This window comes from Methylobacterium sp. Leaf88 (assembly GCF_001422795.1).
Taxonomy (GTDB): Bacteria; Pseudomonadota; Alphaproteobacteria; order Rhizobiales; family Beijerinckiaceae; genus Methylobacterium.
Genome location: NZ_LMMK01000045.1, coordinates 384515 through 471023, shown reverse-complemented (window position 1 = coordinate 471023; position 86509 = coordinate 384515). Strand labels below are relative to the sequence as shown.

At 69.5% G+C, this 86509-nt stretch carries 76 protein-coding genes and 2 pseudogenes (1 of these 78 only partly in view); 32 read left to right on the top strand and 46 right to left on the bottom strand.

All coding sequences use genetic code 11. The annotated features are described in order from the left end of the window. From ASF20_RS18680 to ASF20_RS18670, 4 genes and pseudogenes are all read right to left on the bottom strand, one after another. Positions 1-5215 (bottom strand): VCBS domain-containing protein (locus tag ASF20_RS18680; protein WP_156648122.1); only part of this gene is annotated, 5215 nt, incomplete at its 3' end. 524 nt (positions 5216-5739) lie between these two features. Next, on the bottom strand, positions 5740-6510 hold the full coding sequence (locus ASF20_RS18675) for a hypothetical protein (RefSeq protein ID WP_056276599.1): 771 nt from the start codon (positions 6508-6510) through the stop codon (positions 5740-5742). A 1479-nt stretch (positions 6511-7989) separates the two neighbouring features. Beyond that, positions 7990-8200 (bottom strand): annotated as a pseudogene (locus ASF20_RS25085) (transposase); the annotation flags it as partial. Positions 8201-8663: 463 nt separating this feature from the next. Then, positions 8664-9836 (bottom strand): acyltransferase, encoded by a 1173-nt coding sequence (locus ASF20_RS18670; protein ID WP_210166848.1) that lies wholly within the window; start codon positions 9834-9836, stop codon positions 8664-8666. 1058 nt (positions 9837-10894) lie between these two features. Here ASF20_RS18670 and ASF20_RS18665 point away from each other — a divergent pair. Next, the gene (locus tag ASF20_RS18665; protein ID WP_082501434.1) at positions 10895-11365 is read left to right on the top strand and encodes an acyltransferase; all 471 of its coding nucleotides are present in this window, start codon (positions 10895-10897) and stop codon (positions 11363-11365) included. 641 nt (positions 11366-12006) lie between these two features. On the opposite strand, the pseudogene ASF20_RS18660 reads toward ASF20_RS18665, so the two are convergent. Beyond that, a pseudogene (locus tag ASF20_RS18660) lies at positions 12007-12941 on the bottom strand (SDR family oxidoreductase). A gap of 101 nt (positions 12942-13042) precedes the next feature. After that, complete coding sequence (locus tag ASF20_RS18655) at positions 13043-14389, bottom strand: sorbosone dehydrogenase family protein (RefSeq protein WP_056276594.1); 1347 nt, start codon at positions 14387-14389, stop codon at positions 13043-13045. 176 nt (positions 14390-14565) lie between these two features. Between ASF20_RS18655 and ASF20_RS18650 the strand changes: the two genes are divergently transcribed. Beyond that, a complete protein-coding gene (locus ASF20_RS18650) occupies positions 14566-15519 on the top strand; it encodes a TAXI family TRAP transporter solute-binding subunit (protein ID WP_056276591.1) in 954 nt (317 codons plus the stop codon). Positions 15520-15578: 59 nt separating this feature from the next. Further along, positions 15579-16091: an SRPBCC family protein gene (locus ASF20_RS18645; protein ID WP_056276587.1), complete on the top strand. Its 513-nt coding sequence runs from the start codon at positions 15579-15581 to the stop codon at positions 16089-16091. Positions 16092-16116: 25 nt separating this feature from the next. On the opposite strand, the gene ASF20_RS18640 is transcribed toward ASF20_RS18645, so the two are convergent. Continuing rightward, positions 16117-17592 carry a sensor domain-containing diguanylate cyclase gene (locus tag ASF20_RS18640; RefSeq protein WP_056276582.1) on the bottom strand — a complete coding sequence of 492 codons (1476 nt, stop codon included), beginning with the start codon at positions 17590-17592 and terminating at the stop codon, positions 16117-16119. 307 nt (positions 17593-17899) lie between these two features. On the opposite strand from ASF20_RS18640, the gene ASF20_RS18635 reads away from it, so the two are divergent. Then, positions 17900-18133, top strand: coding sequence for a hypothetical protein (locus ASF20_RS18635; RefSeq protein ID WP_056276577.1), 234 nt, complete (start codon positions 17900-17902; stop codon positions 18131-18133). 25 nt (positions 18134-18158) lie between these two features. Here ASF20_RS18635 and ASF20_RS18630 read toward each other — a convergent pair whose 3' ends face one another. Beyond that, a complete protein-coding gene (locus ASF20_RS18630) occupies positions 18159-18446 on the bottom strand; it encodes an MTH1187 family thiamine-binding protein (RefSeq protein WP_056218179.1) in 288 nt (95 codons plus the stop codon). Positions 18447-18746: 300 nt separating this feature from the next. Here ASF20_RS18630 and ASF20_RS18625 point away from each other — a divergent pair, with 300 nt between their 5' ends. Beyond that, positions 18747-19292, top strand: a complete 546-nt coding sequence (locus ASF20_RS18625; protein ID WP_082501444.1) for a hypothetical protein — start codon at positions 18747-18749, stop codon at positions 19290-19292. Positions 19293-19375: 83 nt separating this feature from the next. Here the strand turns inward: ASF20_RS18625 and lpdA are convergent, their stop codons facing one another. From lpdA to gloB, 8 genes are all read right to left on the bottom strand, one after another. Further along, a complete protein-coding gene (lpdA, locus tag ASF20_RS18620; RefSeq protein ID WP_056276574.1) occupies positions 19376-20776 on the bottom strand; it encodes a dihydrolipoyl dehydrogenase in 1401 nt (466 codons plus the stop codon). Between the two features lie 114 nt (positions 20777-20890). Beyond that, positions 20891-22195: a 2-oxoglutarate dehydrogenase complex dihydrolipoyllysine-residue succinyltransferase gene (odhB, locus tag ASF20_RS18615; RefSeq protein ID WP_056276569.1), complete on the bottom strand. Its 1305-nt coding sequence runs from the start codon at positions 22193-22195 to the stop codon at positions 20891-20893. Between the two features lie 95 nt (positions 22196-22290). Beyond that, on the bottom strand, positions 22291-25263 hold the full coding sequence (locus ASF20_RS18610; protein WP_056218187.1) for a 2-oxoglutarate dehydrogenase E1 component: 2973 nt from the start codon (positions 25261-25263) through the stop codon (positions 22291-22293). A gap of 192 nt (positions 25264-25455) precedes the next feature. After that, positions 25456-26340: a succinate--CoA ligase subunit alpha gene (gene sucD / locus ASF20_RS18605; RefSeq protein WP_056218190.1), complete on the bottom strand. Its 885-nt coding sequence runs from the start codon at positions 26338-26340 to the stop codon at positions 25456-25458. 8 nt (positions 26341-26348) lie between these two features. Continuing rightward, positions 26349-27545, bottom strand: coding sequence for an ADP-forming succinate--CoA ligase subunit beta (gene sucC / locus ASF20_RS18600; RefSeq protein WP_056276566.1), 1197 nt, complete (start codon positions 27543-27545; stop codon positions 26349-26351). 107 nt (positions 27546-27652) lie between these two features. After that, positions 27653-28615 carry a malate dehydrogenase gene (gene mdh, locus ASF20_RS18595; protein WP_056218199.1) on the bottom strand — a complete coding sequence of 321 codons (963 nt, stop codon included), beginning with the start codon at positions 28613-28615 and terminating at the stop codon, positions 27653-27655. 272 nt (positions 28616-28887) lie between these two features. Next, entirely contained in the window at positions 28888-29517 is a 630-nt protein-coding gene (locus tag ASF20_RS18590; RefSeq protein WP_338011819.1) for a TetR family transcriptional regulator, read from the bottom strand. Between the two features lie 260 nt (positions 29518-29777). After that, positions 29778-30557: a hydroxyacylglutathione hydrolase gene (gloB, locus tag ASF20_RS18585; RefSeq protein ID WP_056276563.1), complete on the bottom strand. Its 780-nt coding sequence runs from the start codon at positions 30555-30557 to the stop codon at positions 29778-29780. 248 nt (positions 30558-30805) lie between these two features. On the opposite strand from gloB, the gene ASF20_RS18580 reads away from it, so the two are divergent. The 6 genes from ASF20_RS18580 to ASF20_RS18555 all read left to right on the top strand — a co-directional run bounded on the left by ASF20_RS18580 (position 30806) and on the right by ASF20_RS18555 (position 35766). Beyond that, on the top strand, positions 30806-31540 hold the full coding sequence (locus ASF20_RS18580) for a class I SAM-dependent methyltransferase (protein ID WP_056218206.1): 735 nt from the start codon (positions 30806-30808) through the stop codon (positions 31538-31540). 4 nt (positions 31541-31544) lie between these two features. Then, positions 31545-32258: a MarC family protein gene (locus tag ASF20_RS18575; RefSeq protein WP_056276559.1), complete on the top strand. Its 714-nt coding sequence runs from the start codon at positions 31545-31547 to the stop codon at positions 32256-32258. 77 nt (positions 32259-32335) lie between these two features. After that, a complete protein-coding gene (gene dapB / locus ASF20_RS18570; protein ID WP_056276556.1) occupies positions 32336-33133 on the top strand; it encodes a 4-hydroxy-tetrahydrodipicolinate reductase in 798 nt (265 codons plus the stop codon). 229 nt (positions 33134-33362) lie between these two features. Next, a complete protein-coding gene (locus ASF20_RS18565; protein ID WP_056218219.1) occupies positions 33363-34001 on the top strand; it encodes a 2,3-bisphosphoglycerate-dependent phosphoglycerate mutase in 639 nt (212 codons plus the stop codon). 11 nt (positions 34002-34012) lie between these two features. Next, a complete protein-coding gene (locus ASF20_RS18560) occupies positions 34013-34690 on the top strand; it encodes an alpha-ketoglutarate-dependent dioxygenase AlkB (protein WP_056276553.1) in 678 nt (225 codons plus the stop codon). A 116-nt stretch (positions 34691-34806) separates the two neighbouring features. Then, positions 34807-35766, top strand: coding sequence for a hypothetical protein (locus ASF20_RS18555; RefSeq protein ID WP_056218226.1), 960 nt, complete (start codon positions 34807-34809; stop codon positions 35764-35766). 169 nt (positions 35767-35935) lie between these two features. Here ASF20_RS18555 and grpE read toward each other — a convergent pair whose 3' ends face one another. Together grpE and ASF20_RS18545 are read right to left on the bottom strand one after the other, a co-directional pair. Continuing rightward, positions 35936-36553 carry a nucleotide exchange factor GrpE gene (gene grpE, locus ASF20_RS18550; protein ID WP_056218229.1) on the bottom strand — a complete coding sequence of 206 codons (618 nt, stop codon included), beginning with the start codon at positions 36551-36553 and terminating at the stop codon, positions 35936-35938. 92 nt (positions 36554-36645) lie between these two features. Next, positions 36646-39435, bottom strand: a complete 2790-nt coding sequence (locus tag ASF20_RS18545) for a [protein-PII] uridylyltransferase (RefSeq protein ID WP_056219367.1) — start codon at positions 39433-39435, stop codon at positions 36646-36648. Between the two features lie 258 nt (positions 39436-39693). Here ASF20_RS18545 and ASF20_RS18540 point away from each other — a divergent pair, with 258 nt between their 5' ends. The 3 genes from ASF20_RS18540 to ASF20_RS18530 all read left to right on the top strand — a co-directional run bounded on the left by ASF20_RS18540 (position 39694) and on the right by ASF20_RS18530 (position 41727). Continuing rightward, the gene (locus tag ASF20_RS18540; protein WP_156394231.1) at positions 39694-40173 is read left to right on the top strand and encodes a hypothetical protein; all 480 of its coding nucleotides are present in this window, start codon (positions 39694-39696) and stop codon (positions 40171-40173) included. Positions 40174-40361: 188 nt separating this feature from the next. After that, positions 40362-41069, top strand: coding sequence for a ribose-5-phosphate isomerase RpiA (gene rpiA / locus ASF20_RS18535; protein WP_056276550.1), 708 nt, complete (start codon positions 40362-40364; stop codon positions 41067-41069). A 67-nt stretch (positions 41070-41136) separates the two neighbouring features. After that, positions 41137-41727 carry a DUF2059 domain-containing protein gene (locus ASF20_RS18530; RefSeq protein WP_056218234.1) on the top strand — a complete coding sequence of 197 codons (591 nt, stop codon included), beginning with the start codon at positions 41137-41139 and terminating at the stop codon, positions 41725-41727. Positions 41728-41763: 36 nt separating this feature from the next. Here the strand turns inward: ASF20_RS18530 and ASF20_RS18525 are convergent, their stop codons facing one another. Then, on the bottom strand, positions 41764-43137 hold the full coding sequence (locus tag ASF20_RS18525) for a PleD family two-component system response regulator (RefSeq protein WP_056218237.1): 1374 nt from the start codon (positions 43135-43137) through the stop codon (positions 41764-41766). Between the two features lie 60 nt (positions 43138-43197). Next, positions 43198-43578, bottom strand: coding sequence for a response regulator (locus tag ASF20_RS18520; protein WP_055946254.1), 381 nt, complete (start codon positions 43576-43578; stop codon positions 43198-43200). Between the two features lie 75 nt (positions 43579-43653). Between ASF20_RS18520 and ASF20_RS18515 the strand changes: the two genes are divergently transcribed. Then, positions 43654-43956 (top strand): DUF3572 domain-containing protein, encoded by a 303-nt coding sequence (locus ASF20_RS18515; protein WP_056218239.1) that lies wholly within the window; start codon positions 43654-43656, stop codon positions 43954-43956. Between the two features lie 135 nt (positions 43957-44091). Further along, positions 44092-44499, top strand: coding sequence for a DoxX family protein (locus tag ASF20_RS18510; protein ID WP_056218242.1), 408 nt, complete (start codon positions 44092-44094; stop codon positions 44497-44499). Positions 44500-44506: 7 nt separating this feature from the next. Here the strand turns inward: ASF20_RS18510 and ASF20_RS18505 are convergent, their stop codons facing one another. Together ASF20_RS18505 and ASF20_RS18500 are read right to left on the bottom strand one after the other, a co-directional pair. Continuing rightward, the gene (locus tag ASF20_RS18505) at positions 44507-45166 is read right to left on the bottom strand and encodes a methyltransferase (RefSeq protein WP_056276547.1); all 660 of its coding nucleotides are present in this window, start codon (positions 45164-45166) and stop codon (positions 44507-44509) included. A 23-nt stretch (positions 45167-45189) separates the two neighbouring features. Continuing rightward, complete coding sequence (locus tag ASF20_RS18500; RefSeq protein ID WP_056276544.1) at positions 45190-45792, bottom strand: hypothetical protein; 603 nt, start codon at positions 45790-45792, stop codon at positions 45190-45192. A gap of 120 nt (positions 45793-45912) precedes the next feature. On the opposite strand from ASF20_RS18500, the gene ASF20_RS18495 reads away from it, so the two are divergent. The 3 genes from ASF20_RS18495 (at position 45913) to ASF20_RS18485 (ending at position 49826) form a co-directional block, all read left to right on the top strand. Then, positions 45913-47091: a DNA topoisomerase IB gene (locus ASF20_RS18495; protein ID WP_056218251.1), complete on the top strand. Its 1179-nt coding sequence runs from the start codon at positions 45913-45915 to the stop codon at positions 47089-47091. A 186-nt stretch (positions 47092-47277) separates the two neighbouring features. Further along, positions 47278-48285, top strand: a complete 1008-nt coding sequence (locus tag ASF20_RS18490; protein WP_056276541.1) for an SDR family oxidoreductase — start codon at positions 47278-47280, stop codon at positions 48283-48285. Positions 48286-48416: 131 nt separating this feature from the next. Continuing rightward, positions 48417-49826: a cytochrome ubiquinol oxidase subunit I gene (locus ASF20_RS18485; RefSeq protein WP_056218257.1), complete on the top strand. Its 1410-nt coding sequence runs from the start codon at positions 48417-48419 to the stop codon at positions 49824-49826. A 78-nt stretch (positions 49827-49904) separates the two neighbouring features. On the opposite strand, the gene ASF20_RS18480 is transcribed toward ASF20_RS18485, so the two are convergent. The 9 genes from ASF20_RS18480 to crcB form a co-directional block, all read right to left on the bottom strand. Beyond that, positions 49905-50588, bottom strand: a complete 684-nt coding sequence (locus ASF20_RS18480) for a response regulator transcription factor (protein WP_056276539.1) — start codon at positions 50586-50588, stop codon at positions 49905-49907. 261 nt (positions 50589-50849) lie between these two features. Beyond that, a complete protein-coding gene (locus ASF20_RS18475) occupies positions 50850-51746 on the bottom strand; it encodes a diguanylate cyclase (RefSeq protein WP_056276536.1) in 897 nt (298 codons plus the stop codon). Between the two features lie 100 nt (positions 51747-51846). Beyond that, positions 51847-52377 (bottom strand): hypothetical protein, encoded by a 531-nt coding sequence (locus ASF20_RS18470; protein ID WP_056276532.1) that lies wholly within the window; start codon positions 52375-52377, stop codon positions 51847-51849. Between the two features lie 213 nt (positions 52378-52590). Further along, entirely contained in the window at positions 52591-52875 is a 285-nt protein-coding gene (locus ASF20_RS18465) for a hypothetical protein (RefSeq protein ID WP_244472726.1), read from the bottom strand. A 177-nt stretch (positions 52876-53052) separates the two neighbouring features. Further along, entirely contained in the window at positions 53053-53211 is a 159-nt protein-coding gene (locus tag ASF20_RS24670) for a hypothetical protein (protein ID WP_200917574.1), read from the bottom strand. Positions 53212-53427: 216 nt separating this feature from the next. After that, positions 53428-53754, bottom strand: coding sequence for a hypothetical protein (locus ASF20_RS18460; RefSeq protein ID WP_056276749.1), 327 nt, complete (start codon positions 53752-53754; stop codon positions 53428-53430). A gap of 17 nt (positions 53755-53771) precedes the next feature. After that, positions 53772-53966 carry a hypothetical protein gene (locus tag ASF20_RS18455; protein WP_056218269.1) on the bottom strand — a complete coding sequence of 65 codons (195 nt, stop codon included), beginning with the start codon at positions 53964-53966 and terminating at the stop codon, positions 53772-53774. A 210-nt stretch (positions 53967-54176) separates the two neighbouring features. Beyond that, complete coding sequence (locus ASF20_RS18450; protein ID WP_056276746.1) at positions 54177-54614, bottom strand: EamA family transporter; 438 nt, start codon at positions 54612-54614, stop codon at positions 54177-54179. Positions 54615-54636: 22 nt separating this feature from the next. After that, on the bottom strand, positions 54637-55005 hold the full coding sequence (gene crcB, locus ASF20_RS18445; RefSeq protein WP_056218272.1) for a fluoride efflux transporter CrcB: 369 nt from the start codon (positions 55003-55005) through the stop codon (positions 54637-54639). Between the two features lie 402 nt (positions 55006-55407). Here crcB and ASF20_RS18440 point away from each other — a divergent pair, with 402 nt between their 5' ends. Beyond that, complete coding sequence (locus ASF20_RS18440) at positions 55408-56505, top strand: DUF2778 domain-containing protein (RefSeq protein ID WP_056276744.1); 1098 nt, start codon at positions 55408-55410, stop codon at positions 56503-56505. A 60-nt stretch (positions 56506-56565) separates the two neighbouring features. On the opposite strand, the gene ASF20_RS18435 is transcribed toward ASF20_RS18440, so the two are convergent. The 3 genes from ASF20_RS18435 to ASF20_RS18425 are packed head-to-tail and all read right to left on the bottom strand — an operon-like array spanning position 56566 to position 60345. Beyond that, the gene (locus tag ASF20_RS18435; protein WP_056276529.1) at positions 56566-58818 is read right to left on the bottom strand and encodes a xanthine dehydrogenase family protein molybdopterin-binding subunit; all 2253 of its coding nucleotides are present in this window, start codon (positions 58816-58818) and stop codon (positions 56566-56568) included. A 10-nt stretch (positions 58819-58828) separates the two neighbouring features. Next, positions 58829-59842 carry a xanthine dehydrogenase family protein subunit M gene (locus ASF20_RS18430; RefSeq protein WP_056218278.1) on the bottom strand — a complete coding sequence of 338 codons (1014 nt, stop codon included), beginning with the start codon at positions 59840-59842 and terminating at the stop codon, positions 58829-58831. Beyond that, on the bottom strand, positions 59839-60345 hold the full coding sequence (locus tag ASF20_RS18425) for a (2Fe-2S)-binding protein (RefSeq protein WP_056218281.1): 507 nt from the start codon (positions 60343-60345) through the stop codon (positions 59839-59841). Before ASF20_RS18425 ends, ASF20_RS18430 begins: the two co-directional genes overlap by 4 nt. Positions 60346-60671: 326 nt before the next feature. Between ASF20_RS18425 and ASF20_RS18420 the strand changes: the two genes are divergently transcribed. From ASF20_RS18420 to ASF20_RS18400, 5 genes are all read left to right on the top strand, one after another. Further along, the gene (locus ASF20_RS18420) at positions 60672-62066 is read left to right on the top strand and encodes a M20/M25/M40 family metallo-hydrolase (protein WP_056276526.1); all 1395 of its coding nucleotides are present in this window, start codon (positions 60672-60674) and stop codon (positions 62064-62066) included. A gap of 325 nt (positions 62067-62391) precedes the next feature. Next, a complete protein-coding gene (locus ASF20_RS18415; protein ID WP_056276523.1) occupies positions 62392-63099 on the top strand; it encodes a hypothetical protein in 708 nt (235 codons plus the stop codon). Next, a complete protein-coding gene (locus ASF20_RS18410) occupies positions 63096-65000 on the top strand; it encodes a glycosyltransferase (protein ID WP_056276521.1) in 1905 nt (634 codons plus the stop codon). The genes ASF20_RS18415 and ASF20_RS18410 overlap by 4 nt, the downstream gene beginning before the upstream one ends. Then, positions 64997-67051, top strand: a complete 2055-nt coding sequence (locus ASF20_RS18405) for a glycosyltransferase (protein WP_056276517.1) — start codon at positions 64997-64999, stop codon at positions 67049-67051. The genes ASF20_RS18410 and ASF20_RS18405 overlap by 4 nt, the downstream gene beginning before the upstream one ends. Further along, positions 67048-67902, top strand: coding sequence for a hypothetical protein (locus ASF20_RS18400; protein WP_056276515.1), 855 nt, complete (start codon positions 67048-67050; stop codon positions 67900-67902). Before ASF20_RS18405 ends, ASF20_RS18400 begins: the two co-directional genes overlap by 4 nt. A 27-nt stretch (positions 67903-67929) precedes the next feature. Here the strand turns inward: ASF20_RS18400 and bioD are convergent, their stop codons facing one another. The 9 genes from bioD to ileS form a co-directional block, all read right to left on the bottom strand. Next, a complete protein-coding gene (gene bioD, locus ASF20_RS18395; RefSeq protein ID WP_056276512.1) occupies positions 67930-68628 on the bottom strand; it encodes a dethiobiotin synthase in 699 nt (232 codons plus the stop codon). After that, positions 68625-69398, bottom strand: a complete 774-nt coding sequence (locus ASF20_RS18390) for a ferredoxin--NADP reductase (RefSeq protein WP_056176712.1) — start codon at positions 69396-69398, stop codon at positions 68625-68627. Before ASF20_RS18390 ends, bioD begins: the two co-directional genes overlap by 4 nt. Before the next feature lie 146 nt (positions 69399-69544). Beyond that, positions 69545-70480, bottom strand: a complete 936-nt coding sequence (locus tag ASF20_RS18385; protein WP_056276509.1) for a ring-cleaving dioxygenase — start codon at positions 70478-70480, stop codon at positions 69545-69547. 103 nt (positions 70481-70583) lie between these two features. Continuing rightward, positions 70584-71189 carry a HupE/UreJ family protein gene (locus ASF20_RS18380; RefSeq protein WP_056276507.1) on the bottom strand — a complete coding sequence of 202 codons (606 nt, stop codon included), beginning with the start codon at positions 71187-71189 and terminating at the stop codon, positions 70584-70586. A 162-nt stretch (positions 71190-71351) separates the two neighbouring features. Continuing rightward, on the bottom strand, positions 71352-72650 hold the full coding sequence (locus ASF20_RS18375; RefSeq protein ID WP_056276504.1) for a pitrilysin family protein: 1299 nt from the start codon (positions 72648-72650) through the stop codon (positions 71352-71354). A gap of 86 nt (positions 72651-72736) precedes the next feature. Beyond that, positions 72737-74116 (bottom strand): pitrilysin family protein, encoded by a 1380-nt coding sequence (locus tag ASF20_RS18370; RefSeq protein ID WP_056276501.1) that lies wholly within the window; start codon positions 74114-74116, stop codon positions 72737-72739. A 154-nt stretch (positions 74117-74270) separates the two neighbouring features. Then, entirely contained in the window at positions 74271-74906 is a 636-nt protein-coding gene (locus ASF20_RS18365; RefSeq protein WP_056218309.1) for a hypothetical protein, read from the bottom strand. Between the two features lie 208 nt (positions 74907-75114). Further along, positions 75115-75603, bottom strand: a complete 489-nt coding sequence (lspA, locus tag ASF20_RS18360; protein WP_056218313.1) for a signal peptidase II — start codon at positions 75601-75603, stop codon at positions 75115-75117. 87 nt (positions 75604-75690) lie between these two features. Continuing rightward, a complete protein-coding gene (gene ileS, locus ASF20_RS18355) occupies positions 75691-78672 on the bottom strand; it encodes an isoleucine--tRNA ligase (RefSeq protein ID WP_056276497.1) in 2982 nt (993 codons plus the stop codon). 405 nt (positions 78673-79077) lie between these two features. On the opposite strand from ileS, the gene ASF20_RS18350 reads away from it, so the two are divergent. Continuing rightward, positions 79078-79344 (top strand): hypothetical protein, encoded by a 267-nt coding sequence (locus tag ASF20_RS18350; RefSeq protein WP_056218320.1) that lies wholly within the window; start codon positions 79078-79080, stop codon positions 79342-79344. On the opposite strand, the gene ASF20_RS18345 is transcribed toward ASF20_RS18350, so the two are convergent. Next, a complete protein-coding gene (locus ASF20_RS18345) occupies positions 79335-80231 on the bottom strand; it encodes a DMT family transporter (RefSeq protein WP_082501429.1) in 897 nt (298 codons plus the stop codon). The two genes, ASF20_RS18350 and ASF20_RS18345, sit on opposite strands and share 10 nt — an antisense overlap. A 327-nt stretch (positions 80232-80558) precedes the next feature. On the opposite strand from ASF20_RS18345, the gene ASF20_RS18340 reads away from it, so the two are divergent. Next, a complete protein-coding gene (locus ASF20_RS18340; RefSeq protein ID WP_056276488.1) occupies positions 80559-80828 on the top strand; it encodes a hypothetical protein in 270 nt (89 codons plus the stop codon). A gap of 26 nt (positions 80829-80854) precedes the next feature. Here the strand turns inward: ASF20_RS18340 and ASF20_RS18335 are convergent, their stop codons facing one another. Further along, positions 80855-81391 carry a MarR family winged helix-turn-helix transcriptional regulator gene (locus ASF20_RS18335; RefSeq protein ID WP_244476477.1) on the bottom strand — a complete coding sequence of 179 codons (537 nt, stop codon included), beginning with the start codon at positions 81389-81391 and terminating at the stop codon, positions 80855-80857. 408 nt (positions 81392-81799) lie between these two features. Between ASF20_RS18335 and rfbF the strand changes: the two genes are divergently transcribed. From rfbF to ASF20_RS18310, 5 genes are read left to right on the top strand one after another with little or no spacing between them, the layout of a single operon-like run. Next, positions 81800-82567, top strand: a complete 768-nt coding sequence (rfbF, locus tag ASF20_RS18330; RefSeq protein WP_056218330.1) for a glucose-1-phosphate cytidylyltransferase — start codon at positions 81800-81802, stop codon at positions 82565-82567. A 31-nt stretch (positions 82568-82598) separates the two neighbouring features. Further along, a complete protein-coding gene (gene rfbG / locus ASF20_RS18325) occupies positions 82599-83705 on the top strand; it encodes a CDP-glucose 4,6-dehydratase (RefSeq protein ID WP_244476476.1) in 1107 nt (368 codons plus the stop codon). Beyond that, positions 83702-84949 carry a class I SAM-dependent methyltransferase gene (locus tag ASF20_RS18320; RefSeq protein ID WP_056276484.1) on the top strand — a complete coding sequence of 416 codons (1248 nt, stop codon included), beginning with the start codon at positions 83702-83704 and terminating at the stop codon, positions 84947-84949. The genes rfbG and ASF20_RS18320 overlap by 4 nt, the downstream gene beginning before the upstream one ends. Positions 84950-84953: 4 nt before the next feature. After that, a complete protein-coding gene (locus tag ASF20_RS18315; RefSeq protein ID WP_056218335.1) occupies positions 84954-85484 on the top strand; it encodes a dTDP-4-dehydrorhamnose 3,5-epimerase family protein in 531 nt (176 codons plus the stop codon). Then, on the top strand, positions 85481-86386 hold the full coding sequence (locus ASF20_RS18310; RefSeq protein ID WP_056276481.1) for an NAD(P)-dependent oxidoreductase: 906 nt from the start codon (positions 85481-85483) through the stop codon (positions 86384-86386). Before ASF20_RS18315 ends, ASF20_RS18310 begins: the two co-directional genes overlap by 4 nt. A 12-nt stretch (positions 86387-86398) precedes the next feature. Here ASF20_RS18310 and ASF20_RS18305 read toward each other — a convergent pair whose 3' ends face one another. Beyond that, positions 86399-86509, bottom strand: the 3' end of a protein-coding gene (locus ASF20_RS18305; protein ID WP_244472675.1) for a response regulator. Its footprint extends 276 nt past the window's final position; the window shows 111 of its 387 coding nt (coding positions 277-387); the start codon falls outside the window, past its right edge; it ends in the stop codon at positions 86399-86401.

The following is an 86509-nucleotide window of genomic DNA, read 5'->3' as shown; positions in this document are numbered from 1 at the left end:
TCCGATCCCCCCCCGACGCGTCCGCGTACGAAACGCTCTGACCGACGATCGACGTCGTCAGCAAGTCCCCCAGATCCCCGTCCGAATAAACCAACGTGCCGGTCGTCTGCGCCGCATCGCCCGCATCCTCGATCACGGTGCCCGCGGTCGTACCGGAGATTGTCGGCGTGTACAGGTTCACGACCGGAGGTTCGCTCAGACTGATCGTGAGCCAGGCGGAGTTGAGTTGGCCGCTTCCATCCGCAACCGTGTAATGGAAACTGTCTTGTGCGTTCGCCGGCAGGGTGTCGGTGGTCCGCGTGTAGGCGTAGCTGCCGTCCGGAGCCATGACGAGGGTGCCGTATAAGCCTTGAATCGTTGAGCCGACCGGAACGCCGCCGACACCCACGACGGCGAGGGCCCCGTCCGGATCGCTATCATTGGCGAGGACGCCGGTCGCCGCGTCGACGGACGCCCCTTCGCCCGAATGGATCGTCAGGTTCCGAGCGTCGTCACCGGCAGTCCCGGCGCGATCGACACGAAGCGTCAACGTCGCACTGGAGTTCGCGCCGTGACCGTCTGTCAGTGCGTAGTTGAACGTATCGTAGAGCGGCGTTCCCAACGGACCATCAAGGGTCGTCGTGATGTACTGGTACGATCCGTCCTTCGCCATCGTCAGATCGCCGTAGCGACCGTGGACCACCTGCCCGACGTTGAACCCGTCGTGGTCGACGGCGATGATCGACAGCACATCGCCGTTGGCATCGACGTCATTGGCGAGCACGCCGGCCGTTGCGGAGACGGTCAGGCCCGATGAGAACACTGTGGCGACGTCGTTGGCGGCGCTCGGTGCGGCATCACCCGTCACCGAACCGACCGGGAAGGCCACTCGGCCCTCGTTCGCGCCGATCTGGAGAAAGTGCACCAGAGGATTGAGACCCGATGCGGCGACATCGGGATTCATCGCCAGGTAGATCGCTCCGTCGAAGTCCGCACTTGGATTGCGTCCAGCTTGCCAGCCGACGCCCAGGTAATCCTGCAGCGGGTCGGCTCCGGATGCTGCCACGTCCGGGTATTGGGCCAAGTAATACGACACATTGAAGAATGCGTTGGGATTGTACCCTTCGTGCCAACCGACGCTCAGGTAGTGGCTGTAGGGATCGAGACCGCTCGCGGCCACATCCGGGTGGGCCAGGAGGTAGTACTCCGGGTCGAACCCCGTGCCCGCAATGGAATCGCCGATCGCCCCGTACGCCACACGGCCTGCCGATTTGCCGACGGTGATGTAGTCTGTCAGCGGATCGACGCCGGGCGTGATGACGGTTGCGTAGCGCAGGAGGTAGCTTTTGACATCGAAGCTCGCGCTCGGGTCGTAGCCGAGTTGCCAGCCGAACGACGACCAGTGGTCGAGGGGATTGAGGCCAGCTGAGACGAGATCGGGGTGAAGCGCGAGGTACCCCTTGGTCGAAAAATACGGGTTCGGGTCGTACCCGGCCTGCCATCCGCCCTGGGTGTAGCCGACGTCGGGGACATGGTACGATGCGAGGTACCACAGATCATCGATCAGCGGCGACCCGTCATTCTCGACGACGGTCCGGTCGAGGAACACGTAGGTGCCCATGCCGGAAATGGGCAGGAGCGTTCCGTCGCTGTCCTGGAGCGCGACGACACCGTCACGCACGACGAGTGGCGCCTCGGCGGCGTTGAACGGAAGCGTCAGGATCGTGGTCGCAAGATTGAATCCGCTACCGGACCACAACGCGCCGAGGACACTCGCAGGCTTATCCGTGTGCTCGAGCACGAAATTGGATTGGGTGAGCGTCTGCCGACCGGAAATCTGGATCTGAAAATCCGTCTTGAGGTCGCCATTGATATCAATCGCGACGACCGTTCGATCGAGGGCGGCATTGTAGGTGTACGTGATCTGGTGCGCCCGTCCCGTGAAGGCGCCGCCATCGAGCCACAACCAATCGGTGGCATGGAGTTGCTGGCTCTCCAATTCCACGAGAGAAGAAAGATCGATCTTGTCCGTCGCGGCGTTGAAGACTTTGATCCAGTCGTTTCCGTCCGCGATCGACTTATAGAGAAAGATGTTCTGACCCGGACCACCCGCGATGAAGTCGCGACCGAGACCGCCTTGGATGACGTTCAGGGCACCGGATTGAGCATTCAGGATGTCGGACCCAAGGCCCCCAATGATGTAGGCCCCTCCGAAAGACGTCACGACCGACGGAGACGCGCCGCCGCTCATCACCGACATCTGTCCCAGGTTCGGCATCGCACCGGTCGCCTCGGATCCGAAGAAGACGCCAGAGCCGGTGGTCGCGGAATTATGGGCGATATAAAGATCGGTCGGACGATCCTCCGGATCAATCGAGCCTGTGACACCGTAATCGATGACGTTGTCGTAGATGCGGACGTTCGTGATCGTTCCGACCTGATCGGCCGTATGGGTCCAGGTCGCGCCGGCGGTCACCGTGATGGTGTAGTTGCCGCCCAGGAGGACATTGTTCCGGATCGTCACGTCGTTGACGTTTCCGGCCTCGCCGGAGATGCGAATCGCATTGTTGGGCGCCACACGCGCATCGGCCGGCGTACGCCAGTCGATCACGTTGTTCTCGATCACGACCGAGCCGGTGGTTTTGCCGATCCAGATCGCGTCTGAGTGGCCGGGTGGGAAATAGCCACCACCCGCGATGTAGTTTCCGACAACGCGTCCGTTCTCGATATAGACGCCATCGACCGGTGCATTGAGGATCAGATTGTTCGATAGGGTCGTATTGATGCCATTCGAGACGATCAAATCCGGAACAGAATAGTTCCGCTTCAGGCCATCGAACGTCGAGTGGTCGACGACGGTGTTGGCATATCCAGCCATGATCGTGAGCGGGCTCTGCCCAATCAAAGCGGATGTGTCGAAGTAGCAGTTCGTGAAGGTGACGTTGTCGGCTTTGACAATGACCTGCTTTCCACGGAAGTCGATGCTGTCGAAACTGGCGCCATTCTGATTGATCTCGACCGTGATCGGAGCGCGGAACGTTACGCCATCCTGACCGGTCAGCGCACTCCAGGCGCGCAGCGCCCCGGCGGCAGACTGGCTTCCCACCGAAAAATCAGAGCCAATCGTGGCGAGGTAACTCTTGTCGACGATCGAAGCGACGTGGTCCTTCACGGATGTCGCTGCGTCAGCGCCAACCAGCGTGACACTGATCGGCTGGATCACCGGCGGTCCCGATGCTTGACCTGATGCGGCCACGTCCTGGACCACGACGTCCGAACTCAGTTTCACGCTTTCGCCTGCACCCAGGAAGCTGAGCTTCGCCGGATCGATCGCGTAGCTCCAGGTGATCGTCCCCGAGCCCCCGGAGGTCGTGGGCGTGATCGTGAGATACTGCCCGAGTCCCTGAACCTGAGCGATCACGCTGCGCTGGGCATCGGTGAGCGACTCGCTGGGCTGCGCGGAAACATCGTTTCCGAAAACGTCGAAGTAGTGGATCTGGTAGGCGCCGACACTGACTGACAGGCGATCGGTCGCATCGGGGTCCGCAATGCTGATCGTACCGCCCCGACTGATCACGGATCCGGATGCCGCCACGAGCGGCTCGTAGATCGTCGTCCCACTGGCGACACCGGTCAACACCGGAGCGTCGTTCACGCCGGTCATGTTGACAGTCACGTTCTGGACGACAGTGCCGCCCTTACCGTCGGCGATCGTAATTGCGTAGACTTGCGTCAGATTCTGACCGGCCGCCAAATAGTCGAGCGCCTTGTCGGCAACCGTATAGGTCCAGTTGATGGCACCAGCCTGACCGCCGGTCGAGTCCGAGATCAGGGTCGGAGTGAATTTTCCGATGTAACCGGCACCCACCGGCTTGAAGCTCATCGTATGAAGGTCGTTGACATCGAGATCAGTGAACGCGAACGTTCCCTGGGTTCCCAGTACGGCTGCCGAGCTCAAGGCACCGGCGGCTTCCGTGATATTCGCTGTGACCTTGGGGTCGCCGGCGCTCAGCGCCTCGATCGTCGGGGAATCATTGATGCCGCTGATCGTGAGCGTTATGGGCTTGGCAACGATCCCACCATTGTGGTCGTCCGCCTGAACTGTCGTCGTCAGGGTCAGGACATCGAGTCGGCCCAGGAAGTCCAGGGCACTGTCCGCAACGGCGAAGGACCAAGTGGCCGATCCCTTGTTGCTGCCAAGGTCCCCGAGTTGCAGCGAGAACGCCTTCGTGATCGCGAAAATCTGATCGGTCGTCAGCTTTGCAGTGAGGTCGACGCCGGCCGACGTCTTCCATTGCAGCGACTGGCTTACGATCGATGTTGTCAATTGGTCGGTGGCGTCGATGTCCGAGAACAGGACGGTTCCGCTCTTGGCGTAGCTCGTCGCGCTGCCCTCGGAAAAAACCGCCGATGTTCCGCCGCTGATCGTCGGGACGTCGTTGGACCCGGTCAGGACGACGGCGATGTCCTGCTTGGCAAGACCGCCTTTTCCGTCCGAGACAGTGATCGTATAGAGTTGCGTGACCTGCTGACCCGCAGCCAAAACATCGAGAGCCTTGTCGGCCACGGTGTAGGTCCAGTCGACCCGACCTGATCGTCCGCCGGTGGAATCCGCAGATACGACTGCCGAGACGGCGCCCGCATAGCCACCCGCCTTCGGACTCACCGTGACGGTATGGGCATCGGTGAAATCCAGATCGGAGAAGCCGATGTTTCCCGTGCGCACCGAAACCGTGCCGCTCCCGGTCATCCCCGCAGATTCGGAGACCGCAGCCGTGATCGTGGGGTCGCCGTTGGCAACGGCCGCAATGGTCGGCGCGTCATTGGTACCGGTCAGTGTGACGACGACATTCTGCGCTGTGATCCCACCGTTGCCGTCAGAGGCCTGAACCACCGACGTGACCGTGATCGTTTCGCCCGCAGCAAGGAAGTCGAGGCTGCTGTCGCCGAGCGTGTAGGTCCAGCTCTGCGACCCACTGTTGCGCCCGAGATTCCCGCCGGGAATGGTGAACGCCTGGAGAAGACTGGCGCGCTGCGCGTCGCTCAAGCTTGCCGTCAGGTCAGCTCCGGCACTCGAACGGTAGGCCACGGACTGGCCTGCCAGCCCGACGGTGATTTGGTCGGTGGTATCCGCGTCCGAGAACCAAAGGTTGCCGCTGCGCGCGTAAGTCGAAGCGCTGCCCTCCCTCAGCGTTAAAGTGGTTGTGCCGGAGATCGTGGGCGCGGAGTTGGCCATTTGGTCCCTTCAACGAGGCGGAAACTGGCGGAGCGACCAGGCGGGCCCTTAAAATTTCGGTAACCGACAGACTTGAATTTGTGAAGAGGGCTATTTGTCCTAGCAGCATCGCCCATCTGAGAAGTTTGCAGATGAGTTCGGAGCAGATTTACAAGCGCCGAAATGCAACCAAGCTCGAAATTTCTACGTAAGCAGTCCGCGGATCATCGATATTTTTGGTGATCGTCTGAGGGCGAACGGACACTTTCCGACGATCAAGAAATTTTGATCGACGACTTCTGAGTTCCCAGGCTTGACCAGTGAACTGTCCTGGACATCGCGTTGAACCATTCATGCTCACCAAACTTCTCAGCCAGCAAAAAATGTCAGCGAGATGGCAAGCAATGCCCAAGGGCGTGAAGTCGATTTGCCCTAACGGGCCAAACGCACGGATCGAGGCACGTCGAGGAGGCTGCCTCTGCGATCGCGCCGACTGCCTCGATCATGGTCAGTGATCGGCCACACACCACTATCCGGGCGGCCGCTCAGGCCGCGCGCGAACGGACGCGATGGCGAAGAAAGGCCAAGGCCGAAAGAACCATGATCACGAGGGCCGGCATCCCCGCGCCGGCGACCGGACCAGGAACCGTAGCGACCGGGGCCGGGGACGATCCTCCGCTCGTCGAGCCTCCGCCAGAAGGCCCCCCAGTCGGAATGCTGCCGATCGGCGAGAAGAAGCTCGGCGCGCGGGCAGTAGGCGCAACCGACACGAGCCTGATGGCGAAGCCCGTACCTCCGCCGGCCGCCTGAACAACGCCCTGCGGCACGGAGTTTTGCCCGCCGCCGATCAGGCTCGCTTCACCACCGCCGAGCGGTGACGAAGCCGCCGCAGGAATGCTGACGGCCGTGGTCGGGATTTCACCCACCACCGCCTTGAAGGCTTCCGTCAACTCGGGGCTGCCTCGGGAGAGAAGGGCCAGTTGCAGCTGTTGAGCGAGCTCAGGCTGCGTGCGCGCACATGCGAGAGTCGCCTGGCCCAGGCCCGCGCCCATCGCGGCTCGCTGATCGCCATTGGCCGCAACGCCCAGCGAAAGGATGACATCAGCGAAGTCCGTATTCGCGAGGACGAGTTCGCGGGTCGAGCGAGCGAGGGCGCCACCCTTCGCATCACCCTTGAGGATCGAGAAGGGATCCGCCTTGAATGCGTCGCTGTCGGCCGATGATGCCATGCCGAAGGCGGAGCTGCACGAAGCTGCCGACGCATCCCCACCCATCATGATCGACAGCACCAACGCAGCGACCGGAACGACGCGCATCACCGAATTCCATTGTTCAGCTTCTAGCCTTCAGCGCTGTTAGCAAACCATTAACCCATCATCAATCGATCGATCCTCGAAAGATGTGAGATTTCGCCTCGACTCCACGACAAGGTCCGAACGTTGTAAAAATTCATCCTTTACGCACCAAGGGGCGCCGGGAAGATCGGGATTAGAATCGCGAGCCTCGAATATCACTACGAAAAGAAGCGCTGGCCGATGCCGGGCCTTTCGAGGCGCGATGTCGTGTCCGATTGGATAGGAACCCCGGGGCAAGATCGGGTTGAGATTTGGACGGGATCCAGCTCGATGTTTGGTCTGTGTAGTTGGTGGAGCGGGTTTGACCTGTAGCAATCAGGCTCGGCAGACCACGTCATGCAGACGGCATCTCAAAGCGTGAGACTGCGTAGGGTCTAAAGCTGGCGGCTGAAGTCAGGAGCGCTCCACCAACAGCGGCAGGTGCTATCGCGGCTCGTCGGAGCTGGCGTAACGACTGCGCTTGCCGGTAGCGTCCGCGAGGACGCTGAGGGCGGCGAGCCGCGTCGCGGTTCTGCAACGGGGATCGTCGTGGGTCTGGGCGGCGGCATGGTGGGGGACGAGCGGTCGGTCTGGGCGCCGGCCATGACCGATTCCGATTGGCGAAGATGGACCGACGGCACGGGTGCCGCTCCCGAAAGAGACGACATTGCCGATTCCACAACGTGATCGAATCTGATCGATCTGCATCTCATGGATGCAGTCTCTCAGACGACGACGAACGAACCTTTCTTCTGGCTACGGCCGTACGCATCTGTGCGGCACGCGGGAGAGCTGCGTTTTCCCATCCCTTGCCAGTGGTGACCGAACCCCTGATCGATGATCAGTGCCCAGGCTTGGACCTTTGATTCCGAGCTTGACGTTGAGCGACGTCATCGCGTATAGCTCAATCTATGCGTCTCATAAGTATTGCCTCAGTTGCGTTGATCGTCGGCAGCCTTCCAATGACTGGGGTAGCCGCTGATTTCACTGCGCCTGACGTTGCACGTCGCTCGACCTATTCGGCTCTTGGTATCGACTGCGATCGAATGCATTGGGACGATGTGGTGGTTCGTGTGGATCGCCGCCCATGGTATCGGGGATATCCCCTCTGTGTAGAACGCGATCGAACATATGATCGCCGGCCTTACTATGGATATCTAGGGATAGATCGTAAAACCCGGCGGTTAACCCAGTATCGCGAAGTTCCAGATCGTCGCTATGAAGCTCAATGATGTTGCAAGCCAACTGTTTTAGGCTTCGCCTCGTTTGCTCGCGACATGAAAAGTGCTCGATACCCGTTTTCCGATTTTTATATTTGGCTGCCGGATATCGGGCGCTTCGGGTTTAACCCTTTCCGTATCGTGCTGCGACGAAGACGTTGGCGCGCTCGTCCGATGTGACGGTCTCGACGAGGTGTCCGATGGGCGATCACACGCCCTCGATGGGGCGTTCGGAACCCTTGCGCGGCAGCGTCTTGCGCTTGGCAAACGCCTGTTCGATCAGGTTGAGATCGGGCGCGCAGGCCGGCACGTAGAGCAGTCGCTTCACCAGCCGCCTCGATGCGCTCGCGGATGCTGCCGGGCTTGTGAGCCGGCAGGGTGTCGCGCACGATCGCGTCACCCTGCTTCAAGGCCTGCACCGTGGTTTCCTCGCCAGGGCGCTGGAAGCGGGCCCGATCATGCGTCGAAGCGCACGGTCGCCGTTAAGCCCCTGGCAACAGCTGTACTGTCACGCCCTTCCAGTCCCGCTCGTCGGCGGCACCGCTGTTTTTACGCGTGACGCCGTGATGGTCGACCATGGCGCGCGCAGCAGCGGGCCAAGCGGCTCGCCCCGATTCGCAGGCCAGGGTCGGTCGGGCGCACAACGCATGCAGGACCTGTTCAGGCGTTGCCAGATCGAAACGGGTCGGCCCCGGTTGCGATGATGTGCGAGCACTGATGACCGTCCATGAGCTTGGCCCAGGTGCGTCCTCGCCGCATGATGGTCGCGTGCCAGCACACGACGCGTTCACGCAGATCGGCTGACAGAGAGCCTACGGCGCTGCTCCTGGACAATAAGGCATCGGATCACATCGGAGCCGCCCTCAGGATCCCGAACGATCCAAGCCGATGGCACACCTCTCCGACAGATACCGGTCAGGTTCGATGGCGAGGGCGTTCAGGCGCGGCAGCGGCGTCCGGGTCGCTGACATCATTAGGTCTGCCGAGACCCACCTTGGGGAGCCGCCAACGGGACGTTTTATGGCCGGATCCCGGACTGAACTCCGCTGCGATGACGTCCGATTCAAATCGGAGGTGGCGCTTCAATCTGAGCAGAGGCTTCTCGATCGTATGCCAGGAGAACGCGGCGAGAGCGGCCGTGGCTGCCAGCGATAACAGAAAGTGCGGCACCCATCCGTGAGACTGCGGCACCAGGGCATACACCGTTTGCTGGATCGGGAACGCATACAGATAGATTCCGTACGAATAATCGCCAGAGAAGATCAGCGGAAGCTTTTTCGGACGAAGCAGACCGACGTAGGCGGTCGCATAGGCAACGAACAACGGAGAAAGAAGAATTGCCGACTTCGACTTTATCATGACCAGAGACACGGCGAAGGCGACGACAAACAGGCGAACGTCGGACGGTATCCGGTATCGGTACTGGTAGAGGCACACGCCTGCAAGGAAATAGGCAACCAAGAGGCGTCCGTTCAGTGCATCTGGTCCGATCGGTTCATAGGCGCCCATGAGCAAGCGCGTTCCGAGAAGCCCGGACCAGAGCACCAATGCGACCAGAGCCGCTGGCCCACTCCCACGCAGTCGCAAAATCCAGAGCGCTGCCAGTGCGATGTAGCATTCCAACTCGAAGGGTACGGTCCACAGGGATCCATTCACGATGGAAGGGATCGGGTTCGACAAGAACACACCAGGAAGCTGGAAGTGAATCAAGCCAACGATATTTAGAAAGTAAGAAATAAACTCATAATCCGTAAAGTAGGATTGAATGTTGAACGAGGTCATGATCGGACCGAGCACCAACGCCGACAGGCAGATCTCAACAGCCAGGGCCGGAACCAATCTCAAGATCCTCAGTCCGAGAAATTCAATGAGCGTTCGGCTGCGCACCAAGCTGGATGCAACCAGGAACCCGCTGAGCGCAAAGAACATAGGCAAGATGAGGAATGTCAAATGCCCGAGCGGGGAGCCCGCAAGGAAAAAAGATTGATCTCGACCATAGACGATGCCAGCACTATGCCAAGCCAGAACACTGATGGACAAGAACAATCTCAGGTAGTCGAAGCCGGATGTGTTTCCGGATTCGGCCAACGATCCCAACGTATCTCTAGTTCTCATTTGCTTGAATCGAGAACGCTGGCTCTCGCTCCTGAATGTGGATGGGAGGGGCTATTCAAAATCAACACTTTGTCAATCGAAACCAACATACCTGGTACATTTATTTTGCATAACGATCCGAGTCCGTGTGGAGACGAAAGCTCTGAAATCTGTGCAGACACCTCATAGTCGGAAGTGCATACCACCGACAAAATTTTTAAAATTTATGAAAATAGTTGGATATGTTATTCGCTTACTCTAGAACTTAAATTTTCACGGGACATGTCATTGTGCTTTCCAGGCGATGTTCGATTAATTATTTGCAAAACTGTGCTTTTTTGCATTGCCAGATCGCCAATCTGCGAGGTTACGCAATGTAATGATTTCTGTACGCATCGTGGTGATCCTAAGTATTTCCAAGCGAAGTTATCCGCCACTCTCGACACTGTTCCAATTTCAATTCGAGCGATTCGCGGCGCGCGCGTGCAGTGCACCCAAACCCATTTCGCGACGGAATCCAAATCGTGAGTGCCGTCGCGGCTTTCGGCTGGTCTGGCCTGAGCCCCCCTGAGGGCACCGGGACATGAGCCCGAGAGCGTGGGCCAGAGCCTGTCTTAGCGGGTCGGCAGGGACTGCCCGCAGATCAGGTCCAGTCAGTGCCAGCCTTGCCTGGATGTGTCGCGCGGAGCCAATTGCTCGGATCGTGGGCGAGCAATTCGGTCGCATGACGCATTGGAGGGCAGCCGTTCTGTCATCGAGCAAGCGGCGCCTTTGGCGTCGGTCGAATTCACGATATGCTGGCGGAAGACAATTGGAATCGACGCGAATCGTGGATCCGCCTCCGACCCTGTGGCCGAGAGACTGGTCGGCCGATTTCGACGCCGCGCGCGTCATGCGGCCGGTTGAAATCCTACGCCCGCACGTCGATGGAATGCTGGTTGCTGCCGAAGCAACGCACAGATGCGGCTACGATGTTCTCCTGATGTCAGAACCACTCTCCATATGCTCGTGCCGATACACGAACTCAGATTTTCGATAAGCCGAGAATAAAAATGGCAAAACCGACGTCAAACGTAGTTACTCTTCCAATCATTCTCCGCAATAAGGCGCGCAGGCTGATTATTAAATTGAGATGGCTGTATCTCACAAAAATCTGGAAAATGAATATTCACCCTCTCACGTTGATATCGACCAAGGCCTACTTGGACCATTCAAATCCGAAAGGGGTCTATATCGGAGAGGGTACGGCGGTCTCTTTCGGAGCCACGATCCTATCGCACGATTACATCCGCAAGATGCACGTGGACACCCATATCGGAAGATTCTGTCAGATCGGCGCGCGGAGCATCATCATGCCCGGGATTACGATCGGCGACCATTGCATCGTCGCGGCGGGTGCCGTCGTCGTCAAGGACGTTCCGGCCCGATGCATCGTCGGAGGAAATCCGGCCAAGGTGTTGCGCGAGAACATCGACACCATCCATTGGGGTCGACTCGCTGAGTATGACGATGGCACCTTCTGACGCTGGTGCACTTCGCATCGTCCCGTAGGAAGACGACGATCAGGTCGGGCCACCCGTTCGCCCCGCTTCGCCGATTACGTCAGGTGCCACGAGCCATCTGAGTGTCGCCGGAATGCCGGTTCCGAGACCAGATCAGCGCTTGCCGCATCGATCGGGCTTGGCCCCCGCCAGGCTGGAGCCCACCGTTGATCGCGTGCTCGTCCCGCGGGATGAGACCGCTACGCGGCAGGGCTGGGATATCGGCGAGGTCCAGGGTCAGTCTTGGACGGGGGCCGGGTTGGCCATGCCATTGGCGAGTTGGTCCGCCGGAGTCTCGCTCAGAGTCCGGGTAACGCCCTCGCCGTGGCAGGGATGACCGCCGCGCCGCCCCCGTTATGGGACGGAGGTCGAACGCGTCAAGGTTGCGGAAGCGGTCTGGGTCGCAGCCCTCGGGCGCGCGCAGAGGCACGGATCGCGGTGGTCCCGTAGAGGTCCGGCAGAACCCAGGTGCCGGCCTCGAAGTGGTGCCCGCACCAGGCGAGGCGCTTCCGCACGCGGCCGCCGATGACCGGGATGAAAGGATCGACGCGACCGACCTGGTCGGCGTCGCGCGCCAGCTCGGCGGGCTGTTCAGCGCAACCGGACCGTACGTACCATCCGCCTCAGGGGCCGCCGCGCCCGCCGACGGCGCCGAACACCTGCCTAGTGGAGTAGCTCGCCTCGTCGGAGGCGAGCAACACGTAGATGCCGGCGAGCTCGGCCGGCTGACCCGGCCGCCCGATCGGTGTGTCCTTGCCGAAATTCGGCAGCTTTTCCGGTGGCTGCCCACCGCAGACCTGGAGCGAGGTCCAGAACGGTCCCGGAGCCACCGCATTCACCCGGATGCCGCTTTCCGCCAGCTGCTTGGCCAGGCCCTTCGAGAAGTTCACGATCACCGCCTTGGTGGCCGCGTAGTCGAGCAGGGTCTCGGAAGGCTCGTAGGCGTTGACCGACGCGGTGTTGATGATCGCCGCGCCGGGCCCGAGATGGGCGAGGGCGGCCTTGGTGATCCAGAACATCGCGTAGACGTTGGTCCGGAAGGTCTGGTCGAGCTGCTCGGTGGTGATGTCGAGGATCGAGACCTGGGACTTCTGGTAGACCGCGTTGTTGACGAGGATATCGAGGCCGCCGAGTTCGCGCGCGGCGTCCGCCGCCAGACGCCGGCAGAAGGCCTCGTCGCGGATGTCGCCCGGCAGCATCACCGCCTTGCGGCCGGCCTGCCGGATGAGTCCCACCCCTCGACCGCATCCGGCTCCTCGGCCGGCAGGTAGTTGATGGCCACGTCCGCGCCCTCGCGGGCATAAGCGATGGCCGCGGCACGGCCGATGCCCGAATCGCCGCCGGTGATCAGCGCCTTGCGGCCGGCGAGGCGCCCGGACCCCGTGTAACTGGTTTCGCCATGGTTCGGGCGCGGCACCATCCGACCCGCCAGCCCCGGCCAGGCCTGCTGCTGCGTCTCGAAGGGGGTCTTCGGATGGCTGCGCGGCGGGTTCGGGGCGGTGTCGGTCTGCGCGACCTGTTCCTGTGCCCCCGCGGAATGTTCCAGGACGGCCACCATGCCGGCGGAGAGGCCGCCCAACGAGGGCGCGCCGCGAGGGATCGGTCTTGGTCTCTGTCATCAGGACTTCCGCTGCTCAGCGGGACGGCGGCTGGAGGCGCCTACTGGGTCCGGGTGGAGGCGCTCACCCGCCAGATCGTCTTGCCGACGTCGTCCGAGACCAGCAGGGCGCCGGTCTTGTCGAGGATCACGCCGACGGGGCGTCCCTGGGCCTTCTCGTCGGCGTTGAGGAAGCCGGTCAGCGCGTCGACCGGCTGCCCGCTGGGCTTGCCGTCCTGGAACGGCACGTAGATCACCTTGTAGCCGCTCTTCGGCCGGCGGTTCCACGAACCGTGCTGGGCGACGAACAGGCCGCTCGTCCAGGCCTCCGGCAGGTGGCTCCCCTGCGAGAACGCGATGCCGAGGGAGGCGGTGTGGGTGCCCACCGCATAGTCCGGCGCGATCGCCTTGGCGACGAGGTCGGGCCTCTGCGGCTCCACGCGCGCATCGACATGGTTGCCCCAGTAGCTGTAGGGCCAGCCGTAGAAGCCGCCCTCCTGCACGGAGGTGACGTAGTCGGGTACGAGGTCGCTGCCGATCTCGTCGCGCTCGTTCACCGCCGTCCAGAGCTTGCCCGTCACCGGCTCGAAGCCGAGGCCGTTGGGGTTGCGCAGGCCGGTGGCGTATGCGCGCATCTGCTTGCTGGGTATCGTGTATTCCCAGATCGCCGCGCGGCCGGTCTCCTTGTCGAGGCCGTTCTCGCCGACATTGCTGTTCGAGCCGACGGTCACGTAGAGCCTCTGCCCGTCGGGGCTGGCGATGACGTTCTTGGTCCAGTGATGGTTGATGCCGGACGGCAGGTCGACGACCTTCTCCGGCGTCGCGGTGATCTCGGTCTGGCCCGCCTGGTAGGGCACCTTCACCAGCGCATCGGCATTGGCGACGTAGAGGTCCGACCCGACCAGCGCCATGCCGAAGGGCGAGTGCAGGTCCTTCAGGAGCACGTGGCGCTCCTCGGCGACGCCGTCGCCGTTCGCGTCCCGTAGGAGGACGATGCGCTCGGGGCTCTTCACGCCGGCGCCGGCCAGGCTCTTCACCTTGTCGGCCACCCAATCCGCGACGCCGGTCGAGGGGTCGTCGGTCTGCGGCTTGTTGGCCTCGGCCACGAGCACATCCCCGTTGGGCAGGAGGTACATCCAGCGCGGATGGTCGAACCCGTCCGCGTAGGCCGCCACCTGCAGACCATCCGCGGCCTGCGGCTTGGTGCCCTTCTCCCAGCGGGCGACGCGGGCGATGTTCACGGTGGGCATCAGGGTCGGGTTGGGCGCCGGCAGGGTCGGGTTCGCGCCCTGTCCGGCCGAGGCCTCGAGCGTGGCCTGCTCGGGATAGACGACGAAGCGCACGAAGGCCGCGCCGCCGAGGAGAACGACGGCCAGGGCCGCGAGGCCGAGTTTCGATCGGGTCCGCATGGGGATCTCGTCAGCTGGCATGGGGCGCGGGGCCCAGCGGGCCCCGTCTCATCGGAACAAGCGCCCGAGACCGGTTTTGGCTCCCTCGGCGCGGGTGGCGGCTCCGGTGCGGCGCCCCCTTGCGCAGGCTCCGTGGCCTCCGCTTGAATGCGGCCCGTGACCCGGCGGATGGACCCATGCTCAGGCGCTCATTCCTCATCGCGGCCACGGCGACGCTGGTCCCGTCCGAGCGGGTGCGATCGGCCGGCACGCCGGGCGGGCTCGTACTGGCGACGGCGACGCCCGGCGGCTCGTTCCCCGCCTTCGGCCAGGCCCTGGTGGAGGCGCTCCGCACGGTCGATCCCGCCCTGTCCATCGCCCTGCGGCCCTCCAAGGGCTCGGCCGAGAATGTCGGTCTCCTGAAGGGCGGCTCCGTCGATCTCGCCCTGGTCCAGGGCGACTACGCCTATGACGCCCTCAGGGCCGAGCCCGAGGCGGGGCCTCGGATCACCGTGGTCGCGCCGGTGAACGCCTCGCCGGGCCTCTTCGTCGTTCCGGCGGCCAGCCCGATCCACGGTGTGCCGGACCTGCGGGGGCGGCGCGTCGTCCTCGGCACCCACGCCTCCGGCCTCACCGTCATGGGCCGGACCGTCCTGACAGGTTCGGGCATCGACCCCGACCGCGACATCGAGCCGATCCTCCTCGACCGTGCCGGCGACGGGGCGGTCATGGTGCAGGATGGGCGCGCCGCGGCGCTCTGGGGGGCGGGGCTCGGGTGGCCGGGCTTCCGGACGCTGGCGGAGGCCCCCGGCGGCGCCCGCTTCTTCGGGCCGGCCCCGGACGCGATCGACCGCATCCTGGCACGCGGGACATCCCTGCGCCGCCGCACCGTTCCGGCGAACGTCTTCGCCGGGCAGCATGCGCCCATCGAGACGGTGGGCTCCTGGAGCTTCGTCCTAGCCCGGCCGGACATCGACGGCGCGCGGGTGGCGCGCTTCGTGGCGGCCCTGGCGCGGAGCCAGGCGAGCCTCGCGCGAAGCGACCCACAGGGCGGCGACAGCGACCCGCGCAACCTGGTCGAGGCCGTGCCCCGGGGCTGGCTGCACCCGGCGAGCGCCGCCTACCTGCGCGACATCGGTGCCCTCCCCTGAGGCGAGGCGCAACCTTCCCGCCCGCCGGCCGGTTGCGCTGAGCGGGCGGGGGAACGATCATGCGGCAGGCCATCCTGGGAATCGCCCTCACGCTCCTCGCCGGCCCGGCCGGCGCGATCGAGGTCTCCCGCAGCCGCGACATCCCGGCCCCGGCCGCCGCCGTGTGGGCGCTCATCGGCGGCTTCTGCTCCATCGCCCTGTGGCACCCGCAGGTGGTCGCCTGCGACTCCTCCGGGACCCGGGACGACGCCGACCGCGAGGACAACGAGCCCGTCCGCCGCCTCGTCGTCGCCGGAGGCCTCGGCACCCTCGTCGAGGCCGAGACCCGGCGCGACGAAGCGGGGATGAGCTACAGCTACGCCTTCATCGAGGGCCCCCTGCCCGTAGGGGCCTACAACGCCACCCTGCAGGTCCGGCCGAACGGCACCGGCGCGACGGTGGTGTGGAGCGCCACCTTCGACCCGGCCGGCATGGGCGAGGCCGAGGCCCGGGCCGACATCGAGGGCGTCTACGACCAAGGGCTCGACGGCATCGCCCGGGAACTCGGCGCCCCGGCGACCAGGCCGCGATAGGTCTCCGCGACCGCCGGGTCCGGGTTCAGCCCGCGGCGAGGCGCAGGCCGGCCTTGTCCCGGCGCCGCACCTGCACCTGGTTGCGCCCGTTCGCCTTGGCCGCGTAGAGCGCCTGGTCCGCCGCCTCGACGAAGGCGGCGGGATCGGCTGCCCGGACATCGGGGATCTGCGCCAAGCCGAGGCTGACCGTGAGCACCCCGAGGGGGCTGCTCGCATGCGGGATCTTCCAGCCCGCCACGGCCTCGCGGATGCGGTGGGCGACGATCTCCGCCCCGGCCGCGTCGGTCTCGGGCAGGATCACGGCGAATTCCTCACCCCCGATGCGGCAGGCCGTGTCGGAGGCATTGACGATGCTGGCCTCGATGGAGCGCGCGATCAGCCGGAGGGCCTCGTCGCCCCGCTGGTGCCCGTAGCGGTCGTTGTAGCCCTTGAAGTAGTCGGCATCGAGGACGAGGAGCGAGAGGGGCAGCTGGTTGCGGACCGCGCGGCGCCATTCGCGTTCCAGCGCATCGTCGAACCGTCGCCGGTTGGCGAGGCCCGTCAGCGCATCGGTGGTGGCCAGCTTCTCCAGCTGGACGTTGAGGTCGAGGGCCGCCTGCTCCGCCACCCTGCGCTGGTGCAGCTCGCGCCCGAACAGCCAGGTCAGGACGATGGTGGTCGCGCACAGGCTCAGCACCACCGCCCCGAGGACCAGGGCGCGGTGCCACCAATCGGCATAGATCTCCGCCGGCGCCACGGCGATGCTGAGGTGAAGCGGCAGGTCGCCGACCTTGGTGAACACGAAGTCGCGGCTGCCCTCGCCGACCATGGCAGGGCCGGTGAAGCGACCCTCCGGCGCATCGAAGAACCTCCGGTAGCTGTCCGTGGCCGAGACGCTCCGCCCGATGGTGGCCTCGTCGTAGGGCTCGCGCATGATGATCGTGCCACCCGGACCGTAGAGGGTGACGGTGCCGGCATGATCGGCGCCGACGGCGGCGAACAGCTGACGGAAGTAGTCGAGGTAGATCGAACCGAGGACGACCCCCGCGAAGCTGCCATCCGGGTCCGACAGGCGCCGGCTGATGATGAGGACGCGCTTGCCCGTGAGACGCGAAACCAGGGGCTGGCTGATGTGCAGCTCGTTGCCCGGATGGGCGACGTGGTACTGGAAATATTCGCGGTCGGCGTAGTTCAGAGGCTCGGGGGCGAGGGATTTCGAGCTGATGATGAGCTTCCCGGTTCTGTCGAACACGAGGGTGTGGCCGAAATTCTCGGCCGTGGCGGCGCGATCGAACAGGATCATCTGCCGGAGTTCGGGATCGGCCTGGGCAAGCTCGGGAAGCTTCAGGCCGTCGACGACGGCCCGCAGGGAAAGATCGTAGAGCTCGATGTTCCGGGCGATATCCCGCCCGAGGACCTGCACGAGGCTTCGCGATGTCACCTCCGAGCGCCGGGCCGCATCGAGGCGCATCTGCCAGAGCATGAAGGCCGAGACGGCGCAGAGCCCGATGACAGCAAGCAAGTTGATGGCACTCAGCCATCTGGCCGAATGCGTCCATCGAAATCGCTGCAGCAAGACGGGTCGCTCAGGCATCGTCAGGACCCTGACATCCATCGGTGGTCTGCGGTGAGGCGGTCGGAGCAAGGAGGACGACCGCCGCCAGAGTCCAGTCATCACCGAGGGGCAGTTAATTCTTTCTCCGTTTCTTGCCTCTCCGTACGACAACACACCATCGCCGTCCGGGCGGCCGGCGGATCAAGGGCCTCCCGGCCGCGTTGCCCAGGCATGCGGACCGAACAGGACGGCGCACAGGACGGAAGGACCCCCCATGGCAACCCGGCATCGTCACATCCTGCTCCTGGCCCTCGGGCTGGCGACCCCGGCCTCGGCTCAGACGCCGCCCCCCTCCCCGGCCGCCACCGGGCAGGCGCGCGACGAGGCGGTCTGCGCGGCGCAGGCCGACGAGAACAGGCTCGCCAGCGCCCACCGGGAGACCTTCCTGCGGGAATGCGAGGCGGGCGAGAGGCTCGATCGACCGAAACCGGATCCAGCGAAGCCGTGACGATCCCCGCCGTGGCGGGTCATGGTCAGAGAACAGCCTTCAGCTTGTCCGCCATGGACTGGTCCTTGTCGCGTCGCGACGAGAACGCCATGGTGAAGAAGACCCGCTGCACGCCGATCTCGCTCAATCTGGCCTCGCAGGCCTCGATGAGGGCGCAGATATCGCCGAGTTCGCCCTCGATATTGGTCCCGTTGGCATGCATCTCGGCATGGAGGGGACTGGCGTCGATGATCGCCTTGATCTCCTTCACGTAGGGCGAGACCGAGGGGCCGACGCCCATCGGAACGATGCACAGATCCGCCACGACCTTCATGATTCTTCTCCCGGTGCCTGCTGAGCCCGTCAGAGGTCGCACGCGCCCCGGCCTGTCAATCACCTCTGGGAGCCGATCGCCTGCACCGCGGAGCCAACGGGCGGATCATCGCGGGTGGAACGGAATCACCACCTTCGCCGTATCTGCCGACCGACGGGGACCCCTCCGTGGCCCACGGGGACGATCCATCCGAGACCGGATCATCCCCGCCCCGGGCCGTCGCTGGAGGAGTCTGGGGGGACAGGAGACGATCGAGCCTTGACCGACAGGTTTCGCACCCTCGCCGCAGCGATCGCCGCCTTGCTGCTGTTGACGGCCCGGGAAGCACCGGCCCAGACCACGACGGAGGCACCGGCCGTCGAGGCGGAAGAGGTGCGCCCAGGACCGCCACCGCCCTTGCCGGACCTGGCCGATTCCAACGGACGGGCCGGCGAGCCCCTGAACCAGCCCGGCCCGAACTCCGGCATTCCCAGGGCGCTTCGCGGCTCGGCCGACCGAGCCGGTGGTCCGGCCAACGACCTGACCCCTGTCGACCGACCCGATGAGCCGCCCCTGCCCAAGGCCGATCTCGCGCAGGTTCTGGCGGGCAAGGCCCTGTTCCACGGCAATTATTGTGGGACCGGCCAACGGGGCGAGGGCCTGCCGCCCACCGACGACCTCGATGCCGCCTGCCTGCGCCATGATGCCTGCTTCGACGCGGCCGGGCATCGGTCCTGCGCCTGCAACGTCCGCCTTCAGCGGGACGCGGCCGCCGTCTCCGAGCGGCCGGGCCTCCCGCGGCAGGTTCGCGAGCGCGCCCTCAGCGTGGCCCAGGCCGCCGAGGTGATGGCCTGCCAAGCCCCCTGATCGGCCCCGTGAGGGCGGAGCGACCCAGGGCGTGACGCCCTCGACGAAGCGGCGGCCGTCTTCGTCGAGGGACAGCGTAGGGCTCAGATGTGGATCGCGCGCTTTCCGACCGCGAGGGCGGCTTCCTTGACCGCCTCGGTGAGGGTCGGATGGGCGTGGCAGGTGCGGGCGACGTCCTCGGCGGAGGCGCCGAACTCCATCGCCACCGCGACTTCCGCGATCAGGTTGCCGGCATCGGCCCCGACGATGTGGACGCCCAGGACGCGGTCGGTGGTCGCGTCGGCCAGGATCTTCACGAAGCCGTCCGTGGTGTGGTTCACCTTGGCGCGGCCGTTGGCGGTGAAGGGGAACTTGCCGCTGTTGTAGGCGATGCCGTCCTTCTTGAGTTCCTCCTCCGTCTTTCCGACGGACGCGACCTCCGGGTAGGTATAGACCACGTTCGGGATGACGCCGTAGTTCACGTGGCCCGACTGGCCGGCCAACAGCTCGGCCACGGCCACCCCCTCGTCCTCGGCCTTGTGGGCCAGCATCGGGCCGGCGATGACGTCGCCGATGGCGTAGATGCCCGTGACGTTGGTGGCGTAGTGGCTGTCCGTCTGGATGCGGCCCTTGTTGTCGAGGCCGACTCCGACCGTCTCCAGGCCGAGGCCTTCGGTGTAGGGCACCCGGCCGATGGCCACGAGCACCACGTCGGCCTGCAACGTCTCGGCCTCGCCGCCGGCGGCGGGCTCCACCGTCACGGTGGCGGCCCCGTCCTTGACCGTGACGCCCGTCACCTTGGACGAGAGCTTGAACTGCATGCCCTGCTTGCCGAGGATGCGCTGGAACTGCTTGCCGACCTCGCCGTCCATGCCCGGCAGGATCCGGTCGAGATACTCGACCACGGTGACCTCGGAGCCGAGGCGGCGCCAGACCGAGCCGAGCTCGAGGCCGATGACGCCGGCCCCGATGATGAGGAGCTTGCCCGGGACCTTCTCCAGGGTGAGCGCGCCGGTGGAGGACACGACGATGGTCTCGTCGATGGTGACACCGGGAAGCTTCGTGACGTCCGAGCCCGTGGCGATGACGACGTTCTTCGTCTCCAGGAGCTGGTTGCCGCCATCCTCGGACAGCACCTCGACGCGGCCCGCACCGGCCAGCCGGGCGGTGCCCCGATAGGCGTCGATGCCGTTCTTCTTGAGCAGGAACTCGACGCCCTTGGTGTTGCCGTCGACGCCGTCCTGCTTGAACGTCATCATCTTCGCGAGGTCGAGTTCGGGCGCGCCGACCATGACGCCCATGTCGGCGAAGTGCTTGCCCGCCTCCTCGAACGCTTCCGAGGCGTGCAGCAGGGCCTTCGAGGGAATGCAGCCGACGTTGAGGCAGGTGCCGCCATGGGCGGCCCGCTTTTCCACCACGGCCGTCTTGAGGCCGAGCTGGGCGGCACGGATGGCGCAGACGTAACCGCCGGGGCCGGTGCCGATGACGACGAGATCGTAGGACATGGGAATCTGACTCGCTGGATTGGGCGGCGGGTCATGCCCCACCATCGATGGACGAAGCGCGCGGAAGCGTCCGGCCGCGCGGGAACGCGGCCGGCGGACGGCAGCTGCCGGGCCTTAGAGGTCGAGCACGAGGCGTGCCGGATCTTCCAGAGCCTCCTTGACGCGCACGAGGAAGGTCACGGCCTCCTTCCCGTCGACGATGCGGTGATCGTAGGACAGGGCGAGGTACATCATCGGCCGCGCCTCGATCTTGCCGGCGCGCACCACGGGGCGCTCCTCGATGCGGTGCATGCCGAGGATGCCGGATTGCGGCGCGTTCAGGATCGGGGTCGACATCAGCGAGCCGTAGATGCCGCCGTTGGTGATCGTGAAGGTGCCGCCCTGCATCTCCTCGATGGAGAGCTTGCCCTCGCGGGCCTTCTTGCCGAAGCCGGCGATCTTCTTCTCGATGCCGGCGATCGACAGGTCGTCGGCGTCGCGCACCACCGGCACCACGAGGCCCTTATCGGTGCCGACCGCGATGCCGATGTGGTAGTAGTTCTTGTAGACGAGGTCCTGCCCGTCGATCTCGGCATTCACCGCCGGCACGTCCTTGAGGGCGCCGATCACCGCCTTGGTGAAGAAGCCCATGAAGCCGAGCTTCGTACCGTGCTTCTTCTCGAAGATGTCCTTGTACTGGCTCCGCATCGCCATCACGGCCGACATGTCGACGTCGTTGAAGGTCGTCAGCATCGCGGCGGTGTCCTGCGCGTCCTTGAGACGGCGGGCGATGGTCTGGCGCAGCTTGGTCATGCGCACGCGCTCCTCGCGCGCCGCATCGTCGGGCTTCGAAGGCGCCCGCGGGGCGGCGGGCTTGGCCTCCCGCGCGGGGGCCGGGGCCGGAGCGGAGGGAGCCTTCGACGTGGCCTCGAGCATGTCGCCCTTGGTCACGCGGCCGTCCTTGCCGCTGCCGTTCAGGGTCGCAGGGTCGATGCCGGACTCGCGGGCCATCTTGGCGACCGCGGGGCCGTGGTCGCCGGACTCGCGGGTGGCCTGAGGCACGGCGTCACCGTGGTTGCCGTAGCCGGCCGACGACTCCTGAGCGGGCGCTTCTGCCGGCTTGCTCTCGGTCTTGGTCTCGGATTTGGCTTCGGATTTGGCTTCGGCCTTCTTCGGCGCCGCGGCCTTGCCGCCGCCGGCCCCGGCCTCGACGATCGAACCGAGGAGCGCGCCGGGCTCCACCGTCTCGCCGTCCTTGGCCAAGATCTCGCCGAGCTGGCCCGCGGCCGGCGCGTTCACCTCGAGGGTGACCTTGTCGGTCTCGAGTTCCACCAGGGGCTCGTCGGCCGCCACGGCGTCGCCCGGCTTCTTGAACCAGCGGCCGATGGTGGCCTCGCTCACGGATTCGCCCAGGGTCGGGACGACGATATCGGTTGCCATGGTTCAGTGTCCGTCCGGAGGGTTTGGGACGCCGCTCGGCGGCGCCCTCGGATCGCGAAACGTGGGGGCGAGTAGCGTGGAGGAGGGGCCGGCGGTCAGACCGCCAGCGCCTCGTTGAGGAAGGCCTGGAGCTGGGCCTGGTGCTTCGAGAGCATGCCCACCGCCGTGGAGGCGGAGGCCGGGCGACCGACGTAGCGCGCGCGCTTCACCGGCGACTGGGCCTGGCCCAGCACCCATTCGAGGTAGGGTTCGACGAAGGCCCAGGAGCCCATGTTCTTCGGCTCCTCCTGGCACCACACCACCTCGGCGTTCCGGAAGCGCCCCATCTCGCCCGCGAGCGCCTTCAGGGGGAACGGGTAGAGCTGCTCGACGCGCATCAGGTACACGTCGTTGACGCCGCGCTTCTCGCGCTCGTCGTAGAGGTCGTAATAGACCTTGCCCGAGCACAGCACGACGCGCCGGACCTTGTCGTCCTTCACGAGCCTGATGCCGTCCTCGTCGCGCTCGGCATCGTCCCAGAGCACGCGGTGGAAACTCGAGCCGTCCGCCATCGCCTCGATCGGCGAGACCGCCTTCTTGTGCCGCAGGAGCGACTTCGGCGTCATCAGGATCAGCGGCTTGCGGAACTCGCGGTGCAGCTGGCGGCGCAGGATGTGGAAGTAGTTCGAGGGCGTGGTGCAGTTGGCGACCTGCATGTTGTCCTCGGCGCACATCTGCAGGAAGCGCTCCAGGCGGGCGGAGGAGTGCTCCGGGCCCTGGCCCTCGTAGCCGTGCGGCAGCAGCAGGGTCAGGCCCGACATGCGCAGCCACTTGCGCTCGCCCGACGAGATGAACTGGTCGATGACCACCTGGGCGCCGTTGGCGAAGTCGCCGAACTGCGCCTCCCACAGCACCAGGGCGTTGGGCTCGGCCGCGGAGTAGCCGTACTCGAAGCCGAGCACCGCCTCCTCGGACAGCATCGAGTTGATGACCTCCAGGCTGGCCTGGCCCTCACGGATCGAGTTCAGCGAGGTGTAGCGCTGCTCGTTCTCCTGGTCGATCACCACCGCGTGGCGCTGCGAGAAGGTGCCGCGCTCCACGTCCTGGCCCGAGAGGCGGACGCGGTGGCCCTCGATGAGGAGCGAGCCGAAGGCCAGGGCCTCGGCGGTCGCCCAATCGATGCCCTGGCCCGATTCCACCGCCTTGGCGCGGTTGTCGAAGAAGCGCTGGATCGTGCGGTGCAGGTGGAAGCCGGGCGGCGGCGTGGTGATGCGCTGGGCGATCTCGCGCAGGGTCTCCACCGGCACGCCGGTCTTGCCGCGGCGCGGATCGTCCACGTCCTCGCGCACGGCCTTGAAGCCGGCCCAGCGACCGTCGAGCCAGTCGGCCTTGTTGGCCTTGTAGTTCGTCGCGACTTCCAGCTCGGCGTCGAGCACGGCGCGGAACTCGGCCTTGCGCGCGTCGAGCTGCTCCTGGCTCACCACGCCCTCGGCGACGAGCTTCTTGCCGTAGGTCTCCAGCGCGGTCGGGTGCTTGCGGATGCGCTGGTACATCTTCGGCTGGGTGAAGGCCGGCTCGTCGCCCTCGTTGTGGCCGAAGCGGCGGTAGCAGAGCATGTCGATGACGACCGGCTTGCCGAACTTCTGGCGATACTCGATCGCGATCTTGGCCGCGAAGGTGACGGCCTCCGGGTCGTCGCCGTTGCAGTGGAAGATGGGCGCCTCGACCATCTTCGCCACGTCGGACGGATAGGGCGAGGAGCGCGAGAAGCGCGGATCGGTGGTGAAGCCGATCTGGTTGTTGATGATGAAGTGGATCGAGCCGCCGGTGCGGTGGCCCTTCAGGCCGGACAGGCCGAGGCACTCGGCCACCACGCCCTGACCCGCGAAGGCCGCGTCGCCGTGGATGAGCAGCGGCACCACGCGGGTGCGCTCCACCGTGGGCTTGGCCCGCTGGTCCTGCTTGGCGCGCACCTTGCCGAGCACGACGGGATCGACGATCTCGAGGTGCGACGGGTTGGCGGTGAGCGAAAGGTGGACGTTGTTGCCGTCGAAGGCGCGGTCCGACGAGGCACCGAGATGGTACTTCACGTCGCCGGAGCCCTCGACCTCGGCCGGGTTGGCCGAGCCGCCCTTGAACTCGTTGAACACCGCCCGGAAGGGCTTGGCCATCACGTTGGTGAGCACGTTGAGGCGGCCGCGATGGGCCATGCCCACGACGATCTCCTCGGCGCCGAGGGCACCGCCCCGCTTGATGATCTGTTCCAGCGCCGGGATCATCGCCTCCGAGCCGTCGAGGCCGAAGCGCTTGGTGCCGGTGTACTTGAGATCGAGGAACTTCTCGAAGCCTTCCGCCTCGATCAGCTTGTTCAGGATCGCGCGACGGCCCTCGGGGGTGAAGGTGATCTCCTTGCCCTTGCCCTCGATGCGCTCCTGGATCCAGGCCTTCTCCTCCGGGTTGGAGATGTGCATGAACTCGACGCCGAGGGTCTGGCAGTAGGTGCGCTCCAGGATCTCGACGATCTCGCGAATGGTCGAGAATTCGAGGCCGAGCACGTTGTCGAGGAAGATCGGACGGTCCCAGTCCTTCTCCTCGAAGCCGTAATGCTGCGGATGCAGCTCCTCGTGGTCGCCGCGGGGGGCGAGGCCGAGAGGATCGAGCTTGGCGTGCAGGTGGCCGCGCATGCGGTAGGCGCGGATCAGCATGATCGCGCGGACCGAATCCTTCGTCGCCTGCTCCACCGAGATCCCGGGGGCGGAGGCGATGACGGCGCCCTTGGTCGGGGCCGACGCGGTGTCGGACTTGGCGCGGATCTTGTCGCCCATCGCCTTCTCGACGGTGGCCCAGTTGCCGTCCAGCGCCGAGACGATCTCGCCATTGGCGTGGATCGGCCAGTTCGGCCGCTCCCACGAGGCGCCGGCCGCGTTCTTCTCCGCAAGCCCCTTGTCCTCGTTCAGGGACCGGAAGAACGTCTGCCACTCCGGATCGACCGCGTTCGGATCGCGGGCGTAGGCCGCCTGCAGCTCCTCGATGTAGGCGGCGTTGCCGCCGTAGAGGAACGAGGTTTCGAGCGCGTCCTGGCGTGCCATCGTTCGGGTCATCCTGCCGCTGTGCGGGGTCCTCCGCCGGGAAGGCCCCTGCCCGACCCCATCCGCGCGGATCGCGGCCGGGATCGGATGTACCGGGAAAGACGCGGGCCTCCTCGGGCTCGCGTCGCTCGTTCGTCAGATGGGGTCGCGGACCTGAACGTCGACCAACGCGAGGCCCGCGTCCCGCGCGTGTCAGCCGCGCAGAACCTCGACGAGGGTGCTGCCGAGGCGCGCCGGCGAAGGCGAGACCCGGATTCCGGCCGCTTCCATCGCGGCGATCTTGTCCTCGGCGCCGCCCTTGCCGCCCGAGATGATGGCGCCCGCGTGACCCATGCGACGGCCCGGAGGCGCCGTGCGGCCGGCGATGAAGCCGACCATGGGCTTCTTGCGGCCGCGCTTGGCCTCGTCGGCCAGGAACTGCGCCGCCTCTTCCTCGGCCGAGCCGCCGATCTCGCCGATCATGACGATCGACTCGGTCTTGTCGTCGGCGAGGAACAGCTCGAGCATGGAGATGAACTCCGTGCCCTTCACCGGGTCGCCGCCGATGCCCACCGCGGTGGTCTGGCCGAGGCCGGCATTCGTGGTCTGGAACACGGCCTCGTAGGTCAGCGTGCCGGAGCGGGAGACGATGCCCACCGAGCCCGGCTTGAAGATGTTGGCCGGCATGATGCCGATCTTGCACTGGCCTGCGGTGACGATGCCGGGGCAGTTCGGGCCGACGAGGCGGGACTTCGAGCCTTCGAGCGCGCGCTTGACCCGCACCATGTCGAGCACCGGAATGCCCTCCGTGATGCAGACGATGAGCGGGATCTCCGCCTGGATCGCCTCGCAGATCGCGTCCGCCGCCCCCGGCGGCGGCACGTAGACGACGGATGCGTCGGCGCCCGTGGCTTCGCGGGCTTCCGCCACCGTGTCGAAGACCGGCAGGTTGAGGTGCTTGGAGCCGCCCTTCCCCGGGCTGGTACCACCGACCATCCTGGTGCCGTAGGCGATGGCCTGCTCGGAGTGGAAGGTTCCGTTCTTGCCGGTGAAGCCCTGGCAGAGGACCTTGGTGTTCGCGTCGATCAGGATGGACATGGGGTCTCTCAGCCCTTCTTCACGGCGGCGACGATCTTCTGCGCGGCGTCGTCGAGGTCGTCGGCGGGGATCACGTTCAGTCCGGAATTCCGGATGATCTCCTTGCCCTTCTCGACGTTGGTCCCCTCCAGGCGCACCACCAGGGGCACCTGCAGGCCGACCGCCTTCACCGCCGCGATCACGCCGTTGGCGATCACGTCGCACTTCATGATGCCGCCGAAGATGTTGACGAGGATGCCCTTCACCTGGGGATCGGCGGTGATGATCTTGAACGCCGCCGTGACCTTCTCCTCCGAGGCGCCGCCGCCGACATCGAGGAAGTTCGCCGGCTCCTCGCCGTAGAGCTTGATGATGTCGAGGGTCGCCATGGCGAGGCCGGCGCCGTTGACCATGCAGCCGATGGTGCCGTCGAGGGCGATGTAGGCGAGGTCGTACTTCGAGGCCTCGATCTCCTTGGCGTCCTCCTCGGTCTCGTCGCGGAGCGCGACGATGTCGGGGTGGCGGTAGAGGGCGTTCGAGTCGAAGGAGATCTTGGCGTCGAGGCACTTGAGATGGCCGTCGCCGGTGAGCACCAGCGGGTTGATCTCCAGCATGCTCATGTCCTTGGCGGTGAACGCCTGGTAGAGCCGGGTGGTGAGGTCGCCGGCTTCCTTGGCCTGGGCGCCCGTGAGGCCGAGCGTCTTGGCGACGAGGCGGCCGTGATGGGGCATTACGCCCGTGGCGGGATCGACGGAGAAGGTGACGATCTTTTCCGGCGTGTCGTGCGCCACCGTCTCGATGTCCATGCCGCCTTCCGTCGAGACGACGTAGGCGACCCGGCCGGTCTCGCGGTCGACCAGCATCGAGAGGTAGAACTCCGCCTCGATCTGGGCGCCCTCCTCGATGTAGAGCCGGTTGACCTGCTTGCCGGCCTCGCCGGTCTGGATCGTGACCAGGGTCTGACCCAGCATTTCGCCGGCGAACTGCTTCACCTCGTCGAGGGACTTGGTGACGCGCACGCCGCCCTTGGCGCCGGCTGGCGCCCCCTTGAAGGTGCCCTTGCCGCGACCGCCCGCGTGGATCTGCGACTTCACCACCCAGACCGGGCCGCCGAGTTCCTTGGCGGCCGCCTCGGCCTCCTCGGGCTTGAAGATCGGCACGCCGCGCGAGACGGGCAGACCGAATTCCTTCAGCACCGCCTTGGCCTGGTACTCGTGAATGTTCATGGATGAGACCCTCAACGTCATCCCGGGGCCGCAGAGCGGAACCCGGGATCCAGAAACACAGGTTGCGATCCAGCCCGCCGCGTCGGCGGCCCGGAATGACGGTCGAACTAGGCCAGCGCGGGGTTCACGCCCTTGCAGGCCTCGATCAGGGTCTTCACGGCACCGACCGACTTGTCGAACATCGCCTTCTCGTCGCCGTTGAAGTCGACCTCGAGGACGCGCTCGACGCCGTTGGCGCCGATCACGATCGGGACGCCGACATACATGTCGGAGACGCCGTACTCGCCGTTGAGGTAGGCGGCGCAGGGGAGCACGCGGCGCTTGTCGCGCAGGTAGCTCTCGGCCATGGCGATGGCGGAGGCGGCGGGGGCGTAGAAGGCCGAGCCGGTCTTGAGCAGGTTGACGATCTCGCCGCCGCCCTTGCGGGTGCGCTCGACCATGGCGTCGAGCTTCTCCTGGGTGGTCCAGCCGAGCTTGACCAGGTCGGGAAGCGGCACGCCGGCCACCGTGGAGTAGCGCACCAGCGGGACCATGTCGTCGCCGTGGCCGCCGAGCACGAAGGCGGTGACGTCCTCCACCGAGACCTTGAACTCGTCGGCCAGGAAGTGGCGGAAGCGGGCGGAATCGAGCACGCCGGCCATGCCGACCACCTTGTGGGTGGGAAGGCCGGAGAATTTCTGCAGGGCCCAGACCATCGCGTCGAGGGGGTTGGTGATGCAGATGACGAAGGCGTCCGGCGCGTGCTGCTTGATGCCGGTGCCGACGGCCTCCATGACCTTCAGGTTGATCCCGATCAGGTCGTCGCGGCTCATGCCGGGCTTGCGCGGCACGCCGGCGGTGACGATCACCACGTCGGCGCCGGCGATCGCCGCATAGTCGCTGGCCCCCGTGTAGGTCGCATCGAAGCCGTCGACGGGCGCGGATTCCGCGATGTCGAGACCTTTGCCCTGCGGGACGCCGTCGGCGATGTCGAACAGCACGACGTCGCCGAGCTCCTTCAGGCCGGCGAGGTGCGCGAGGGTTCCACCGATCTGTCCAGCGCCGATGAGCGCGATTTTGCTGCGTGCCATGGGGGAAACGAACCTCCGGTCCTTGCGTGGCGGTCGCGGCGCTGGGAGGCTTGAAAACCACCGGCGCGTTGCTGCGGCGGTGTGTGGCCGAAAAGGCCCAGGGCTTCAACCGAGGCACGAACGTCAAAGCAGGGTTCGGGCCAAGGCGGGGGCGCCTTCGCATCGGCGAGGGCGAGAAAAAGCGTAAGCGCGATAAGGAATTAGACGAACGGAGAGCGATCCTGCCCGGCAGCGCGCCTCAAGTGACAGACAAAAAATTCTGTCACTTAGCCTCAGAGGGTACCGGTCCGCAGCACCTTCTGGATCGCGAGAATCACGGCGCCGAGGCGGGCTTCCACGAGGTCGCGCGGCAGGTCGGCATCGTGCTGAATCGCCAGCGGATGGGTGAAGCGGTAGCTGGCGTCGAAGATGTGGGCGATGGCCCGCTCGCGGTCGCGGGCGATGAAGGCGCCGGCCCCGATCCCTTCCTCGACAACCCGCTCGACCAGGCTGCGCAGCCGGACTCGGTGACGCCGGGCGATGGGCCGGGCGCCCACGGTGGCATCGAGATGGACGGCGAAGAGATTCGGCTCGTGAACCAGGGTCTCGCGCTGGACGCTGGCCAGGGCGGTGAGCAGGCGTTCGATCTTGTCGTCGGCCGGGTCCGGCGCATCGGCGATGCGGGCGAGTTCCGCCTCGACGTCGCGCAGCCAGCGCCCCGCCACGGCATCGAGGAGCGCGTCCTTCGACGGGAAGTAGCGGTAGACGTTGGCATGCGTCATGCCCGCTTCGGCGGCGACGGCCACCACGGTGACCCGCTTGGGACCGAGGCGCCGCAGGTGCTCCGTGGCGACGGCGAGCAGCCGCGCATCGACGGCCAGGGGAGCCGCAGCCCGCGGTGCCGGACGCGCGACGCGCGGCACCGTGATGCGGACGGTGCCCTCCGGGGCTTTCCGGTCGTCCGAAGGTTCGCTTCCCCGGCTCTCGCCGAGGTCGATCTCGTGCCCGAAGGCGAAGGGCGGGCCGGGCGGCTGCATCAAATCGGACACCGGGGCTCGTGGATGGACAGGACGGACCCTCCTGGGCGGAGCCGCTTCGCGAGAAGCGGATTTTCCCCCCGGATCGTCCAACGAGGCCAAGATCAATGACAGCACCAGCCCCGCTGTAACGCCCCTTTAACGACTCAGAACCGGTTCTTCCAGGCCCTCAGTGCGGCAAAGACAACCGACGGGTGGGTGCCGGGGGCCAGATCCACGCTTTGAGCGAGACTCGGCTCGCCGGCGCGCAGGAACGGATTGGTCGCGCGCTCGGCCCCCAGGGTGGTGGGAATCAGGAAGCGGCCCTCCGCCCTGGCACGCTCGGCCTCGGCGGCCCGGACGGCGAGGGCGGCGTTGCCGGGCTCGGCCGCCAGCGCGAAGCGCGCATTGGAGAGCACGTAGTCGTGGCCGCTGTAGACCTGCGTCTCGTCGGGCAGCGGCAGGAAGCGCTCCAGGGAGCGCCACAGGGTGGCGGGCTCCGCCTCCATCACCCGGCCGCAGCCGAGGGTGAACAGGGTGTCGCCGGCAAAGACCGCGCCCGCTTCCTCGAACCAGTAGGTGATATGGTCGGCGCAGTGCCCCGGCGTCTCCCAGACCCGCGCCGTGAGGTCGCCGACCCGGACCACGTCGCCCTCCGCGACCGTGGCGTCGACCTCCGGCACGGCGTCACCGGCCTTCAGGGGCGCCGTCACCCGCGCGCCGGTGCGGCGCTTCACCTCCGGGATGCCCTCCACGTGGTCGGCATGCCGATGCGTGACGAGGATGTCGGTGAGGGTCCAGCCGGTCTCGTCGAGGGCCGCCAGCACGGGGCCGGCCTCGGGCACGTCGATGGCGGCGCAGGCGCCGGTGGCGGGATCATGGATCAGGACCCCGATATTGTCGCTGCGGCACAGGAAGGTGCGGATCTCGGGCTTCGGGGCGGTCATGGGGCTTCCTTCCGGACGGGGAATGGCCGCGCCGGCGCGGCGCGCGGCGGACCATCGCTGCGGCACACGAAGATGGGTGCGGGCGGAGACAGGTCCAGGGGCCGTTTCCCCCGGCCTTCCCGGGCCTTCCGCCGATCCGGGCTTGTCGGGCCGGGCGTCGGCCCCCATTGATGCGGGTGAGCCTTTCTCGTCGCGCGTCTCCGAGCCGACCCCGACCCGAGCCGCGCGATCGTACCGAAACCCGAGCCATGCGCCTCGACGTCACCGATCTGCGCGCCTTTTATGCGAGCCCCCTCGGGGGGGTGACGCATCGCATCGTGGCGCGCGCGATCCACGGCTTCCTCGGCTCGGTCTCCGGCCTGCGTGTCCTCGGGCTCGGCTACGCCACGCCCTATCTCGGCCCCGTCCACGTCATCGCCGAACGGACGCTGGCCTTCATGCCGGCGACGCAGGGGGTGGTGAACTGGCCCGGCAGCGGCCGCTCCTGCTCGGCGCTGGCCGACCCGACCATGATGCCCCTGCCGGAGGCGGCCGTGGACCGGGTGATCCTCGTCCATGCGCTGGAATCCGTCGAGAGCCCGACAGAACTCCTGCAGGACGTCTGGCGGGTGCTGACGCCGGGCGGGCGCATGATCCTGGTGGTGCCGAACCGCCGGGGCGTCTGGGCCCGGCGCGACGCGACCCCCTTCGGGCATGGCCAGCCCTACAGCCGCTCGCAACTCGCCCGGCTGATGCGCACCACCCAGTTCTCTCCCGAGGGCTGGGCCGAGACTCTCTACATGCCCCCGGTGGAGAACCGGCTGCTGCTGCGCACGGCCGGGGCCTGGGAACGGATGGGCACGAGCCTGTCGCTGCCCTTCGCCGGGCTGCACGTGGTCGACGCCACCAAGCAGCTCTACCGCCCCGTCGCCGTGCGCCGGGTGCGCAAGGTGGCCCGCCTCGCACCGGCCCGCGTGCTGGTGCCCGCCCCCTCACCGGGCTGAGCGGATGCTGAGTCTGATTGCGCCCGAGGCGGCGCTGCAGAGCTTCGTGCTCGCCTTCTCCTCGCTGTTCTCCATCGTGAACCCGGTCGGCTCGTCGCTGATCTTCGCGCAGGTGACCGCCCTGAACTCCCATGCCGAGCGCCTGGAGCTCGCCAGGCGCATCGGCTTCTACGCCGCCCTGATCATGCTCTCGACGCTCTGGGCCGGTGCGCCGATCCTGAACTTCTTCGGCGTCTCCCTGGCCGCTCTGCGCATCGCCGGGGGCCTCGTGGTGGCGGCCTCGGCCTGGACCCTCCTGACGGCGCCCGAGGCGCGGGAGGCACGCAAGCAGGCGGAGGCGACCCGGGAACCGGCCGGGAACTCGGCCGGGAACTCGGCCGGGAACTTGGCCGAGATCGCGTTCTTTCCCCTGACCCTGCCCTTCACCACCGGACCCGGCACCATCGCGGTGGCGATCGCGCTGGGCTCCAACCGCCCGGCACCGGGCCCCGACCGGATCGGCTTCTACGTGGGCATGTCCCTGGCAGCGCTCGCCATCGCCGTGCTCGTGCGCTTCACCTACGGCTCGGCCGACCGGGTGGTGACCTGGATCGGCCCCGTCGGCGCGCGGGTGCTCGGGCGCCTCTTCGCCTTCCTGCTCCTCTGCGTCGGCACCCAGATCACCGTGAACGGCGTCACGGACGTGCTCGGCCCCCTGCTGGCGCAGGCGGGGCGCTGATCCTTGTCGGGTCCGGCCGGAGGCTGTACCGCAACGCGGACGCGCCCGTTGGCGACACGCTCTGGAGGCTGAGGACGATGCGGCTCGTGGTGGTCGGCGCCGACGGGCGCATGGGGCGGATGCTGATCCGCGCGGTGGCGGAGACCGAGGGCTGCACCCTGTCGGGCGCCATCGAGCGCGCGGGCTCCCCCGCGCTGGGGCAGGATGCCGGCACGCTCGCGGGCTTGGCGCCCCTCGGCGTCGCGGTGACGGACGATCCGCTGCCGATCTTCGCGGCGGCCGAGGGCGTCCTCGACTTCACGGCGCCCGCCGCCACCACCTTCTTCGCCGAGCTCGCCGCGCAGGCCCGCATCGTCCACGTGGTCGGCACCACGGGCCTGCAGGAGGCCGATCTCGCCAAGCTCGCGGCGGCCGCCCACCATGCCCGCATCGTGCGCTCGGGCAACATGTCCCTCGGGGTCAACCTCGTCGCCGGCCTCGTGCGCCGGATGGCGGCGGCCCTCGGGGAGGATTTCGACATCGAGATCGTCGAGATGCACCACCGCATGAAGGTCGACGCCCCCTCCGGCACCGCCCTCCTCCTCGGGGAGGCCGCGGCGGAGGGGCGTGGGGTCGCGCTCGCCGACACCCGGGTCTCCACCCGCGACGGACACACCGGCCCGCGCCGGCCCGGCGACATCGGCTTCGCCACCCTGCGCGGCGGCACGGTGGTGGGCGACCACAGCGTGGTCTTCGCCGGCCCGGGCGAGCGGATCACCGTCGGCCACCACGCCGAGGACCGGGCGATCTTCGCCCGCGGCGCCGTGCGGGCCGCGCTCTGGGCCTTCGCCAAGCCGCCCGGCCTCTACGGGATGGACGACGTCCTCGGGCTTTAGGAGACCTTCGGGCTTCAGAGACAGGCGGACTTCAGGACGGTCTCCCGGTGTCAGACGTCTCCGGGCTTTCCGACGGAGCCCACACCCGGCGGAGACGTTTCGTCATCTGCCGTTCAGACTCACGCGCGCATGAGCCGCCCGATGCGCGCTCGCTGCGCTGCAACATCGCCCTTCGCCCGTGCCTCCGCCGAGGCCGTGCCCTCTCAAAGACCAAGAGGATCATCGCCCGATGGATCGCCTTCTCGTCCTCGCTCGCCATGGCCAGAGCGAATGGAACCTCAAGAAGCTGTTCACGGGCTGGCGTGATCCCGAGCTGACGGATCTCGGCGTCGAGGAAGCCCGCAATGCCGGGCGCTGGCTCAAGGAGCAGGGCTACGGCTTCGACGTGGCCTTCACCTCCAACCTGAAGCGCGCCCAGCGCACCTGCGCGCTGATCCTGGAGGAGATGGACCTCGAGGGGGTCGAGACGATCCGCAACGAGGCGCTGAACGAGCGCGATTACGGGGACCTCTCCGGCCTCAACAAGGACGACGCCCGCGAGCGCTGGGGCGACGCCCAGGTGCACCAGTGGCGCCGGTCCTACGACGTGCCGCCGCCCGGCGGCGAGAGCCTGAAGGACACCGCTGCGCGCGTCCTGCCCTACTACATCCAGTTCATCCTGCCCCGCGTCATGGCGGGCGAGCGCGTGCTGGTGGCGGCCCACGGCAACTCCCTGCGCGCCCTGGTGATGGTGCTCGACGGCATGACCACGAAGACCATCGCCAGCCTCGAGATCGCCACCGGCATCCCGCTCGTCTACCAGCTCAAGGCCGACACCACGGTGGAGAGCAAGACGGTGCTGGAGCACGACATCGACCACAAGGTCTGACCGCGGCACCGATGGCGTCCCGTGATCCGGCCGGGATCGTCCTCGTTCCCGGCCTGCTCCATTGGCCGGGCTACCTCGACGCGGCGGCGCAGGCGCGCCTCGCCGCCGAACTCGCGACGGCGCTGCGGGTCGCCCCGCCCTACACGCCGCGGATGCCCCGCACCGACCGGCCCTTCTCGGTGCGGATGTCGAATTGCGGCCCCCTCGGCTGGGTGTCCGACCGGGCGGGCTACCGCTACCAGCCGCACCATCCCGTGACGGAGACCCCCTGGCCGGACATCCCGCCCACGGCGCGGGCCGCCTGGGACGCCCTGTCGGGGTATGGCGCTCCGCCCGAGGCCTGCCTCGTCAACCTGTACGAGGCCGACGCCCGCATGGGCCTGCACCAGGACCGGGACGAGGACGCCCTCGACGCGCCCGTCCTCTCGCTCTCGCTGGGTGCCACCGCCCTGTTCCGCTACGGCGGCCTCCGGCGGTCGGACCCGACCCGCTCGGTGCGCCTCCGGGCCGGTGACGCGCTCGTGATCGGCGGGCCCGCACGGCTGATCCATCACGGAATCGACCGCCTCGTCGCGGAGGCCCCGGACCTGCTCCAGGGCACCGCCCCCGGACCGCTGCCGGATTTCCTCATGCCGGGCGGACGCTGCAACCTGACCCTGCGACGCGTGACGCGGCCCTCGGGCGCTTGACAGCGGCGGGGTGTTGAGTCGACCCATCGGGTCAGCCTCAGCGCCGGCTGCCCCGCAAGGGGCGACCCGGCGGACCTGCCCGGTGCGAGACCGGGGCCTTGCGGAGAATCGATTCGATGCGTCTGCGTAACCTCGTTCGTCCGGTTTCCCTCCTGGTCCTCGCCCTGGGACTGGCCGCGCCGGCGTTGGCGGCGGATCCGGTCTTCCCGCCGAGTTCGCGCTTCGGCTTCGATCCGCCCTCCGACATGGTCTCCTCCAAGCGCTTCTCGGGCCTGGAGCGGCTGGAGGGCGGCGCGACGGTCTCGGTGGTGGAGTTGCCGGCCAACGCCTTCGCCGACCTCGAAACCAACTTCACCGACGCCAACCTGAAGGCCCAGGGCTTCATCGTCAGCAGCCGGCAGGCCATCAAGGTGGCGGGCGACGTCGACGCGGTGCTGTTCACGGGTGAGCAGCCGGCGGTGGAAGCGGCCGGGACCCCGGCGATCAAGAAGTGGATGCTCCTCGTCGGCGATCCGACCGTGACCGGCATCATCATCGCGCAGGCGACGCCCGATGCCGAGACCGAGGAGACCATGAAGCGGCTGCTGACCGGCATCCACATCCGGCCGGCGCTGACCCTGGAGCAGCAGGTCGCCGCCCTGCCCTTCCGCATCGGCAACGACGCCGGCTTTCGTCCGGTGCGCGTCCTCGCCGGCAATTCGGTGCTGCTGACGCAGGGCACGAAGGACGAGATGCTCGGCCTGGAGCAGCCGATCCTGGTTCTGGCCCAGGCGGTGCAGCCGCCGCCGGCCACCGAGCAGCGCGACGCCTTCGCGCGCGCCGCGCTCTACTCGAACCAGACGATGAAGGACTTCGTGATCGAGCGGGCCCAGAGCTACCGCCAGAACGGCGTCGACTGGCACGAGATCGTGGCGCGTGCGGTGGACACGGCGTCCGGCACGCCGGTGGTCATCTCGCAGACGATCCGCTTCGCGCCGGACGGCTACCTGCGCGCCGTCGGCGTCGTGAAGGCCGAGAAGCGCGAGGGTGTGCTGGCGAAGTTCCGCGAGGTCGTGGACAGCGTGCAACTGCGGTAGGGGCGACCGTTCGACCCGGTCGCAGGGTCCTTCTCCCCTCCGCGGGAGTAAGGTGGCCCGCGAAGCGGGTCGGATGAGGGAAGCGACGGTGCCGGCGAGGGTTTCCCCTCTCCCGCCTGCTGCGCAGGCACTCTCCCCCGCAGAGGGGGGAGGGTCGCAGGCGCCCCGCTCAGGCGGCGTCACCAGGGTTGGCGGCGGCCGGCTTCGGGCCGCCCTTGGCCACCCCCACCAGCGCCGGGCGCAGGACGCGGTCGCCGATGATGTAGCCGGCCTGCATGACCTGCACGACCGTGCCGGCGGGAACCTCCGGGTCGGGCACCTCGAACATGGCCTGGTGGCGGTTGGGGTCGAAGCGCTGGCCCTTCGGCTCGATCAGCTTGACGCCGTGCCGCTCCAGGGTCTTGGCGAGATCGCGCTCGGTGAGCTCGATCCCGTCGATCAAGGCCTTGAAGGCGCCGTCGGCGCTCGCTCGGTCCGCTTCGGGAATGCTCTCGAGGGCCCGCCGGATGTTGTCGGCGGAATTCAGGAGATCGCGGGCGAAGTTGGTCACCGCGTAGGCGCGGGCATCGGCAACCTCGCGCTCGGTGCGCCGACGCAGGTTCTCCATCTCGGCCAGGGTGCGCAGCACCCGGTCCTTCAGCTCGTCGCGCTCGGCCACGAGGGAGGCCAGCGCATCGGCCTGCATCGCCTCGCCGGATCCGGCGGACTCGGCCTGCGCGGCCCCTGGGGTCTCCTCGACCGCCTGGGCCGGGTCGCGCCGCTCATCGTGCATGTCGTTCGCCATCATGTGGTTTCGTCAGAGACTATCTGTGTCGGGGTTGGCGCTGATATCAGGCGGTGACGCGCTGAAATCAAGCGCGCGGCGCCGTCCGGCCCCACTCAAGCCTCGCGCGGAGGCGGCGAGTCGATCAGCGCATCGAGTCCCTCGGCCCGGAGGGCGGCCACGTCGCTGGCGAAGACTTCCATCACGGCCGTCCGAATCGCCACCTGGCGGTCGGGCTGGGTCACCCGGGTGCCGGTGAGGTCGGTGACGTAGAACACGTCCACCGCCCGCTCACCGAAGGTCGCCACGTGGGCTGAGGTGATGTTGAGGCTGAGCCGGCTGAGCGCCGTGGTCAGCTCGTAGAGCAGGCCCGGGCGATCGAGGCCGGTGATCTCGATCACGGTCTCGCGGCTCGACAGGGCATTGTCGATCGCCATGTCGGGCGGAACCAGGAAGGTCCGCGCCCGCTCGCTCGGCGGGTGCTTGTCGGCCACGAGGTCGGCGATGCGGATCTCGCCGCGCAGCGCCTTCTCGATCGCGGCGGTGATGCGGCCGGCCCGGCGCAGCTCGTCCTCGTCCCGCTCGAAGGCGCGCGAGATGAAGATCGAATCGAGGGCGAAGCCATCCGTGGTGGTGAAGATCTGCGCGTCGACGATGTTGCCCCCCGAGGCCGCGCAGGCCCCGGTGACGATGGCGAGCAGGCGCGGATGATCCGGCGAGTAGATCGTCAGCTCGGTGACGCCGCGGACCGGGTCGGTCTCCGTGGCGGTGGCCACCGTCCGCCCCTCGGCCGTCAGCGCCTTGACGAAGCCCGCGTGCTTGTACTGGCGGGTGGTGTCGACCTTCAGCCAGTAGGCCTGGTTGTGCCGCGCCGCGTAGGCGTCGAACAGCTCGGCCTGCCAGTCGCTGAGCTGCTCGCGCAGGGCCATCTGGATCAGGCGCACCCGGTCGGTGCGCGCGATCTCGGAATGGCCGCCGGACAGCACCACCTCGGTCTCGTCGTAGAGGGTGCGGATCAGGGTGCCCTTCCAGGCGGTCCAGACGCCGGGCCCCACGGCCTTGATGTCGGCCACCGTCAGGATGGTGAGGAGCTTCAGGCGCTCCAGGGTCTGCACCACGCCGGCGAACTTCTCGATGGTCTTCGGGTCCGAGAGGTCGCGGCTCTGGGCGGTCATCGACATCAGCAGGTGATGCTCCACCAGCCAGGCCATCAGTTCGGTCTCGGCCGGCGTCAGGCCGAAGCGCGGCCCGAGCTTCTCCGCGATGGCGGCGCCCGCGATGGAATGGTCCTCCGGCCGGCCCTTGGCGATGTCGTGCAGCAGTACCGTGACGTAGAGGGCGCGCCGGTTGCTGATCGTGTTGATCAGGCGGGTGGCGAGGGGATGCTCCTCCTCGGTGCGCCCGGACTCGATGGCCGAGAGCACCCCGATGGCGCGCAGCAGGTGCTCGTCCACCGTGAAGTGATGGTACATGTTGAACTGCATCATCGCGACGATGCGGCCGAAATCCGGGATGAAGCGGCCGAGCACGCCGGCCTCGTTCATCAGCCGCAGGATGGTCTCGGGCGAGTTCTTCGAGGTCAGGATGTCGAGGAAGAGCCGGTTGGCCTCCTCGTCCGCCCGCAGGGAATGGCCGATCAGGCGCAGGGAGCGGTTGGCCGCCCGGGTGGCGTCGGGGTGGATCGGCAGGTTGTGCCGGTCGGCGAGCCAGAACAGCCGGATCAGGTTCACGGGGTCTCGGCTGAAGGCGTCCGGGTCGCGCAGGTTGATGCGGCCGTGATCGTCGACGAAGTCCTCCGCCTCGATGGCGGTGGCGCGGAAGCGGTCGCGGAACCGGCCGATCCAGCGGTCGAGCACCGGGGTGCGCTTGGCGTGGCGCGCCTCCAGCGCCGCGCAGACGATGGCGGTGAGGTCCCCGACCTCCTTGGCGATCAGGAAATACGCTTTCATGAAGCGCTCGACGCCGGAGAGCCCGCCGCGCGGCTCGTAGCCGAAGCGCTCGGCGATCTTCGGCTGCAGGCCGAAGGACAGGCGTTCCTCGGCCCGGCCGGTGACGAAGTGCATGTGGCAGCGCACCCGCCACAGGAGCTCGTCGCAGCGCTCGAACACCCGGTACTCCTCCGGCGTGAAGAGGCCGGCGGCCACGAGCTCGCTCTGGTCGCGGACCCGGTAGGTGTACTTGGCGATCCAGAACAGGGTGTTGAGGTCGCGCAGGCCTCCCTTGCCGTCCTTCACGTTGGGCTCGACGAGGTAGCGCGAGGCGCCCGCCTTCGAGACCCGCGCGTCGCGTTCGCGCAGCTTCGCCTCGACGAATTCCGGTGCGGTCCACATCACCAGCTCGGTGTCGAAGCGGGTGACGAGCTCCTCGAACAGGGCGCGGGTGCCGAACAGGTAGCGCGCCTCGAGGAGCGAGGTCCGGATGGTCATGTCGGCCCGGCCCTCGCGCAGGCACTCCTCCACCGAGCGGGTGGCGTGGCCGACCTTCAGCTTGAGGTCCCACAGCACGTAGAGCATCGCCTCGACGACGCTCTCGGACCAGGCCGTCTGCTTGTAGGGCAGCAGGAACAGGAGATCGATGTCCGAGCCCGGGGCCATGGTGCCCCGGCCGTAGCCGCCGGTGGCCACCACGGCGAGCTGCTCCCCGGTGGAGGGATTGTCGTTCGGATAGAGCCGCCACACCACCGCGTCGTGGATGGTCCGGATCACCGCGTCGGTGAGCCGGCTCAGGCGCTGGGCGCAGGCGATGCCGTCGCGCTCCTCCAGGAGCCGCGCCTCGGCATCGGCGCGCCCGAGCTCGATCACCCGGCGCAGCTCCGGCACGAGGACCGCCCGCAGGCGCGTCGCCTCGCGGGCGTCGCGGTCCAGGTTCTCGAGGATGTCGTGGAGGGCGGCGACGGCGTCGAACATGGCCAACCCCGTTAGCATGTTGGCGGAATGACGCCAGCGGCATCACCGCGCGGGCACCGCACGGCTGCGGGATCGCGGCGCAGTTTCGATCTGCTTCCCGCGCCGTCGCGGCGTCCTGCGTTCCCGCGCGCGGCGATCCGTCGGGCCACGGTTGCGCCGTAAGCCGGCGCTAGCGTCGCGTCGTTTCCCGCCCGACCCCCACCGCTCTGCGCACCTCAGCATTCACGAAGGCTCCCGATGCGTTCGATCCTGCGTCCGATGTCCGCCCGCCCCGCCCGGGCCCTCGTCGTCACGGCCGGCCTGCTCCCGGCCCTCGCCGCGCCGGCCTGGGCGGCCTCCTTCGAGTTCGTGCCGGCCCCCCAGATCGACCTCAACCGGGTCTATCGCGTCGACAAGGTCACGGGCGAGGTGACCTCCTGCCAGTACGGCCTGCGCGAGGGCGCGGTGGGCAGCGTCGGCGTCACCGTCTGCTACGGCGCCGGCGAGGGCGCGAGCGCCCAGGCCCCGTCGGAATACGGCCTGGTCGCCTCCCGCCACACCCGCGAGGCGGGGGTGTTCCGGGTCAATTACCGCACCGGCGAGATGAGCATCTGCTACGTGCAGCTGCAGAAGGAAGCGGTGGTCTGCACCGCGCAGGCGAACCCGGCGAGCCCGGGGGCCGACGAGGCCCCCGCCACCGGCGCCGCCCCGGGCCGGGTGGGCCCGAGCGCCACGCCGCCCCAGAGCGCCCGTCCCTGACCGCGCCCTGACCCGATCGCCGCCCCCGACACGCCGCGTTGGACCCTCCGGCCCGGCGTGCTAGGGGCACCGGGCGCGTCCGCCGGCCGGTGGCTCGCCCCGTTCGATTCGCCCCTCGCCCGATTCGCCCTTCGCCCGAGCCGTTCCATGCCGCACGCCCGCCCCTTCCCAGCCGCCGGAGCCGTCGCGTGAGCGGGCCGGATCTGCGCCGCGCGGCGGCCGAGGTCGCGGTCGGGTTGGTCACGCCCGGGATGCGGCTGGGGATCGGGACCGGGTCCACCGCCAACGTCTTCGTCGAGCTTCTGGGCGCCCGCGTCCGGGCCGGCCTCGACGTCGTCGGCGTGCCCACCTCCGAGGCGACCCGGGTCGCGGCCGAGGCCGCCGGCATCCGCCTCGCCACCCTGGAAGCGCTGCCCGAACTCGACCTGACCATCGACGGCGCCGACGAGATCGACGGAGCGATGCGCCTCGTGAAGGGCGGCGGCGGCGCGCTGCTCCGCGAGAAGATCGTCGCCTTCGCCAGCCACCGGATGGTGGTGATCGCGGATGCCGCCAAGCGCGTCGAGACCCTCGGGGCGTTTCCCCTGCCGATCGAGGTCAACGCCTTCGGCCTCGGCGCCACCCGCCGGGCCGTGGCCGCCGCCCTGCGGGCGAGCGGCTGCACCGGCGAGCTCGTCCTGCGGGCCCGGGACGGCGCGCCCTTCGTCACCGATGGCGGCCACCACATCCTCGACGCCCATCTCGGACGCATCCCGGACCCCGAGGCCTTGTCGGGTGCCCTCTGGGCCGTGCCGGGCGTCGTCGAGCACGGCCTGTTCCTCGGCCTCGCCACCGGAGCCATCCTGGCCGAGGCACGGGGCGGGCAGGCGGTGGTGAGCCGGCTCGGAATCGTCTGAGGGCGATCGCCCCCATCCCTCCCCTTTCCGTCTTCCCCTTCGCCGAACCCCTCCCGGAGCGTCCGCCATGTCCCGCCGCCTCGCCGCCCTGGCCGCCCTCGTCCTCGCCAGCGCCCCCCTGGGCGCCCTGGCCCCAGTGCACGCCCAAGCCCCGGCTCAGAAGCCGCCGGCGGCCAAGCCCGGCGCCAAGCCGCCCGCCGCGCCGGCGCCGAGCACCCCCGCCGCGCAGACGCCGGCCTACTCGGCCAACCACCTGGCCCTCGCCCGCGAGGTCATGCTGAATTCCGGCATCGCCCGCTCGTTCGACTCGATCATCCCGGCCTTCAGCGACCGCATCCGCCAGGGCGCCGTGACCCGGCCCGAGATCACCAAGGACCTCGATACGGTGCTGGCCTCCCTCGAGCCCGAGATGGAGCTGCAGAAGCAGGCGATGATCGAGACCGCCGCCCGGATCTACGCCTCGCGCCTGTCCGAGGCCGAGCTGAACGAGATCGCGACCTTCTTCCGCTCGCCCGCCGGCAAGCGCTACGTCGAGACCCAGCCGCAGGTGCTCGACGAGATGGTCCAGGCGATGCAGACCTGGACCCAGGACGTCTCGGAATACATCATGGTCCGGGTGCGCGCCGAGATGGCCAAGAAGGGCCACCAGCTGCAGTAGCGGGCTTCAGGGCCTCGGGCGGCGCGCGGCCCGGCTTCAGGCCGCCGCCGCTTCGACGCGGTTCCGGCCGGTGCTCTTGGCCCGGTACAGGGCGAGGTCGGCCCGCTTGAGCATGTCGGCCGGCCCGGCATCCTCCGCCCGGCGCCAGGCCACGCCGATGGAGACGGTCACCGGAACGGTGCGGGTGTCGCGCTGGATGGAGAACGGCACCGCCTCGATCCGCTCGCGGATGCGCTCGGCGATGGCGTAGGCCCCCTCGGCCTCGGCATCCGGCAGGATGATGACGATCTCCTCGCCGCCGTAGCGGGCCACGATGTCGATGCCGCGCGTATGGGTGCGGATGCGCTCGGCGAAGGCCTTGAGGACCTCGTCGCCAGCCTCGTGGCCGTAGGTGTCGTTGATCGACTTGAAGCGGTCGATGTCGAGCATCAGCGCCGCCACCGGACGGTTGCGCAGGGCCGCCTCGCCGAACAGCGCGCCGAGATGGCTGTCGAGGTAGCGCCGGTTGTGCAGGCCCGTGAGGCCGTCGGTGACCGCGAGTTCCATCGAGGCCTGGACGGCGCCCCGCAGGGCCTCCGAGAAGCGGCGGCGGCGCACTTGCGTGCGCACCCGGGCCACGAGCTCGTTCCGGTCCACGGGCCGCATCAGGTAGTCGTGCACGCCGAATTCCAGGCCCCGGATCACCCGGGCGCGGTCGTGCTCCTCGGCGATCATCATCACGGGCATCAGGCGGGTGCGGTCGAGGGAGCGCAGCTGGCTGCACAGGCGCAGGCCGTCGAAGCCCTGGATGTCGAGGCTGACCAGGGTCAGGTCGAACGTGCCCTCCGCCGCCAGCACCAGGGCCTTGTGCGGGTCGGGCTCGACCGTGAGCGTGTGGTGCTGGCCCAGGGCCGCCGCGAGGCGGTCTGCCGAGCCGGGGCGGTCCTCCACGAGGAGGATCGAGGCGTTGAGGCCGGTCTCGGCGGCGGCGAGGGCGAGGGGGTCGCCGATCCCGAAATCCCGCGAGGCCATGGCGCGGGAGCGCAGCTCGTCCGTCACCGCCTTGAGGCGCACGAGGCTGCGCACGCGGGCGAACAGGGCCGTGTCGTCGATGGGCTTCGTCAGGAAGTCGTCGGCGCCCGCATCGAGCCCGCGCAGGCGGTCGGAGGGCTGGTCGAGCGCGGTGACCATCACGACGGGCAGGTGGGCCGTGTTGGGGTTGCTCTTGAGCCGGCGGCAGACCTCGAACCCGTCCATGCCGGGCATCATCACGTCGAGGAGGACGAGGTCGCAGAGACCCTTCTCGCAGATCGTCAGGGCGTCGGGGCCGTTCATCGCCGCCAGAACGTCGAAGTATTCCATGGAGAGCTTCGTCTCCAGGAGCTTCACGTTCGGAAAGAGATCATCGACGATCAGGATTCGGGCCGACATCGGTCCTCGCGCAGGGTCGTACTACGGGCCATCGGGAAGGCTATGAGCGAGGTGGGCGAGTCAGGCGGTCCTGGCGTCGCCGAGATACTGGCGGACGGTGGCGAGGAACTTCGCCACCGAGATCGGTTTCGACAGGTAGGCTTCGCAGCCGCCCTCGCGGATGCGCTCTTCGTCGCCCTTCATGGCGAAGGCCGTGATCGCGATCACCGGGATGGCCTTGAGGTCGTCGTCCTCCTTGAGCCACTTCGTGACTTCGAGGCCGGAGACCTCGGGAAGCTGGATGTCCATGAGGATCAGGTCGGGGCGATGCGCCCGCGCGAGCTCGATCGCCTCGATGCCGTTGGCCGTCTTGAGCGTCGCGTAGCCATGGCCCTCCAACAGGTCGTTGAAGAGCTTCATATTGAGTTCGTTGTCCTCAACGATGAGCACGGTCTTCTTCATGGCCCGTTGTTCCCGGTGCGTGGACGGCCCATTGTCGTTCGACGCATGCCCCGCCTCAGGAGATTTAGCGGATACATGTTGACGAAACGCAAACCCAATGGCGGAGACGACTCCGCCGAGGGCGTGGCCCTGGCGGCCCTCGCCTGGATGGCCACCGACGACGAGCGCCTGTTCGCCTTCCTCAATGCCACCGGGGCGACGCCCGAGACCCTGCGGGCCAGTGCACAGGATCCCGGCTTCCTGGCCGGCATCCTCGATCATATCATGGGTGACGAGGCGACGCTCCTCGCCTGCGCCGAGGCCCTCGACACCAAGCCCGAGCGCATCGCCGCCGCCTGGCGCCGCCTCGGCCCGCCGGACTTCGACGACGGCCTGTAGGCAGGGCCACGCAGCCGGATATCCCCGCGGGATTGCCCTCCGAGGCTCGCCCCGTCCCCTGCCCCGCGCTATGGCTCGACGGCTTCGCGCGGGCGCCGTCCGCGCGGCGGGCCCATCGCCGGAGACCCCTCGCCCATGTCCCTCGCCAGCCTCTCGACGACCTGGGCCCCGCGCCTCCTCAGCATCCTGCGCATCGTGGCAGGCCTGCTCTTCCTGGAGCACGGCACGCAGAAGCTGTTCGGCTTTCCCGTGCGGATGGGGGGCGGCGCGGCCCCCGCGATGATGTCGCTGCTGTGGTTCGCCGCCATCCTCGAAACCCTGGGCGGCGCGCTCATCATCCTGGGCCTGTTCACGCGGCCGGTGGCGTTCCTGCTCTCGGGCCAGATGGCCTTCGCGTACTTCATCGCCCACCACCCCAAGAGCCCGTTCCCGGCGCTCAACGGGGGCGATGCCGCGATCCTGTTCTGCTTCGTCTTCCTCTACCTCGCCGCCGCCGGCGCCGGCCCCTGGAGCCTCGACGCGCAGCGCCGCGGCCGGTTCTGAAGGCGGTTCAGGCGCTGAAGCGCCAGACGCTGCTGCGTTTGATCTCGGCGTCCTCCAGGGAGCGGCTCACCGGCACCGTGTAGGTGGCGAGTTCGGTGAGCCGGTCGCGCGGCAGGTAGGAGCGGCCGGGATCGCCCACCAGCACGGTGGCGCCGCCCGCGTGCAGGCCGGACAGCCAGTCCGTGACCCGGGCCGCGAGATCCCGCTCGTAGAAGATGTCGGCGGCGAGCACCACGGCGGAGCCCGGATCGGTGCCGATGAGGTCCCACGACACCGCCTCGATTTGCCCCGCCACGCCGTTGGCCGCCGCGTTGAGGCCGATGGCCGGGATCGCGAAGGGGTCGAGGTCGCTGGCCGTGACATGATCCGCGCCGGACCGCGCCGCCGCGATGGCGACGAGGCCCGAGCCCGAGGCGAAATCGAGCACCCGGCGGCCCGCCACGAGGCCGGGGTTGTCGAGGATGTAGCGGGCGAGCGCCTGCCCGCCGGCCCAGGCGAAGGCCCAGAACGGCGGCGGCAGGCCGATCGCCTCCAGCTCGTCCTCGGTCTTCTGCCACAGCTCGGTGGCCTCGTCGGCCACGTGCAGGACGATCTCGGGTGCGTGCGGCACCGGGCGCAGCCGGGTGTTGGCCCGGATGAAGGCAAGGGGATCGGCCGACGGCGTCATGCTGGCACGCTCCTCCTGGCATTTCATGCCCGGGCGAACTCGCCGTAGAGGGTGCCGGCGGCGGCCGAGAGCCGGTCCGCGCCCGCCAGTGCCAGCGCCGTATCGGCCGGATCGAGCCCCAGGGCGGCGGCCTCGGCCGCGGTCGCGCAGAGGTATCGGGTGGTCCGGGTGGCGAGGGGGCCCCGCAGCGCCTGGCGCAGGGCGAAGCGCGTCAGGCGCCCGGCGGCATCCGTGCGGGCGTTCAGGGCCGCGAGGTCGTCGGGCTGGTAGATCCGCGCCGCGATCCCCGACATGGCCGCGGCCGTGCCGCCGACCACGATCGCCCGGAGGCCGATGGCGTGGAGGAGGTCGGCTTCCAGGGCTTTCAGGATCCCGGCGAGCTGGCCCGCCTCGTAGCCCGCCGCCATCGGGTTGATGCGCGAGGTCCCCAGCGCGAAGGGCACCACCCGGGCGCCCGCCGCCTCGATCGCCCCACGATGGGCGTCCACCCGCGTCACCACCGTCGCGGACAGCCCGGCGGCCCGGGCCGCCGCGACCAGGGGGAGGTCGCGGGCGGCGAACCCGGCATCGTCGGGGGCAAGGAGGACGAGGCGCCGGGGCCTGGTGCCGGAAGCGGGATGATCCATCGGACGCGCTGTAGCACGCCCCCGCCGGAACAGCCCATGGCGGAACAGGGGATGGCGGAACAGGGGATGGCGCGACCCCGTTGACGGCCAACGAGACACCGTGAGGGACGGAACCGGAGCATGGCCACGGCGCGCGACGAAGAGGGCACGGTCGCCGACCCGCGCGACGCCGCCGAGGAGGCGGGCCTGCGCTACGTCGAGGACACGATGCCGGGGCTGACGCGCCGGAAGAGCGGGACGGGCTTCGCCTATCGCGACGCCCGGGGCCAGCCGGTGCGGGACGCGAAGACCCTGGCGCGCATCCGCGCCCTGGCGATCCCGCCGGCCTATACCGACGTCTGGATCTGCCCGCGGGCCAACGGCCATATCCAGGCGACCGGCCGCGACGCCAAGGGGCGCAAGCAGTACCGCTACCACCCGGATTTCCGCGCCGCCCGCGACCTCACCAAGTTCGAGCACGTCATGGCCTTCGCCGACGCGCTCCCGGCCATCCGCGCCCGGGTGGATGCCGACATGGGCCGGCGCGACCTCCCCCGTGAAAAGGTGCTGGCCACCGTGGTCCACCTCCTGGAGACCACGCTGATCCGTGTCGGCAACGACGATTACGCCCGCACCAACAAGAGCTTCGGCCTGACCACCCTGCGCGACCGGCACGCCCGGATCGAGGGTTCGGCGCTGACCTTCCGGTTCAAGGGCAAGAGCGGCAAGACCTGGGACCTCGGCCTCAAGGACCGGCGCGTCGCCCGCATCGTCAAGGCCTGCCAGGACCTGCCCGGCCAGGAGCTGTTCCAGTATCGCGACGCCGACGGCACCGTGCGCGACGTGACCTCGGCGGACGTGAACGCCTACCTGCGCGAGATCACGGGCCAGGACATCACCGCCAAGGATTTCCGGACCTGGGCCGGGACCGTCCTGGCCGCCCTGGCGCTGCAGGAATTCGAGGCCTTCGACAGCGAGGCCAAGGCCAAGAAGAACCTGCGCGCCGCCATCGAGGGCGTCGCCGCCCGGCTCGGCAACACGCCGACCATCTGCCGCAAGTGCTACATCCACCCTCAGGTGCTCGACTGCTACCTCGAGGGCGCGCTCCTGCTGCAGATCAAGGACGCGGTGGAGGACGAGCTGCGCGAGGACCTCGCCGGGCTGAAGCCCGAGGAGGCGGCCGTGCTCGGCCTGCTCCAGGCGCGCCTCGCCGAGGTGAAGGACGGCAAGGGCCGGGATCTCTCGGGCGCGCGGGCCGGGAAGACGGCCGGGAAGCGGCGCGCGACGGCATCGGAATCCCCACAGGGTCAGGCCGCCTGAGACGACGCTCGAAGACAGCTTGGCCTCGACGCATCACCCTCCCCCCCTCTGCGGGAGAGGGAGAGTCGCGGAGGGCATCAGCCATGACGACCCCGCTTCCCCCGTGTCGTTTGGGCACGCATCCCCGCCGGCACCAGGTCGCCCCCGAACCCGTTGGCGCCACGCGCTCACCAAGGATGAAACATCATGAAGGTCGCGGTCGTCACCGGGGGAACCGCCGGAATCGGGCTCGCCACCGCCCATCTCTTCGCCCGGCGGGGCTGGGCCGTGGCTGTCATCGCCCGCGATGCCGACCGCCTGCGCGACGCGGAGGCCGACCTGTCCGCCTACGGCCGCCCCGTCCTGGGGATCTCGGCCGACGTGGCGGACGCGGAGGCGATCGATGCCGCCGCCGAGCGGATCGAGCGGGAGTTCGGCCCGATCCGGGCCTGGGTCAACAACGCGATGGCGACCATCGTGAACCCGGCCGACCGGATCACGCCCGAGGAGTACCGGCGCGTCACCGAGACGACCTACCTGAGCCAGGTCTACGGGACGCTGGCGGCCCTGCGCCACATGAAGCCGCGCGACCGCGGCGCCATCATCCAGGTCTCGTCGGGCCTCGGCATCCGCGCCGCGCCGCTCCAGGCGCCCTACTGCGCGGCGAAGTTCGCGGTCTCGGGCTTCACCGACGCCCTCCGCTCCGAATTGATCCACGATCGCGTGAAGGTCTCCCTCAGCGTGGTCTACCTGCCCGCCGTCAACACCCCGCAGTTCAACTGGGCCCGCAACCGCACCGGCCACGGCCAGTACGCCCCCGATCCGGTCTACGATCCGCGCCTCTGCGCCGAGGCCATCGTCGCCACGGCCGACAACCCGAGCCGCGAGGTCTGGGTCGGCCACAGCACGGTGATGATGGCCGCCGCCCAGGCGCTGATGCCGGGCTACGCGGATGCGAAGGCCGCCACGATGTGGTCGGCCCAGCTCACCGACGAACCGGCCCCCGACAAGGCCGGCAACCTGTTCGCCCCGGTGCCCGGCCCTGTGGGCATCGACGGGCGCTTCTCGGACCGGACCAAGACGACGCGCAGCGCCTATTGGACGAGCCGCGACCGCGATCTCCTCGTCGCCGGCCTGACGGGCGTGGTGGCTCTCGGGCTGTTCGGGGTCGCGACCCTGGCCCGCGCGCCGCGCCGCCTGCTGCCGCGGCGCTGAGCCGCCCCGAGGCCGCACAACCCTGCGACCCGGTCGCCCGCCGCGAACCGGATGCAGCTTCGGCGTCTTCACGCTATAGCTGTTCCAGGGTCCCCTCCCATCGGGGGCCCCACATCGCATGAGGGTTTGCCATGGACGTCGACGCGCTCCTGCTTTCGCGCATCCAGTTCGGCTTCACCATGGCCTTCCACATCATCTTCCCTGCCTTCACCATCGGGCTGGCGAGCTTCCTCGCCCGCCTGGAGGCGCAGTGGCTCTGGACCGGCAACCCGATGTACCGGAACCTCTACCGGTTCTGGGTGAAGGTCTTCGCGGTCTCGTTCGGCCTCGGCGTCGTCTCCGGCATCGTGATGAGCTACCAGCTCGGCACCAACTGGTCGCGCTACTCCGACTTCACCGGCAACGTGCTCGGGCCGCTGATCCAGTACGAGGTGATCACCGCCTTCTTCCTGGAGGCCGGCTTTCTCGGGATCATGCTGTTCGGCTGGGACCGGGTCGGCGACCGGCTGCACTTCGTCTCCACCTGCATGGTGGCGATCGGCACCCTGATCTCGGCCTTCTGGATCCTGTCCGCCAATTCCTGGATGCAGACCCCCGACGGCTTCGTCGTCGAGAACGGCCGGGCCATCGCCACCGACTGGTGGAAGGTGATCTTCAACCCCTCCTTCCCGATCCGCTACGCCCACATGGTCCTGGGCTGCTTCCTCACCACGGCCTTCGCGGTGGCGGGCATGTCGGCCTGGATGATCCTGCGGGCGCGCAAGGAGCCGGCCGAGAAGGTGGCGGGCGCCCGGCTCTCGCTCTCCATGGCGCTCTGGTTCGCGGTGATCTTCACGCCGATCCAGATCTTCGTCGGCGACACCCATGGGCTGGCCGTGCTCAAGCTGCAGCCGACCAAGCTCGCGGCGATCGAGGCGAACTGGGACCGGCAGGACAACATGCCCCTGCTGCTCTTCGCGATCCCCAACATGGAGGCGGAGAAGAACGACTTCGAGATCGGCATCCCGCGGCTGGGCAGCTTCATCCTCACCCACGACTTCTCGGGCGTGGTGCCGGGCCTGAAGGACGTGCCGCGCGACCAGCGTCCGCCGGTCTGGCCGGTCTTCTATTCGTTCCGCATCATGGTCGCGATCGGCATGGCGATGCTGGGCCTGAGCCTGTGGAGCCTCTACCTGCGCTGGAAGGGCACGCTCTTCTCGAACCGCTGGTTCCTCAACGCGGCGATGCTGATGACCCCGTCCGGCTTCGGCGCGGTCCTGTTCGGCTGGTTCACCGCCGAGATCGGGCGCCAGCCCTACATCGTCTACGGGCAGCTGCGCACGGCGGACGCCCACTCGCCCCTGACGGTCAACGCCGTGACGACCTCCCTGGTCGCCTTCCTGATCGCCTACGCCTTCATCTTCGGGTTTGGCAGCTACTATCTGGCCAAGCTCCTGCGCAAGGGTCCGGAGCCGCTGGAGGAGGCCATGCGCGGCGGCGACGTGGCCCAGAAGCCCAAGCGTCCCCTCTCCGCGGTCAACGAAAGTCTGACTCCTGCCTGAGAAACGTCTTGCTCGCCTGAAAAAGGTCTTGCCCGCCTGAGAAACGTCTTGCCCGCCTGAGGGGCGTCGCGGCCCGGCTCAGAGCCGGGCCACGGACTCGCTCGCGTGCAGGCCCCGGGGGCGGTCGCCGCCCGTCGAACGGACCGGCGCGGCATCGACCACCGGCGTGAGGCCGAGGTGGCGGGCCAGGGCGACGAGGTCCTTGAGGCGCCCGGTCTGGGTCTTGCGGCGCAGGTTGAGGCGGTGGGTCTCCACCGTGCGCACGCTCAGGTTCAGGCGGCGAGCCACCTCCTTGTTGCTGAAACCGGCACTGAGGAAGCGCAGGATCTCGGCTTCGCGCGGCGTCAGGCTATCGGCCGGGGCCACCGGTGCCGCCTCGTCCCGGGACGATTCGGTCGGGCTGGCGGCAAGGGTGAGGAGGGCCCGGCAGATGTCGCGCGGCGTCGCCGAGCGGGCGATGAAGGCATCGGCGCCCGCCTCCACCAGCCGGGTCAGGAGGCCCGCCCGCAATACCTCGAAGCCGACGAGGACGGCGAGGCCCGGCGCCCTGCCCTTGAGCGCCGCGATCCGGCCGGCAAGGCCCGGCTCGGGCTCCCCCCCGACGAACAGCAGAGCGACCTTGCGTGACGGTCCGTCCGACCCGGGCGAGAGTTCCCCTTCGCTCAAGGTCTGCAGGCGCGGCTCATGCTCGATGACGGCGCGAAACGCGGGCTCAAGCCCGAGGGGCTCGCCGACGATCAAAACTCCCACGGCGTCATTCATGCCGCTACCCTCCCCATTGTCCCACCGCGACACACCGCGGCGTTCCCTGGGAGGTTCAGATCAAGTTTCGTTCCAGGGTTTTACTGGCCAAGGCTCGATCTGGATTCTGGTGCAATCCCCCGAACATTGACCAAAACCCACGGGAAATCCGGCGGTACTTTGGTAAACGGCCGCATCGCGCGACCGGGTCGGGAATGCGGGCGTTTCGCAACGGCACAGGGGAGCTGCCGGGTTCCCCCTCGATTCGAGACAGGTTCCGGCTCAGCCGGCCCGGGCCAGCACGAGGTCGGAGGCGGCGCTCACGACGCGGTTGCGCCCCGTCGTCTTGGCCTCGTAGAGGGCGATGTCGGCCCGCTTGAGCAGACCCTCGATGGTGTCGCCCTCCGACCATTCGCTGACGCCGAAGCTGCAGGTGAGGCGGATCGGGACCCGGCCGCCGCGGATGCGCAGGGCCTCCATCGAGCGGCGCAGGCGGGTCGCCACACCCTCGGCCTCCGTGCCAGAGCGGTGGGGCAGGATGATGCCGAACTCCTCGCCGCCGAGTCGGCCGACGATGCCATCGAGGGCGAGTTCCCGGCACACGGCCTGGATCGCCGCATCGCCGACGTCATGGCCGTACTCGTCGTTGATGCCCTTGAAGTGGTCGATGTCGAGGAGAATGGCCGACATCCTGCCGTGATCCCCCACGCGCTCCGCGGCATCCCGCGATTTCTGCAGGAAGGCGCGCCGGTTGAGCAGGCCCGTCAGCGAGTCCGTGTCGGCGAGGCGGATCAGTTCGCTCTGCATCGTGGTGAGGCGCTCGGCGGCCCGCAGGCGGGCATGCAGCTCCTCCGGTCCCGGCGGCTTCTCGATGAAGTCGTCGGCGCCGCTATCGAGGGCCTCGGCCAGGTTCCGGGCGTTCCGGGCCGAGGACATGGTGATGACGTAGAGGGGGCGATTGGCCTCGGCAAGCAGGCGGGCGGACCAGCACAGTTCGAGGCCGCCCAGCGGCCGGACCTCGAGGCTGGTAATCAGCACCCGGACCGAGCCGGTATTCTCCACGAAGTTGAGGGCCTCGGCGGAATCGGTGAAGGCCGAAACGGTGTGACCGTTGGGCTCGAGCAGCGCCGCGATCATCTTGAGGACGACCCGACTGGTGTCGACGAGGACGATATGCATGGCGCGGCCTGACCACCTTCACGGTTCTTGACCGGAAGGTGGCACGAACAGATTAACCGCTTGCGAAAGTCGGCGCGGAGTCTTCTTCCGGCGCTGCGCCCTAACGCTGCGTGATCTGGGCCGGCGAAACGCGGACGGGAATGACGCGGGCCCCTCCGCTCGTCTCGGCAACCGGGGCGGCAGCCTGGAACGGGCCGCCGCGGCCCCGGGCTCGCGTGGGCCCGGCAGCGTCCGACCAGCGCCCCTGTCGGCCGCGCGTCAGAACCCGGGAGCGGCCGGGGGCTGCGGCGCGGGAAGCGGAGGGCTGCCCCTCGATGACGTAGACCGTCGGCGTGCCGACCGAGGCACTGCGGATCCCCGCCACCGTAGGGATGCCGTAGGTCCCGTAGCCCCAGGCGCTGGGCACGAGTTCGCTCGGGCGGGGGAAACGGGTGAGCGGCGCACCGACATAGTCGCCATGGATCAGCGGCCCGCCATAGCCGTTCTCGTAGCCGGCATAGGGATAGCTGCCGTAGGCGAGGTCCTGGCCCTGCGCCGTGCCGGCCAGGCCGGAGAGCACCAGAGCACCGGCGAGGCCGGCCATGCCGAGGGAGATTCCCCTGCGCCACAGGATCTTCGAACGAGTGGTCATGCGACGCCGGACTCCCACGCTGGCCGATTCGAACGAGAACCGGCGGACGCCTCCGTCGTTCCCGAAATCCCGGCGGCCTTCAGCGTCGAAGAGTGCTTAGTCGGGCCCCCGAGGGGGACGGAGCAGCCTCGGCAGGCAGGCGACAAGGCTCACGATACGAAAAACCCTGCCTCGCGGCAGGGTCGGGTTCGCCGCGGTGCTCCCGGTCTCGCGCTAGCGGCAGGTGGTGACGCGACGAACGATCCAGCCCTCGCCCTCGACCCAGAGGCGCTTGCGCGAGCGGCTGCAATTGACCGACTCGTCTTCCGATTCGGTCACGGCCGCCACGGGGGTGACGGTGGGTGCAACCACGGAGGCCTTGCCCGGACCCTGGTCGGCGACCGGAGCCGCTAGGGCGCCGGAGACGAAAGCGCCCGAGAAACCGGCACCCGTCAGGAATGTCCCGGCCAAGACAAGAGTACCCGCGATGGCGGATACGCGCAGTCGATTCGCTACCATCGAAAAGTCTCGCTCGCACATCCCTCGGGGGATGTGCCCTCAACGTGTCAGGATCGTGCAACGGCGTGCGTTGCCTCTTGAACTGTTAAGTCGCGAGGGGCCGGAAGGGTTGCAGTCGCGAGGACCGGCCGATCATGAATCCTTGAGCGGGATTCGGTGTACGGCCCGGATGAATGCTCAGGGCAGCGCCGAGACCGAGATCATCGGCAGGCTGACCGCGAGCTGGGCCACGGTCGGGCGCGGCAGGGCACGGTGCGAGAGGACCAGGGCACCGAGCCCGAGGACGAGACTGAAGGCCAGGAGGCTCGTCTCGATGCCGCGATAGAACCCGTCCATCCCACACTCCCGGTGCGCCGACGCGAGGCCGAGATCGGGCTCGCACCACCATGGTCGGCCGGGAGTATGAGGGAATCGTAACCATCCCGGCTCATACCGGATCCTGGACCTGAGGGCTGGCCGGTTGATCCCTTGCGAATGGCGGATTTGGACTTCGCTCAAACGCCGCGAGGGCTTGCCGGATACGGGCTCCACGTTGATCGAGCGGAGCCCGTATCAGGCGCGCCCGAGGGGGATCATGCGGGCGAGATCGGGCTCGGGCGGCTGCATCAGGGCCGCCGCGAGGTTGGCCTCCAGCACGATGAGGTCGCAATCGGGATCCGGCTCCCAGCCGCAGCGGCAGCCCTGCGGCCCCTCATGGGCCTGGGCCACCTGCCGATAGAGGGCACCGACGACGCGGGCCGCCACCTCCAGCGCCGACAGGGCCGGCAGGGGCGCCCGGTTCAGGCTCTGCCAGAAGGCGCGGCGCAGGGCCTCGTCGAGATGGGCCTCGGGCGACGCGGGCTCGGCGCAGGCCGGCGCGGGGTGCGGTGCGGCGTCCATCCGCTCGTCCTGCCCGCTCATGCCCGGGCTCCCGAGGTCCGGTCGGACAGGCGTTCCCGCCAGTGGGCCGGCACCAGGGCGGGATCCGTTTCCGGAGCGCCCGCCAGGGCGTCGATGAGGTCGGCGAAGCGATGCAGCCGCAGGTCGAGGGCCGAGCCGTCCCACCAGGCGATCCGCACGGTGCCGCGCAGCCAGTCCAGCGTGCGTTCCATGATTCCGCTCTCCTCTCGCGATCCGCGTTCTGGAGAGAGGTTTGAAAGCTGAGTCTCCGCTTGGCAAGCAATTCTCGAAACATTGGAATAGGTTGAATCTTGCGATCGGCGGAGGATCTACTGTCTTCGATTTGGAAGAATTCCATACGTCGGGAAAAGCAGCGTCCTGGCCGGGGCTTGATCCTGCGACAGCGCGGGGCCGGGCGGTTCTCAGCCCCGGTAGGCCACGAGAATGGCCCCGGCCGCGATCAGGACGACGCCGATCCAGTTCGGCAGGGTGAGGCTCTCGCCGAGGAGAATCACCCCGAGGATCGCGATGAGCACGACGCTGAGCTTGTCGAGGGGCGCCACCCGCGCCGCATCCCCGAGGGCGAGGGCGCGGAAGTAGCAGAGCCAGGAGGCCCCCGTGGCGAGGCCCGAGGCCACGAGGAAGCCGACGCTGCGGCCCGGGATTGCCGCGAGGCCCGGCACCTGCCCGGTGGCGAACAGGATCGCGCCGGTGAGGGCGAGGATCACCACGGTCCGCACGAAGGTCGCCACGTCGGGAGGGACGCCGGTGACGCCGACCTTCGCCAGGATGGCGGTCAGCGCGGCGAAGACGGCCGAGAGCAGGGCCCAGAACCGCCAGGAGAGCAGCAGCGCGCTCAGCATCGCGACAGCCCGGCCGGTCTCACAGGATCATCCGCATGACCATCAGGCCGAGGAGCAGGCCGGCGAGCCCGAGGACCACCGAGCCCAGGATGTAGATGATGGCCGCCGCCATCTCGCCGCGCTCCAACAGGAGGATGCCTTCGAGGGCATAGGACGAGAAGGTGGTGAAGCCCCCGAGGACGCCGGTGGCGAGGAACAGCCGCATCGGCTGGCTGCCGCTGCGCATGGCGTACCAGCCCGCCAGCACCCCCATCAGGATCGAGCCCAGGATGTTGATGCCCATCGTGCCGTAGGGAAAAGCCGTGCCGAAGCGCAGGGCGGCCAGCCCGACGCCGTGGCGGGCCATGCCGCCGAGGCCGGCCCCGAGAAAGACGATGAGAAACCCCATGGCGGGTACGATCCCCCTGCAGCCGGCCGCCGGCCCGGCCCCACGCTGAGGATACGCAGAAAATTCGCGTGGTTCGCTGTCCCGGCCCGGCTTGCCCCCGAGGTCCACAGGGTCCGGACCGGATTTCGTCGCGGGGTCGGGCCGGCCCATCGCATGCCCGCTCGCCGAAGAGCGGGGACGGAGGCTCCCGGCAGGGTGCCGAACAGCGAGGCGGAAGATTTCTCCACACAATGCGTCGCGGTTTATCTGCGATTAACCAAGTTGCGGCTGAATAGGGCCAGTTAAGGTTGATGTTTTCCTAACAGGCACCTTTCACGACCCTCCTCTTCGCTTAACCTTTTCTTGAGGTCTGCAGAGATGGGGCTGTGCCAGTTCGGGAACTGCGTATCCGAGTTCGCCCGCATGAACGACGCTGTGTACCCGTCCGGCCGCCGCCTCCGCCGTCGCCGCCGGCCCCACGGGCCGATGCTCCTGCGGACCTCCGCCGTGGCGCTCCTCTGCGCCGCCTTCCCGCACCTGACCGCGCCGGACACGCCCGTCCCGGCCGGTCCGGGACGGCCGGTGCTGGCGACCGCATCGGCGCCGAGCGCCTCTGCCTGGATGCTCGATCCGACGCCGGCCCTCGGCCCCGCAGCCCGGGGTCTGGCCCAGGCGGCCCCGCTCAGCGCCGCCCTGGTGCCCCCCGCGGGTGCGGCCCGGACGACGCTGGCGATGGCGGCGCCGCGCCCCGCGCCCGCCCCGGCCGCCAGCCCGGCCCGGACCGCGCAGGCGCTGCCCCAGACCATCCCGCTGCCGGTGCCCCGCCCGGCCGGCCTGGTGGCCCAGGCCGAGCCGGCCCGCCTGGCGCTCCGCTCGGCCCCCGCCCTGCGCGCGCTGGCCACCCGCCGGACCCAGGTCGCCCGTGCCAGCGCCGAGGCCGCGGCCGAGCGCTCGTTCTTCGACACGGTGTTTGGGACGCGCTCCGCGCCGGAGCCCGAGGCGGCGCCGCGGACCACCCTCGCCTACGCGGCGGTGGACCCGAGCGTCGATCCCGGTCCGCGCCGGGTGATCGAGAGCAGCCCGGTGGTCGGCGCCGGCACGGCCGTCTACGACATCACCGCCCGCACCGTGACCCTGCCGAGCGGCGAGCGGCTCGAGGCCCATTCCGGCCTCGGCGAGAGCATGGACAACCCGCGCCATGTCCACCGCCGGATGCGCGGCTCGACCCCGCCGGGCACCTACGACCTCACCGAGCGCGAGGCGCTGTTCCACGGCGTGCGGGCGATCCGCCTCAACCCGGTGGGCGGCAGCGCGGCGATCCACGGCCGCGACGGCATCCTGGCCCACACCTACATGCTCGGCCCCAGCGGCGCCTCGAACGGCTGCGTCTCGTTCCGGGACTACAACCGCTTCCTCCAGGCCTTCCTGCGCGGGGAGGTCCGCCGCCTCGTCGTGGTCGCCGGACGGGGCGATGCCGGCCCGACCTTCGCCGAGCGCCTGTTCGGCCGCGCCACGCGCTGAGAAAAGAGCCGCGCACCCGGGGTGCGCGGCTCTCAAGACGTCAGGACCCGCGGCGCAGGATCAGCCGATGATCTTGTCGATGGTGATCGGCAGCTCGCGGATGCGCTTGCCGGTGGCGTGGAACACCGCGTTGGCCACCGCCGCCGCCGTGCCGACGATGCCGATCTCGCCCAGGCCCTTCACGCCCATCGGGTTGGCCTTGTCCTCCTCGTCCACGAAGATCACGTCGATCTCGTGGATGTCGGCATGTACCGGCACGTGGTACTCGCCGAGGTTGTGGTTCATGAACCGGCCGATGGTGTGGTCGAGCATGGATTCCTCCTCCAGCGCCGAACCGATGCCCATGACCACGCCGCCGAGGATCTGGCTGCGGGCGGTCTTGGTGTTCAGGATCTTGCCCGCCGCGATCGCCGAGACGATCCGGGTGACGCGCACCACGCCGAGATCCTCGTCGACCTTCACCTCGGCGAAGATGGCCGAGTGCGTGTAGCCGGCGAATTCCTGGGAATGGTTGGAATCCGGGCCGGCCGAGCCGGTGGCCTCGATCTGGTCCATCCCCGCCTTCGCCATCACCTCCGTGATGGCGATGCTGCGGGATGGATCGCCCGCCACCGAGATGCGCCCGTCCTTGAACACCGCGCGATCGAAGTCGACGTTGGCCAGGGGCGAGTCGTCGAGGCCGCGGGCCAGGGTGAAGACCTGGGCGGCGATCTCGCGACAGGCCTTCATCACCGCCGTGCCGGAGGAGGCCGCCGTCCAGGAGCCGCCGGCGATCGGCGCGTCGGCGAGCTTCGAGTCGCCGAGCTTCGTCGTCACGTCCGTCATCCGCAAACCCAGCGCATCGGCGGCGATCTGGGTCAGGATCGTGTAGGTGCCCGTGCCGATGTCGCCGGTCTGGTTGCCGACCACGAGCTTGCCGTCGGCCGTCAGCGTGGCCTGGGCGCTCGACTGCTGCATCATCGACTCCCAGATGCCGGTCGCCATGCCCCAGCCGACGAGCTCGCGCCCGTCCTTCATGGAGCGCGGCTCGGGGTTGCGGGCCGACCAGCCGAAACGCTCGGCTCCCTCCGCGTAGGCGGCCCGCAGGGATTTCGAGCTGAACGGCTTGTCCTGGGTGCGGTCCTTCTCGGCGTAGTTCCGCAGGCGCAGGTCGATCGGGTCCTGCCCCGTCTCGTGGGCGAGCTCGTCCATCGCGATCTCGAGGGCGAACACGCCCGTCACGGCGCCGGGTGCCCGCATGTCGGAGGGAGTGTAGGTGTCGATCTTGGCGAGCCGGTAGTCGAGGGCGACGTTCGGGCAATCGTAGAGGATGCCCGACCAGTTCACGACGACCTCCTGGTAATCCTCGAAGCCGGAGGTGCCGGAGATCGCCTCGTGCCGGAGGGAGGTCAGCGCGCCGTCGGCCTCGGCCCCGAGGGCGATGGTCTGGCGCACGTCGGGCCGGTAGCCGAAGGTGAACATCTGGTCGCGGGTCAGGGTCACCCGCACCGAGCGCTCCAGCTCCCGCGCCGCCATGACGGCGAGGAAGAGCTGGTATTGCGGGCGCAGGCCCGAGCCGAAGCCGCCGCCGAGATAGGGATTGAGGACGTGGACGTCGTCCTTCTTCATCCCGAACACGCCGGTGATGTAGCCCAGGCTGTTCGAGACGCCCTGGATCTTGTCGTAGACCGTGAGCTTGCCGTCGCCCTCCCAGACCACGGTCGAGGCGTGGGGCTCCATCGGGTTATGGTGCTCCACGGCCATGTGGTAGTGGTTGGTGAGTTGGACCGGGGCGGCCTTGTAGGCGCCGTCCGCATCGCCCCAGGGCGCCGGCGGCGGCTTGATGCCGGAGCGCTTCTTGGGCGGCACGTAGGCCGCGTCCTCCAGGGTCCGCAGGTCGGTGGTCGGCGCATCGGCCTCGTAGGCGAGCTTCACCAGCGAGGCGGCGTAGCGCGCCGTGCCGAAATCCTCCGCCACCACCAGGGCCACGGGCTGGCCGCTGTAATGGACCTTGTCGTCGTAGAGCGGCCGGAAGGGCGAGCCGGGAGGCGCGACCTGATCCTGGTAATTGTAGTCGAGCCAGGCGGTGCGCGGCCGGTTCTCGTGGGTGAAGACCTTGAGGACCCCCGGCACCGCCTCGGCGGCCGCCGTGTCGATGGACAGGATCCGGCCGCGGGCGATGCCGCTCGACACCACGTAGCCGTGGGTCAGGTCGGGGGCGGCGAACTCGCCGGCGTATTTCGCCTGGCCGGTGACCTTGGCCGGGCCGTCGACGCGGCTCTGCGCGGTGCCGACATAGGTGTCGGTGCCGGAGGTGCTGATGCTGTGGGCCATGGGGGTTCCTTCAGGCGATGCGCTTGTCGGACTGAGACTGGGGCGTGCCGGCGGCGGCCTGGGACAGGCCGCGGATGAGGGCGCGCCGCGCGAGTTCGATCTTGAAGCCGTTCTCGGATTGGGGGTGCGCCGCGGCGACCACGATATTGGCGGCGGCGGCGAAGGTCTCGTGGGTGGCCGGCTTGCCGACCAGGAAGGCTTCCGCCTGCGCGTCACGCCAGGGCTTGTGCGCGACGCCGCCCAGGGCGAAGCGCGCGGTCTGGATGGTGTCGCCGTCGAGCTTGATCACCGCCGCCACCGAGACGAGGGCGAAGGCGTAGGAGAGCCGGTCGCGCAGCTTCAGGTAGGTGTGGTGGGCCCCGAATTCCTCGTCGGGCAGGTCGACCGAGAGCACGATCTCGTCGACCGCGAGGGTGGTGTCCCGCTCGGGCGTGTCGCCCGGCAGGCGGTGGAAGTCGGCGAAGGGGATCGTGCGCTCGCCCCCCGGGCCGGCGACCCGGACCTTGGCCTCCAGGGCGGCGAGGGCCACGCACATGTCGGAGGGGTGGGTGGCGATGCAGGACGGGCTCGTCCCGAAGATGGCGTGGATGCGGTTGACCCCGCCGATGGCGGCGCAGCCGGTGCCGGGCTCGCGCTTGTTGCAGGGCGTGGCGTCGTCGTAGAAATAATAGCAGCGGGTGCGCTGCAGGAGGTTGCCGCCGGTGGTGGCGGCGTTGCGCAGCTGACCCGAGGCGCCGGCCAGGATCGCGCTCGACAGCAGCGGATAGCGCGCCTTGACCCGGTCGTCGTAGGCCACGGTCGCGTTCGTCACCAGGGCGCCGAGGCTGAGGCCGCCGTCGCGCTCCTCGATCCGGTCGAGGGGCAGCCGGGTGATGTCGACGAGGCGCTCGGGCCGCTCGACATTGTACTTCATCAGGTCGACGAGGTTGGTTCCGCCGGCGATGAAGCGGGCCTGGGCGCCGGAGGCGATGGCGCGCACCGCCTCGTCGACGGTGGTCGGGCGGACGTAATCGAAGCGGTTCATTTCGCGGCTCCCGCGTGCATCACGTCCTCGATGGCGTCGACGATGTTGGTGTAGGCGCCGCAGCGGCAGATGTTGCCGCTCATCGCCTCCCGGATCTCGTCCCGCGACTGGGCGTGCCCCTCGGAGAGCATGCCCACGGCCGAGCAGAGCTGGCCGGGCGTGCAGTAGCCGCACTGGAAGGCATCGTGCTCGACGAAGGCCGCCTGGAGCGGGTGCAGGCCCTCGGCGCCGGCCAGGCCCTCGACCGTGGTGATGCTGGCCCCGTCCTTCATCACCGCCAGCGTCAGGCAGGAATTGATGCGCGTGCCGTTCACCAGCACCGTGCAGGCGCCGCACTGGCCGTGGTCGCAGCCCTTCTTGGTGCCGGTGAGGTCGAGGTCCTCGCGCAGGAGGTCGAGGAGGGTGGTCCAGGGGGCGACCTGAAGCGTCCGGCTCTCGCCGTTGATCGTCAGGGTGATGCCGATGGTGTTCGCAGCATGGGAGGAGCCGCTTTCGATGAGCATGGCGGTATCCGTGGCTTGCGCGGCGCGTAAGGCGCGACGCCGCTGGTGTTCGAGGAAACTCGCAGGGGCGGCGGCGGGGAAAAAACATCCGCCCCGTCCCGGTCCACTCGATAACAGTTCCAAAAAGCTGGTGTTCCCGCCGGGGATCCTTGCGCCGGGTTCACGTTTGACGAGAGCACCACTGCGCCGGTCGGTTTCAGCCGGAGACGTCTGCCGTCCGATGGCCGGCGCCGTCGCTCGGTCGAGGTTGCTTGGTCGAGGTTGCTTGGCCCAGCCGCCATGGGCTAACCCGGGAGCCGCCGCCCGCCTTCGCTCAAGGACGCCCGATGATCGCGCTCGCCCCCGTTCTCAACGACATCGACCGCGACCTCGACAGCGCCCTGGAGCGGCTCTTCGCCTTCCTGCGCATCCCCTCGATCTCCACCGATCCGGCCTTCGCCCCCCAGTGCCGCGAGGCCGCGACCTGGCTCGCCGGCACCCTGACGGCCCTGGGCTTCGAGACCGGCATCCACGAGACCGCCCTGCACCCGGTGGTGCTGGCCCATAAGCCGAAGCCCGGCTTCCCGCACGTGCTGTTCTACGGGCATTACGACGTGCAGCCGGTGGACCCCCTGACCCTCTGGGAGACGCCCCCCTTCGAGCCGCGCCTCGCCACCGACGCCGCCGGGAAGCGGACGATCGTCGGGCGCGGCGCCTCGGACGACAAGGGCCAGGTGATGACCTTCGTGGAGGCCTGCCGGGCCCATCTGGCGATGGCGGGCGAGCTCCCCTGCGGCGTCACCATCCTGGTCGAGGGCGCCGAGGAGAACGGCTCTCAAGGGTTGCCCGAATGGGTCGCGGCCAACCGCGACAAGCTCGGCGCCGACATCGTGCTCGTCTGCGACACCAGCATGTGGAATCCGACCACCCCGGCCATCACCACCTCCCTGCGCGGGCTGGCCTATTTCGAGGTCAAGGTGACCTGCGCCGACCGCGACCTGCATTCGGGCTTCTTCGGCGGCGCCGCGCGCAACCCGATCCACGTCCTGTCCAGGATCATCGCCGACCTGCACGACGCCGACGGAAAGGTGGCGCTGCCGGGCTTCTACGAGGGCGTGCGCGAGACGCCGCAGGCGGTGCTCGACCAGTGGCGCGGCCTCGACTTCACGGCGGACACGTTCCTCGGGCCCATCGGCCTGTCGGAGCCGGCCGGCGAGCGCGGCCGCATGCTGATCGAGCTGGTCCAGTCCCGCCCGGCCTGCGACGTCAACGGCATCATCGGCGGCTATACCGGCGAGGGCACCAAGACCGTGATCGCCGGCCAGGCCAGCGCCAAGGTCTCGTTCCGCCTCGTCGACGACCAGGACCCGGAGCAGCTCGCCCGCACCTTCGAGGCCTTCGTGCGCGAACGCATCCCGGCCGACTGCTCGGTGGAGGTGATCTGCTACAAGGGCAGCCGCGCCATCAGCCTGCCCTTCGACATGCCCGAACTCGAGACCGCCCGCGCGGCCCTGGCCGAGGAATGGGGCGTGCCCGCCGTGACCATCGGCGCCGGCGGCTCGATCCCGATCGTGGGCGACTTCAAGCGCCTCCTCGACCGCAACACGCTGCTGATCGGCTTCGGCCTCGACGACGACCGCATCCACTCGCCCAACGAGAAGTACGACCTGACCAGCTTCCACAAGGGCACCCGCTCCTGGGCCCGCATCCTGGCGGCCTTCGGCGGGCAGCGGGCCGGCTGAGCGGCCCCGTCGTCGCCCGTGGCGCGCGGCCTCGCACCCCGGAACTCGGGTCGATCCTCGTGGGGACGCGCGTGACGTCGAGCCATCGACGACCGGGGGGAGACGCGAGGCGGCTCCCTCGCCGGGAAGGAGCGGGTTGGGGTGAGGTGTGTGCCCTTTCCGGACTGCGCACCCACCTCCCCCTGTCCCTCTCCCGACCGGCGTGGGGACCCGCGCAGCCCACGCCCCTGGCCGGCCGGCGAGCCCCGGCCGGGCGGGGAGGATCGGGTGACCGTCGACCGTTCGAAATCCGCGGACGCACGCTCCGCTCGAATCCCCAGGCCGCATGACCGCCACCTCTGCCCCTCCTAGTCCCAGCGCGGCTCGCCTGTTCGCGGCGGGCCAGGGCGTGCTCGTCTGCCGCTACCCGGTCGCCACCGACCTGCCGATCCCCCTCGCGGTCCTGGCGCCGGCCGGCCTCGGCCTCCTCACCTGGGCCTTCACCGGCTTCGGCGGCCCCGAGCCCGATCCCGCCGGGCTCCTCGTCCTGCATGACGGGCAGGCGGCCCTGACGGAGGGCGGCACCCTGACCCTGGAGACGCATTTTCGCGATGCGGCGATCGCCTGTCCGAAACCCCGGCCCGTGGCGGAGCTGGCCCGGCCCGAGCGCGCCGCCCTCGGGGAGGCGGTGCTGGCGGCCGTGATGCCGGACACCCTCGATGCCCTGGCGACGCTGTTTCCGCTGCTGGCCCCCGCCGTCGCGGAGGGTCCGATGCCCGAGACGGCGCCCCGCCTCGCCCTCGCGGGCGACGATGCGGGCCGGGCCACGCTCTCGGGCTCCACGGTGCCGAACTACCTGCTGCTGCGGGCCGGCAGCACCTGGAGCTGCGCCCGGGTGGCGACGGCCGAGCTCCGCTTCGGCCCGGCCCCCGCGATCGACCTCACCCTGGCGCCGGCCTGGGGCAACCCCCGCGGGGCGACCGTCGAGACCGCGTTCCTCCTCGGCCCCGGCACCGTCACGCCCGCCCGCCTCCGCCGCGAGGCCGGACGATGAGCGGCCCCGCGATCCTCGTGGTGGCGCCGATGCCGGCGTTTCCGACCAGCGCCGGCAACCGGCGCCGGCTGCTCACCACCTGCGCCGCCCTGCAGCGCGGCGGCTACGCGGTCGACCTCGCCTATTACGCCCACGAGGACCAGATCTATCGCCGCTTCGGGCAGCACCCGCCCACCGACGAGGCCGCGGCGGCGGGCCTCTTCCGGCACATCTTCCGGATCGAGCCACCGGCGACCATCCCGCTCACCACCCGGTCGCGGTGCTTCGCCATCGACGACTGGTGCCCCGAGGCGGTCGGCGCCTTCGTGGCCTGGTACGGACGGGCCTACCCTGAGACCCGTGCGATCCTGATGAACTATGTGTTCCTGTCGCGGGCGCTGGAGGCGGCGCCGCCGGGCGTGCTCAGGCTCATCGACACCCACGACCGCTTTGCCGACCGGCAGCGGCAATACCGTCCGTTCCGGGCCGAGCCGAACTTCTTCTACACCGACCGGGCGGGCGAGGCGGCGGGCCTCGCCCGGGCCGACATCGTGCTGGCGATCCAGTCCGAGGAAGCGGCCTATTTCCGGACGATCACCGATCGCCGGGTTCACCTGCTGCCGCCGCGCTTTGCCGCCCGCCGGCCCTTCGCGGCCCCGGCCCGGGTCAAGCGGATCGGCTTCCTCGGCCACGGCAACGATCCGAACCTGGTCTCGATCCGGCGCTTCGCCGCGGCCTGGAGCGAGGACTGGACCCCGGCCCGTCCCGAACTCGTCATCGCGGGCGAGATCAGCAACAGCCTCGGCCCGACCGCAGGGCCCGGTGTGCGGCTCGCCGGCTACCTGCCGGAGCTGGAGGACTTCTACGACGGCGTCGACCTCGTGGTGGCGCCGATCCTCATGGGCAGCGGCCTGAAGATGAAGGTCGCCGAGGCCCTGTCCTTCGGCAAGCCCGTCCTCGGCACCGCCCTCGCCTTCGAGGGCTTCGACCACGTGGCGCCGGCCCACCGCCTGCCCACCGCCGCAGCGGTGAAGGCCGAGGTGCTCGCGCTGGCCGACGACGCGGCCGGCCTCGCCGCCCTCACCCACGCCTGCGCGGATCTCTTTGCCGGCTATAACGCCCGCGCCGAGAAGGCCGAAACCGCTTTGCTGGCAATGCTCTCTGTTTCCGATGAGAAACCATCTGAGGCTGCCGCGTCTGTCGCCCCCGCCACCGCGAACGATCCCGATCGGGTGGTCACGTTCCTCGAACGCGGACGCCTCACCCGCGAGACCTCCCTGCGGTCCGACCTGCGCGACGATCCCGAACGCGGCCTCTTGGTCGCCACCGAGCGCGTAGCCCCGCCCGGCGCCGATCCCTACACCCCCGCCCGCCGGCGCTGGTTCGCCAGGGCGGAGGAGGGCAAGACCGAGCGCAGACAGGACGAGGCCGGATCACCGGACGCCGGTTTGGCCGGGCTCCAGCTCGCCCTCTCGCCGGAATGGGTCCGCGACCGGCGCCTGCCCCCTCCCCTCCGGGCGGACCTCGCGGCGCAGCTGGCGGACGTCGCGGCGGACTGGGAAGCCCAGGCGGTCCGCGTCGGCACCGCCGGAGACGCGACGACCCTGGCCCTGACGCTGCCGCGTCACCTCGCAGTCGGCACGCATCCCCACGCCGCCTTCCGGATCGGCACGCCGACGCGCGAGATCACGCTCGGACGTGTCACCCCTCTGAATACCAGCCGGATTCCGCTGTATTCCAGCGCGTATATCAGCGCGTATACCAGCGCCCGCGCGGACCTCCCGGGCGCGCCGACGGCCGTGACCTTCGCGGGGCTCGGAGCAGGCCCGGAGGCCTCCACGATCCTGTTCCTGCACGACGACCTCATCGGTCGCATCACGGTCCTGCCCGACCCCATCCCGAGCCCGGAGCCCCTTCCATGATGGCGGCCCCCGACATCCTCGACGCTCCGGCGGGCCGAAAGGCGGCCCTGGTCGAGGCCGCCCTGATCTGGAATGCGTTGTTTCTCAACGACATCCGCATCGCGTTCCGGCCGGAAGCCGCGCCCGTGATCTCGGTCGTGATCGTCTCGCGCGGGGCCCGGCACCTGCTGGCCTGGACCCTGGCGAAGCTCGCCGGGCACCAGGCCTTCGCCGGCCCCGCCTTCGAGGTGATCCTGGTCGACAATGCCTCCGATGCCGAGACCCGGACGCTCTTCGACCGGGTCGACGGCGCCCGGATCCTGCTCAATCCGGAGAACGCCGGCTTCGGCCCCGCCTGCAACCAGGGGGCCGCCGAGGCCCGCGGCCGCTACGTGCTGTTCCTGAATCCCGACATCGACCTGATGCCCGGCGCCCTGGCGGCCCTGGTCCGCACCTTCGCGGAGGCCGACGACGTCGGCATCGTCGGCGGGCGGCTGGTCTTCCCCGGGGGCATCCTGCAGGAGGCCGGGGCCGGCTTCCAGGACGACCCGCAGCTCACCCATCCGGCCGGCCGCGGCGGCCTCGATCCCTTCGCGCCGGAGGCCTCCTACGTCCGCGACGCGGGCTACGTCTCCGGGGCCCTGCTGATGATCGAGGCCCGGCTGTTCACCGAGCTCGGCGGCTTCGACGACCTGTTCGCGCCGGCCTATTTCGAGGACACCGACCTCTGCGCCCGCTGTCAGCAGGCGGGGCGGCGGGTCGTCTACCAGCCGCGTGCGATCGCGATCCACGTGGAGAGCGGCACCAGCGTCCGGCGCGCCGACGTCGAGGCGCTCCTCGACCGCAACCGGGTCCGCTTCCGCGAGCGGCACGGTGCCTGGCTCTTCGGGCAGGGGCCGCGGCGCACGGGCTTCGGGCCCCGCGACGACGCGCCCTTCGCCCTGCGCGTCCTCTACGTCGACGACCGCGCCCCCCATCAGGATCTCGGGGCCGGGCTGCCGCGGGCCAACACCATCGTCAACGCGATGGCGGATCTCGGCTACGCCGTGACGGTGTGCTCGGTCTACGGCGAGCGCGAGGAGCCGGCGACGACCTATCGGGATCTCTCGGACCGGATCGAAGTCATCGAGCCCTGCGGACGGGAGGGCTTCCGCCGCCTCGTCACCGAGCGGGCCGAAGCCTACGACGTGCTCTGGGTCAGCCGGCCGCCGCACATCCGCATGGTGTGCGAGGTCCTGGCGGATCTGGGCCTGAGCCCGCGGGATGTGGCCCGCGCCCGCGTGGTGTTCGATTCCGAATCCCTCTACGCCCTGCGCGAGTTCGTCGTCGACGCCCTCAAAGGCCGGCCGTCGCCGGGGCCGTCCCTTGCCCGGGCGACCGCCCTGGAGCTCCGGACGATCGCGGCGGCCGACCGGGTGGTCTGCGTCTCCCCGGCCGACGCGCGCCTGCTGCACCGGGCCGGGGTCGCCGATCCGGTGGTCCTCGGCCACGTCCAGGCGCCCCATCCGAACCCGCCCGGATTCGCCGCCCGCCGGGGTTTCGTCTTCATCGGGTCTCTCGCCCGCGAGGGGGAGCCGAACATCGATTCGCTCGACTGGTTCTTCGGGCAGGCCTGGGACTTCCTGCGGGCGCTCCTGCCGGACGCCCACGTCACCATCATCGGTGCGGTCGCGCCCTCCATCGCCGAGCGGCTGACCCGGCCCGGCGTCACCGTGCTCGGCCGCCTCGACGAGATCGGCCCGGCCCTGGATGCCGCCCGCGTCGCCCTCGCGCCGACGCGCTTCGCCGCCGGCCTTCCGCACAAGGTGCTAGAGACCGTGGCGCGCGGCCTGCCGAGCGTCGTCACCCCCGTCCTGGCCGGGCAGATGGGCTGGCCCGACGGCACCGGATACCGGGTCCACGACTGGCACGATCCCCGGGGCTTCGCCGAGACGCTGGCGCATCTCCACGCGGACGCGGCGGCGTGGACGCAGGTGCAGTGCGCCGGCCTCGCCCAGGTCGGCCGCGACGAGGACCCCGCGGCCTACCGCGCCGTCCTGCGCCAGGTGTGCGAGGCGCCGACCTTCCCATGACACGCAGCCCGACGTTCCACGCCGTCCGCCTCGCCACGCCCCTGATCCGCCGGGTGATCCTCGGCCGCGTGCCCCGCCTGTTCGATGCGGCCTATTACCGGGCGACCAACCCGGACGTGGCCCGCTCCGGCATCGACCCGTTCCTGCACTACGTCTGGCGCGGCGCCGCTCAGGACCGCGATCCCAGCGCCGATTTCGACACCGCTTTCTACAAGCGCCAGAGCGGCCCGACGCGCCTCGACCCGGTGCGGCACTACCTGCGGGCGGGGGCGAAGGCCGGCCTCGACCCGAATCCCGCCTTCAGCACCCTGATGTACGTGGCCCGCTACCCCGATGTCGGCCTGGCCGGGGTCAACCCCCTGGTGCATTACCGCCAGGACGGGCGGGCGGAGGGCCGCGTCACCGCCCCGTCCGCCTCGCAGCCGGAGGAATGGGTGCCCTTCCAGGGGGTCCGCGAGGCCCATCGCTGGACCTATCCGGCCCAAGCCTCGCCCCGCTTCGCCCTGACCCTGCGGCGTGACGTGCCGGTCTCGGCCTGCCCCAGCTTCCTGCCCCGGCTCTGCCTCGTGCTGACCCTCGACGGAAGCGAGATCGACGGCCTGGTCCAGAGCTTCGACGCCTTCCCGGGCTCGGCCGCCGACGCGCTCACCCTCGCGGTCGATACCACCCTGCGCCCCCATCCGCCCCGCCCCACCCTGGTCCTCGCCCTGGAACAGTGCTTCCACGGGCCGGGCCCCGGGGGCGCGGTGCTGCTGCGCTACGCGGAGGCGCGGATCTGGGACGTGCTGCTGGAGCGCCCGCACGTGCTGCGGCTCTGCCCGGCCGGCGCGCTCGCGCTTCGGGTGCTGTGAGGCGCCCCCGGTGCGCGGGACGGGCGTTCAGGCGGCGGAGACCGGGCGCACCAGATCGGCGAGGTCGACCGGGCAGTCCCCGTCGCGGGCGATGACGATCACCGGGACGGCCTGGTGCCGGGCGATCGCCGCCGCCACGACCTCGGGCGGAGTCGGCGCGTCCGGGCTGGCGCAGACGACGATCCCGATCAGGGGGACGCCGTGCGCGTGCAGGGTCTCGGCCGCCGTAAGGGCATGGCTGATCGCCCCGAGATAGGAGCCGGAGACGAGGAGCGCCGGCAGGCGGAGCGCCGTGAGCCAGTCGAGGCCGGTCGCCTCCCCCGTCACCGGGCTCATGACGCCGCCGACCCCCTCGATCAGCAGGGTGCCGCCGGGCGGTGTCGCGGCGATCGCGGCCCGGCACCAGCCGACGAGGTCGTCGAGGGCCAGGATCCGGCCCTCGCGGGCGGCGGCGAGATCGGGGCTCAGGGGGGCGACGAAGCGCCAGGGCGAGCAGGCGGCAACCGTCTCTGGCGTCACGGCCAGGCCCTGCGCCGCGAGAAGCCGTCCGGTGTCGCTCTGCGCGAAGTCCGCGGCATCGAGGGGCGGGACCCCGCTCGCCAGGGGCTTGAGAGTCCGCACGTCGCGGCCCAGGGCGCGCAGCCGCCGCGTCAGGGCGGCGGTGACGTAGGTCTTGCCGATCTCTGTCCCGGCGCCGGCGATGAAAACGGCGCGCGTGCCGCTCACTTCTCGACGAAGGCCTTCTCGATGACGTAGTGCCCGGCCTCGCCGTGGTTGCCCTCCTCGTAGCCGCCATCGGTCAGCAGCTGGCGAGTGTCACGGATCATGTCGGGCGAGCCGCAGAGCATGAAGCGGTCGTTCTCCACCGACATCGGCGGCAGGCCGATATCCTCGAACAGCTTGCCCGAGGTCATCAGGTCGGTGATGCGGCCGCGGTTGCGGAAAGGCTCGCGGGTCACGGTAGGGTAGTAGATCAGCCCGGCGCTGATCACCTCGCCGAGGAACTCGTGGTTCGGCAGGTCCTGGGTGATGGTCTCGCCGTAGGCGAGCTCCTGCACCTGCCGGCAGCCATGGACGAGGACGACCTTCTCGAAACGCTCGTAGGTCTCCGGGTCCTTGATGATCGACATGAAGGGCGCCAGGCCCGTGCCGGTGCCGAGGAGGTAGAGGTTCTTGCCCGGCATCAAATTGTCGAGCACCAGGGTGCCGGTGGGCTTCTTGCCGACGATAATCGGGTCGCCGACCTTGAGGTGCTGCAGCTTCGAGGTGAGCGGGCCGTTCGGGACCTTGATCGAGAAGAATTCCAGCTCCTCCTCGTAATTGGCCGAGACGACGCTGTAGGCGCGCAGGAGCGGCCGGCCCTCGACCTCGAGGCCCATCATCACGAACTCGCCGTTGCGAAAGCGGAAAGCGGGATCGCGGGTGGTGCGGAAGGAGAACAGCGTGTCGGTCCAGTGGTGGACGCTCAGCACACGCTCCTCGTTGAACTTGCTCATCGACGGTCCGTCTCGAATTTCGCTCGAATCTCGAAGCTTTGCGTGGCGTCTTCTCGCACCTGCGGTAGGCCCGTCAAGGCGGCGCGCTTACGCAGTCGCACGTCGGCACAGTGGCTTGGAATCGTTCTTAATTCTGCCGCGGCGCGTCAGAGCGGCTTCAGGCCGGCCTCGATCTCGACGCGGCGGGGTTCGAGGAAGGGCGGCAGGGCGAGGCGCTCGCCCAGGGTCTCCATGGGCTCGTCGGTGGCGAAGCCCGGCCCGTCGGTGGCGATCTCGAACAGGATTCCGTTGGGTTCGCGGAAGTACAGGCTGCGGAAATAGTAGCGGTCCACCGGGCCGCTGGAGGGCATGCGGCGCTGTTTGAGCCGGTCGGCCCAGGCGGCGTAGTCGGTGTCCGGGATGCGGAAGGCGACGTGGTGGACCGCTCCGGCGCCCTGACGTGCGGGGGGGAGGTTCGGCTCGGCCACGAGATGGAGTTCGGCGGCGGGGCCACCCGCGCCCATGCGATAGACGCGGACCTCGCCCTCGGGAAGCTCATAGTTCCGGTCGTGATTCAGGTCGAGGATCTCGGTGAGCACGGCCTCGGTCCGTTCGATCTGCGCCACGCTGAGCCGGATCGGCCCGAGGCCGCGAATCTGGTGCTCGCCTGGCACGGGACTCCGCGCCCAGGGATGGGCCTCGCCGACGCCGCCGTCATCCACCAGCATCAGGCGCTGGCCCTCGCCATCCTCGAAATCGAGGGTCAGGCGCCCGTCGCGCTCCACCGGCACTGCGTGGTTCACGCCCTGTCGGGCGAGATGCTCGCGCCACCACCCGATCGCGTCTGCGCCGGAGACGCGCAGGCCGGTGCGGCTGATGCTGTCGGTGCCGCGTCGCTCCGGCGGCGCCGGCCAGTCGAAGAACGTGATGTCGGTGCCGGGCGAGGCGCGGCCGTCGGCGTAGAACAAGTGATAGGCCGAGACGTCGTCCTGGTTCACCGTCTTCTTCACCAATCGGAGGCCGAGGACCCGTGTGTAGAAGGCCAGATTGTCGGGCGCCTGCGCGGTGATGGCGGTGAGATGGTGGATTCCGGTGAGTTGCATCGGCGGATCCCTGAGCGGCGGGCTGACCTGTCGGATGGGGCGACCGACCCGAAAACGAAAAGGCCCCCGGGAGGGGGCCGTTCGACGACGTCGGAGGGGGCGCTCAGACGGCGCCGGCGAGAAGGCCGAGGCCCGCAACCGCGAGGGCCGCACCGGTCACCCGCAGGGCGGTGAGACTCTGCACGAGCCGTCCGGCCGAGAGGCCGAGACCGAGGCCCACCGCGTGCAAGAGGGCGGTCGCACCGAGGAAGCCGAGACCGTAGGCGAGGCCCGAGCCAGTCTCCGGCATCTCGGCGCCGTGGGCATGGCCATGAAACACCGCGAAGGCGCCCACGAGGGCCATGGCGACGGCGAGCGGCAGGGCTTGGCGCAGGGCCAAGGTGGCGCCGAGCACCACCACCGAGAGGGCGATCCCGATCTCGACGAAGGGCAGCCCGATGCCGGCGACCCCGAGGGCGCCGCCGACGGCCATCATGCCGAGGAAGGACAGGGGGACGAGGACGCGGGCGCGTCCGCCGATGCGGGCCGCGATCAGACCCACCGCCACCATGGCGAGGACGTGGTCGAGGCCGCTGAAGGGATGGAGGAAGCCCTGCGTCAAGCCGGCGGCGGGCGCGTGGCCGGGATGGGCCAGGGCCGGCGTCGCGGCGAGGCCCATCGCCGTCACAAGGGCGAGGCGGGCCGGCAGGGAGGCGAGGCGTGATGTCATCCGGACTGTCCCGAGCTTGAAAACCAGCGGTGCAGCATCGTCGCCGCCTTGGCGGAAACTAGCAACCGCCGTGCCCGCGTACAGTCCCGAGCGACCGCAGCCGGGCGCGGCGGTTCGTCCACGGGCCCCGGAAACCCGGACGCCCCGAACGTTCGTGATCCGTCAGAAGTCCGTGGGACGGCCGGCGGCGACCACCAGCATCTTCCCGTCCGCGAAGGTACGGGCCCCGGCGCGGCGGATGTCGGCCTGGGTCACGTTGGCCACGAGATCGTTGCGACGGGCGATGTAGTCCATGCCCAGGCCCTCGAAGGCGATCTGCACGAGCTGGTGCGCGATCTTGGTCGAGGTATCGAAGCCCAGGGCGTAGGAGCCGGTGAGGTAGTCCTTGGCCTTCTGCAGCTCCTCGTCCGAAGGGCCGTCCGTGATGAGGCGGCCGATCTCCTCGCCGATCACCGACAGGGCCTCGCCGACGCGCTCGTTCTTGGTGGCGGTGTAGCCCCAGGTCATCGAGGCGGCGCGGTGGCTGACGAGGGACGTGCCCACCGAATAGGCGAGGCCGCGCTTCTCGCGCACCTCCTGGAACAGGCGGGAGGTGAAGGAGCCGCCGCCCAGGATGTGATTCAGGACATAGGCCGGGATGAAGTCGGGATCGCACCACGGCACGCCGTTCATGCCGAAGCGGATCACGGATTGCGGCACGTCGAGATCGACCACGTGGCGCGCGCCGATGTTCTGCATCCGGGTCTGGGGCACCGCCTTGAGAGGGGCGGCCATCTCGAGCCGGCCGAACGCCCGGTCGAGGCTCTCCGCCAGGCGCGCGGCGTCGATGGCGCCCACCGCGGCGACCTTGACGGCCCCGCGGCCGATGATCTGGCGATGCATCGTCACGAGATCGTCGCGGGTGATCGCCGCGATGCTCTCGGGCGTGCCGGAGGACGGACGGGCATAGGGATGCCCGGCATAGGCCTCGGCGAAGAAGCGGCGCGAGGCCATCACGCCCGGATCGTTTTGCTGATAGCGCAGGCCGGCCAGGGTCTGGGCCCGGACCCGCTCGATGGCGTCGGGATCGAGGCGGGGCTTGGCCAGGGCCAGGGCCAGGAGGTCGATCGCCTCGTCGGCGTGCTTGACCAGCATCTTGAGGGAGCCGCCCAGCGCGTCGGAGCCGGCATGGAAGGAGAGCTCGATGGCCCGGGCCGCGAGGCGCTCCTGGAACGCGTCGGAGGAGAGGTCGCCGGCCCCTTCGTCGAGGAGGCGGGCGAGCATCTGGGCCACGCCGGCCTTGCCCTCGGGGTCCTGCGCCGCGCCGCCCTCGAAGGTGAAGGCGAGGGCGATCAGCGGCACTACCGGGGATTCGACGTGCCACGCCTCGATTCCGGGGGCCGCCGCGACGGGAACCGCCTGGGTCGGCGAGGTCGCGGAGCGGGTGGCGGAGTCGAGCAGGTCGGTGGTGGCCACGTTCATGGGAACCTCATGCTGTGCGCGGGGCGCGGCGGCGGGCGCCGCGGCCTCCCGAATGGTGTGGCCCGGCCGGGGGCCGGGAGCGGCCGTCAGGCCGCGTCGGCCTCGTGGGCCTTGGTCAGGTAGCCGGTGACGGAGCGGGAGGGCGTCAGGTAGCGCTCGGCCACGGCCACGAGCCGCGCCTTCGTCACCCCCTCGATGTCGGAGGGCCAGCGACGGACCTCCTCGATGCTCTCACCGATGGCCAGAGCCGAGCCGTAGATGCGGGCGAGGGAAGACTGGCTGTCGGAGGAATAGACCGTCTCGGCCACGAGGCGGGTCTTGGCCCGCTCGATCGCCTCGGGCTCCAGGGCCTCGGAGGGGACGCGGCGCAGGACGCGGTCGACCTCCTCCTCCAGCTTCTCCAGACTGACGCCCTCGGCGGGGATCGCGTAGACGGAGAAGCGGGTGTCGTCGATGGCCGAGCCCATGTACCAGGCGCCGGCATTCACGGCGACACCGAGCTCCATCACCAGCTTGCGGTAGAGGTAGGAGGTGGAGCCGCCGCCCATGACTTCGGCCAGCAGTTCGAGGGCGTGGCACTCGCCGTCCCGCGCGGTGATGCAGGAGGGAGCGAGGTAGAGCCGCTGCAGGGTCGGCTGCTCGACCTTGGGGTCGGCCACGGCGAGGCGGCGGAGCGCCCGGGGCTCCGGCTCCTTGGCGCGGATGCGCACGGGCCGGGCGCCCTGCGGGGTGACGCGGCCGTAGGTGTCGTCGGCCATGCGGCGGACGTCGTCCGGGGTCACGTCGCCCGCCACCACCAGGATGGCGTTCTCCGGCGTGTAGAAGCGCTTGTAGTAGTCGAGGGCGTGGGTGCGGTTCAGCTCCTCGATCTCGTGCATCCAGCCGATGATCGGCGTGCCGTAGGGGTGATGCACGAACAGGGAGGCGGCCATCGCCTCGGAGAGCTGTGCCGAGGGGTCGGTCTCGACCCGCATGCGGCGCTCCTCCAGCACCACGTCGCGCTCGGGCGCCACCACGGCGTCGTCGAGGACGAGGCCGGTCATGCGGTCGGCCTCGAACTCCATCATGGTCCGGAGGTGATCGCGGGCGACGCGCTGGAAATAGGCGGTGTAGTCGTAGGAGGTGAAGGCGTTCTCCTGGCCGCCGAGGCCCGAGACGGCCTTCGAGAAGGCGCCGATCGGGTGCCGCTCCGTGCCCTTGAACATCAGGTGCTCGAGGAAGTGGGCGATGCCCGACTGGCCGAGCGGATCATCGGCCGAGCCGTTGCGGTACCACACCATGTGGGTGACGACCGGGGCGCGGTGATCGGGCACGACCACGACGTCGAGGCCGTTGTCGAGGGCGAAGGCACTGACCTCGGGGCCGCCCGCCTCGGAGCGCCCGAAGGGCGCGGCTTCGGCCCGGCCCGCGCTGGCATGGCCGCGCGAGGGTCCGAAGAGGGGCATGTCCTTCCTGAACAGGTGCATCGAAGCTCTTCCTTCCGCGGTCGGCCGCTTGCGAGGGCCATCCGTCATGTTGGCGTTGCGCCGGCTCCGCGCCACGGGGGTGCGTCGGAGGGGCAGGAAACGGGTCCTCGTGCGGTGACCCGCCGCGCCTGCGGCACCGGGCCGGACCCGGGGTTCAGTTCGCGGAGCGCGCGCGCACGTAGGCGCCCGGATCGGACTCCTCACGCTCGCGATACGGGTTGTTCACGGGGTCGCCGTTGGTCTTGGCGACCTTGCGGGGCGGCTTGCGGTAGCCGGTGGGCGGATCGGTGAGGACGTCGCGGTCCGGCTCGACCTGCGAAGGCTCCGCGACCTCGGCGGAGCGCAGGCCGAAGGGGTTCGACCAGAAGGAGTTGCGATCGTCGTTCTCGCCCTCGGGCCGGCCCGGCTCGGTGCGCGCCTGGGCGCCGGCGCGGCGTCCGCCGCGCATCTCGTCGATGGAGAGCGTCATGTTGTTGTCGTTCATCCGGCCCTGGGCGCCGCGGACGATCGGCTTCCGGGCCTCCTCGCGCTCGCGCTCGCGCTGGACGACCTCGGGATCCTTCGGCCACTGGGCCGAGGCTTCCGGCTGGCGCGGCGGCGGCAGGGACTTGCCGTCGAGCTTGGGCGGCATCACCAGGGGGGCCCGCTCGCGGTAGGTGATCGCGGGCTTCTCGGGCTCGATCAGGCCGATGCTGCTGAGCGTGTCGCGCATGAACACGCCCTGCTGCGCCTGCGCGCTCCCAGCGGTCAGAATGCCCGCCACCACCAGCAAAGCCCGATGTCCGATCATGCTATCCCCGCTCTCCGCCCGGTTGTGGGTCCCGGTTCCCCGAGCCCGGATGATCGCCTTGTGCCACGATCCTGATCCGACCTTCTCGGCCTGATCCCGGTTTCAGGCGATCGTATGGCGCCTTGACCGCAGTGCACCAGCCTCGCCGGCACAACGATCCCGGCTGTGGTTTACGGATCACAGGTCGGGCGGAAATGACGGCGGAGCCTCAGAGCTCGGACCCGGTGCTCCGGGGGGCCGGCCGCAGGCTGTCGAGGATGAGGCCGACGACGCCGGCGACGATGGCCGCATCGGCGATGTTGAAGACGTACCAGGACCAGCTGCGCCAGTGCAGGTGCACGAAGTCGAACACCGCGCCGTAGGCCGCGCGGTCGATGGCGTTGCCAAGGGCGCCGCCCGCGACGAGCCCGAGGGCCACCGCCAGCAAGCGCGATTCCGCCCGCCGCATCCAGAGCGACAGGCCCAGCGCCGCGAGGCATGACACGCCCACCAGCACCCAGCGGCCGAGGCCGCCCTCCTGCTGGAACATCCCGTAGGAGACGCCCCGGTTCCACACCACGAGGAACTCGGCGAAGGGCGCGATCCGCCAGGGCTGCGTCAGCACCAGGTCGGTGCCGAGATAGAGCCAGAGCTTCGAGGCCTGGTCGACGACCAGGGTGACGAGCAGCGCGACGAGGCCCAGGCGGAAGGGGGTCATGGGGGAGAGGGGGTCATCGGGGAGGACGTCACGCGGGAAGGCGGGGCCTCCCCCCGGGATGGGGGACGGCGAGGGGCGGCATCCGCGTCACGCGGCGTTCGTGCCGGCATGCGCCGCGTCCCACTCGCGCAGGGCGCGGGCGTCGCGGGGCGTCACGTCGGGATAGTCCGGGTCGCTGCCGACCTCGGGCGCGACCCGCCAGGAGCGGGCGCATTTGCGGCCCTCGGCCAGGGCCGGCACCACGGCGACGCCCCGCACGTCGTCGAGGCGGAACGCCTCGGCCGGGCCCTCGCCCGCCGCGATGCGGAGGGCGGAGGTGATGCAGACATCGGCGAAGTCGACGCCCTCCACCACCGTCCGCAGCTCCGCATCCGCGATATGGACGGTGGGGGCCGCCTCCAGGCTCGCCCCGATGCGCTTGGCCGTCCGCTCGATCTCCAGGGCACCGGTGACGACCCGGCGCACCCGGCGGATCGCCTGCCAACGGGCCGCGAGGGCCTCGTCCCGCCAGGCGGCCGGCGTCTCCGGCAGCGTCTGCAGGTGGACGGAGCCGGCCTCCGACGGGTAGCGGTCGAGCCAGGCTTCCTCCGCCGTGAAGGCCAGCACCGGCGCGAGCCAGATCGTGACCCGGCGGAAGGTCTCGTCGATGACCTGGAGGGCGGCGCGGCGCACGGCCGAGGAGGCCGGGTCGCAGTAGAGCACGTCCTTGCGCACGTCGAAGTAGAAGGCCGAGAGGTCGCCGGTCATGAAGCCGTTGAGGAGCGCCACGACCCGCTTGGTGTCGAAGGCGGCGTAGGCCCCGCGGATCTCGCCGTCGAGCTCGGACAGCCGGTGCCGGATCAGGCGCTCGAGCTCGGGCAGTTCGGCGTGGGCGATCTCGGTGCCGGGCTCGAAATGCGCCAGCGACCCGAGCATCCAGCGGACCGAGTTGCGCAGCTTGCGGTAGGTCTCCGCGAAGGTCTTGATGATCTCCGGGCCGATGCGCAGGTCGTCCGCGTAATCGGAGGCCGCCACCCACAGGCGCAGGATGTCGGCGCCGGAATCCTTGATGACGTTCTGCGGGGCGACGACGTTGCCCTGCGACTTCGACATCTTCAGGCCCTTCGGGTCGAGGACGAACCCATGGGTCAGGACGATGTCGTAGGGGGCGCGACCGCGGGTGCCGGCGGATTCGAGCAGGGACGACTGGAACCAGCCGCGATGCTGGTCCGATCCTTCCAGGTACATCACCGTGTCGGCGCCGCCGTCGCGCTTGCGCTTGACGCCGGACAGGCCCGGAAACTGCTCGGGATCGTCGAGCACGAAGGCGTGGGTCGAGCCGGAATCGAACCAGACGTCGAGCACGTCCGTGACCTTTTCGTAGTCCGCCGGATCGTGGTCGGGGGCGAGGAAGCGGGCGCCGTCCGCATCGGTGAACCAGGCATCCGCGCCCTCCGCCTGGAAGGCCGCCGCGATGCGGGCATTCACCGCCGCGTCGCGAAGCACCTCGTGGGTGCCGCGCTTGACGAAAACCGTGATCGGGACGCCCCAGGCGCGCTGGCGCGACACCACCCAGTCGGGCCGGTTGCCGACCATGCCGTTGATCCGGTTCTTGCCCTGTGGCGGTACCCACTGGGTCTCTTCGATGGACCGCAGGGCGACATCGCGCAGGGTGCGGCCGTCCAAGGACCCGACCGGCTTGTCCATCGCGATGAACCATTGCGGCGTATTGCGGAAGATGACCGGTTTCTTCGAGCGCCAGGAATGCGGGTAGCTGTGCTTGAGCGTGCCGCGCGCCACCAGGGTGCCGGCCTCCATCAGGGCGGCGATGACCGCCTTGTTGGCGTCGCCCTTCTCGCCCTTGTGGTTAAGAACGAGTTTTCCCGTGAAACCGGGGGCCTCCTCGGTGAGCGCCCCGTCGGCGTCCACCGTGTAGGGGATGCGGGTCTCGATGCCGCGCTGGGCGAGCGCCCGGCCGTTGGCCATCCAGACCTCGAAATCCTCGCGGCCATGGCCCGGCGCCGTGTGGACGAAGCCGGTGCCCGCCTCGTCGGTGACGTGCTCGCCCTCGAGGAGCGGTACGGCGAAGTCGTAGCCGGGCACGTGGCCGGCCAGCGGATGGCTCAGGGTCAGGGCGGCGAGTTCGTCCGGGGCGACGTCGCGCAGGCGCTCGAAGGCCTCGACCCGGGCGCTGGCGAAGACCGAGGCGGCCAGGGCATCGGCGAGGACGTAGCGATCGCCGACCTTCGCCCAGTTGTCGTCGGCCGCCGCCGTGACCCGGTAGAGACCGTAGGCAACCCTGCGCGAATAGGCGACGGCGCGGTTGCCCGGCATGGTCCAGGGCGTCGTGGTCCAGATCACCACCCGGGCCTCGGCGAGATCCGGGCCCGCGCCCGCGATGGGCCGGAACGCGGCGAAGATCGTGTCGCTGACGTGGTCCTCGTACTCGACCTCGGCCTCGGCCAGGGCGGTCTTCTCCACCACCGACCACATCACCGGCTTCGAGCCGCGATAGAGCTGGCCCGTCATGGCGAAGGTCATGAGCTCGCGGGCGATCGCGGCCTCGGCCGGGAACGACATGGTGACGTAGGGGTGGTCCCAGTCGCCGGTGACGCCGAGGCGCTTGAACTCCCCGCGCTGCACGTCGAGCCAATGGGCGGCGAAGGTCCGGCATTCCTGGCGGAACTCGATGACCGGCACGTCGTCCTTGTTGCGGCCCTTGGCGCGGTACTGCTCCTCGATCTTCCACTCGATGGGCAGGCCGTGGCAGTCCCAACCCGGCACGTAGTTGGCGTCGTAGCCGAGGGTGCCCTGCGCGCGGACGATGACGTCCTTCAGGATCTTGTTCAGCGCCGTGCCGATGTGGATGTTGCCGTTGGCGTAGGGGGGGCCGTCATGCAGCACGAATTTCGGCCGGCCAGCGGCCTGCGCGCGGATCTGCCCGTAGAGGTCGGTGGCGGCCCAGCGCTCCAGCAGCAGGGGCTCGCGCACCGGCAGACCGGCCCGCATCGGGAAGTCGGTCTGGGGCAGGAACAGGGTCTTCGAGTAGTCGCGGGCGGGGGCCGCAGCGGGAGAGGTCTGGTCGCTCATGGGCTGTCTGTGAGGTCTTCGGCGCGGATCGGCGTTGAGGCGGTCGGTGGGCAGGACTGCCCCCGGGGCCGGCGGACTGGAGGCGAGGCGTCGCCCTCCCGGCCTTCGCATCGGACCGCCGCGGCGGCCCTCAGGCGCAGGCCGGGCTCATAATTCGAGGCCGGGGGGCGCTCGGCACGCCGCGCCGCCCGCGTGGATCACCATCAACGCACATTCGGCGGCTTCTAGCAGCGGTGCAGGCGCGAGACCAGCGAGCTTTCCGACGCCGGCATGCCGGACCAACTTTCGTGGGGACCTTCTTTAAAGCTCGGCCGTTGTCCCTCACGCGTTCGGGCGCCGTCCGGCTTCGGCCGGGGACCAGATCCGAGGGGTGACCGAGACGCGGCGTCATTGGGAGACACGACCATGAGAAAAGCTCTGCTCGCCGCCAGCCTCGTCCTGTCCGCCTTCGCCCTGTCGGGCGCGGCCGAAGCGCAGGGCCTGCCGGGCGGCATCCGCCGTGGCGCGGCCGAGGGCGACCGGGTCGCCGGTCCGGTGGGCGGCATCGTCGGCGGCGCCGTCGGCGGCGCGGTGGGAACCGTGAACGGGGCGCTCGGCATCGATCCGGGCCGTCGCGCCTACCGCACCCGCATGAAGTCCCGCCGCCACTCCCATCACCGCCGTCACCGCTGAGGCGATGCGGGATCCCGCGGGGCGCGCGCGCCGTCCGGCCGGCGCCGCCCCCGGGATTCCAAGGCCTTGGACTCCTGGGCCAGGAGATAGAGCCCGGACCCGATCACGATGGACGCGCCGATCAGCGTCCATCGGTTCGGCACGTCGCCGAAGATCAGGTAGCCCAGCATCAACGACCAAAGCAGCTGGGTGTAGATGAAGGGGGCCAGAACGTTGGCCGGCGCCCGGGCATGGGCCAGGACCAGCAGCCAATGCCCGAGGGTGCCGAACAGCCCGACCCCGATCAGCAGCGCCCAGGTGCTCCACGCCGTCGGCGTGGTCCAGATCCAGGGCAGGAGCGGGCTCATCAGCGCGAGTCCGGCCAGTCCCGAATAGAACACCGTCGTGGCCGTCGAATCGACGCTCGCGAGCTTGCGCGTGGTCAGCACGTAGAACGCGTAGCATAGCATGTTGCCGATGCTCAGGAGCACGGCGGGCTGGAAGGCGCCGACGCCCGGACGCACGATGACGAGGACGCCGAGGAAGCCGATCGCCACCGCCACCAAGCGGCGCGGCGACGACCATTCGCCCAGCAGCGGCCCCGCGAGCAGCGCCACCATCAGGGGCGTCGCGAACTGGATCGACAGGGTCTCGGCGAGCTGGAGCTGGCGCAGGGCCAGGAAGTTGAGGGCCGTCGACCCGAACAGCAGCAGCGAGCGCAGGACCTGGAGCGCGAGCCGGTTCGTCCGCGCCACCCCGGGCGTCCGGACCGGATTGAGGACCACCAGCACCAGCGCGACGTTCACCGCGTAGCGCATGAAGGTCGAGAGCAGCGGATCGACGCCCAGGCCCGCCAGGGTCTTGGCCGAGGCGTCGAGGCAGGCGAAGAACGCCAGCGTGCCGCACATCAGCGCGATGCCGGCCAGGCGCCGGTTCGTGGGCGCGCCGCCCCCTGGTGGTGACCTCAACGACGTGATCCCGATCCGCGACGGCGTTTCGCCTGGTATGAACGGCGCGACCGGGGAGCTTTAAAGCAGACGCGGGGGAGCGCACACCTGCGTGGGGATCGGGTTCGCCACGGCGTTGAAGCATCGCTGGCCGACACGGCACCGCCCGGTTCGGAACCGGATGGCGACCGTCGGTTGCGGCCGCGCCGGCGAGTCGCGTCGCCTGCACCAATTCTTATCGATGTCCGACCATCCTCGCGGCCGAACGTCTTTGGCGGAGGGCCATCCATGACGCGGACCATACCGTTGCTTGCCACTTTCGGGCTGGTCTGCCTGATGGTTCTCCCCGCTCCGGGAATCCTGGGCCTCATGATCGGCCTCGGCTGCGCGATCACCATCGTGATCTGCGCGGCGGTCTGGCTGTTCGACCGGGCCGCCACCCGCCTGGCCCTCGTCCTGGAGCGGACCGGCGAGCGCCTGTTCCGGCGCCGGCGGGCCGTGCATGCGGGCTCCGGGATGATGCGCAAGGCGAAGGCCCCGAAGTCCGCCCCGCTCTAGGGAGACCGGCCCGGGCGCGGCCGGCGCTACAGCGCGCCCGGGACGGCCAGGCTGTCCGCCTCGTCCTCGTCCATCTCGGAATCGCCCTCGACCTCGTGGCCGGTGACGCCCGAGACCTCCGCGAGGTTGCGGGCGGCCTTGCGCAGGAGCTTGCGCAGGCGGCGCTTCTCCTTGCCATCGAACCCGTCGAGGAGCTCGGCCTCGACCTCGTCCCACAGGCGCTCGATGGCGGCGGCCTTGGCGAGGCCCGTCTCGGTGAGGCGCACGCGGACGATGCGGCCGTCGCCGGCCTCGGCGCGGCGCTCGACGAATCCCAGGGCCGCCAGCCGCGAGATCGTCTTGGAGGCGGTCGGCGGACGCACCCGCAGGGTCGCGGCGAGGTCGCCCATCGTCATGGTTCCGGCCGCGGCGAGCGCCTGGACGACCTGCTCCTGTCCGGCGAAGAGGTCGAGGCTGGTTAGCCGGTCGCCCACGCGGGAGCGGTGCAGGCGCGCGGCCTGGACCAGGGCCCAGCCCACGCTCTTCGCGCCCGGGGGCCGCAGGCGCTTGTCGGACTTGCTCATGCTCCGCTCGCCATCCCTGTCACCGCTCGCCCCGGGGAGCGACGCCATCACCGCGCGGGTCAGGTCCCCGTGGGGTTCGACCCTCCCGCGCTCGTCAGCCGCCCGCATCGCTCGCGCCCTTCAGCTCTCATACCCCGCGAACGATGGGCCCGCGCCGGTCAATCCGGGCACATCCACCGCCAACCGGGAACGTCCCTCCGTCCCGGGGCATGACCGGGCCGTATGAAGCTGCGATGACAGCGCCCCGCCCGGGAGCCCGAGCGGGCGGGAAAAGTCGGCTAAACGGCCCGTCCGCCCCCGCGCCTGGACGAAGGGCGACCCCTCGATTAAGCGTTGCGCGACGGGGCGCACGCGCCCGCAGCGCGGCCGTTCCCGCGCCAGGACCTTCCGAAGACCGCTCAGGAATCCATGAAGGCAGTCATCCTCGCAGGCGGTCTCGGCACGCGCCTCTCGGAGGAGACGGTGATCCGCCCCAAGCCCATGCTGGAGATCGGCGGCCGGCCGATCCTCTGGCACATCATGCAGATCTTCGCCGCCCACGGGGTGCGCGAATTCGTGATCTGCCTCGGCTACAAGGGCTACGTCATCAAGGAGTTCTTCCTGAACTACCGGCTGCACCTGTCCGACGTGACCGTGGACATCGGGCGCGGCCACGTGGATTTCCACCGCAGCACCGCCGAGGACTGGCGCGTCTCGCTGATCGAGACCGGCGAGACCACGATGACGGGCGGGCGCCTGAAGCGGGTGCGGGACTATCTGGGCGACGACGACTTCTTCATGACCTACGGCGACGGCGTCGCCGACGTGGACCTGACGGCCCTGGCGGCCTTTCACCGGGCCCACGGCAAGCTCGCCACCCTCACGGCGGTGACGCCGCCGGGCCGCTTCGGGGCGCTGGAGCTGGAGGACGGCACGGTGCGGCGCTTCCGGGAGAAGCCCGCCGGGGACGGGGCGACGATCAACGGCGGCTTCTTCGTGCTCTCGCCGCGGGTGCTCGACCGGATCGCGGGCGACGCCACCGTCTGGGAGGCGGAGCCCCTGGAGGGCCTCGCCGCCGACGGGCAGCTCGCGGCCTACGTCCATGCGGGCTTCTGGCAGGCCATGGACACCCTGCGCGACAAGAACCACCTCGAAGCCCTGTGGGCGGGGGACGCGCCGCCCTGGAAGTGCTGGTAGTCTGGCGCCCCACCGGAGATCGTTTCAGAGCGTGCAGCCCTCGCCCTTCCCTCTGCCGCGCACGCGCGACCCGAATCCCGATCCCGCCTTCTGGGCCGGGCGACGGGTGCTCGTTACGGGCCATACCGGCTTCAAGGGCGGCTGGCTCTGTCTGTGGCTGGAACGCCTGGGCGCCCGGGTGAGCGGGCTGGCGCTGGCCCCCGAGACCACCCCGAGCCTGTTCGCCACGGCCGGCATCGGCCGCGGCCTCGACTCGCACCTCGCCGATATCCGCGACCCGGCGGCGGTGCAGGCGTGCCTGGCTGCCACGGACCCCGAGATCGTCATTCACATGGCCGCCCAGGCCCTGGTGCGCGCCGCCTACCGCGATCCGCTGGCCACCTACGCCACCAACGTGATGGGCACCGCCCACGTGCTGGAGGCGGTGCGGGCGACGCCCTCCGTCCGGGCCGTGGTGGTGGTGACGAGCGACAAGGCCTACGCGAACCGTGAATGGGCCTGGGGCTACCGCGAGACGGAGGCGCTGGGCGGCCACGACCCCTACAGCAGTTCGAAGGGCTGCACCGAGCTGGTGGCGGCGGCCTACCGGGCCTCGTTCCTCAGGGAACGGGATTGCCGGGTCGCCACCGCCCGGGCGGGCAACGTCATCGGCGGCGGCGACTGGTCGGAAGACCGCCTCGTGCCCGACATCGTCCGCGCCTTCGCGCGGGGCGAGTCGGTGGAGATCCGCGCGCCCCACGCGACGCGGCCCTGGCAGCACGTGCTCGAGCCCCTGAGCGGCTATCTCCGCCTCGCCGAATGCCTGTCGGGGGCGGACGGGCCGCGCTACGCCGAGGCCTGGAACTTCGGCCCGGCCGACGAGGATTGCCGGCCGGTGGCCCATCTCGTCGACGAACTCGCCCAGGCCTGGGGCTCCGAGGCCCTGTGGCACCTCTCGGCGGCGATCCATCCGCACGAGGCGACCTTCCTCAAGGTCGATTCGGCCAAGGCCCGCGCCCATCTCGGCTGGGACCGGCGCCTGCGCCTCGATGCGGCGCTCGCCTGGACCGCGGCCTGGCACCGGGCGCAGGCCGGCGGGGCGTGCGCCCGCGACCTGACCCTGGCGCAGATCGGCGCCTACGAGGCGCTCGCCGCATGACGACTCCGACAGCGACTACGACCCGAAGCTGCCGCGCCTGCGGGACGCCCCTGCACCGGAGCGTGGCCGATCTCGGCCTGTCGCCCCTGGCCAACGCCTACGTGCCGGCCGAGCGCGCCGGCCGGGGGGAAATGGTCCATCCCCTCCATGCCTTCGTCTGCGAGGCCTGCTGGCTGGTGCAGCTCGAAGCCTTCGAGACGCCGGAGGCGATCTTCTCGGACTACGCCTATTTCTCCGGCTTCTCGGCGGGCTGGCTCGCCCATGCGGAGGCCTACGTCGCGGCCATGCAGGCCCGCTTCGGTCTCGGGCCGGACAGCCGGGTCGTGGAGGTGGCGAGCAACGACGGCTACCTGCTGCGCGCCGTCGTGGCCCGCGGCATCCCGGCCCTCGGGATCGAACCGGCCGCCAACGTGGCCGCGGTGGCGCGCGAGTGGGGCATCCCCACCGAGGTGGCGTTCTTCGGGGCGGAGACCGCCCGGCGCCTGCGGGCGGAGGGCCACGCCGCCGACCTGATGGCGGCCAACAACGTGCTGGCCCACGTGCCCGACATCCACGACTTCGTGGAGGGCTTCCGAATTCTCCTGAAGCCCGAGGGCGTCGCCACCTTCGAGTTCCCGCACCTCCTGCGGATGATCGCGGAGCGCCAGTTCGACACCATCTACCACGAACACTTCTCCTACCTCTCCCTCGGGGTCGTCTCGGGGATCCTGGAGGCGCACGGCCTGCGGGTCTTCGACGTGGAGGCATGGCCGACCCATGGCGGCTCCCTCCGGGTCTTCGCCTGCCACGCGGCGGCCGCGCACCGGCAGGGTCCCGCCGTGGACCGGGTGCGCGCGGAGGAGCGCGCCGGCGGCCTGTTCGACGCGAGCGGCTACGCCGCCTTCGCGGAGGACGTGGTGCGCATCAAGTGCGCCACCCTCGCCTTCCTGGCGGAGCTGCGGCTGACGGGAAAGACCGTCTGCGCCTACGGGGCGGCGGCCAAGGGCAACACCTTCCTCAATTACTGCGGCATCGGCCCCGAGTTGGTGCGGGCCGTGGCGGACCGCTCGCCGCACAAGCAGGGCACCCTCCTGCCGGGCAGCCGCATCCCGGTGGTCTCCCCGGAGTCCCTGCTGGCACAGCGGCCGGACTACGTCCTGATCCTGCCCTGGAACCTGACGGACGAGATCGCCGGCGAGATGGCCGCCATCCGGGACTGGGGCGGGCGCTTCGTCACGGCGATCCCACGGCTCACGGTGTTCTGAGCCCATGCGCTTCGAGGCCCTGCCGCTCGCCGGCGCGTACCGGGTCGTCCCGGACCCCCAGGCCGATGCGCGCGGCTTCTTCGCCCGCACCGCCTGCGCGGAGGACTTCGCCGCGCGGGGCCTCATCGGCGCCTTCGCGCAGTCCAGCATCTCCTACAATGCCCGGCGCGGCACCGTGCGGGGCCTGCACTTCGCCGCCGAGCCCCACGCGGAAACCAAGCTCGTGCGCTGCACGGCCGGCGCGATCCACGACGTCCTCGTCGACCTGCGGCCGGATTCGGCCACCTACCTCCAGGCCTACGGGACCGAACTCAGCGCCGGGAACCGCCACGCCCTCTACATTCCCGTGGGCTTCGGCCACGGCTTCCAGGCGCTCAGCGACGACGCGGAAGTGCTCTACATGATCGACCGCCCCTACGTGGCCGGCAGCGCCCGGGGCCTGCGCTGGAACGATCCGAGCCTCGACGTCGCCTGGCCGGAGCCTGTCACGGTGATCGCCGCGCGCGATCTCGCCTACCCCGACTGGGTGCGGTGAGGGAGCGCGTCCTCGTCACGGGGGCGGCCGGCTTCGTCGGCCGCCACGCCGTGCCGGCCCTGCGGGCGCGCGGATTCGAGGTTCACGGCGTCGGGCGTGCGGTCTCGGCGGAGGCGGCCTGGCACGCCGCCGACCTGCTCGTGCCCGCGGAACGGCAGGCGCTGATCGCGAAGATCCGGCCGAGCCACCTCCTCCACCTCGCCTGGGATGCGGAGCCCGGCCGCTACTGGACCTCGGCGCGCAACCTCGACTGGGTCGCGGCCACCCTGGATCTCGCCCAGGCCTTCGCGGCGGCGGGGGGCCGCCGGTTCGTCGGGGCCGGCACCTGCGCCGAGTACGAATGGGGCGCGGCCCGCTTCGAGGAGGCGACGACGCCCTGCCGGCCCGCGACGCTCTACGGCGCCGCCAAGGACGGCACGCGGCGCATCCTGGAGGCCTATGCCGCCACGCAGACGCTCAGCGTCGCCTGGGGGCGGCTGTTCTATCTCTACGGCCCCGGCGAGCGCCGCGGGCGGCTCGTGTCGGACGCGATCCGGGCCCTGACGGCCGGAACGGCGTTCCCGACCTCGCACGGGCACCAGCGCCGCGACTTCCTGCACGTCGCGGATGCCGCCGCGGCCCTGGCCGCCCTGGTGGCGGGGGACGTGCCCGGGCCGGTGAACATCGGCTCCGGGGCGGCGATCCCGGTGCGCGCGCTCCTCAAAGGGCTCGCCGCCCGGATCGGGGGCGCCGAGCACCTGGATTTCGGGGCCCGTCCCTTGAGCCCGACGGAGCCGCCGGTCATCGAGGCCGGGACCCGCATCCTGACGGAGACCGTGGGGTTCCGGCCGCGCTTCGACGTAGCGCGGGGGCTCGACGACACCGTCGCGTGGTGGCGGGCCCGGGGGAAGGCTCCGGGCTGACCGCTCAGACCCTCAGCAGGGCAACAGGCCCTTGAGCTGGGACAGGATGTCCTCGCCGGTGCAGGGCCGGGCGATGAACTTGGCGCCCTTCGGCATCCGTTCGGGATCGGGGGCCGCGCGCCC

Bases quoted from the DNA above. Each gene is read 5' to 3' on its own strand.
- ASF20_RS18675 (WP_056276599.1), bottom strand. From the start codon at position 6,510: ATGCGCGTCGTTCCGGTCGCTGCGTTGGTGCTGTCGATCATGATGGGT.
- ASF20_RS18665 (WP_082501434.1), top strand. From the start codon at position 10,895: ATGGCAAAACCGACGTCAAACGTAGTTACTCTTCCAATCATTCTCCGC.
- ASF20_RS18655 (WP_056276594.1), bottom strand. From the start codon at position 14,389: ATGCGGACCCGATCGAAACTCGGCCTCGCGGCCCTGGCCGTCGTTCTC.
- ASF20_RS18650 (WP_056276591.1), top strand. From the start codon at position 14,566: ATGCTCAGGCGCTCATTCCTCATCGCGGCCACGGCGACGCTGGTCCCG.
- ASF20_RS18645 (WP_056276587.1), top strand. From the start codon at position 15,579: ATGCGGCAGGCCATCCTGGGAATCGCCCTCACGCTCCTCGCCGGCCCG.
- ASF20_RS18635 (WP_056276577.1), top strand. From the start codon at position 17,900: ATGGCAACCCGGCATCGTCACATCCTGCTCCTGGCCCTCGGGCTGGCG.
- ASF20_RS18630 (WP_056218179.1), bottom strand. From the start codon at position 18,446: ATGAAGGTCGTGGCGGATCTGTGCATCGTTCCGATGGGCGTCGGCCCC.
- lpdA (WP_056276574.1), bottom strand. From the start codon at position 20,776: ATGTCCTACGATCTCGTCGTCATCGGCACCGGCCCCGGCGGTTACGTC.
- odhB (WP_056276569.1), bottom strand. From the start codon at position 22,195: ATGGCAACCGATATCGTCGTCCCGACCCTGGGCGAATCCGTGAGCGAG.
- ASF20_RS18610 (WP_056218187.1), bottom strand. From the start codon at position 25,263: ATGGCACGCCAGGACGCGCTCGAAACCTCGTTCCTCTACGGCGGCAAC.
- sucD (WP_056218190.1), bottom strand. From the start codon at position 26,340: ATGTCCATCCTGATCGACGCGAACACCAAGGTCCTCTGCCAGGGCTTC.
- sucC (WP_056276566.1), bottom strand. From the start codon at position 27,545: ATGAACATTCACGAGTACCAGGCCAAGGCGGTGCTGAAGGAATTCGGT.
- mdh (WP_056218199.1), bottom strand. From the start codon at position 28,615: ATGGCACGCAGCAAAATCGCGCTCATCGGCGCTGGACAGATCGGTGGA.
- gloB (WP_056276563.1), bottom strand. From the start codon at position 30,557: ATGACCGCCCCGAAGCCCGAGATCCGCACCTTCCTGTGCCGCAGCGAC.
- ASF20_RS18580 (WP_056218206.1), top strand. From the start codon at position 30,806: ATGCGCCTCGACGTCACCGATCTGCGCGCCTTTTATGCGAGCCCCCTC.
- ASF20_RS18575 (WP_056276559.1), top strand. From the start codon at position 31,545: ATGCTGAGTCTGATTGCGCCCGAGGCGGCGCTGCAGAGCTTCGTGCTC.
- dapB (WP_056276556.1), top strand. From the start codon at position 32,336: ATGCGGCTCGTGGTGGTCGGCGCCGACGGGCGCATGGGGCGGATGCTG.
- ASF20_RS18565 (WP_056218219.1), top strand. From the start codon at position 33,363: ATGGATCGCCTTCTCGTCCTCGCTCGCCATGGCCAGAGCGAATGGAAC.
- ASF20_RS18560 (WP_056276553.1), top strand. From the start codon at position 34,013: ATGGCGTCCCGTGATCCGGCCGGGATCGTCCTCGTTCCCGGCCTGCTC.
- ASF20_RS18555 (WP_056218226.1), top strand. From the start codon at position 34,807: ATGCGTCTGCGTAACCTCGTTCGTCCGGTTTCCCTCCTGGTCCTCGCC.
- grpE (WP_056218229.1), bottom strand. From the start codon at position 36,553: ATGATGGCGAACGACATGCACGATGAGCGGCGCGACCCGGCCCAGGCG.
- ASF20_RS18545 (WP_056219367.1), bottom strand. From the start codon at position 39,435: ATGTTCGACGCCGTCGCCGCCCTCCACGACATCCTCGAGAACCTGGAC.
- ASF20_RS18540 (WP_156394231.1), top strand. From the start codon at position 39,694: ATGTCCGCCCGCCCCGCCCGGGCCCTCGTCGTCACGGCCGGCCTGCTC.
- ASF20_RS18530 (WP_056218234.1), top strand. From the start codon at position 41,137: ATGTCCCGCCGCCTCGCCGCCCTGGCCGCCCTCGTCCTCGCCAGCGCC.
- ASF20_RS18525 (WP_056218237.1), bottom strand. From the start codon at position 43,137: ATGTCGGCCCGAATCCTGATCGTCGATGATCTCTTTCCGAACGTGAAG.
- ASF20_RS18520 (WP_055946254.1), bottom strand. From the start codon at position 43,578: ATGAAGAAGACCGTGCTCATCGTTGAGGACAACGAACTCAATATGAAG.
- ASF20_RS18515 (WP_056218239.1), top strand. From the start codon at position 43,654: ATGTTGACGAAACGCAAACCCAATGGCGGAGACGACTCCGCCGAGGGC.
- ASF20_RS18510 (WP_056218242.1), top strand. From the start codon at position 44,092: ATGTCCCTCGCCAGCCTCTCGACGACCTGGGCCCCGCGCCTCCTCAGC.
- ASF20_RS18505 (WP_056276547.1), bottom strand. From the start codon at position 45,166: ATGACGCCGTCGGCCGATCCCCTTGCCTTCATCCGGGCCAACACCCGG.
- ASF20_RS18500 (WP_056276544.1), bottom strand. From the start codon at position 45,792: ATGGATCATCCCGCTTCCGGCACCAGGCCCCGGCGCCTCGTCCTCCTT.
- ASF20_RS18495 (WP_056218251.1), top strand. From the start codon at position 45,913: ATGGCCACGGCGCGCGACGAAGAGGGCACGGTCGCCGACCCGCGCGAC.
- ASF20_RS18490 (WP_056276541.1), top strand. From the start codon at position 47,278: ATGAAGGTCGCGGTCGTCACCGGGGGAACCGCCGGAATCGGGCTCGCC.
- ASF20_RS18485 (WP_056218257.1), top strand. From the start codon at position 48,417: ATGGACGTCGACGCGCTCCTGCTTTCGCGCATCCAGTTCGGCTTCACC.
- ASF20_RS18480 (WP_056276539.1), bottom strand. From the start codon at position 50,588: ATGAATGACGCCGTGGGAGTTTTGATCGTCGGCGAGCCCCTCGGGCTT.
- ASF20_RS18475 (WP_056276536.1), bottom strand. From the start codon at position 51,746: ATGCATATCGTCCTCGTCGACACCAGTCGGGTCGTCCTCAAGATGATC.
- ASF20_RS18470 (WP_056276532.1), bottom strand. From the start codon at position 52,377: ATGACCACTCGTTCGAAGATCCTGTGGCGCAGGGGAATCTCCCTCGGC.
- ASF20_RS18465 (WP_244472726.1), bottom strand. From the start codon at position 52,875: ATGGTAGCGAATCGACTGCGCGTATCCGCCATCGCGGGTACTCTTGTC.
- ASF20_RS24670 (WP_200917574.1), bottom strand. From the start codon at position 53,211: ATGGACGGGTTCTATCGCGGCATCGAGACGAGCCTCCTGGCCTTCAGT.
- ASF20_RS18460 (WP_056276749.1), bottom strand. From the start codon at position 53,754: ATGGACGCCGCACCGCACCCCGCGCCGGCCTGCGCCGAGCCCGCGTCG.
- ASF20_RS18455 (WP_056218269.1), bottom strand. From the start codon at position 53,966: ATGGAACGCACGCTGGACTGGCTGCGCGGCACCGTGCGGATCGCCTGG.
- crcB (WP_056218272.1), bottom strand. From the start codon at position 55,005: ATGGGGTTTCTCATCGTCTTTCTCGGGGCCGGCCTCGGCGGCATGGCC.
- ASF20_RS18440 (WP_056276744.1), top strand. From the start codon at position 55,408: ATGAACGACGCTGTGTACCCGTCCGGCCGCCGCCTCCGCCGTCGCCGC.
- ASF20_RS18435 (WP_056276529.1), bottom strand. From the start codon at position 58,818: ATGGCCCACAGCATCAGCACCTCCGGCACCGACACCTATGTCGGCACC.
- ASF20_RS18430 (WP_056218278.1), bottom strand. From the start codon at position 59,842: ATGAACCGCTTCGATTACGTCCGCCCGACCACCGTCGACGAGGCGGTG.
- ASF20_RS18425 (WP_056218281.1), bottom strand. From the start codon at position 60,345: ATGCTCATCGAAAGCGGCTCCTCCCATGCTGCGAACACCATCGGCATC.
- ASF20_RS18420 (WP_056276526.1), top strand. From the start codon at position 60,672: ATGATCGCGCTCGCCCCCGTTCTCAACGACATCGACCGCGACCTCGAC.
- ASF20_RS18415 (WP_056276523.1), top strand. From the start codon at position 62,392: ATGACCGCCACCTCTGCCCCTCCTAGTCCCAGCGCGGCTCGCCTGTTC.
- ASF20_RS18410 (WP_056276521.1), top strand. From the start codon at position 63,096: ATGAGCGGCCCCGCGATCCTCGTGGTGGCGCCGATGCCGGCGTTTCCG.
- ASF20_RS18405 (WP_056276517.1), top strand. From the start codon at position 64,997: ATGATGGCGGCCCCCGACATCCTCGACGCTCCGGCGGGCCGAAAGGCG.
- ASF20_RS18400 (WP_056276515.1), top strand. From the start codon at position 67,048: ATGACACGCAGCCCGACGTTCCACGCCGTCCGCCTCGCCACGCCCCTG.
- ASF20_RS18390 (WP_056176712.1), bottom strand. From the start codon at position 69,398: ATGAGCAAGTTCAACGAGGAGCGTGTGCTGAGCGTCCACCACTGGACC.
- ASF20_RS18385 (WP_056276509.1), bottom strand. From the start codon at position 70,480: ATGCAACTCACCGGAATCCACCATCTCACCGCCATCACCGCGCAGGCG.
- ASF20_RS18380 (WP_056276507.1), bottom strand. From the start codon at position 71,189: ATGACATCACGCCTCGCCTCCCTGCCGGCCCGCCTCGCCCTTGTGACG.
- ASF20_RS18375 (WP_056276504.1), bottom strand. From the start codon at position 72,650: ATGAACGTGGCCACCACCGACCTGCTCGACTCCGCCACCCGCTCCGCG.
- ASF20_RS18370 (WP_056276501.1), bottom strand. From the start codon at position 74,116: ATGCACCTGTTCAGGAAGGACATGCCCCTCTTCGGACCCTCGCGCGGC.
- ASF20_RS18365 (WP_056218309.1), bottom strand. From the start codon at position 74,906: ATGATCGGACATCGGGCTTTGCTGGTGGTGGCGGGCATTCTGACCGCT.
- lspA (WP_056218313.1), bottom strand. From the start codon at position 75,603: ATGACCCCCTTCCGCCTGGGCCTCGTCGCGCTGCTCGTCACCCTGGTC.
- ileS (WP_056276497.1), bottom strand. From the start codon at position 78,672: ATGAGCGACCAGACCTCTCCCGCTGCGGCCCCCGCCCGCGACTACTCG.
- ASF20_RS18350 (WP_056218320.1), top strand. From the start codon at position 79,078: ATGAGAAAAGCTCTGCTCGCCGCCAGCCTCGTCCTGTCCGCCTTCGCC.
- ASF20_RS18345 (WP_082501429.1), bottom strand. From the start codon at position 80,231: ATGTGCGGCACGCTGGCGTTCTTCGCCTGCCTCGACGCCTCGGCCAAG.
- ASF20_RS18340 (WP_056276488.1), top strand. From the start codon at position 80,559: ATGACGCGGACCATACCGTTGCTTGCCACTTTCGGGCTGGTCTGCCTG.
- ASF20_RS18335 (WP_244476477.1), bottom strand. From the start codon at position 81,391: ATGAGCAAGTCCGACAAGCGCCTGCGGCCCCCGGGCGCGAAGAGCGTG.
- rfbF (WP_056218330.1), top strand. From the start codon at position 81,800: ATGAAGGCAGTCATCCTCGCAGGCGGTCTCGGCACGCGCCTCTCGGAG.
- ASF20_RS18320 (WP_056276484.1), top strand. From the start codon at position 83,702: ATGACGACTCCGACAGCGACTACGACCCGAAGCTGCCGCGCCTGCGGG.
- ASF20_RS18315 (WP_056218335.1), top strand. From the start codon at position 84,954: ATGCGCTTCGAGGCCCTGCCGCTCGCCGGCGCGTACCGGGTCGTCCCG.